Source organism: Streptococcus mobilis, from assembly GCF_059727625.1.
Genome location: NZ_AP041823.1, coordinates 1,844,868 through 1,960,210, shown reverse-complemented (window position 1 = coordinate 1,960,210; position 115,343 = coordinate 1,844,868). Strand labels below are relative to the sequence as shown.

112 protein-coding genes, 2 tRNA genes and 1 pseudogene (2 of these 115 cut by a window edge) are annotated in these 115,343 nt (G+C 42.3%); 97 read left to right on the top strand and 18 right to left on the bottom strand.

Annotated features, from left to right (window positions below; genetic code table 11):
- Both AC6IZR_RS09430 and AC6IZR_RS09425 read left to right on the top strand, forming a co-directional pair.
- Positions 1-3,370 carry the 3' portion of a PolC-type DNA polymerase III gene (locus AC6IZR_RS09430; RefSeq protein WP_497848493.1) on the top strand. 1,025 nt of this gene lie to the left of the window's left edge, so the window shows 3,370 of its 4,395 coding nt (coding positions 1,026-4,395); its start codon lies off the left edge, out of view; the stop codon is at positions 3,368-3,370.
- Positions 3,371-3,659: 289 nt separating this feature from the next.
- Entirely contained in the window at positions 3,660-4,523 is an 864-nt protein-coding gene (locus tag AC6IZR_RS09425; protein ID WP_041818440.1) for a helix-turn-helix domain-containing protein, read from the top strand.
- Positions 4,524-4,532: 9 nt separating this feature from the next.
- Here the strand turns inward: AC6IZR_RS09425 and AC6IZR_RS09420 are convergent, their stop codons facing one another.
- Positions 4,533-6,116: an ATP-binding cassette domain-containing protein gene (locus AC6IZR_RS09420; RefSeq protein WP_049504099.1), complete on the bottom strand. Its 1,584-nt coding sequence runs from the start codon at positions 6,114-6,116 to the stop codon at positions 4,533-4,535.
- 191 nt (positions 6,117-6,307) lie between these two features.
- Between AC6IZR_RS09420 and AC6IZR_RS09415 the strand changes: the two genes are divergently transcribed.
- From AC6IZR_RS09415 to AC6IZR_RS09395, 5 genes are all read left to right on the top strand, one after another.
- The gene (locus AC6IZR_RS09415; protein WP_003016112.1) at positions 6,308-6,571 is read left to right on the top strand and encodes a type II toxin-antitoxin system RelB/DinJ family antitoxin; all 264 of its coding nucleotides are present in this window, start codon (positions 6,308-6,310) and stop codon (positions 6,569-6,571) included.
- Entirely contained in the window at positions 6,564-6,842 is a 279-nt protein-coding gene (locus AC6IZR_RS09410) for a type II toxin-antitoxin system YafQ family toxin (protein WP_003016081.1), read from the top strand. Before AC6IZR_RS09415 ends, AC6IZR_RS09410 begins: the two co-directional genes overlap by 8 nt.
- 17 nt (positions 6,843-6,859) lie before the next feature.
- Positions 6,860-7,009: a hypothetical protein gene (locus AC6IZR_RS09405; protein ID WP_049488740.1), complete on the top strand. Its 150-nt coding sequence runs from the start codon at positions 6,860-6,862 to the stop codon at positions 7,007-7,009.
- 150 nt (positions 7,010-7,159) lie between these two features.
- Positions 7,160-10,012, top strand: coding sequence for an AAA family ATPase (locus tag AC6IZR_RS09400; protein WP_497848492.1), 2,853 nt, complete (start codon positions 7,160-7,162; stop codon positions 10,010-10,012).
- 255 nt (positions 10,013-10,267) lie between these two features.
- A complete protein-coding gene (locus AC6IZR_RS09395) occupies positions 10,268-11,509 on the top strand; it encodes an aminopeptidase (RefSeq protein WP_003015886.1) in 1,242 nt (413 codons plus the stop codon).
- 527 nt (positions 11,510-12,036) lie between these two features.
- On the opposite strand, the gene def is transcribed toward AC6IZR_RS09395, so the two are convergent.
- The gene (gene def, locus AC6IZR_RS09390; protein WP_497848491.1) at positions 12,037-12,651 is read right to left on the bottom strand and encodes a peptide deformylase; all 615 of its coding nucleotides are present in this window, start codon (positions 12,649-12,651) and stop codon (positions 12,037-12,039) included.
- 60 nt (positions 12,652-12,711) lie between these two features.
- Positions 12,712-13,398: a cyclic nucleotide-binding domain-containing protein gene (locus AC6IZR_RS09385; protein WP_371473969.1), complete on the bottom strand. Its 687-nt coding sequence runs from the start codon at positions 13,396-13,398 to the stop codon at positions 12,712-12,714.
- A 145-nt stretch (positions 13,399-13,543) separates the two neighbouring features.
- On the opposite strand from AC6IZR_RS09385, the gene AC6IZR_RS09380 reads away from it, so the two are divergent.
- The 7 genes from AC6IZR_RS09380 to trxA all read left to right on the top strand — a co-directional run bounded on the left by AC6IZR_RS09380 (position 13,544) and on the right by trxA (position 20,737).
- Positions 13,544-14,707 carry an MFS transporter gene (locus tag AC6IZR_RS09380; protein ID WP_497848490.1) on the top strand — a complete coding sequence of 388 codons (1,164 nt, stop codon included), beginning with the start codon at positions 13,544-13,546 and terminating at the stop codon, positions 14,705-14,707.
- 105 nt (positions 14,708-14,812) lie between these two features.
- Entirely contained in the window at positions 14,813-15,964 is a 1,152-nt protein-coding gene (locus AC6IZR_RS09375; RefSeq protein ID WP_497848489.1) for an MFS transporter, read from the top strand.
- Between the two features lie 2 nt (positions 15,965-15,966).
- Complete coding sequence (locus tag AC6IZR_RS09370; RefSeq protein WP_497848488.1) at positions 15,967-16,695, top strand: pseudouridine synthase; 729 nt, start codon at positions 15,967-15,969, stop codon at positions 16,693-16,695.
- A 219-nt stretch (positions 16,696-16,914) separates the two neighbouring features.
- Positions 16,915-19,017 (top strand): Cna B-type domain-containing protein, encoded by a 2,103-nt coding sequence (locus tag AC6IZR_RS09365; RefSeq protein ID WP_497848487.1) that lies wholly within the window; start codon positions 16,915-16,917, stop codon positions 19,015-19,017.
- A 426-nt stretch (positions 19,018-19,443) separates the two neighbouring features.
- Positions 19,444-19,713: a 30S ribosomal protein S15 gene (gene rpsO, locus AC6IZR_RS09360; RefSeq protein WP_003004251.1), complete on the top strand. Its 270-nt coding sequence runs from the start codon at positions 19,444-19,446 to the stop codon at positions 19,711-19,713.
- A 472-nt stretch (positions 19,714-20,185) separates the two neighbouring features.
- Positions 20,186-20,410 (top strand): DUF4649 family protein, encoded by a 225-nt coding sequence (locus tag AC6IZR_RS09355; RefSeq protein ID WP_024054957.1) that lies wholly within the window; start codon positions 20,186-20,188, stop codon positions 20,408-20,410.
- 12 nt (positions 20,411-20,422) lie between these two features.
- Positions 20,423-20,737: a thioredoxin gene (gene trxA, locus AC6IZR_RS09350; protein WP_003013593.1), complete on the top strand. Its 315-nt coding sequence runs from the start codon at positions 20,423-20,425 to the stop codon at positions 20,735-20,737.
- A 68-nt stretch (positions 20,738-20,805) separates the two neighbouring features.
- On the opposite strand, the gene AC6IZR_RS09345 is transcribed toward trxA, so the two are convergent.
- The 3 genes from AC6IZR_RS09345 to pepF all read right to left on the bottom strand — a co-directional run bounded on the left by AC6IZR_RS09345 (position 20,806) and on the right by pepF (position 24,072).
- A complete protein-coding gene (locus tag AC6IZR_RS09345) occupies positions 20,806-21,135 on the bottom strand; it encodes a DUF6568 family protein (RefSeq protein ID WP_480992346.1) in 330 nt (109 codons plus the stop codon).
- Between the two features lie 109 nt (positions 21,136-21,244).
- Positions 21,245-22,147 carry an excalibur calcium-binding domain-containing protein gene (locus tag AC6IZR_RS09340; RefSeq protein ID WP_497848486.1) on the bottom strand — a complete coding sequence of 301 codons (903 nt, stop codon included), beginning with the start codon at positions 22,145-22,147 and terminating at the stop codon, positions 21,245-21,247.
- Positions 22,148-22,275: 128 nt separating this feature from the next.
- Positions 22,276-24,072: an oligoendopeptidase F gene (gene pepF / locus AC6IZR_RS09335; protein ID WP_497848485.1), complete on the bottom strand. Its 1,797-nt coding sequence runs from the start codon at positions 24,070-24,072 to the stop codon at positions 22,276-22,278.
- Positions 24,073-24,227: 155 nt separating this feature from the next.
- Between pepF and AC6IZR_RS09330 the strand changes: the two genes are divergently transcribed.
- The 10 genes from AC6IZR_RS09330 (at position 24,228) to AC6IZR_RS09285 (ending at position 36,108) form a co-directional block, all read left to right on the top strand.
- Positions 24,228-25,511: a DUF6287 domain-containing protein gene (locus AC6IZR_RS09330; protein WP_497848484.1), complete on the top strand. Its 1,284-nt coding sequence runs from the start codon at positions 24,228-24,230 to the stop codon at positions 25,509-25,511.
- Between the two features lie 17 nt (positions 25,512-25,528).
- Positions 25,529-26,266 (top strand): hypothetical protein, encoded by a 738-nt coding sequence (locus AC6IZR_RS09325; RefSeq protein WP_497848483.1) that lies wholly within the window; start codon positions 25,529-25,531, stop codon positions 26,264-26,266.
- Positions 26,267-26,763: 497 nt separating this feature from the next.
- Entirely contained in the window at positions 26,764-28,986 is a 2,223-nt protein-coding gene (gene pnp / locus AC6IZR_RS09320) for a polyribonucleotide nucleotidyltransferase (protein WP_497848482.1), read from the top strand.
- A 24-nt stretch (positions 28,987-29,010) separates the two neighbouring features.
- Positions 29,011-29,628: a serine O-acetyltransferase gene (gene cysE / locus AC6IZR_RS09315; RefSeq protein WP_061604741.1), complete on the top strand. Its 618-nt coding sequence runs from the start codon at positions 29,011-29,013 to the stop codon at positions 29,626-29,628.
- Positions 29,629-29,640: 12 nt separating this feature from the next.
- On the top strand, positions 29,641-30,507 hold the full coding sequence (locus AC6IZR_RS09310; protein ID WP_497848481.1) for a GNAT family N-acetyltransferase: 867 nt from the start codon (positions 29,641-29,643) through the stop codon (positions 30,505-30,507).
- A gap of 20 nt (positions 30,508-30,527) precedes the next feature.
- Positions 30,528-31,871, top strand: coding sequence for a cysteine--tRNA ligase (gene cysS, locus AC6IZR_RS09305; protein ID WP_497848480.1), 1,344 nt, complete (start codon positions 30,528-30,530; stop codon positions 31,869-31,871).
- Entirely contained in the window at positions 31,864-32,262 is a 399-nt protein-coding gene (locus tag AC6IZR_RS09300; RefSeq protein ID WP_003010060.1) for a Mini-ribonuclease 3, read from the top strand. Before cysS ends, AC6IZR_RS09300 begins: the two co-directional genes overlap by 8 nt.
- Positions 32,259-33,119, top strand: a complete 861-nt coding sequence (locus AC6IZR_RS09295; RefSeq protein WP_497848479.1) for a helix-turn-helix domain-containing protein — start codon at positions 32,259-32,261, stop codon at positions 33,117-33,119. Before AC6IZR_RS09300 ends, AC6IZR_RS09295 begins: the two co-directional genes overlap by 4 nt.
- 124 nt (positions 33,120-33,243) lie before the next feature.
- Positions 33,244-34,374: an ABC transporter ATP-binding protein gene (locus tag AC6IZR_RS09290; RefSeq protein WP_021154414.1), complete on the top strand. Its 1,131-nt coding sequence runs from the start codon at positions 33,244-33,246 to the stop codon at positions 34,372-34,374.
- 66 nt (positions 34,375-34,440) lie between these two features.
- Positions 34,441-36,108 (top strand): alpha-glucosidase, encoded by a 1,668-nt coding sequence (locus tag AC6IZR_RS09285; RefSeq protein ID WP_497848478.1) that lies wholly within the window; start codon positions 34,441-34,443, stop codon positions 36,106-36,108.
- Between the two features lie 58 nt (positions 36,109-36,166).
- Here AC6IZR_RS09285 and AC6IZR_RS09280 read toward each other — a convergent pair whose 3' ends face one another.
- Positions 36,167-39,397: an LPXTG-anchored zinc carboxypeptidase gene (locus tag AC6IZR_RS09280; RefSeq protein ID WP_497848477.1), complete on the bottom strand. Its 3,231-nt coding sequence runs from the start codon at positions 39,395-39,397 to the stop codon at positions 36,167-36,169.
- A gap of 114 nt (positions 39,398-39,511) precedes the next feature.
- Positions 39,512-40,474, bottom strand: coding sequence for an aromatic acid exporter family protein (locus AC6IZR_RS09275; RefSeq protein ID WP_497848476.1), 963 nt, complete (start codon positions 40,472-40,474; stop codon positions 39,512-39,514).
- Positions 40,475-40,570: 96 nt separating this feature from the next.
- Here AC6IZR_RS09275 and rlmB point away from each other — a divergent pair, with 96 nt between their 5' ends.
- The 5 genes from rlmB (at position 40,571) to rpsI (ending at position 43,703) form a co-directional block, all read left to right on the top strand.
- Entirely contained in the window at positions 40,571-41,299 is a 729-nt protein-coding gene (gene rlmB / locus AC6IZR_RS09270) for a 23S rRNA (guanosine(2251)-2'-O)-methyltransferase RlmB (protein WP_003010074.1), read from the top strand.
- Between the two features lie 18 nt (positions 41,300-41,317).
- Positions 41,318-41,830: an NYN domain-containing protein gene (locus AC6IZR_RS09265; RefSeq protein ID WP_003004212.1), complete on the top strand. Its 513-nt coding sequence runs from the start codon at positions 41,318-41,320 to the stop codon at positions 41,828-41,830.
- Positions 41,830-42,693, top strand: coding sequence for a DegV family protein (locus AC6IZR_RS09260; RefSeq protein ID WP_049491665.1), 864 nt, complete (start codon positions 41,830-41,832; stop codon positions 42,691-42,693). Before AC6IZR_RS09265 ends, AC6IZR_RS09260 begins: the two co-directional genes overlap by 1 nt.
- 152 nt (positions 42,694-42,845) lie before the next feature.
- Entirely contained in the window at positions 42,846-43,292 is a 447-nt protein-coding gene (gene rplM, locus AC6IZR_RS09255) for a 50S ribosomal protein L13 (RefSeq protein WP_002876943.1), read from the top strand.
- 18 nt (positions 43,293-43,310) lie between these two features.
- Entirely contained in the window at positions 43,311-43,703 is a 393-nt protein-coding gene (rpsI, locus tag AC6IZR_RS09250; RefSeq protein ID WP_002893764.1) for a 30S ribosomal protein S9, read from the top strand.
- Between the two features lie 106 nt (positions 43,704-43,809).
- Here the strand turns inward: rpsI and AC6IZR_RS09245 are convergent, their stop codons facing one another.
- The 6 genes and pseudogenes from AC6IZR_RS09245 to AC6IZR_RS09220 all read right to left on the bottom strand — a co-directional run bounded on the left by AC6IZR_RS09245 (position 43,810) and on the right by AC6IZR_RS09220 (position 48,238).
- On the bottom strand, positions 43,810-45,027 hold the full coding sequence (locus AC6IZR_RS09245; RefSeq protein WP_070465104.1) for a site-specific integrase: 1,218 nt from the start codon (positions 45,025-45,027) through the stop codon (positions 43,810-43,812).
- Positions 45,028-45,092: 65 nt separating this feature from the next.
- The gene (locus tag AC6IZR_RS09240; protein ID WP_070465101.1) at positions 45,093-45,356 is read right to left on the bottom strand and encodes a helix-turn-helix domain-containing protein; all 264 of its coding nucleotides are present in this window, start codon (positions 45,354-45,356) and stop codon (positions 45,093-45,095) included.
- A 13-nt stretch (positions 45,357-45,369) separates the two neighbouring features.
- Positions 45,370-46,023 (bottom strand): replication protein, encoded by a 654-nt coding sequence (locus AC6IZR_RS09235; protein ID WP_070465098.1) that lies wholly within the window; start codon positions 46,021-46,023, stop codon positions 45,370-45,372.
- Positions 46,024-46,234: 211 nt separating this feature from the next.
- Positions 46,235-46,834, bottom strand: a complete 600-nt coding sequence (locus tag AC6IZR_RS09230; RefSeq protein WP_070465093.1) for a hypothetical protein — start codon at positions 46,832-46,834, stop codon at positions 46,235-46,237.
- A gap of 3 nt (positions 46,835-46,837) precedes the next feature.
- Positions 46,838-47,868, bottom strand: a pseudogene (locus tag AC6IZR_RS09225) (ATP-binding protein).
- Between the two features lie 55 nt (positions 47,869-47,923).
- A complete protein-coding gene (locus AC6IZR_RS09220) occupies positions 47,924-48,238 on the bottom strand; it encodes a hypothetical protein (protein WP_070465241.1) in 315 nt (104 codons plus the stop codon).
- A 512-nt stretch (positions 48,239-48,750) separates the two neighbouring features.
- Between AC6IZR_RS09220 and AC6IZR_RS09215 the strand changes: the two genes are divergently transcribed.
- The gene (locus tag AC6IZR_RS09215) at positions 48,751-49,119 is read left to right on the top strand and encodes a hypothetical protein (protein WP_070465090.1); all 369 of its coding nucleotides are present in this window, start codon (positions 48,751-48,753) and stop codon (positions 49,117-49,119) included.
- Positions 49,120-49,335: 216 nt separating this feature from the next.
- Here AC6IZR_RS09215 and AC6IZR_RS09210 read toward each other — a convergent pair whose 3' ends face one another.
- Positions 49,336-49,767, bottom strand: coding sequence for a hypothetical protein (locus tag AC6IZR_RS09210; protein ID WP_497848475.1), 432 nt, complete (start codon positions 49,765-49,767; stop codon positions 49,336-49,338).
- 351 nt (positions 49,768-50,118) lie between these two features.
- On the opposite strand from AC6IZR_RS09210, the gene AC6IZR_RS09205 reads away from it, so the two are divergent.
- The 3 genes from AC6IZR_RS09205 (at position 50,119) to AC6IZR_RS09195 (ending at position 52,571) form a co-directional block, all read left to right on the top strand.
- Positions 50,119-50,976 (top strand): hypothetical protein, encoded by an 858-nt coding sequence (locus AC6IZR_RS09205; protein WP_070465085.1) that lies wholly within the window; start codon positions 50,119-50,121, stop codon positions 50,974-50,976.
- Positions 50,977-50,986: 10 nt separating this feature from the next.
- A complete protein-coding gene (locus tag AC6IZR_RS09200) occupies positions 50,987-51,562 on the top strand; it encodes a hypothetical protein (RefSeq protein WP_070465082.1) in 576 nt (191 codons plus the stop codon).
- Between the two features lie 358 nt (positions 51,563-51,920).
- On the top strand, positions 51,921-52,571 hold the full coding sequence (locus tag AC6IZR_RS09195) for a hypothetical protein (protein WP_497848474.1): 651 nt from the start codon (positions 51,921-51,923) through the stop codon (positions 52,569-52,571).
- 932 nt (positions 52,572-53,503) lie between these two features.
- Here AC6IZR_RS09195 and AC6IZR_RS09190 read toward each other — a convergent pair.
- Complete coding sequence (locus AC6IZR_RS09190; RefSeq protein WP_003014014.1) at positions 53,504-53,707, bottom strand: CsbD family protein; 204 nt, start codon at positions 53,705-53,707, stop codon at positions 53,504-53,506.
- Positions 53,708-54,034: 327 nt separating this feature from the next.
- Between AC6IZR_RS09190 and AC6IZR_RS09185 the strand changes: the two genes are divergently transcribed.
- The 55 genes from AC6IZR_RS09185 to AC6IZR_RS08915 all read left to right on the top strand — a co-directional run bounded on the left by AC6IZR_RS09185 (position 54,035) and on the right by AC6IZR_RS08915 (position 102,923).
- Complete coding sequence (locus AC6IZR_RS09185; RefSeq protein WP_497848473.1) at positions 54,035-54,634, top strand: rhomboid family intramembrane serine protease; 600 nt, start codon at positions 54,035-54,037, stop codon at positions 54,632-54,634.
- Positions 54,635-54,818: 184 nt separating this feature from the next.
- Positions 54,819-55,826, top strand: a complete 1,008-nt coding sequence (locus AC6IZR_RS09180; protein WP_497848472.1) for an NADP-dependent oxidoreductase — start codon at positions 54,819-54,821, stop codon at positions 55,824-55,826.
- Positions 55,827-55,839: 13 nt separating this feature from the next.
- Positions 55,840-56,475 carry a TetR/AcrR family transcriptional regulator gene (locus AC6IZR_RS09175; protein WP_497848471.1) on the top strand — a complete coding sequence of 212 codons (636 nt, stop codon included), beginning with the start codon at positions 55,840-55,842 and terminating at the stop codon, positions 56,473-56,475.
- 196 nt (positions 56,476-56,671) lie between these two features.
- A complete protein-coding gene (locus AC6IZR_RS09170; RefSeq protein WP_497848470.1) occupies positions 56,672-57,793 on the top strand; it encodes a VanZ family protein in 1,122 nt (373 codons plus the stop codon).
- A gap of 284 nt (positions 57,794-58,077) precedes the next feature.
- Positions 58,078-58,344, top strand: a complete 267-nt coding sequence (locus tag AC6IZR_RS09165; protein WP_003004214.1) for an ACT domain-containing protein — start codon at positions 58,078-58,080, stop codon at positions 58,342-58,344.
- Positions 58,345-58,362: 18 nt separating this feature from the next.
- Entirely contained in the window at positions 58,363-59,700 is a 1,338-nt protein-coding gene (locus AC6IZR_RS09160) for a PFL family protein (RefSeq protein WP_070665148.1), read from the top strand.
- An 81-nt stretch (positions 59,701-59,781) separates the two neighbouring features.
- Positions 59,782-60,471, top strand: coding sequence for a histidine phosphatase family protein (locus tag AC6IZR_RS09155; protein ID WP_497848469.1), 690 nt, complete (start codon positions 59,782-59,784; stop codon positions 60,469-60,471).
- Between the two features lie 122 nt (positions 60,472-60,593).
- Positions 60,594-61,295 (top strand): histidine phosphatase family protein, encoded by a 702-nt coding sequence (locus AC6IZR_RS09150; RefSeq protein ID WP_497848468.1) that lies wholly within the window; start codon positions 60,594-60,596, stop codon positions 61,293-61,295.
- The gene (locus tag AC6IZR_RS09145) at positions 61,285-62,058 is read left to right on the top strand and encodes a M15 family metallopeptidase (RefSeq protein ID WP_070587512.1); all 774 of its coding nucleotides are present in this window, start codon (positions 61,285-61,287) and stop codon (positions 62,056-62,058) included. Before AC6IZR_RS09150 ends, AC6IZR_RS09145 begins: the two co-directional genes overlap by 11 nt.
- A 168-nt stretch (positions 62,059-62,226) precedes the next feature.
- Positions 62,227-63,261, top strand: coding sequence for a heat-inducible transcriptional repressor HrcA (hrcA, locus tag AC6IZR_RS09140; RefSeq protein ID WP_003004578.1), 1,035 nt, complete (start codon positions 62,227-62,229; stop codon positions 63,259-63,261).
- 24 nt (positions 63,262-63,285) lie between these two features.
- The gene (gene grpE, locus AC6IZR_RS09135) at positions 63,286-63,807 is read left to right on the top strand and encodes a nucleotide exchange factor GrpE (protein ID WP_045768727.1); all 522 of its coding nucleotides are present in this window, start codon (positions 63,286-63,288) and stop codon (positions 63,805-63,807) included.
- A gap of 237 nt (positions 63,808-64,044) precedes the next feature.
- A complete protein-coding gene (dnaK, locus tag AC6IZR_RS09130) occupies positions 64,045-65,868 on the top strand; it encodes a molecular chaperone DnaK (protein ID WP_497848467.1) in 1,824 nt (607 codons plus the stop codon).
- 198 nt (positions 65,869-66,066) lie between these two features.
- The gene (locus AC6IZR_RS09125) at positions 66,067-66,699 is read left to right on the top strand and encodes a DJ-1/PfpI family protein (RefSeq protein ID WP_497848466.1); all 633 of its coding nucleotides are present in this window, start codon (positions 66,067-66,069) and stop codon (positions 66,697-66,699) included.
- Between the two features lie 266 nt (positions 66,700-66,965).
- Positions 66,966-68,099 carry a molecular chaperone DnaJ gene (dnaJ, locus tag AC6IZR_RS09120; RefSeq protein ID WP_003004734.1) on the top strand — a complete coding sequence of 378 codons (1,134 nt, stop codon included), beginning with the start codon at positions 66,966-66,968 and terminating at the stop codon, positions 68,097-68,099.
- Between the two features lie 161 nt (positions 68,100-68,260).
- Positions 68,261-71,797: a family 20 glycosylhydrolase gene (locus tag AC6IZR_RS09115; RefSeq protein WP_497848465.1), complete on the top strand. Its 3,537-nt coding sequence runs from the start codon at positions 68,261-68,263 to the stop codon at positions 71,795-71,797.
- Between the two features lie 289 nt (positions 71,798-72,086).
- On the top strand, positions 72,087-72,833 hold the full coding sequence (gene truA / locus AC6IZR_RS09110) for a tRNA pseudouridine(38-40) synthase TruA (RefSeq protein ID WP_497848464.1): 747 nt from the start codon (positions 72,087-72,089) through the stop codon (positions 72,831-72,833).
- Positions 72,826-73,587 (top strand): bifunctional hydroxymethylpyrimidine kinase/phosphomethylpyrimidine kinase, encoded by a 762-nt coding sequence (locus AC6IZR_RS09105; protein ID WP_497848463.1) that lies wholly within the window; start codon positions 72,826-72,828, stop codon positions 73,585-73,587. Before truA ends, AC6IZR_RS09105 begins: the two co-directional genes overlap by 8 nt.
- Entirely contained in the window at positions 73,577-74,047 is a 471-nt protein-coding gene (locus AC6IZR_RS09100; RefSeq protein ID WP_003017988.1) for an ECF transporter S component, read from the top strand. The genes AC6IZR_RS09105 and AC6IZR_RS09100 overlap by 11 nt, the downstream gene beginning before the upstream one ends.
- A gap of 3 nt (positions 74,048-74,050) precedes the next feature.
- Positions 74,051-74,614 (top strand): TIGR01440 family protein, encoded by a 564-nt coding sequence (locus tag AC6IZR_RS09095; protein WP_049497648.1) that lies wholly within the window; start codon positions 74,051-74,053, stop codon positions 74,612-74,614.
- A gap of 128 nt (positions 74,615-74,742) precedes the next feature.
- Complete coding sequence (gene tig / locus AC6IZR_RS09090; RefSeq protein WP_214255291.1) at positions 74,743-76,026, top strand: trigger factor; 1,284 nt, start codon at positions 74,743-74,745, stop codon at positions 76,024-76,026.
- Between the two features lie 225 nt (positions 76,027-76,251).
- Positions 76,252-76,836: a DNA-directed RNA polymerase subunit delta gene (gene rpoE, locus AC6IZR_RS09085; protein WP_003010182.1), complete on the top strand. Its 585-nt coding sequence runs from the start codon at positions 76,252-76,254 to the stop codon at positions 76,834-76,836.
- Between the two features lie 261 nt (positions 76,837-77,097).
- Positions 77,098-77,793 carry a B3/B4 domain-containing protein gene (locus tag AC6IZR_RS09080; protein WP_497848462.1) on the top strand — a complete coding sequence of 232 codons (696 nt, stop codon included), beginning with the start codon at positions 77,098-77,100 and terminating at the stop codon, positions 77,791-77,793.
- Between the two features lie 173 nt (positions 77,794-77,966).
- Positions 77,967-79,580 (top strand): CTP synthase, encoded by a 1,614-nt coding sequence (pyrG, locus tag AC6IZR_RS09075; protein ID WP_003004055.1) that lies wholly within the window; start codon positions 77,967-77,969, stop codon positions 79,578-79,580.
- A 124-nt stretch (positions 79,581-79,704) separates the two neighbouring features.
- Positions 79,705-79,790, top strand: a tRNA-Leu gene (locus tag AC6IZR_RS09070).
- A gap of 80 nt (positions 79,791-79,870) precedes the next feature.
- Positions 79,871-80,323 (top strand): hypothetical protein, encoded by a 453-nt coding sequence (locus AC6IZR_RS09065; RefSeq protein ID WP_480992317.1) that lies wholly within the window; start codon positions 79,871-79,873, stop codon positions 80,321-80,323.
- Between the two features lie 191 nt (positions 80,324-80,514).
- Positions 80,515-81,396, top strand: a complete 882-nt coding sequence (locus AC6IZR_RS09060) for a class II fructose-bisphosphate aldolase (RefSeq protein WP_497848461.1) — start codon at positions 80,515-80,517, stop codon at positions 81,394-81,396.
- A gap of 84 nt (positions 81,397-81,480) precedes the next feature.
- On the top strand, positions 81,481-82,419 hold the full coding sequence (locus tag AC6IZR_RS09055; protein WP_049518258.1) for an alpha/beta fold hydrolase: 939 nt from the start codon (positions 81,481-81,483) through the stop codon (positions 82,417-82,419).
- A 51-nt stretch (positions 82,420-82,470) separates the two neighbouring features.
- Entirely contained in the window at positions 82,471-83,025 is a 555-nt protein-coding gene (locus AC6IZR_RS09050; RefSeq protein WP_024055415.1) for a histidine phosphatase family protein, read from the top strand.
- Between the two features lie 66 nt (positions 83,026-83,091).
- Positions 83,092-83,439 carry a hypothetical protein gene (locus AC6IZR_RS09045; protein WP_024055414.1) on the top strand — a complete coding sequence of 116 codons (348 nt, stop codon included), beginning with the start codon at positions 83,092-83,094 and terminating at the stop codon, positions 83,437-83,439.
- Between the two features lie 37 nt (positions 83,440-83,476).
- The gene (locus AC6IZR_RS09040; RefSeq protein ID WP_049518257.1) at positions 83,477-83,875 is read left to right on the top strand and encodes a hypothetical protein; all 399 of its coding nucleotides are present in this window, start codon (positions 83,477-83,479) and stop codon (positions 83,873-83,875) included.
- 53 nt (positions 83,876-83,928) lie between these two features.
- Positions 83,929-84,336: a hypothetical protein gene (locus AC6IZR_RS09035; protein WP_497848460.1), complete on the top strand. Its 408-nt coding sequence runs from the start codon at positions 83,929-83,931 to the stop codon at positions 84,334-84,336.
- 158 nt (positions 84,337-84,494) lie between these two features.
- On the top strand, positions 84,495-85,487 hold the full coding sequence (locus AC6IZR_RS09030) for an ABC transporter ATP-binding protein (protein WP_037602142.1): 993 nt from the start codon (positions 84,495-84,497) through the stop codon (positions 85,485-85,487).
- 1 nt (position 85,488) lies between these two features.
- Positions 85,489-86,307, top strand: coding sequence for an ABC transporter permease (locus tag AC6IZR_RS09025; protein ID WP_497848459.1), 819 nt, complete (start codon positions 85,489-85,491; stop codon positions 86,305-86,307).
- A 1-nt stretch (position 86,308) separates the two neighbouring features.
- A complete protein-coding gene (locus AC6IZR_RS09020) occupies positions 86,309-87,094 on the top strand; it encodes an ABC transporter permease (RefSeq protein WP_003017328.1) in 786 nt (261 codons plus the stop codon).
- Positions 87,095-87,132: 38 nt separating this feature from the next.
- A complete protein-coding gene (locus AC6IZR_RS09015) occupies positions 87,133-87,594 on the top strand; it encodes a GNAT family N-acetyltransferase (RefSeq protein WP_150906781.1) in 462 nt (153 codons plus the stop codon).
- 46 nt (positions 87,595-87,640) lie between these two features.
- Positions 87,641-87,713 (top strand) — tRNA-Thr (locus AC6IZR_RS09010).
- Between the two features lie 199 nt (positions 87,714-87,912).
- The gene (locus AC6IZR_RS09005; RefSeq protein ID WP_049471759.1) at positions 87,913-88,224 is read left to right on the top strand and encodes a LiaF transmembrane domain-containing protein; all 312 of its coding nucleotides are present in this window, start codon (positions 87,913-87,915) and stop codon (positions 88,222-88,224) included.
- 300 nt (positions 88,225-88,524) lie between these two features.
- On the top strand, positions 88,525-88,971 hold the full coding sequence (locus AC6IZR_RS09000) for a LytTR family DNA-binding domain-containing protein (protein WP_003004160.1): 447 nt from the start codon (positions 88,525-88,527) through the stop codon (positions 88,969-88,971).
- A 4-nt stretch (positions 88,972-88,975) separates the two neighbouring features.
- Positions 88,976-89,671 carry a LiaF transmembrane domain-containing protein gene (locus tag AC6IZR_RS08995; protein ID WP_455238366.1) on the top strand — a complete coding sequence of 232 codons (696 nt, stop codon included), beginning with the start codon at positions 88,976-88,978 and terminating at the stop codon, positions 89,669-89,671.
- Between the two features lie 118 nt (positions 89,672-89,789).
- A complete protein-coding gene (rpmB, locus tag AC6IZR_RS08990) occupies positions 89,790-89,978 on the top strand; it encodes a 50S ribosomal protein L28 (protein WP_001140948.1) in 189 nt (62 codons plus the stop codon).
- A gap of 142 nt (positions 89,979-90,120) precedes the next feature.
- Entirely contained in the window at positions 90,121-90,486 is a 366-nt protein-coding gene (locus tag AC6IZR_RS08985; protein ID WP_003004393.1) for an Asp23/Gls24 family envelope stress response protein, read from the top strand.
- 2 nt (positions 90,487-90,488) lie between these two features.
- Complete coding sequence (locus AC6IZR_RS08980) at positions 90,489-92,153, top strand: DAK2 domain-containing protein (protein WP_371585717.1); 1,665 nt, start codon at positions 90,489-90,491, stop codon at positions 92,151-92,153.
- A gap of 282 nt (positions 92,154-92,435) precedes the next feature.
- Positions 92,436-92,990 (top strand): SP0191 family lipoprotein, encoded by a 555-nt coding sequence (locus AC6IZR_RS08975; RefSeq protein WP_023919327.1) that lies wholly within the window; start codon positions 92,436-92,438, stop codon positions 92,988-92,990.
- 135 nt (positions 92,991-93,125) lie between these two features.
- The gene (locus tag AC6IZR_RS08970; protein WP_014712940.1) at positions 93,126-93,317 is read left to right on the top strand and encodes a hypothetical protein; all 192 of its coding nucleotides are present in this window, start codon (positions 93,126-93,128) and stop codon (positions 93,315-93,317) included.
- Positions 93,314-93,511: a hypothetical protein gene (locus tag AC6IZR_RS08965; protein ID WP_497848458.1), complete on the top strand. Its 198-nt coding sequence runs from the start codon at positions 93,314-93,316 to the stop codon at positions 93,509-93,511. The genes AC6IZR_RS08970 and AC6IZR_RS08965 overlap by 4 nt, the downstream gene beginning before the upstream one ends.
- On the top strand, positions 93,498-94,415 hold the full coding sequence (locus AC6IZR_RS08960; protein ID WP_497848457.1) for an ABC transporter ATP-binding protein: 918 nt from the start codon (positions 93,498-93,500) through the stop codon (positions 94,413-94,415). The genes AC6IZR_RS08965 and AC6IZR_RS08960 overlap by 14 nt, the downstream gene beginning before the upstream one ends.
- Complete coding sequence (locus AC6IZR_RS08955; RefSeq protein ID WP_061604940.1) at positions 94,384-95,124, top strand: ABC transporter permease; 741 nt, start codon at positions 94,384-94,386, stop codon at positions 95,122-95,124. The genes AC6IZR_RS08960 and AC6IZR_RS08955 overlap by 32 nt, the downstream gene beginning before the upstream one ends.
- Positions 95,121-96,218, top strand: coding sequence for a sensor histidine kinase (locus AC6IZR_RS08950; protein ID WP_497848456.1), 1,098 nt, complete (start codon positions 95,121-95,123; stop codon positions 96,216-96,218). Before AC6IZR_RS08955 ends, AC6IZR_RS08950 begins: the two co-directional genes overlap by 4 nt.
- A gap of 1 nt (position 96,219) precedes the next feature.
- Positions 96,220-96,819 carry a response regulator transcription factor gene (locus AC6IZR_RS08945; RefSeq protein WP_155173090.1) on the top strand — a complete coding sequence of 200 codons (600 nt, stop codon included), beginning with the start codon at positions 96,220-96,222 and terminating at the stop codon, positions 96,817-96,819.
- Positions 96,820-97,007: 188 nt separating this feature from the next.
- The gene (locus tag AC6IZR_RS08940) at positions 97,008-98,708 is read left to right on the top strand and encodes an acetolactate synthase large subunit (RefSeq protein WP_003004603.1); all 1,701 of its coding nucleotides are present in this window, start codon (positions 97,008-97,010) and stop codon (positions 98,706-98,708) included.
- Complete coding sequence (gene ilvN, locus AC6IZR_RS08935; protein WP_003010242.1) at positions 98,701-99,177, top strand: acetolactate synthase small subunit; 477 nt, start codon at positions 98,701-98,703, stop codon at positions 99,175-99,177. Before AC6IZR_RS08940 ends, ilvN begins: the two co-directional genes overlap by 8 nt.
- 68 nt (positions 99,178-99,245) lie before the next feature.
- The gene (gene ilvC / locus AC6IZR_RS08930) at positions 99,246-100,268 is read left to right on the top strand and encodes a ketol-acid reductoisomerase (protein ID WP_003004157.1); all 1,023 of its coding nucleotides are present in this window, start codon (positions 99,246-99,248) and stop codon (positions 100,266-100,268) included.
- Positions 100,269-100,344: 76 nt separating this feature from the next.
- Positions 100,345-101,595, top strand: a complete 1,251-nt coding sequence (ilvA, locus tag AC6IZR_RS08925; protein ID WP_049488677.1) for a threonine ammonia-lyase IlvA — start codon at positions 100,345-100,347, stop codon at positions 101,593-101,595.
- A gap of 110 nt (positions 101,596-101,705) precedes the next feature.
- Positions 101,706-102,599 (top strand): SPFH domain-containing protein, encoded by an 894-nt coding sequence (locus tag AC6IZR_RS08920; RefSeq protein WP_031576451.1) that lies wholly within the window; start codon positions 101,706-101,708, stop codon positions 102,597-102,599.
- Positions 102,600-102,707: 108 nt separating this feature from the next.
- Positions 102,708-102,923, top strand: coding sequence for a capsule biosynthesis transcriptional regulator (locus AC6IZR_RS08915; protein WP_003004771.1), 216 nt, complete (start codon positions 102,708-102,710; stop codon positions 102,921-102,923).
- A gap of 120 nt (positions 102,924-103,043) precedes the next feature.
- On the opposite strand, the gene AC6IZR_RS08910 is transcribed toward AC6IZR_RS08915, so the two are convergent.
- Together AC6IZR_RS08910 and AC6IZR_RS08905 are read right to left on the bottom strand one after the other, a co-directional pair.
- Positions 103,044-103,784 carry an amino acid ABC transporter ATP-binding protein gene (locus tag AC6IZR_RS08910; RefSeq protein ID WP_003010256.1) on the bottom strand — a complete coding sequence of 247 codons (741 nt, stop codon included), beginning with the start codon at positions 103,782-103,784 and terminating at the stop codon, positions 103,044-103,046.
- A complete protein-coding gene (locus tag AC6IZR_RS08905) occupies positions 103,784-105,358 on the bottom strand; it encodes an ABC transporter substrate-binding protein/permease (protein WP_342983551.1) in 1,575 nt (524 codons plus the stop codon). Before AC6IZR_RS08905 ends, AC6IZR_RS08910 begins: the two co-directional genes overlap by 1 nt.
- A gap of 117 nt (positions 105,359-105,475) precedes the next feature.
- Between AC6IZR_RS08905 and AC6IZR_RS08900 the strand changes: the two genes are divergently transcribed.
- The 9 genes from AC6IZR_RS08900 to sufB form a co-directional block, all read left to right on the top strand.
- Positions 105,476-107,383, top strand: coding sequence for a DUF2207 domain-containing protein (locus AC6IZR_RS08900; RefSeq protein WP_023919311.1), 1,908 nt, complete (start codon positions 105,476-105,478; stop codon positions 107,381-107,383).
- Between the two features lie 108 nt (positions 107,384-107,491).
- Positions 107,492-108,328 (top strand): undecaprenyl-diphosphate phosphatase, encoded by an 837-nt coding sequence (locus AC6IZR_RS08895; protein ID WP_070587444.1) that lies wholly within the window; start codon positions 107,492-107,494, stop codon positions 108,326-108,328.
- A gap of 134 nt (positions 108,329-108,462) precedes the next feature.
- The gene (mecA, locus tag AC6IZR_RS08890) at positions 108,463-109,200 is read left to right on the top strand and encodes an adaptor protein MecA (protein ID WP_070587441.1); all 738 of its coding nucleotides are present in this window, start codon (positions 108,463-108,465) and stop codon (positions 109,198-109,200) included.
- On the top strand, positions 109,197-110,354 hold the full coding sequence (locus tag AC6IZR_RS08885) for a glycosyltransferase family 4 protein (RefSeq protein WP_101770835.1): 1,158 nt from the start codon (positions 109,197-109,199) through the stop codon (positions 110,352-110,354). The genes mecA and AC6IZR_RS08885 overlap by 4 nt, the downstream gene beginning before the upstream one ends.
- A gap of 131 nt (positions 110,355-110,485) precedes the next feature.
- A complete protein-coding gene (gene sufC / locus AC6IZR_RS08880; RefSeq protein WP_003004238.1) occupies positions 110,486-111,256 on the top strand; it encodes a Fe-S cluster assembly ATPase SufC in 771 nt (256 codons plus the stop codon).
- Positions 111,257-111,322: 66 nt separating this feature from the next.
- Positions 111,323-112,585: a Fe-S cluster assembly protein SufD gene (gene sufD / locus AC6IZR_RS08875; RefSeq protein WP_497848455.1), complete on the top strand. Its 1,263-nt coding sequence runs from the start codon at positions 111,323-111,325 to the stop codon at positions 112,583-112,585.
- A 9-nt stretch (positions 112,586-112,594) separates the two neighbouring features.
- On the top strand, positions 112,595-113,821 hold the full coding sequence (locus AC6IZR_RS08870; protein WP_497848454.1) for a cysteine desulfurase: 1,227 nt from the start codon (positions 112,595-112,597) through the stop codon (positions 113,819-113,821).
- On the top strand, positions 113,808-114,242 hold the full coding sequence (gene sufU, locus AC6IZR_RS08865; protein ID WP_049497683.1) for a Fe-S cluster assembly sulfur transfer protein SufU: 435 nt from the start codon (positions 113,808-113,810) through the stop codon (positions 114,240-114,242). Before AC6IZR_RS08870 ends, sufU begins: the two co-directional genes overlap by 14 nt.
- A gap of 32 nt (positions 114,243-114,274) precedes the next feature.
- Positions 114,275-115,343 carry the 5' portion of a Fe-S cluster assembly protein SufB gene (gene sufB, locus AC6IZR_RS08860; RefSeq protein WP_003010279.1) on the top strand. 344 nt of this gene lie beyond the right edge of the window, so 1,069 of the gene's 1,413 nt are visible here — the first part of the coding sequence; it begins with the start codon at positions 114,275-114,277; its stop codon lies beyond the right edge, outside the window.

Here is a 115,343-nt window from a genome sequence, read left to right as displayed (position 1 = left end):
TCACGCGCATACCAATATGTCGACAATGGATGCCCTGCCGGAAGTCGAAGAGCTGATCGCCAAGGCAGCTGAGTGGGGCCACAAGGCGGTGGCCATTACCGACCATGGCAATGTGCAGAGTTTCCCGCATGGCTTTAAAGCAGCCAAGAAAGCTGGAATCCAGCTGATCTATGGGATGGAAGCCAATATCGTAGAGGACAAGGTACCCATCACCTATAACGAGGTGGATCTGGACCTCAATGAAGCGACTTATGTGGTCTTTGACGTGGAAACGACGGGACTTTCAGCCATTTACAATGACTTGATCCAGGTCGCCGCTTCTAAGATGTACAAGGGTAATGTCATTGAGGAGTTTGACGAGTTTATCGATCCGGGCCATCCTCTGTCCGCCTTTACGACCCAATTGACAGGGATCACCAACGAGCATGTTCGGGGGGCTAAGCCCTTGGTACAGGTCTTGAAGGAGTTTCAGGCCTTCTGTGAGGGAACCGTTCTCGTTGCCCACAATGCTACCTTTGACGTGGGCTTCATGAATGCCAACTATGAGCGCCATGGTCTTCCCAAGATCACTCAGCCGGTCATCGATACCCTGGAATTTGCCCGCAACCTCTATCCAGATTTTAAACGTCATGGATTAGGGCCATTAACCAAGCGCTTTGGGGTAGGCTTGGAGCACCACCACATGGCCAACTACGATGCGGAAGCGACGGGACGCCTGCTCTTTATCTTCATCAAAGATGTCGCTGAAAAGCATGGGGTGACCAATCTTAAGGACTTGAATATCGATTTGATCGATGAGAATTCCTACAAGAAGGCGCGGGTCAAGCATGCGACTCTCTATGTCAAGAACCAGACCGGCCTTAAGAATATGTTTAAACTGGTCTCGCTTTCTGGGACCAAGTATTTCGAAGGAGTCCCACGGATTCCCAAGACCGTGCTGGATGCCCACCGCGAGGGCTTGATCCTCGGATCGGCCTGCTCAGAAGGGGAAGTTTTTGATGCGGTCATGTCGCAAGGTGTGGATGCGGCAGTCGAAGTGGCCAAGTACTACGACTTTATCGAGGTGATGCCACCGGCTATCTACGCGCCTCTCATTGCCAAGGAGCAGGTCAAGGACATGGAGGAGCTCCAGACCATCATTAAGAGCTTGATCGAAGTGGGAGATCGTCTCGGCAAGCCTGTTCTTGCGACAGGAAATGTCCACTATCTGGAGCCGGAAGATGAGATCTATCGGGAGATCATTGTCCGTAGTCTCGGTCAAGGGGCCATGATCAACCGGACCATCGGGCACGGAGAAGATGCCCAGCCAGCGCCACTGCCAAAAGCGCATTTCAGAACCACCAATGAAATGCTGGATGAATTCGCCTTTTTGGGTGAAGACTTAGCGCGCAAGATTGTCATTGAAAACACCAATGCGCTTGCAGAGACCTTTGAGCCAGTCGAAGTGGTCAAGGGGGACCTCTATACGCCATTTATCGACAAGGCCGAAGAAACAGTTGCGGAATTGACCTATAAGCGAGCCTTTGAGATTTATGGTAATCCGCTCCCTGATATTGTCGATCTGCGGATTGAAAAGGAACTAACCTCTATCTTGGGGAATGGATTTGCCGTGATTTATCTAGCATCGCAAATGCTGGTGCACCGTTCCAATGAGCGGGGCTACCTGGTTGGATCTCGTGGATCTGTCGGATCCAGCTTTGTCGCGACCATGATTGGGATCACCGAGGTCAATCCGCTTTCGCCTCACTATGTTTGCAGCCAGTGCCAGTATAGTGAATTCATCACAGACGGTTCTTATGGATCTGGTTTTGATATGCCGGACAAGGATTGTCCAAACTGTGGTCATAAGCTCAGCAAAAACGGGCAGGATATTCCTTTCGAAACCTTCCTTGGTTTCGATGGGGACAAGGTACCCGATATCGATTTGAACTTCTCTGGAGAAGATCAGCCAAGCGCCCACTTGGATGTCCGCGATATCTTTGGGGAAGAATATGCCTTCCGGGCAGGAACGGTAGGTACGGTCGCAGCTAAGACTGCCTACGGCTTTGTCAAGGGTTATGAGCGGGACTATGGCAAGTACTACCGGGATGCCGAGGTCGAGCGCTTGGCTCTTGGCGCAGCTGGGGTCAAACGGACGACCGGTCAGCACCCGGGAGGAATCGTTGTTATTCCAAACTATATGGATGTCTATGACTTTACTCCGGTTCAGTATCCGGCAGATGATGTGACCGCTGAATGGCAGACTACTCACTTTAACTTCCACGATATCGATGAGAACGTCCTCAAGCTCGATGTCCTGGGACATGATGATCCGACCATGATTCGGAAGCTCCAAGACTTGTCAGGCATTGATCCAAATGATATCCCTATGGATGATCCAGGGGTTATGGCCCTCTTTTCTGGGACAGAAGTGCTAGGGGTGACAGCCGAGCAGATTGGAACGCCGACAGGGATGCTGGGGATTCCAGAGTTTGGGACCAACTTTGTTCGGGGCATGGTCGAAGAGACCCATCCGACGACCTTCGCGGAGTTACTTCAGCTCTCTGGTCTGTCTCACGGTACCGATGTGTGGTTGGGAAATGCCCAAGACTTGATCAAGGCGGGCATTGCCGATCTATCGACCGTTATCGGGTGTCGGGACGACATCATGGTTTACCTCATGCACGCGGGTCTCAAGCCTAAGATGGCCTTTACCATCATGGAGCGCGTGCGGAAAGGTATGTGGCTCAAAATCTCAGAAGAAGAGCGCAATGGCTACATCCAAGCCATGAAGGAAAACAATGTCCCTGAATGGTACATCGAGTCCTGTGGGAAGATCAAGTACATGTTCCCTAAAGCCCATGCGGCGGCCTATGTTATGATGGCCCTTCGTGTGGCCTACTTTAAGGTGCATCATCCACTCTATTACTACTGTGCTTACTTCTCGATTCGGGCCAAGGCCTTTGACATCAAAACCATGGGGGCAGGCCTTGAGGCCGTGAAAGCTCGGATGAAGGAGATTGCTGAGAAACGCAAGAACAACGAAGCTTCCAATGTGGAGATCGACCTCTACACTACTCTTGAGATTGTCAATGAGATGTGGGAGCGCGGCTTCAAGTTTGGCAAGCTAGACCTCTATCGCAGTCAGGCGACAGAATTCTTGATAGATGGGAACACCCTCATTCCACCATTTGTCGCTATGGATGGTCTGGGAGAGAACGTTGCCAAGCAGATCGTGCGGGCGCGTGAAGAAGGAGAATTCCTATCTAAGACCGAGCTCCGCAAGCGCGGCGGTGTATCTTCAACCCTGGTTGAAAAAATGGATGAGATGGGCATTCTCGGCAATATGCCAGAGGATAACCAGTTGAGTTTGTTTGATGATTTGTTCTAATTTAAAGTCAACTTGTTCAAATAAGCCGACTAAGTTTCATCTAATTAAGACTTAACAGTAAAACCAGTAGAGATGATTTTTTATGATTTTCATTTCTACTGCTTTTTAGATATGATATAGTATAAATAAGTTTTTATCCAGAGACTAAAACTTTAGGAAGTTATATATTGAAATTATCAAAAATGATCGCTATAAATTATTAATAATGATACTCTCAAACAAGAGTAGGCTTAACGGAAGTAGTGTTTGCTATACCTTAATAACTTTTCGATATGGAATGGAGATAAGTATGATTTTAGGTGAAACTTATAGGAAAATAAGAGAAGAAAAGGGAATTTCTATTTCTTCATTAGCAGGTGCTGAAATTTCAAAATCTCAAATATCTAGATTTGAATTAGGAGAAACAGAGATTTCTGTCTTTAAGTTATTGTATCTTCTTGAAAGAATAGGAGTAACACTAGAGGAATTTCTGCTTATCTGTAATCATTATCAACCTTCGGATTTTAATACCTTAATAGCTTCTGTTAAACAGGCCGCATATAATGAAGATTCTCAAGCATTACTAGATATGGTAGAGAAAGAAATAGAACTTTTTCATAGGACAAATTCTCATTACCATAAATTAAATGCTATTTTCATTGAAAGTATTGTTTCGGGAATGGATAAGAATCATCAATTGAGTCGTCAAGACGCCTCTTATCTTACAAACTATTTATTTTCTGTTGAAAACTGGGGTTATTACGAAACGCTCATCCTTGGAAATTGCTGTCGTGTTCTATCTCCAGATTTATTATTTAGATATGCCAAAGAGGCGCTCAAAAAAGGGAAGTTGTATAGCTCTATACCTAAAAATAGACAATCTCTCATTCAACTACTTCTCAATTCTTTGATTATAATGATTGAGAACGACTTATATGAGGAATCTTTATTTTTAAAACAGGCTACGAAGAATATATTAGCGGATTCCACAGATTTTTTTGAACAAACTATTTTGCTGTATTTAGATGGATATTTGGAACTGAAATTCTATCATAATCAAAAATCACTTTTAAAAATCGAAGAAGCTTTAAAAATTTTCGAACTCTTCAATAAAACAATCTACAAAAATTACAAAGAATACTTTGAGAAACACATCATTCATTTAGTAGACTAGGCCATTTATCTATAGGGTAATAACGTGATCAAACTCTTCCAATATTTCTGGATTTTGATCATGAGTAATGACAATAACAATTGCATCTTTAATGGATAGAATGTAGTCCATCATTGCTTTGGCTTTTATTGGATCAAGGTTGCTTGTAGGTTCGTCAAAAATATATACAGAATATGGTTTGGCTAAAAACCTAGCTAAATCAATTCGTTGCTTTTCTCCTTCTGAAATGGTTTGATTTGATTGAGATAGACTCTTATTAAGGAAGTCTTCACTAAATCCTAAGGCTTTTCTTAATTTTTCAGTTAAATAAAGGTTTCTGGACAGTTTGATATTCTCTAGGATATTTCCTTCAATCAGAAAATCATTTTTTTGCACAAATGCAATATCTTTATATAACTCCTCTGAGGGAATATCAATATTCTGTTTTCCGTTGATTTTTATTTCCCCATCATAAAGATTTTTGGAATAATAGTTTAGTATTAATTTTACTAAAGTTGTTTTCCCAGCTCCTGAAGCACCTATAATCGCATAGCGTTTGCCTTTTTTAAATTCATAGGAAAAATGATCAAATAATATTTTATTTTCAATTTCATAATGTAATTGGCTAATAGAAATGGTCGAAATGTTATCACAATCAATTGTCCTTGTTTTATGGAAAATTTCATGATTTGTCTCATATAAATTTTCTTGGATATTATCAATAATGGACTTGCTACTGCTGATTAAATTTTTATTGTAAAGAATAGATTGTAATGGAGCAAAAACACCGTTTAATAATTGAATACTTGCTACTAGTAATCCAATAGTCAGTAAGTTATTTCTTACAAAAAAGATACCAGCAACCATACAGGATAGTTGAGAGCCAAAACTTAGTAAAATTCCAGTAGTTGAAGCTAAGTCTTTTAAGAATTGATATGTTTTTCTGGACTCTTCAAATTCTAAACTGATTTCCTGAATTTTTTCTTGGGTCCAGCTTTGAATATTTAATAACTTAATTTGTTCAAAACCATTAATAAAGTTTGTCATTTTTGACAAATAGTGATTATTTTGTAGAGAATAATTATTTGTTGATTTAGTCATTAACTTTCCAGGAATTTGTGATAGAAAAATCGTTATACTCGACAATAAAAGAAAGACTAATGCTAATCGCCATTCTATATAAATAATAGCAACCACACTCATGATAAGGCTCCCTAAATTTGCAATTAGAGAGATTTTAGGGATTAATAAATTTTCTTGAATAAGGTCACTGTTTTTGGTGATATTATTTAAGAAATCTGAATGGTTACGGTTGTCAATTTGGTTAAATTCACGCGATAAATAATGTAATAAGAGACGCCTTTTTAGATCTAAAATAACTTTTTTTACATATTGGTTTTTAAGATAGGAATAGGAACAAGAAATCAAGAACCACAGTAAAATCGAACTTACACAAATAGTGATATGAAAGAGTAATCCACTATTTGAATTAGATATACTATCAAGTATTCTTCCTAATTGGAGAGAGAAGAATGTCATTAAAAGAGCACTTGTCAGACTTAATAAAATAAGCAAGAAATATAGTAATTTATATTGTTTCGTAATCTGCTTCATATTTTTCACCTCTTAATATATGATAGCAACATTATATTCTAAAACTAAAACTCAGGCTGAGATCTCCCATATTTGGGATACTAATTTTATTTCTTTACTATATTTTAGTTTACAGCTATCCATTGTATATCCTATGGATTTACAATAGCCTTCTTTTTTGATACAATAAAAGATAGAAAGAAGGTGAGAATATGTCAAAGACGAGCATGAGTATCCGTTTGGATAGTGAGGTTAAGGAGCAAGCCCAACTGGTATTTAATCATTTAGGGATGGATATGACCACGGCTATCAACATTTTCCTTCGTCAGGCTATTCAATATCAGGGCTTACCTTTTGATGTTCGATTAGACGATCGTGGTAAGTTGCTCCAAGTAGTAACGGATGTAGAGCAAAATCGGAATATGAGTCAGCCCTTTGAATCGGTCTCAGACTTGATGGAGGACTTGCGTGCTTAAGATTCGTTATCATAAACAGTTTAAAAAAGATTTTAAGTTAGCAATGAAGCGAGGTTTGAAGGCAGAACTGTTAGAAGAAGTTTTGAATTTTCTGGTTCAAGAAAAAGAACTTCCTGTCAGATATCGTGACCATCAATTGACCAATTCCAAGCATTTCCAAGGTGTTCGGGAGTGTCATATCCAGCCGGATTGGCTTTTGGTTTACAAAGTAGATCAGGATGAATTGATTTTAAACTTGCTGAGGACAGGAAGTCACAGTGATTTGTTCTAGAAACAAAGGAGGAGAACATGAAGTTAGAAATTTTTGCAGAAGACAAACCAGCTGAAAAAGTCTTTGAGTACAAGCTAGAAGTGGCAGACAATGTGCTGCTCCTTTCCACTGCCATGCTCTCAGGAGTGATTGCTCTAGCCAGCTTGTTTTCAGCCTTGAAAGATTAACTGACAGCCTCTATTTTCCTTTTGAAAATAGAGGTTTTTCAGTCCTTTCAGATCTGATAAGTGTTTTCTTTGGTACTGGATTGTGTTACAATTTTTAGTAACAAGTGTTTATAACAAGGAAACAGAAAAGATGAAACAAAGGAGAAGCGCGTGGCAAGATATTTAGTAGGGCCTTACAACAATAGTTGGAACTTTATGGATGCGCTTGAAAAAGCGCAGGATGGAGATACCATCGAGTTTGAAAATGGGTATGTGTTTCAATGGCCGACAGATGAGGTAATTGTGATCAACAAGAGCCTTCATTTTGTGGGGTATGTAGTTCCAAATCCAAATGGTAATGGGCGCATGTTTAACAACACGATTGAGGCTTCTTTCCGATTTGTAGAGGGAGCTCAGGTGACATTTGAAGATCTGTGGTTTAAAGTTGGTGGGAACTATACTGCCTTGACCTTATGGAATGAGTCAGCTATCACTTGTAAACAGGTCTATTTTGAAATTACCACTCCGACAAATAGTGAATTTTTTATCTATATGGATACGCATTCGAAAATGACATTGGATGGAGTTGGGATGAAGGTTCCGGAAAAACACCAAAGTGTCATCGGAATGTCAGCATCAGAACTGTCCATTCAAAATTCAACGATTTTTTCTAAGATAGATCTGTCAGAAGGATCTAAATTGACCTTAGAAAATGTCCATATTGAAAAATTTGGGAATAATACGATCCATGCCAAGGACTCAGAAGTGATCGCAAAAAATTCAACGATTACAGGCGGGGATCTGGAAAAGGACTTTCCACCAGTTTGGTTGAGGAATGTCATCTGGGAGTCTGAAAACTGTAAAATTGAGTTGCCTACTGGAACTGGAGTCTGTCTTGACAATAATGTTCAATTCAATTCGGATTCCGATCGTATCACCTCTCTCAATGCATTCAATAGTATGATCCGAGCTCACCAGGCTACATTTTCAGAATTTTTATGCGTCTATGAAGAGTCCTTTGCTTCCCTGACTGGAGAAACGACCTTCTTGAATGAGAATGCCCAAACCATTTCGTTTGGAGTTTTTGATGATGGTGTGCTGATGGCTGAGCATATGATTTGTCATAAGATTGCGGATCCTAATATACGGCTTCAAGGTGGAGCCTTTGCGAAGGTGGGCACCGTGACCTATAGGCAGGGCGATGCGCGTGATCTGACCAAGGAAATCGAGGATGACTGTGACTATCTTGTTGGCAGAGAAGTGGCCAAGGGCAATGCGCAAGTCGTTCCTACGGGACAGGCGACGGATGCAACGGTGGCTCCAACCACCGCAAGAGACTCTGGGCCAGAGAAGAAACAAGATGCCCTTCAAGAACTCAATAGCCTGATTGGTCTTGAAAAAGTCAAACATGAGATCAAGAAAATGATCAACATGGTGGAATTTAACAAGAAACGAATCGCCAGTGGCAAGGCACCTGAAAAACAAACCTTGCATGCTGCCTTTATGGGAAATCCTGGTACAGGGAAAACGACTGTGGCTCGTCTGTTGGGAAAAGTGCTCTTTGATGCGGGTGTTCTCTCAGGGGAAGAATTCCGTTTCGTGGAAGCAACGGAGTCCGATCTGATCTCTTCAAATATTGGGGGAACGGCTGAACAGACCCAAGCCCTGCTTGAAAAAGCGCGAGGAGGCATCCTCTTTATTGATGAAGCCTATAGCTTGGATAAAAAGGATAGCGGTGCGGATTTTGGGATCGAGGCGATCAATACCATCCTCAAATTTATGGAGGACAATCGCGATGACATCATGATTATCTTTGCCGGCTATACCAAGGAAATGGAAGAGTTTTTAAAGACTAATCCAGGCCTCCGTTCTCGGGTACCAAATAATTTCATCTTTGAAGATTTCACAGGAGATGAGATTGTCCAACTGGGTGAAATGATCCTAAGCAAAGGAGACTACAAACTCGAAGACCGGGATTACTATGCGCGGCATGTTAAGCGGGCTTATGATGGCTCGCTAGATAAGAGCAATGGTCGCTGGATCCGTAACCTGGATGAGCAATTGACCAAGACCATGGCGGATCGGGTGGTGGCCCAAGGTTCTGACGATATTGAGACCATCCTCAATAGCGATATCGATGCTGTCCTTAACCAAGGTAAGTATCAAGCAGGAGCCGACAAGGAAGAAGATGGGATGGCTGCCCTCAACCGTTTGGTTGGAATTGCTAAGGTGAAAGAGCAAGTCGAACAATTCGTAGCCATGGCTGAGTTCAATCAAAAACGGGCTGAACAAGGTGGCATCGTCGAAGACACGACCTTGCACTCTCTCTTTCTTGGAAATCCCGGTACAGGGAAGACCACCGTGGCCCGCATTTTGGGCAATATCCTCTTCCAAAAAGGGGTTATCAAGCAGAAGAAATTCATTGAAGTTTCGCGGAGCAATCTGGTTGGAGGCTTCCAAGGTCAAACAGCCTTGAAGACGCGTGAAGTTTTGGAGAGTGCATTGGGTGGAGTCCTCTTTATCGATGAGGCCTATACGCTCTATACCGGTTTAAATGATGATTTTGGGAAAGAAGCCTTGGATGAAGTCCTCAAATTTATGGAGGACCACCGCCGCGATATCGTCATTATCTTTGCTGGTTACACGAAAGAGATGCACGATTTCTTGCAGGTCAATTCAGGTCTGCAAAGCCGGATCCCGACTACATTTGATTTTGAAGACTACAGCCCAGATGAGATCGTGGAGATCGGTCTGTTAGGTTTGCGTAAGCAAGGTTACCAGGTCAATGAAGCCCTTTATGGAGAGATTGTGAAAGGGAATTATATGCGTGCCAATGACCATAGTAATGGTCGCTGGGTTCGCAATCTCAATGAAAAACTCTTGCGCCAAGTATCAACTCGGGTAACCCGTGAAGGTAGTACAGACTACAATTCCATTTTGGATCAAGATTTGGAAGCTTTGAGAGAGAATAACAGTTCTGAACAACCCCATACCGTGGATGATCAAGGTTATGTTCTTCCTTAAGCTAGAAGGGACAAGAAAAAGGAGGCTGGGACAAAAGTCCTAGCCTCTCAATTATTTTTGGATTGTCGAGCAAGACGCAGTGGTTGAGTGGGCTCTACTACGCTGATTTCATCAGCTTTTACAGCCCTACTCAACTGTGCGGAGGTGGGACGACGAAATCGAATTCTAACGAATTACCGATTTCTGTCCCACTCTCTTTTTGCATGGACTTATGGTATACTAGGAGGAGATCATTCACTTATGAAGGAGAAAACAATGGTTTTACCAAATTTTAAAGAAAACCTCGAAAAATACGCTAAATTATTGGTTGCGAACGGTATCAACGTGCAACCTGGCCATACCTTGGTCTTGAACATCGATGTGGAACAAAGAGAATTGGCCCACTTGATTGTGAAGGAAGCCTATGCCTTAGGGGCACACGAAGTGATTGTCCAATGGGCAGATGACTTCACTACCCGGGAAAAATTCCTCCATGCACCGATGGATCGCTTGGACAACGTGCCTGACTACAAGATTGCAGAGATGAACTACCTCTTAGACCACAAGGCTAGTCGCTTGGGTGTGCGCTCGTCTGATCCAGGTGCCTTAAATGGTGTTGATGCAGAGAAGCTTTCTGCCTCAGCTAAGGCTTTGGGCATGGCCATGAAACCAATGCGCATCGCCACTCAATCTAACAAGGTCAGCTGGACAGTTGCTGCTGCAGCAGGTTTAGAATGGGCGAAAAAGGTCTTCCCAAATGCGGCGAGCGACGAGGAAGCAGTGGACCTTCTTTGGGATCAAATCTTCAAGACTTGTCGAGTGTATGAGGAAGATCCAGTCAAGGCTTGGGAAGAGCATGCAGCTATTCTCAAGAGCAAGGCAGATACACTAAATAAGGAACAATTCTCAGCTCTTCATTACACAGCACCTGGAACGGACTTGACTCTTGGCTTGCCGAAGAACCACGTCTGGGAATCTGCCGGAGCTATCAATGCCCAAGGTGAAGGTTTCTTGCCAAATATGCCGACAGAAGAGGTCTTCACAGCTCCTGACTTCCGTCGTGCAGAAGGCTATGTCACCTCTACAAAACCGCTTAGCTACAATGGAAACATCATCGAAGGCATCAAAGTGACCTTTGAAAATGGAGAAATTGTGGATATCACAGCTGAAAAAGGCGATCAAGTCATGAAAGATTTGGTCTTCAAAAACAAGGGAGCGCGTGCCTTGGGTGAATGTGCCCTCGTACCAGACCCAAGCCCAATTTCACAGTCAGGCATCACCTTCTTTAACACTCTCTTTGATGAAAATGCCTCTAACCACTTGGCCATCGGAGCAGCCTATGCAACCAGCGTAGAAGGTGGTGCAGAATTCACAGAAGAAGAACTCGAAGCAGCCGGCCTCAACCGCTCAGATGTTCACGTCGACTTCATGATCGGCTCAAGCCAAATGGATATCGACGGCATCCGAGAAGACGGCACCCGCGTCCCAGTCTTCCGCAACGGAGATTGGGCAATATAGGGAGCAGGACAGAAATCGGTAGACGCAGTCTCGATTTCGTAGTCCTGCCCCCGCACAGTTGATTAGGAAGTACGAGTACCGTAGGTAGGAGTAGTTCCAATCAACCACTGCGCCAAGAGACAGAAATCGGTAACTCGAAGAGTTTGATTTCTTCCTCGCTTTTTGGATTCAAGGCTCGGGCAAAAAAGGTCCACAGGACCTTTTTAGTGCCCCCGCACAGTTGATTAGGAAGTACGAGTACCGCAGGTAGGAGTAGTTCCAATCAACCACTGCGCCGAGAGACAGAAATCAGTAACTCGAAGAGTTTGATTTCTTCCTCGCCTTTTGGATTCAAGGCTCGGGCAAAAAAGGTCCACAGGACCTTTTTAGTACCCCCGCACAGTTGAATAGACTGGACGAAGAACCGAAAGGTTCGAGTACCGTCAATCAACCACTGTGCTGAGAGATAGAAATCGGTAGACGCAGTCTCGTAAAAAAAGTAAGGTAGTAGTGAATCATCACTACTACCTTACTTTTTGTCATTTACGCTATTCTAAAATCAAGAGACCTTCTTTGATTTCAAATGGGTTGTTTGGGTTGATGCGGTCATAGAACATGATGCCGTTGGTGTGGTCGATTTCATGTTGAACGACGATGGAGTTGTAGCCTTTGAGTTTGATGCGTTTCTTTTCCCCATCTTTTGTGAAATACTCAACCGTCACGCGGGCATGTCGAACCACATGGCCTGGGACGTTGCGGTCAACAGAGAGACAGCCTTCCCCGTCGCCAAGCGCAGCATCTTGAACAGAATGGGCGACAACCTTTGGATTATACATGACTTCTTGAAGGCTATAGGCTTCTTTTGGTGGGTTGCCATCGGCATCTTCTGGATTGGGAACCAAAACAGCGATGATTCGTTTAGAGATATCCAGCTGAGGGGCTGCGAGTCCCACTCCTCCACGGAGGCCGAGTTTTTCAGCCATGACAGGGTCTTGAGAATGGTGCAAGAATTGCATCATTTTTTCACCCAGGATAATTTCCTGGTCAGACAAAGGGAAGGTCACGTCTTCTGCAACAGCTCGAAGTGTTGGATTTCCTTCGCGGATAATGTCATCCATATCAATCAAATGGGACGCTCTTGTAACTTTTTCAATTGCTTTCATCGTTTTACTCTCACTTTCTTTCTACTCTCCATGATAACACAAAAGAGCCTAAAATTAAAGTTATCTGTCGACGGTTTCCGCATGTTTGATGGACAAATCATTCATCCTTCTTGCATCTAAAATCGTATAGATCCGTCCTTCTCTTTGGACTAAGCCCTCTTCGATCATCTGCTTGATGACGCGGCTAAGGTGGCGGTAGCTGATCCCAAAACGCAGGGCCAGCTGATTCATCTTGGGCTTGAGGGTCCCATTTTCATCGCAATGCTCCAGAAAATGCGTAGCGAGGCGTTCCTTGACCGAATAATGAAAGTTAGCAGGAGCCAAATAGTTGATCTGGTGCAATTTCTCAGCCAAGGTCTTGGCCGTAGAGCGCAAGAAGGTTGGATCAAGCAGGAGGCGCTTCTTAAAGTGCTGGGCTGGGAGCTGGACGACTAGCGAGTCTTGGTCTGCAATGACCGATGTGATACAGACTCGATCGAGCAGGAGCTCAATCTCTCCTAAGAGTCCAGGTTTTTCTTGGATTTCAAGGATGGTGTCGCTACCGTTTTCAAGACTGTGGATAACCTTGAGTCGGCCTTTGAGAAAATAAGGAATGACATCTTGCTCAGAGCCTTGGCGGCAGATATAATCTCCAGCCTGATAGAGAACGAGGTCCAGCTGGCTAAGACAGTCGCCTGGAAAGATCTGGTCCAATTGGTAGTCTGTGATGATATCCTTGAGTCTTGTAGATGGGGAAATTTTTTTCATCTCAATCTCCTAAAATAGGACAAATGTCCTGTTTTTCTATTTCTAAATTGATTATACTAGGATTCTATTGAAAATACTAGTTTGAATCTTTTCTGAAAAAAACTAGTAAAATCAAATGTTACCAGTAAAGTGTAGGAAATAAAAAATGAAAAAAACAATGGAAAGAATCAGTCTCTTGAGCTTGTCGCTCATGCTGATCTCATCTTTTTCAATTACAGCCGGTTTGCCAGCTATGAAGGCCTATTTTAGCCAATTCGGCTATACAGCAAGTCAAGTAGAACTCTTGGTTTCCCTGCCAGCCTTTGCGGTCGTGGCCATGCTCTTTTTAAATAGCGTGATCGAGCGGTGGATGAGTGAGCGCCAGATGATTGTCGTAGGGCTTTTGCTCTTTTCAACTAGTGGGCTCTTGCCTTTGATTGTGCAGGACTATCCTCTCATCTTTCTGAGTCGTCTGATCTTTGGCTTGGGGACAGGAATGATCAATGCCAAGGCTATTTCAATTATCAGTGAGCGCTACTCAGGCAATGATAAGACCCGGATGCTGGGTTATCGGGGGTCTGCTGAAGTAGTGGGTTCTGCCATCTTGACCTTTATTGTGGGACAACTCTTACCCCTAGGCTGGCCAGCGATCTTTACCGTATATGGTGGTGGTTACTTGATTTTACTCCTCTATATCCTTTTTGTCCCTTATCCTAAGGAGAAAAAACAGGCTAGCTTGAAGGAGAAAAAGAAAGGTTCCGCACGCCTTCGCTCCCCTCAATGGCGTTTTAGTCTAATGCTAGCTGTGATTGCTGGTATCATCATTTGCTTCAATTCTATTATTAGCCTGCGCGTGCCGGATATCATTGTTGACGCTCGTATGGGAACAGCGACAACAGCTGGAACCGTCTTGAGTCTGATGCAATTAACAGGGATTGTAGCAGGGGTAGGCTTTGCCAGTTTGACACATGTTTTCAAAAAGAACTTGCTCATGATCATGTGCTTTGGTTTCGGTCTAGCTCTGGCCTTGATTGGCTTGTCCGGACAGCTATGGAGCTTGGTTTTAGGAACTCTCTTAGCCGGATTTACTTACAGTACGGGGATCACCAGTATCTTCTATCACTTATCTGAAAAAATCCCGACCAATCTCCTGAATCTTGCGACCTCGCTGGTCTTGATCGGCTGCAATCTCGGATCAGCCCTCTCTTCTTTCTTCATCCAGTTGGTGACGCCACTAGCTCCCTCTAATCACCTGCTCTTTGTCTGGATTGGTGCTTTGATGGTCGGAACGGGAGTCTTCGCCTCACAATTACTAGCACGAACGAAATGATGGAGAAATCATTTCGTTTTTTTAATTCAATTGATTGCGTCCTGTCACTAGCTCGTGTTATTATAGGAGGAGTGTGAAAAAAAGATTAGTTTAAAGGATAGAATAATGAAAAAAATCATGGAGAAAGTGAGTATTCTCGCGCTTTCATTTATTTTGACGACCTCGTTTTCGATTTCGAGTGCGCAGTCGGCCATGTTTGCCTATTACAAGGGAATTCCTCACAGCATGATTGAGCTCTTGGTCTCGCTTCCTTCTGCCGGGATCATGGTTTCACTCATCTTCAATAAATGGATTGGACGCCTATTTTCAGAGCGTCAGATGATTGTGACGGGCTTAGTTGCTTACGCTCTATGTGGCTTTATTCCCTTAATCAGTCCAGCCTATCCGGTTGTCTTTTTGTCTCGGATTATTTTCGGGATGGCAGTTGGTTTGCTCAATGTTTCTGCCATTGCCATTATCAGTGAACGCTATAAAGGAAAAGAACGCGTCCAAACCCTTGGTATTCGTGGTTCTGCAGAGGTTGTTGGGACGGCAGTTTTAACCTTTGGAGTCAGCCTCTTGATTCGCTTTGGCTGGCAGGCTGCCTTTCTCGTTTACGGTATCAGTATTCCTATCTTACTTTTGTATCTCTTATTTGTGCCCTATGGATCTACGACGGAAGCAGTGGAGGAAAAACACCGGGATGTCAAGATGACGGGGGGACAATGGCGGACTACGCTCGGCTTAGCGGTCGTTGCGGCAGCTATCGTCTTGTCCAATGTCATGATCACCGTTCGGATTCCAAGTGTGGTAGAACAAGTTGGACATGGCACTGCCCAAACTGCTGGGGTTATATTAGCAGCCATGCAATTTGTTGGGATCTTGGCAGGTTTGGCCTTCTCGCCCTTGACCTATCTATTCCGTGATCGTTTATTATTGGTTTCGGGAGTAGCTTATGGTGTGGCCCAAATGTTGATCGGGGTCTCTCCAAATCTCTTGATTCTTGCCCTTGTAACCATTGCTTCTGGCTTCGCCTACAGTGTGGCTTTGACAACAGTTTACAATGTCTTATCTGATAAGATGCCAGCAGGGGTCTTGAGCCAGGCAACATCCATTGCAGTTTTGGGATGCAGTACAGGTTCGATCGCAACGACCTTTGTCCTTAGTCTATTAGGGACGATCTCATCTGCTCCAGTCTTTATTTTTGGATTTTCTGGTATCCTCATGATCCTGGTTTCATTTTTTGGCCTTTGGATTGTGCGAAAGAGCAGGAAGTAATTATGCGGCTAGATAAATTTTTAGTGGATTGCGGCGTGGGGAGCAGGACTGAGGTCAAGCAACTCCTCAAGCAAAAGAAAATTGCAGTGAATGGAAAAAAAGAGACAGCAGGAAAGCTACAGATTGACCCAGGCAAGGATCGGGTGATCTTTATGGGGGAAGACTTGGTCCATGAAACCTTCGTGTATTATCTGCTCAATAAACCAGCTGGGGTTATCTCAGCGACTGAAGATGATCACCACCAAACTGTGCTGGATCTATTAGATGAGACAGCCCGTCATAAGGAAGTCTTTCCTGTCGGACGTCTGGATATCGATACCCATGGCTTGCTCCTTTTGACCAATAATGGCAAGCTCGCTCATGCTATGCTTTCGCCGAAAAAGCATGTGTCGAAGGTCTACCGTGCCCAAGTAGCTGGGATCATGGATGAGGCAGATGTAGCCCGTTTTGAAGCAGGCATTGCCCTCAAAGACTTCACCACCTTACCTGCGAGATTGCAGATCTTAGAGGTGGATGGAGCAAATGCCAGCTCCTACGTCGAAATTGAAATCGCAGAAGGAAAATTCCATCAGGTTAAGCGTATGGTCGCTGCCTGTGGCAAGGAAGTGGCGGATTTAGAGAGGATCTCTATGGGTCCTCTAACGCTAGATCCAAGTCTAAAATTGGGAGAATGGCGAAGACTTCAGCCTTCAGAACTGGCCTCTTTAGAGGTGTTCGGAGTTCCCTTATAAGCGAAAAAACAAGCAGTCTGACTTTAACGGACTGCTATTTTTTATTTGTATCAATAAAATGAACTGAATAGGCAAAAATGAAACAATTCGCTTGTGCTATCAAAATAAATTGATTATAATGAAAAAAGATAGGTTGTGCGTAAATTCACAATATGTAGTGATAATTTTTTTACTAACATACCATATCTAGTAAACGTAGAAAAAGGAGAAAAATCGTTTATGAAAAAGTGGCTCTATTCTGTTGTGACAACAGTTGCCCTATTTTTACTAGCGGCTTTAGGATTTGCCAAAACGGATAGGATTACCAAGGTACATGCGGATACTATCAATAGTATCATTACATCCGTGGAGTTTTCGAAGTCCTCTGGGGGATCTCTAACAGATCCGATTGGTGTCTGGGAAAGTTTTCAAGTAAAAGCGAAGTTTGAGTTACCCGATGGACAAGTAAAGTGGGGAGATAAGACAGAAATTGAACTTGGAAATGATTTTAAAGTCTTGGAAATGGACACAGTTGACCTACTGGATCCTAGCGGTCAAAAAGTTGCGACGGCGACGGTAGACAATCAAAGAAAAAAGATTACAGTGACCTATACAGACTATCCTGAAAAAATGGCTCATGTGACAGGTTCATTGCGTTTCTTTGTGCGTGTGGATCACCAAGTTGTCAAAGATCAGAAAACGCTTGATTTTAGTCTTTCCATTAATGGTGTGTCTAAACCGTTTGGGAAAATTGAGTACAAAGGGGTCAATCCGGGTGAAAATCCTCCTACTCCAGAAGTCTTTAGCAAATGGGGATGGACCAACTCAGATGATAAATTAAAATTGACCTATACCTTGAACATCAATCAAGGGCATACCTCCCTCCATAATATTGATATTAAAGATCAATTGGCTTTTACAGATGGAAAGATCAAAGTAGATTCTGTTAATATCCATACAGGAACTTGGAGGATCAGTGACGAAGATGGGGCATATCATTTAAGAGACACCACGAACGTCACCAAGGACTATTCTCCGGTTGTCAGTGCTGATGGTCAATCTCTAACGGTTCACATTGGGGATCTAGCTCCCGAGCAAGGAATGACCATTCGTTATGATGTCTATTTGGACAAGGTACCGGTGATCAATACAGCTTACAAAAATCATGCAACTATGACAGCTACGGAGGTCGAGGAGCAAACTAAAGACGCAGTCATCCTGTACCAATTCCTTGAAGGAAACTTTAATGGTGAAAAATATTCATTCACTATCCATAAAAAAGGAGAAAATGGTCAGGCTCTTGCAGGTGCTACCTTTGCTGTGACAGCAGATGATACAGGTGAGCAAGTTGGGATCATCACAACAGATGAGGATGGTGTTGGAACCATTACTGGCTTGATCAAGCAAGCTTATACGGTTCAAGAGATTCAAGCTCCAACAGGCTATATTCTCTCAGAAGAGCCAATCAAGATCAGCAAGGACGATTTTGGAAATGACCTCGCAATTTCTCGTGATGTTGTGAACCAAAAAGAAAAGACCAGCATCTCTGGTCAAAAAACATGGAATGACAATGATAATCAAGATGGCAAGCGTCCATCAAAAATTACTGTCAATCTCCTAGCAAACGGTCTTAAAGTGGCTTCTAAAGAAGTGAAACCAGATGCAACAGGGAATTGGGCCTATCGTTTTGATAATCTCGATCTTGTCGACGATGCTGGGAATATCATTGCCTACACCGTTTCAGAAGAACCTGTTGCAGGGTACGAAACAACTGTTGAGGGAACGAATATTACTAACAATCGTATACCAGACATGACAGAAGTAGTGGTTAAGAAAGTCTGGGATGATAAGGAAAATAAAGACGGTCTTCGTCCAGAAAAAATCACTGTCCGCCTTCTTGCAGATGGTCAAGAAGTGGCTGTGAAAGAAATCACAGCGACTGATAATTGGCAGGCAAGCTTTACGGATCTACCTGTATACAAGGACGGCAAGAAGATTGTCTACACCATTACAGAGGATCCAGTAGCTGGTTATACAAGCAAGATTGATGGTTTCACGGTAACGAATCGTCATATCCCACCGACGACACCACCGACAACACCACCAAGCACTCCGCCAACGACACCACCTACACCCCCTCCTACACCGCCATCGACGACACCACCAACCACCCCGCCAAGCACACCGGAGAAACCAGAAACTCCAACTACACCAAGAGAAGGAAAGAAAAAAATTCTTCCATCAACTGGTGAAGTTATTGCTTACGGGTTGACCATACTCGGTGCCCTCTTAGCAGTTTTTGCTTTGGCTTTGCTCTTGCGTGGTAAACGGAAAGAGAAATAAGCTTCATACCGATAAAGAGGCTGGGACAAAAGTCCTAGCCTCTCAATTATTTTTGGATTGTCGAGCAAGACGCAGTGGTTGAGTGGGCTCTACTACGCTGATTTCATCAGCTTTTACAGCCTTACTCAACTGTGTGGAGGTGGGACGACGAAATCAAATTCTAACGAATTACCGATTTCTGTCCCACTCTCTTTTGAATAAGTTGCTTGAAGAATGAATTCGTTAAGCTGTCCAAATTATTGAGATTCTTTATAGAAAAGAGAAAAGTTCCTCTCTTATAAACTCATCTTAAAGGAAACATAAGTGTTTGACAGAAAGATGAAATCTTGGTAGAATAAGAAGGTCGAATAGACAACTAACTCTTTCTTGGTAGCAGGCTATGCCAAACCTGCCACTCGGATAGAGCATAAAGAAAAGGAGCTTATCATGGCAATCTCAAAAGAGAAAAAAAATGAAATCATTGCACAATACGCACGTCACGAAGGTGACACTGGTTCAGTAGAAGTACAAGTTGCTGTCCTTACTTGGGAAATCAACCACTTGAACGAACACATCAAACAACACAAAAAAGACCACGCTACTTACCGTGGTTTGATGAAGAAAATCGGTCGCCGTCGTAACTTGTTGGCTTACCTTCGTACAAACGACGTTAACCGTTACCGTGAGTTGATCAACTCTCTTGGACTTCGTCGTTAATTTAAGATACAAAGGCCGTCAAAAGCACAAAGCAAAAATAGGAAAATTGACGAAGAAGCTTCAGCTTCTAGGAGATTTTATCTTTTTTGCCAAGTGCTTAGGCCGTGTTCAATTGAATACAAAAGTTAAGTTACTCTATTATAGGGTGACTTTTCTTTTTTACTAGAATTATAGTACAATCTTCGGTTCGTCGCCTTGTCTAGAAACGTTTTATCCAGCAAGGATGGAGCCCTCTGAATTCAGAGGGCTTTTTTGTTAATTTTGATAGAATATACTCAAGTATAATCTTCGGCTTTGGTTCCTAGCATCGTAAGGTAAAATAGACCAGATCTGTCTCCCTTCGGGGAGATTTTTTGTTTTGTTGTCTTTTCCTTATCGAACAAGATCCATCATTCTGAGGAAGTCGTTTTATTTGACAGATGTAATATCTAGAGTTACAATTTATGCATCATAAGAAATAGAGGTTATCGCTATGATTGATATTACATATCTAGACGGTGCAAAACAAGAAAGAGTCATGCATTTTGATTCCTACGATGAGTTTGAACGCTCCCAACAAGCTTGCTTGATTGGGGTAGCAGATTTTTATCCTGTTGTGAAACTGACCTATAATGGGCATGAATTGGATTACCAAGGGACTTACGGAGATGTCTTCTTCTATTTGATGAAGCAAGATTTGACGCAGTACCAAAACTAAAGGAGAAAGAAAATGGCAAAAGCAATTACAGACGCAACATTTGAAGCAGAAACAAAAGAAGGCTTGGTCTTGGTAGACTTTTGGGCAACCTGGTGTGGTCCATGTCGCATGCAAGCTCCTATTTTAGAAAAATTATCGGAAGAACTTTCGGAAGATGAGTTAAAAATCCTAAAAATGGATGTGGATGAAAATCCAGAAACAGCGCGTGCTTTCGGCATTATGTCCATCCCAACCTTGCTCTTTAAAAAAGATGGGCAAGTGGTTAAACAAGTTGCTGGTGTACACACTGCAGCGCAAATTAAGGCCATTGTGGCGGAGTTGAGTTAGTAAAAAAGAGTAAGATAGGAACGAATCGTTCTATCTTACTCTTTTTGTATTGACCTTTTAAAATTGACTTATTGAGTCAAGAGATCCATAATCTCTTCGATACTTGATTTGCTACCTTTTTTTAGATAGTTTTCTTTACTACCTTTTTTAAAAGTTGACAAATTTGGTACCGTCTTGATATTCATATCATGTGCAAAAGCTGTGATGTCTTTTCGCTCCTTTGAGTCGTTATCCAGGTAATAAACGGTCTGATTCGTTTTTTGAATAGCAACTGCTAATTTGGGAGCGAATTTTTGACAGTATGGACATGATTCGCGACCGATATAGAGAATGAAATCTTCTTTGTTGTTGATTTTCTCTTGTACTTCAGATAGCGGAATCTTTTTGACGTAAGTCATTGCTTCCTGGTATGTATTTGGGGTAATAATTTCTCTCTTTTTGAAATTCATGTATAAGATAGCAAGAAGAGAGATTGTACAAATGGAAAAAATGGGAATCGTAATTTTTTTATTCACAGGCGATTCCATCTCCGTCTCTATCTAAGCGAGCGCTATATCCAGGTTGCCCTCTACGAAGCGGTGCAGCACCTGCAGCGCGTGCTTCACTACAATTTCGATAGCCTCCTTGTTGAGGTTGTGTGACAAATGCTTGTTGTTGCTGCGCTTGTTGGGCAGCTGCAACTTGTCTTGCCTGTTCAGCGGCTGCGGCTTGTCGAGCTTGTTCAGCTTGTTGTTCTCTGACAGTAATGGCATTTTGTACTAATCCAACACGATGAGTTAAGCGATCTTTTGTTCCTTGATCAGCTACATTTGCAATGGCAGCTTGGGCTGGGGCAATATTTTCTGTTACTTGATTGTTTTCTAAGGCTTGTACGGCAGACTCAGCTTGAGCAGCAAGTTGTTTTGCTTCAGCCTCTTTCTTTTCACGCTCTTCTTTTTCTTTTCGTTCCTGTTCTTCTTTCGCCTTTTTCTCGCGCTCTTCTTTTTCTTTTCGTTCTTGTTCTTCTTTTGCCTTTTTCTCTTTTTCAGCTTTCTCTGCTTTCTCTTTCTCAGCTTTTTCTTTTACCTCTTTTTCACGTTTTGCCTCAGCCTCTTTTTTCGCACTTTCATCATTTTTAGAAGGAGTGGATGCAAAATGAGTAGCTTGAGTTTGCTCTTCTTGAGTTGTTGAAACAGTATGTGGATTTGTTAAATAGACACCTCCTGCTCCAAGAATAGCTACTAGAGCAGCAATATTTCTCTTTGCCACATTGGGCTTTTTCTTTGCAAAATACCACAGAGCAATTGCTCCACCTAAAAAGAAAAGTGGAAGAATGATCTTGGGATTAAAAATCATAAAGAGGATTCCGAGACCGTAAAGAACGACTTTCCATACTGGTTGGGCCATGATATAATCGACAAACTTTTTCATTTTATTCTCCATATTTAGTAATATTTTTCACAATAATCATACCACAATATAAGAGCGCTTTCAATCACTAACTGGTAACATTTTAATAAAAAATCAGACTTAGATTAAACTAAGTCTGAAAATTGTTCTTATTCTCCCAATTCTGCACTATAGGCAATGATTTGATCGACAGTGTCTGAAAGGAATTGGATGGTATCGCGAAGTGGTTTGTCAGTTGAGATATCTGCTCCGATGATCATGGCTGACTCAAGTGGGGTCTTGCTGCCGCCTGATTTAAGGAGGTCTAGCCAATCTTTAGCTCCGTTTTCGGAGTTCTTCAAATGCAGGTAACCCGCTGTTGAGATAACCAAGCCAGCTGAGTAGGTGTAGCTGTATAGCCCCATGTAGTAGTGGCTTTGGCGCATCCAGGTCAATGCTGCATCGTCATCGATTTCAACGGCGTCTCCCCAGAATTCTGTCAAGACTTCCTTCATGATGCTGTTGAGCTTGCTAGCGCCGAAGGTACCACCTTCTTCGATCAAGGTGTAGACCTTGCGTTGGAAGGCCGCTTCCAACAAGTGGGTGATGAAGTTGTGGAAGTAGGTATCTGTCAAACGGTGAGCCAAGGCAAAACGTTTTTGACGAGGGTCGTCAAACTGGTGTTCCAAATAGTCGCTGAGGAGGAGCTCGTTAAAGGTAGAAGGAGCTTCCACATAGTAGGTCGACATGTGGGCGTTGAAGTAGCTTTGGTTGTTGTCTGAGAAGATGAATTGACCAGAGTGTCCGATCTCGTGGATCAGGGTGTAAACATCACTCATCCGTCCTGTCCAGCTCATAAGGACATAAGGATGGACGCGGTATGGATCGGCCGCATAACCACCGGAATCCTTGCCTTCATTGGCTGCGAAATCGACCCAGCGTTCGGTTTGGTAGCGGGCAATTTCGCGGGAGTATTCTTCTCCAAGGGGTGCTACAGATTTCATGACCAAGTCATAAGCGTCATCAATGGTCACATCAGGGTTGAGTGCGCTGTCCAAATCCAACTTCCAATCAGCAAAGGTCATTTTCTCAAGACCGTTGACCTTGGCCACGTGTTTGAGGAATTTTTGAGCGACCGGAGCGAAGTCCTTCATGATCAGGTCAATCTGACGGTCAAACATGGCACGATCCACTTCCTGCTCAGCCAAGAGATAGTCAAAGACAGAATCGTAGCCTCGCATATCTGCGATCAGTTTTTCAGACTTAACTTGGGCTAGATAGGTAGCAGCAGCCGTGTTTTGGTGCTTGCGGAGACCTTCTGAGAAAGAACGAAAGGCTTTTTCACGGACTTCTGCATTCTCATGGTTTTGGTAGAAGTTTTCATAGGTAACAAAGCTATTCTTGTAGACTTTTCCATCTACTTCAAAATCAGCCATTTCAAAGTCGCCCGCCCGCATCTTGGTATAGATGTCTTGTGGTCCGTAGAAGACTTCACCCAGGTTGGTCAAGGTCTTTTCCACATCAGCTCCCAAGTAGTGAGCTTTTTTGATTTTAGCCTGACGAATGGCAAAAGTGAGGTGAGGGAGTTGCCCCAAGCGTTCGAGGACATCTTCATCCGCTTCTACCAAAGCATCATCAAAGAAGGAAAGTTCAACGCTCGCCCAAGTTTCGAAATCCATACCTGCTTGAGCAATTTCCGCAAAAGCTTCGTCGCCAAAGTCAGTGGTTTGTGGCATAAAGCTGTAGTTGCCAATGTGGCTGAGTTGGATCTGAATTTGCTCAAAGATCGCAAAGGCAGCTTCAAAGTCTTCAAAAGTGTGGAGCTTGCCCTTGTAGTTGCGGACAAATTCATTGATTTCCTCGCGAGTCTTTTCAATGGCACGCAAGAAGTCTTCCTGGTCTTGGTAGAGGGCTGTGAGGTCCCAGAGTTCGTTCTCAGGAAATTCAGAACGTTTTTTTAATTCCATAGTGTTCTCCTTTTGATCAAATAACTATACTAAGTATATCAGAAAAAGGAGCAGAAACATAGAGGGAGAGGGGAAAATGCTTGTGTAAAAATCTTGAAAAGAGCTGGAAAAATTGACCATTTTTGATATACTAGGATAGATATGAGGAGGTTTTTATGAAAAAGGTTATGATTTCACTACTAGCAGGTGCGTCCGTTCTAGCTCTGGTGGCTTGTGCACCCAAACGTTATGAACGCCAAAGTAAACCGAAAACGGCAAGCTCTTCGTCGGTTAAAAAAGAGAAGAAGGATACAGGTCAGAAGTATTATCAAGAGGTTTTGGAGCGGTATGCTAAGTATGATACTGCTCTTAAAAATGGAGATAAAGCAGGCCTGTTTGCGGAATTAGGTAAGATAAAATCTGGCTCAGAAGAAAGCATCTATCTAGATGCTTTGGAGCGCTTAGGAACTCCGGTAACCTTCCAATACGCTTTTACAGACTTGAACAAAGATGGTGTGGATGAGCTCTTGGTGTCCAATCAATACACTGGAAACAAACAATATGTTTCTGCAATCTATTACCTCAAGGGTCAAGAAACCGAATTGCTCCATACAGCTTATACAGCTGCGGTGGGTGGCTATCGCTCCAGCTTAGATGTTTTTGACAATGGACAAATCGTCTATGCTACTTGGCAATCTGTGAATCCAGAAATGGAATTGACCCTTTATTCGCTAGGAAAAGGGGAAGCCAAGGAAGAAAAGAAAGCAACCATTCAAATTGGTGGGAAGGAAACGGCAGAACAGGCTCTTGGGATTTCAGCCAAGAAGTTGGACCTTAGTAAGCTTGATTGGAAAAAATTTGATGGTTCAGGGGATTCCAAATCAACAGCGAAAGCAGAAGAGAAAAAATCAGAAAGCTTCCAAGTACAAGTTGGCGTGGCCGATCTTCGTATTCGGAAAGAACCGTCTACCTCCGCCCCATCTGCAGGAATGATCGCAAAAGGAACTTACACCATTACGGAAACAGTAGACGCAGATGGTCATACTTGGGGCAAATTGGAATCTGGACAAGGCTGGATCGCCCTTGAATTCACAACGCGCGTGAGTGGCAATACTGAATCAGCTTCAGCACCTGCCGCTACAAAGACTGGAATGAATCTAGAAGAAATTAAAGCTGGAAATTTCTCAAGTGTAGCAGGAGTATGGGAAAATAAGCACGGAACTAGTATTGAGTTTGATGCGCAAGGAATTGTGAAAGTCAATGGTAGTGCTGTCAATGGTGTTCAATTTTCTGGTTTTTACTTCAAGGAAGGCAATTTACACGGAGTTAGTCGGATGCCTGGCGCAACGAACGAAACGCCTATTCTTTTCATTCCTTCAAGAGAAGGTGGCAGTGAATCCATTTACTGGAGTAAGAGTGATGCTACGAATGGGAACGATTTGTACTACCGTGTGAACTAAAAAATAAGGAGACAAACATGAAAAAAATTGGAACCTATTTACTAGCTGCAGCCCTCTTGCTTTCCCTAGCAGCCTGCGCTCCGAAACGCTATGAGCGTAAGCATGCTCCAGTAGGATCTTCATCCGTCAAGAAGTCCTCTGGTGAGACCCAAGAAAAAGAGCAGTCGCAAGAAGAAAAGTCAGATAAAAATGATAAAAAAGCCATTGGGACCTTGTCAAAAGCGGACCAAGCGGATATCTATTCGATTATTGAAAACAGTGCGTCTTTGACCTATTCACTTCAGGTGCAACCGACTCGCTTGCTGGAGTTGAACAATGACCACGGTGCGGTTGATGGTTACCCACAAGACATGTTCATTGATTACTACAATACCTACACGCCGGGAACCTATAATCTGCAAGATATCATTGATAAATTAGATGCAGAAGAAACATCGGACTCTATCCGCAGTCTTTCACAAGACAAGCTGATCCAACTAACAAATGAAAAGAAAGACGGCTGGATCTATTCGACAAAAGACAAGGCCTTCTATGAAGTTGTTCCTGGCGGTCGTGGGGGAGCGATGCCACCGATGGAAATCCCTTCACCGGATGAATGGGTGATCAATGAAGATTCAGTTGAAGTGACAACGACTATCCAAGGAACTTCCGATCCATACAGACGTTTTGTCTTGAAACGAAACAATAAGGACTACAAGGGTGGAACACATAAAACACGCTTTTATGTCGACAGCACTGAATTCGCAAAATCGTAAAAATAATCAGAAGCTATATCTAGCTCTAAAATTTTTATATAGAACTTGCTGAAGAATCAAATAAAAAGGCCCTCAAAGCCTTTTTCTTTTGGGCTTGAATATGTTAAAATAAAAGGTATACGTGCTTGGATACAAAGATGAGGATATAACATACAGATAGGCTGTTGAAATTCTTATCTCGTTGAGTTGCTTGGCAGCCTTAGTATCTTGATAGTTGAACACGGGCTAAATCCCTAGTGAAAAAGATAGATTTCCTAGTGTGCGTGGCACACTGCGTCAATCTCCTATTTTCATACGGGATTCTTCACGCCCTTTGTATCCTGATGAACTGAATTTTGGCCTCATTTCTTAGGAAAAAAGATAAGCTTCCTAGCACTCATCGAGTGCGGCGTCACCTTCCTATTTTTCTACAGAAATGTTCGGCAAGCCGAACCGTCCAAAATATCTTGATCTTTGTAGGCAAGTCGTATAATTTTATAAATCCAAAGGGGATTACAATGACAAAACATGTGTTTCAAACGACTTTTGCGGGTCGTGAGTTGATCGTAGAGACTGGTCAGGTTGCCAAGCAAGCAAATGGCGCTGTTGTCGTGCGTTATGGTGAGTCAACTGTCTTGACGGCTGCTGTCATGTCTAAGAAGATGGCAACTGGGGATTTCTTCCCACTTCAAGTCAACTACGAAGAAAAAATGTATGCAGCTGGGAAGTTTCCTGGTGGCTTTATGAAACGGGAAGGACGTCCTTCAACAGATGCGACTTTGACAGCGCGTTTGATCGACCGTCCAATCCGTCCAATGTTTGCGGAAGGTTTCCGTAATGAAGTGCAAGTCATCAACACGGTTCTTTCTTACGATGAAAATGCATCTGCACCAATGGCAGCCATGTTTGGTTCATCCTTGGCGCTTTCTATCTCAGATATTCCATTTGACGGACCAATCGCTGGGGTACAAGTAGGTTATGTGGATGGGGAGATCGTCATCAACCCAACGCAAGAACAAGCTGAGCGCTCGCTTCTTGAATTGACAGTAGCTGGAACCAAACACGCTATCAACATGGTAGAGTCTGGCGCTAAAGAATTGTCAGAAGAAATCATGTTAGAAGCTCTTCTAAAAGGGCATGAAGCGGTTAAAGAATTGATTGCTTTCCAAGAAGAAATCGTAGCAGCAGTTGGGAAAGAAAAAGCAGAAGTTGAATTGCTTCATGTAGATGCTGAATTGCAAGCTGAAATCATCGCAGCCTACAACAGTGACCTTCAAAAAGCGGTCCAAGTAGAAGAAAAATTAGCTCGTGAAGCTGCGACTCAAGCGGTTAAAGACCAAGTGACAGCCGTTTACGAAGAAAAATATGCAGACCACGAAGAATTTGACCGTATCATGCGGGATGTAGCTGAAATCTTGGAACAAATGGAACACGCAGAAGTGCGTCGTTTGATCACAGAAGACAAGGTTCGTCCTGATGGTCGTAAGGTTGACGAAATCCGTCCTTTGGATGCGGTTGTTGACTTCCTTCCTCGCGTTCACGGTTCAGGTCTCTTTACGCGTGGACAAACGCAAGCCCTTTCTATCTTGACTTTGGCGCCAATGGGTGAGACTCAAATCATCGATGGTTTGGATCCAGAGTACAAGAAACGCTTTATGCACCACTATAACTTCCCACAATACTCTGTAGGGGAAACTGGACGTTACGGTGCACCTGGTCGTCGTGAAATTGGTCACGGTGCTCTTGGGGAGCGTGCTCTTGCTCAAGTATTGCCAAGCTTGGAAGAATTCCCATACGCGATTCGTTTGGTAGCAGAAGTTTTGGAATCAAACGGTTCTTCTTCTCAAGCCTCTATCTGTGCGGGAACGCTTGCCCTTATGGCGGGTGGTGTGCCAATCAAGGCGCCAGTAGCAGGGATTGCAATGGGTCTCATTTCTGATGGAAATAACTATACCGTATTGACAGATATCCAAGGTTTGGAAGACCACTTTGGCGACATGGACTTCAAGGTTGCAGGTACGCGTGACGGGATTACAGCCCTTCAAATGGATATCAAGATCCAAGGGATTACTGCAGAAATTTTGACAGAAGCTCTTGCTCAAGCCAAGAAAGCTCGTTTTGAAATCCTTGATGTGATCGAAGCAACCATTCCAGAAGTGCGTCCAGAATTGGCGCCAACTGCTCCGAAAATTGATACCATCAAGATTGATGTGGACAAGATTAAGATTGTCATCGGTAAGGGTGGAGAAACCATCGACAAGATCATCGCTGAAACAGGCGTTAAGATTGATATCGACGAAGAAGGGAACGTATCGATCTACTCGAGCGACCAAGATGCCATTAACCGTGCTAAAGAAATCATTGCAGGCTTGGTTCGTGAAGCGAAAGTGGACGAAGTCTACCATGCTAAAGTGGTTCGGATCGAGAAATTTGGTGCTTTTGTCAACCTCTTTGACAAGACGGATGCCCTCGTTCATATCTCTGAAATGGCTTGGACGCGCACCAACCGTGTCGAAGACTTGGTAGCCATCGGTGATGAAGTCGATGTGAAGATTATCAAGATTGACGAAAAAGGTCGTGTCGATGCTTCTATGAAAGCTCTTCTCCCTCGTCCGCCAAAAGCAGAAAACAGCGAGGAAAAAGGTGAAAAAACTCATCGCCATGGCGATCGTCCTCGTCACCACAACAAAGACCACAAACCAAAAAAAGACTTTACTATTACACAAAAAGATTCAGAATAATCATTAGAAAAGGAGGAGCACGGTATGGGATGGTGGCGTGAAACCATCGATATTGTAAAAGAAAATGACCCAGCAGCGCGTACCTCGCTGGAGGTCCTTTTGACCTATCCGGGCGTCAAAGCACTGGCAGCTCACCGTGTTTCCCACTTTTTGTGGAACCATGGCTTTAAGCTTCTAGCTCGGATGCACAGCCAATTCTGGCGTTTTTGGACCCAGATTGAGATCCATCCAGGTGCGACCATTGCTTCCGGTGTCTTTATTGACCATGGAGCGGGCCTCGTTATCGGGGAAACGGCCATTGTTGAAAAAGGCGTCATGCTCTACCACGGGGTGACCCTTGGGGGAACAGGGAAGGATGTCGGTAAACGCCATCCAACGGTTCGTGAAGGAGCCTTAGTCTCCGCTCATGCTCAGGTCATCGGTCCGATTGAGATTGGGGCCAAAGCCAAAGTAGGAGCGGGAGCGGTCGTCGTCTCCGATGTACCGAGTGATGTGACCGTTGTCGGAGTCCCTGCTAAAATTGTTCGTGTTCACGGTAAGAAGGATGAGCCAATCATTCACCAAGAAGAAGAAAAACGCGAATACTATGTGAATAAGATGGAGCATGCTAAGGAAGCCAGTCATCGGTCTTCTAGCTTGTAAGGAGATCGCTACGTGATTCAAGCAACCAATACATTGACTGACCACCAACTACTGGAAGCAAAGGCCCTTATTGCCATCTGTCAGAAGGATGACGGAACTTTTCGGGATCCTTATCTCTCCAATATGCTCAATTTTGATCCCGATATGCCCGCCTTTTTCCTTTATTATGAAAAAGGTGAACTTGTTGGCCTATTAACCGTTTATGCAGATGACCCAGATGTGGAAGTAGCGATTCTGGTCCACCCCAATCATCGTCGTCAAGGCATTGCGCGGGCTTTATATAGAAGTTTTGAGACAGAAACGGCATCTTATCCCATTGAGTCTGTAACTTTTCAGACAGAGCGTGTTTTTCTAGAGCGCCATCCTGATTTTGTCAACAACTGGGGACTGGTCGAGGATGAAGAGACAGAAACCTGGTTAGGTAAGGATAGAAGACCTTATCCGTTAGCAACTGTTTCCAATCTGGACGTTTTGTTAGCAGATCGTTCCTATCAGGATCAAATTAGTCAGTTGAAGTTTCAGGCATTTTCAGAGGAACATGAATCTAGAGAAGTTGTGGATAGATATGTCGCTAAAGCTCTGAAGGATCCAAAAAGTCGCCTATATATTTTACTAAAAAACGGTCAGGTTATTGGAACTTGTACAGTTGATTTATCGAGTAATACGAATTACCTCTATGGTTTAGCAATAGCCGAACATGAACGTGGAAAAGGCTATGGGAGCTACCTGGCAAAATCCCTTGTCAACCAACTCATTGAGCAAAATGACAAGGCCTTTCAGATTGCCGTGGAAGACAGCAATGTAGGTGCCAAACGTTTGTATGAAAAGATTGGCTTTGTCAACCAGACTCAGGTGGTTTATTTGAAGCCAAAAGAGTAGAAACAGAAAGGAAATGAAGCGTGTTAAAAATTTATGATACCATGTCTCGTGATTTGCGAGAATTTGTCCCCATCGAGGAAGGGAAGGTCCGCATGTATGTTTGTGGGCCAACAGTTTACAACTATATCCATGTTGGGAATGCCCGATCAACGGTGGCCTTTGACACGATTCGTCGCTACTTTGAGTATCGTGGCTACGAAGTTGCCTATATTTCCAACTTTACCGATGTGGATGATAAGATCATCAACCGTGCCAAGGAAGAAGGCATTACTCCTCAGGAAGTGGCAGACAAGTACATTGCGGCCTTTCGTGAGGATGTGACGGCTCTTGGAGTCAAGCCTGCAACCCGCCACCCTCGTGTGGTTGAGTTTATGGATGACATCATTCGCTTTGTTACCGACTTGATCGAAAAAGGCTATGCCTACGAGAGCCAAGGCGATGTCTATTTCCGTGTGGAAAAATCCCATAACTATGCTAAGTTAGCCAATAAAACTTTGGAAGACCTAGAGCTAGGTGCTTCTGGTCGGACAGATGAGGAAACAGCTCGCAAGGAAAATCCAGTCGATTTCGCCCTCTGGAAAGCTGCCAAACCAGGTGAAGTTTCTTGGGAAAGCCCTTGGGGACCTGGTCGTCCTGGCTGGCACATTGAGTGTTCGGTCATGTCAACGGGGATTTTAGGCGATACCATTGATATTCACGGTGGTGGAGCTGACCTTGAGTTTCCGCACCATACCAATGAAATTGCCCAGTCAGAGGCTAAAACTGGTCAAACCTTTGCCAACTACTGGATGCACAATGGCTTTGTCAATATTGACAATGTCAAGATGTCCAAGTCTTTGGGCAACTTTATCACTGTGCATGATGCTTTGAAGACGATCGATGGTCAAGTGCTTCGTTTCTTCTTTGCGACCCAACACTACCGCAAGCCGATTAACTTCACAGAAAAAGCTGTGCGCGATGCGGAGACCAACCTCAAGTATTTGAAAAATACTTATGAACAACCTTTCGCCGGAGAAGTGGATCCAGCAGACTTACAAAACTTTGTGGACAAGTTTATTGCGGCTATGGATGAAGATATCAATGCCGCAAACGGAATCACCGTCGTCTTTGAATTGGCCAAATGGATCAATTCAGGTCATTACAACCAAGACGTCAAGGATGCCTTGGCAAAGATGTTAGAAGTCTTTGGAGTGGTCTTTGTTGAAGAAGTTTTGGATGCGGATATTGAAGCCTTGATCGCTGAACGTCAGGAAGCGCGGGCTAAGAAAGATTTTGCGCGAGCAGATTCGATTCGCGATGAATTGGCTGCGCAAGGAATCAAGCTCTTGGATACAAAAGAAGGTGTAAGGTGGACACGTGATTGATGTCAATCTAATCAATGGGATCGCCCTTGCCTTTGAAGGGGATGCGGTCTATTCCATGTATATTCGCAGGCACCTAATTTTTCAAGGGATGACCAAGCCCAATAAGCTTCACCAGACTGCAACACGCTACGTCTCTGCCAGAGCTCAGGCTAGCTTGATTGAAAGCATGCTGGAGCAAGAAATTCTGACAGAAAAAGAGTTGGAGATCTACAAGCGCGGTCGCAATACCAATAGCCATACCAAGGCCAAAAATGCGGATGTCGTGACTTATCGTATGTCGACAGGCTTTGAAGCCGTTATGGGCTATCTTCATATGACGGGTGAGCTTGCTCGTTTAGAAGAATTGATCAACTGGTGCATCCAGCAAGTAGAAGAAGGAAGAAAGCAGTGAAAAATATCAGAGAGTGGTTTCCTCATGCAGAGGTGACGGATCACCCCCATCCACCAGCTGGTTATGTAGCGATACCCCTTCAGGCTCATCAATGGCTGCTACTGAAGGAAGAAGAGTTAACCGAGCGAGAAAAACAATTGATTTCCTGGTTGGGCGGTGAAGAAGAGGTTGCCCCCAATCCTTGGTACCAATACCTGATCGATGGAAAGGGAGAAGCCCCTCAGGTCATCAAAAAAATGCAGCTCGTCTATTGCCACCTCTCGCACTCAACAGCGGAAGGGATGGCTTCTTGGTTAGAGATGATGCAGACACTCTTGCCCAACTTCCGAGCAACCTTGCAACTGAGTGGACAGGACTACGTGCTCATTCTGGACCAAGACCAGTCTTTGCCTGTGGCCGATATCTTAAAAGATACCGTCTCTGCCATGGAGTATGATTTTAACATTCGTTTATCTATCCTGGTCGGGCAAGTATGGACCGAGTCAAAAGAAGGAAAAGTGGCTCCGGTTATCCGAGCAGAACAGGCGGTCTTTCGAGCTTGGATTCGAGAAGGGCATCAAGGCGTCTATCGCTTTTCTCAACTCTATCTGTGGGGGATCGAGCAGGCAGGTCTGGACCTTACTCCAATCAAAGAACGCTTGTATCAGTTGATTGAAAGTCAAGATCAATTGCAAGACATCATTGTCGCTCTTTGGGAAAATGGGGCAGTCGTGACCAAGGCGGCCCAGCAACTCTATCTCCATCGCAATTCGCTCCAATACAAGATTGATAAGTGGGAAGAGCTAACGGGTCTCCAGTTGAAAAATCTGACAGATCTGGCTCTTTGCTACCATTTAGTCTTGCAAGATGTCATTTAAACGGAATCAATCGAGAGTTTTGTGCAACTTGCACAAAACTCTTTTTCTTTTTTGTGAGACTTGCCATAGATTTGTAAAACGTTTTCATTTACAATAGAACTATAAAAATCAAAGGAGTACCATCATGGTAGAATTAAATCTTAAAAATATTTACAAAAAATATCCAAACAGCGAACACTACTCAGTTGAAGACTTCAACTTGGACATCAAAGACAAAGAATTTATCGTTTTCGTAGGTCCTTCAGGATGTGGTAAATCAACAACTCTTCGTATGATCGCTGGTCTTGAAGATATCACAGAAGGTGAATGTTCCATCGATGGTACTGTTGTAAATAACGTAGCGCCTAAAGACCGTGACATCGCCATGGTATTCCAAAACTACGCTCTTTACCCACACATGACTGTGTACGATAATATGGCATTTGGTTTGAAATTGCGTAAATACAGCAAGGAAGATATCGACAAACGTGTACAAGAAGCAGCTGAAATCCTTGGCTTGAAAGAATTCTTGGATCGTAAACCAGCTGACCTTTCAGGTGGTCAACGTCAACGTGTTGCCATGGGACGTGCCATTGTCCGTGATGCAAAAGTATTCTTGATGGACGAACCTTTGTCAAACTTGGATGCAAAATTGCGTGTATCCATGCGTGCTGAAATCGCGAAAATTCACCGTCGTATCGGAGCTACAACGATCTATGTAACCCACGACCAAACAGAAGCGATGACACTTGCTGACCGTATCGTTATCATGTCTGCTACTAAAAACCCTGCAGGTACTGGTACAATCGGACGTGTAGAACAAATCGGAACTCCTCAAGAAGTATACAAAAACCCAGTGAACAAATTCGTAGCTGGATTCATCGGAAGCCCTGCGATGAACTTCATTAACGTGAAATTGGAAGGTGGACACATCGTTGCTAATGGATTGAATTTGAAAGTTCCAGAAGGTGCTTTGAAAGTCTTGAAAGAAAAAGGCTATGATGGTAAAGAATTGATCTTTGGTATCCGTCCAGAAGACGTGAATACAGAAGCTGCTTTCCTTGAAACTTTCCCAGAATCAGTTGTAAAAGCAACTATCTCTGTGTCTGAGTTACTCGGTTCTGAATCTCACTTGTACTGCCAAGTTGGTGACAACGAATTCATCGCTAAAGTGGATGCGCGTGACTACCTTGGAACTGGTGAAACCATCGAACTTGGATTTGACTTGAACAAAGCTCACTTCTTCGATAAAGAAACTGAAAAAACAGTATACTAATACCTACTGACACGATAGAGACTGAGACGATTTGTCTCGGTCTCTTTCATTTTAAGGAGACAAGACATGGAAAAAGACTGGTGGAAGGGGAAGGTCGCTTACCAGATTTACCCAAAAAGCTTTAAGGACAGCAATGGCGATGGTGTTGGGGATTTGAAAGGCATCACGGAGAAACTCGATTACCTTCAAGACTTAGGGATTGATATTCTCTGGCTATCTCCTGTTTACAAGAGCCCTTTTATTGACCAGGGCTATGATATTTCCGATTATTATGCCATTGATCCCCTCTTTGGGACTATGGAAGATATGGAAGAGTTGATTGCGGAAGGTAAGAAGCGGGGCATTTCTATCATCATGGACTTGGTGGTTAACCATTGCTCCAGTCATCACGAGTGGTTCCAAAAGGCTTTAGCAGATCCAGATGGTCCTTATGCGGACTACTTTTACTTCATCGAAAGTGACAAAGAACCCAACAACTGGGAAAGTTACTTTGGGGGCAGTGTTTGGGAGCCGGTTCCTGGCACCAATAAGTACTATCTCCATTCTTTCCATAAGGACCAGCCAGACCTCAATTGGCAAAATCCTGTCTTGCGCGAAGAAATTTACAAGATGATCAACTGGTGGTTGGACAAGGGAATTGCGGGCTTTAGGATCGATGCTATTATCAATATCAAAAAAGATCTAGAATGGCGTTCGCTTCCATCTGATCGCGAAAATGGCTTGGTCCCAGTACCGGAGTCTCTAGTGAATGCCCAATCGATTGAACCGTTCTTGCAAGAGTTAAATGAGCGGACCTTTGCCAAGTACAATGCCTTCACAGTAGGGGAAGTGTTCAATGAAACCGATGAAGAATTGCATTTCTTCATTGGAAAAGACGGTGTCTTTTCTTCTATCTTTGATTTCAAACAAACCTGCTTAGGGCAGGAAGGAAAAGGCTGGTTTGACCATAGTCTTCCAACAGCAGATGAACTCAAGGAAAGTATTTTCCAAGCGCATGAGCGCGCAGATAGTATTGGGGTTCTCTCGACCATCATCGAAAACCACGATGAGCCTCGTGGGGTGTCCCATTATATTGCTGAAGGTCCAGTAAACGACACCAGTAAAAAAGCCCTAGGAACTATTCAGGTTTTGCGCAAGGGAATTCCGTTTATCTATCAAGGCCAAGAAATTGGAATGGAAAACCAAGTCTTTGAATCAATAGAGGACTTTGATGATATCGCGACCATCAATGGCTATCATGTTGCGAAAGAAGCTGGTTTGAGCGAGGAAGAAGCCTTAGCAGTGATTGCCAACTATAGCCGAGACAATGCGCGGACACCGATGCAGTGGACAAGAGAGCCAGGTCTGGGCTTTAGCGATGGACCAGCCTGGCTGATCAGTCCCAAACCAGATTATTCCATTAATGTGGAAGACCAGGAAAAGGATCCAGATTCTATTTTGAATTATTACCGTCAGCTGACGGCCTTATATCGTCATCCCCTCTATGGGAATACCATCCGGTTTGGAGATATGATCCCAGCTTATCGGGACCGTGAGAATATCATCGCCTTCGAACGCCGTGGGGACAAGCGTCTCTTGGTAATCAGCAATTTCCAAAATCGCCAGGCCACTTTGGAGTTACCAGCTCCGATTAAAACGCTTGTTTTAAATAATACTGCTGGGTTGTTCCAAGAAGGAGACCAGGTATTAGAATTGGCCCCTTACCAAACTGTTGTGTTGGAATTGGTGGAATAGAAAGAACCTTCGCGTCTGCGAAGGTTCTTTTCATGTCATCCAAGTCTAAAGCTGGAACTTATTCAACTTCTTTCTTTTTCAAGAGGAGGAAGCCTCCGCTAACGGCTAACAAGAAGCCTGAAAGAATGAAGTACGCCGTTGTGTCTTCTCCAGTTTGTGGCAATTGTGCCTTGGATGGACTTTCTTGGAAGCTTTGTCCCACTTGGTAAGTCAAGGCTTGCACACTTTCTCCATTTTCAGTTGTCATTTCTTTTTGTGGAAGGAGAACTTTAGGAGTCTCCTTCTTGGTCAAGATTGGCTGTGGAGTGGTTGTTTGGTTATGAATTGGAACCACCACTTGATCTGGTTCTTTAGCTGGAACGTAATCCATCAAGCTTGCTAACTTGCTGCCAAAGATCGCATTGGTTACCCAGCGGAAGAAGTGGACAGGGTGTTGACGGTTGGTTGGATTTCCGGCATAGACAAAGAGTGGTTGTCCCATCAGTTCTCCAGAGATCGCCATGACTTTGTTGGCTAGAACATCGTTATGTGGCCACCAACCTGCAATATAATAATCGCTCGGAGCGATGCTCATCAAGGTTTTGAAATGCTCTGGAACTTTTTCAATCCAGTTTCCTGAGTTGGAGTAGAAGAGGGTATTCTTCTTGTATCCGCTGGTCAATGGATCCTGATCATCAATGATCGCCTTCATCAAGCCTTCGTAGTCACTACCGCCTTTTAGTTTTTCAGCGTCAAATCCTGCAAGAACTCCCAATTTTTCCAGTTTTTGCATGGCTTCCCCACCAATGACAAGGGTCGGTTTCTTGCCAAAGATGGAAGCGTCAAAGCGGTTGCTTTCCAAAATAACAACATCCGCTTCTTCTGGAGTATTGACAATTTGGAAGCCTAATTTTTCAAGGACTAGACTGGTATGAGCAGGCGCATCGACTCCAGCCCAATTATAGTGGTAGTTTGGAGAGTAGACCTTCATCGGTTTCAAGGTTGGCCCGCTTGGTACCTTGTAGAGGGCATCACCATAGATGGCATAGTTTGGCAGGAGTGAAGCAAAGGTATCGCGGTCAACGATGTAGCCATCATCTGTTAGGTAGACAGATTTTCCTTGGGAAATGGCCTGGTTGATAGCTTTAACGGCACTGGCTGAGGTATTTGCGATCACATAGTAAGGAGCTTTTGGATCGATCTCAGAAGTACGAGTCGCACGGGTGGTGGTGACTTCGCCTAATTTTCCATTGAAAAGACCATCCGCAAAGACAGGTTCGGACTTGAACCCTCTCATATCTGGGAAGTTAACCAGCAACTCTGCGTACATCGCAGCCCAGGCAGATTCGTTGGAGCCCTTGTAGAGAATGTGGTTGGCATAGCCGCGTTTGGCTTGGGCCATATCAATGACTAAGTCTCCTTTTTTATAGTTGCCAATATCTTCTTTGAGCTCTTTGACGAGGACACCATTGCGTTTGAAGTAGTCGATCATATTGAAAGCTTCTTGGGCATCGTTGTCTTTGTCGAGGCTCATCGGGATGACGTAGTAGTCTGGGAAGAATTTTGGACGACCGTTTTTCACACGTCCAACGATTTCCCCATTTGGGCCGACCAGTTCATTTTCAGCTTTTGGATCTTCCGTTTTATTGAGACCACGCAGGTAGAAGTTGAGCCGCATCTCAAGGAGTTTGTCTGGATCTTGGTTGAGGAAGTCAATGCCGCCGAGGACAGCATTGCGTCCAGCCTTATAGGATTCTTGGTTGGATTCTGGTATTTCAATGGTGTGGCCCAAGATGCCGTGATAGACAGCATAGACACCTGTATAACCTGAGAAGGAATCATCCCAGCCATCTCCCCAATCCAGTTTTGGAATGATGTAACTGTCGTATTTGGAATTGGCAACTCCAGCCCGGCCCATATGATGGGCATTTTCCAGCATGAGGTTGGACATGAGATCGTATTCAAAGTTCGGATCATGCGGAGGTGTTGCAGGTTCGATTAAGAATTCTTTTACAAAACCGTGTAAGTCGTAGAGAGCGATCGGATTCCACTTGTTGATCATTTGGATGACGGTCCGGACTTCAGGGTTGGTTTGGTAGCTGGCATCCCGGTTTGGATCGAGCCCGTTTGCTAGGGCCCGCAGGTTGAGAGCATCTCCATCTGGGTTTTCCGTGAAGTCAAACAAGAAGATAAATTTGTTTAGGAGAGTTGGAATATCTAGCGTGACAGTTTTGGCATTTCCAGCTTCATCTGTGGTGTTAAAGGTCACCTTTTCCTTGGTTGCAAAGGTATTAAAGAGGCCTGTGATGATATCAATGCCTGGCTGCTCATCCGCGTGGGTGTTGTGGACTAAGACAGGTAGTTTGTAATCCAAGGTCTTGTCCTTCAGTGCAGCCAGCATTTCGCTTGGTTTGGTCAAAGCTGTAGGATTGGTGCTAGACAGGTAGTGATCGATGCTGGCTTGGTCCTTACTCACAATTCCCATCTTCATGTCCCGGCCTTGGGCGCTCTTACCAAGGGTTTCTAACTGCACCAAACGATCGGGTTTCGCTTCTTCCTTGGATTTTTCGATAGCAGCGAGCATCTCTTCATGTGTATGGTAGTCTTGGTAAGGTCGAAAAACAAGAGTTTTATTGATGGTCACACCCAAGTCTGCATTGGTTCCGACCAGCTCATGATTGCCGATGTAGTTGCGGTAAGTCCGGCGGATATTATTTGGGCTCCGAAGGCTAAGATCTTCACCAAAGAGATCTTTCACTTCCATATGGAGATCCAAATCATTGCCGTTTGCAGTCTCTGTGATCGTAAGGAATGGATCCTTGCTCAGGGTTCCAGTCTCCATATCCCAGGTTTTCCACTCCGAGAGAGGCTTGTTGTCCAAGGTCCAGTTGATCTTGCCAGCAGCTTGAGCTTTTTCTTGGACTTTGTCATCAATCGTGCTCTTTTCAGAGAGATAAATGGTGCTATCTGCCAATCGTGTCGGTTGGTCAGCGGTCGTTGCAGCACGGTTAGTGCTTGGACTAGCGACTGGAGCAACTTCTGTAGTAGAAGCCACATCAGAAGTCGCTGCTGTTTCTACAGAAGTGGCAGGGGCTGCGGTGTCTCCTTTTTCAGCTGTAGCAGGACTGGCAGTCTCAGCTGTCACAGCTTGCTCAGTAGCGGGTGCCGCTTCAAGGACCGTACTTGGTTCTGTTTGAGGCGCTTCTATGCTATCGGCTGATACTTGACCATGTCCGATAACGGAAAGCAAGACAGTAGCTGAGAGGCTGAGCGTCGTAGTGTACAAATGTTTCTTATATGAAGACTTCATATAGAAGACCCCCCTTAAAAAGTTATTTTCTTGTTCTAGTATACCATTTTAGGAAAGCGTTTTCAACAGTTCCCGCAATAAAGAAGCCTTTGCATCTGGCAAGGGCTTCTTTGTCTATTCTGTCTCTTGATGAAATTGTTGGTAAAAATCAACCTTGACCTGAATGAAGGTTTCTAAATCTCTTAACAATTGGAGCAAGGTGGCGCGTGTTTCGAATTCTTCACGGGTCTTAGGAAGAGGACGTTCACGGAAGATCGCCAAATACTGACTAATATCATCTAGAAGATCTTGGGCAGGATTTTCCTGACTTAACTGTTGGGCTGTCTTCTTAAATAGTTGTGCTAGGATTATGCTTTCACTCGCCGCTAACTGACAACGGTTGACGTTTTCTGCCATATCTCGCAGAATATCGTTTTGCCGCTTGCGCATTTCAAAGTAGTGAATATGGTAGTTGGTTTGGTGAAAGAGGTGGTTGGAATGGTCCAGATAGACTAGATTTAAAGCGTCCTCTAGGATACCATCCAACTCCTTGATCAAGCGAGCATCATTGCGACCATCCCCTTTACCAAGAAATTCCGCAAAACGATCAAGGATCTTCTTTAGTTGGTCTTCGACCACATCATGGTAATGATCGATCGCAGCCTGATTCGAAGGCATATAGAGATTGGCCAGCAGGGCAAAGCTGGTTCCAATTAAAAAGAGAGCAAGTTCATTGAGCAAGAGCCCCCAGGAAGTAGACTGCTCAATCAAGAGATGGGTGACCAGCACCGTACTTGGCGTGATGCCGATCTGCCAACCCAATAGAAAGGCGCAAGGAACATAGAGAGCGATAAAGACTCCCAGTGCCCAAAGGTTGAATCCAAAAAAGGAAAAGGCGAGACTTCCGATAGCAAGGGCCAGCAAGGTCGACATAAAGCGCTGGTAGGCCTGCTTGATCGTACTGCGACGCGTATCAGAGATACTCAAGATGGCAATGACGCCAGCTGAGATGGCATAGGTCAAGCCCAGAGCATAAGCAAGGGCCGCTGCTAAACAGGTGGCCAAGGTGAGCTTGATGGTTCGTTGAAAAAGAGGCATGGCTTCCTTTCTAGTTTGGTTCGTTCATTAAGATAGATTTCATTTCATTATATCATGAATTGGCATCATCCTCCTTTCTTGTGGTATACTAGTTCTATGGAAAATAACGATATCGTATACGGTGTCCACGCAGTCACCGAGGCTTTACAAGCCAATACAGGCAATAAATTATATATTCAAGAAGACCTCCGAGGAAAAAATGTCGACAAAATCAAGGCCTTAGCAGCTGAGAAGAAGGTGTCGATTTCTTGGACGCCAAAGAAAACCCTGCAGGAAATGACGGAAGGAGCCGTCCACCAAGGCTTTGTTCTTCGTGTGGCAGCCTTTGCTTACACAGACTTGGCAGCGATTCTGAAACAGACAGCCCAAGAAGAGAACCCACTTTTATTGATTCTCGATGGTTTGACAGATCCGCACAATCTTGGATCTATCTTACGGACAGCTGATGCGACCAATGTCTCAGGCGTCATCATTCCTAAGCACCGTGCAGTCGGGGTAACTCCAGTGGTTTCAAAAACTTCTACCGGAGCGGTGGAACACATTCCCATTGCGCGTGTGACCAATCTCAGTCAAACTCTAGACAAGCTAAAGGAAGAGGGCTTCTGGATCTTTGGGACCGACATGAACGGCACGCCATCTCACCAGTGGAATACGGCTGGTAAATTGGCCTTGATCATTGGCAATGAAGGAAAAGGGATCTCAGCCAATATCAAAAAGCAAGTCGATGAGATGATCACCATTCCCATGAATGGTCATGTGCAAAGCCTCAATGCCAGTGTGGCAGCAGCCATCCTCATGTATGAGGTCTTTCGCAATCGACTATAATTCTAGAAAGGCAATGATATGAAACGAAAAATCTTATTGGTTGACGGCTACAATATGATTGCCTTTTGGCAGGAGACCCGCCAGCTCTTTCAAAAGAGTGAGCTCGATGCAGCCCGCAATATCCTTCTGCAAAAACTGAGCCACTATGCTAGCTTTGAAGGGATCGAAGTCATCTGTGTCTTTGATGCCCAGTATATGCCAGGAGTGCGGCAGACCTATGAGGAGTTCAATGTTCAGGTGGTCTTTACCGGTGAGGATGAGACGGCAGATGACTATATCGAGCGCTTGGCGGCAGAGCTTAACACGCCCCTCCACCAAGTATCAGTAGCGACCAGTGACTTAAATGAGCAATGGACCGTCTTTGCTCAAGGAGCTCTTCGGGTATCTGCCAGAGAGTTAGAAAAACGGGTCGCAGTCGTCAAAGGAAACCTCAATCAAGCGCAGCGAGTGGTTAACGATCAAAAACCACCCATGCGACCGCTCGATCACGAAGTATTGCGACAATTACAAGAAATGATGGGAGACAAGTAATGACATTTGCTATTTTAACCGATTCGACCGCAGATTTAGACCAAAACTGGGCCAAGGAACATCAGGTGACCATTCTTGGCTTGACCATTGAGTTAGATGGGACGGTTTACCAGACAGTAGGCGAAGCTCAATTGACCAGCCCTGAGCTTTTAGAAGCCATGAAAAATGGGGCCAAACCGACAACCAGTCAGGTCAATGTGGGCCAATTTCAGGAAACCTTTAAACAATTTGCCAAAGAAGGAAAAGATCTGCTTTATGTGGCCTTTTCATCGGTCTTATCTGGGACCTATCAGAGTGCAGTCATGGCACGAGACCTGGTTTTAGAAGACTACCCGGAAGCCGTGATCGAGATTGTCGATCCGAAGGCTGCTGGGATTGGAGAGGGTTATCTGGTCATGCGAGCAGTAGCTGCGCGTGATGCGGGTCGTTCATTAGCAGAAGCCAAAGAAGAGATCATGGATCTAGCGCCAAAACTGCGGACTTATTTCCTCGTCGATGATCTCTATCACCTTATGCGGGGAGGCCGTCTCTCAAAAAGTGCTGCGATCATGGGAAGTTTGGCCAGCATCAAACCCATTCTCTGGATTGATGCGGAAGGGGAATTGGTCCCAATTAGCAAGGTTCGCGGACGCAAAAAAGCTGTCCGAGAATTACTGGAGCTGATCAAAGCCGATATCGGTGAAAGCACAGCCTTGGTATCTTATACCAACGATCTAGAAGGAGCCGAAGCACTGAAGCAAGAAATGCTTGCGCTTGAAGGCATCGATGAAGTCCTCGTGATGCCTCTTGGACCGGTTATTTCAGCCCACGTCGGCCCGAATTCCTTGATCGGATTTGTCATTGGAAAAGAAAATCGTAAATAATTTTCCAAATCGGTTGACTTTTATCTTAGAATTTTGATACAATAGTAGGCGGTATTGTTTACCCCATTTGTAAGGCCCCGGAACCTTTCAAATAACTCGCGGACCGGAACATCCGCCCTGTAAACAAAAACGACATTCATATAGGAGAAATCATGAACAAAACTACATTCATGGCTAAACCAGGCCAAGTAGAACGCAAATGGTACGTTGTTGACGCAACTGATGTACCTCTTGGACGCCTTTCAGCAGTTGTTGCTAGCGTGCTTCGCGGAAAAAACAAACCAACATTCACACCTCACACTGATACAGGTGACTTCGTAATCGTTATCAATGCTGAAAAAGTTAAATTGACTGGTAAAAAAGCAACTGATAAGATCTACTACACTCACTCAAACCACCCAGGTGGATTGAAATCAATCTCTGCTGGTGAACTTCGTTCTAAAAATGCAGTACGTTTGATCGAGAAATCAGTTAAAGGTATGCTTCCACACAATACTCTTGGCCGCGCTCAAGGTATGAAATTGAAAGTATTCGTTGGAGCTGAGCACACTCACGCTGCACAACAACCAGAAGTTCTTGATATTTCAGGACTTATCTAAGGAAAGGAACAATAAAGTATGTCACAAGCACAATATGCAGGTACTGGACGTCGTAAAAACGCTGTTGCACGCGTTCGCCTTGTTCCAGGAACTGGTAAAATCACTGTTAACAAAAAAGATGTTGAAGAGTACATCCCACACGCTGACCTTCGTCTTGTAATCAACCAACCATTCGCAGTTACTTCAACTGCAGGTTCATACGACGTTTTCGTTAACGTTGTAGGTGGTGGATACGCTGGTCAAGCAGGAGCAATCCGTCACGGTATCGCTCGTGCCCTTCTTCAAGTAGACCCAGACTTCCGCGATTCATTGAAACGCGCAGGACTTCTTACACGTGACTCACGTAAAGTTGAGCGTAAGAAACCAGGTCTTAAGAAAGCTCGTAAAGCATCACAATTCTCAAAACGTTAATCAATACGATTATATCAACGTTTCAAAGCACTCAAGAGTTTACCTCATGGGTGCTTTTTTTATGTTTTTTGAAAAAGTTCACCTCAAAGTTCACCTTATTTTTACCTTATTGTTTTAAAGACTTTAAGGCAAATTCGCCAACTGCCATAGGGACTACATTAGAAGTATTGACATAAATCTGTGTTGTACCTTTGTCACTGTGAGTTAGGGCTTCGGAAATGGCTTCTAAACTCATACCTGCCTGTTTAGCGAGTGTTGCTCCCGTATGCCGTAATTTGTGTGGCGTAGCGTGTGTAAGTTCTGGGTGTCGCTTTCTGATAGTTTTCATCTTATTATTGAGGTAGTCAGAATGTAAAGGTTTATTGATATTACCTTTGGTATCTATATAAGTGAAGATGAATTGTTCTGTATTACTGATGATGCCAAACTTTGCTAGTTCATATTTTTGTTGTTCTTTCCAAGAGGTAAGAAGCTGAAGTAAGTCACTAGAAATAGAGAAGATAGTTTTTTTATTTCCTTTGGTAGATTTTACTTGTCCGTATCTATCTAAAGCCTGAATTAACTGAATTTGAGATTTTGAAAAATCGACATGTTTCCACTGGAGAGCATATGTTTCTGATTTTCTATCTCCGAGGAAAAAAGTGAGATAAAAAAGGACGTAATCTTTGAGTGATATTTTATCATTTTCTAAATCTTCTTTAAAAGCTGAGAACCATTCTTGGAGTTGCTCATGAGTTAAGTATAAATCTTCATCACGTTTTGATTCTGCAAGTTGAATTTTTCTGACAGCCTTAATTCGTCTTAAAGTTTTTGCAACTCTATTTGCTTCAATATATTCAAGTTCTTCCGCCCAATCAAAAATAGAAATAACGTAACTTCGTAAAGTTTTGAAGTTTGCATATTCGTTAGCTTTTGAGGTCATCAAATTTAGAATAACCTGTTTATTTTGGTTTAAAAATTGAATCGTATAGTTGCCAAGAAGTGGTAGTATATGCTTTTCAAAACATGTTTTGGTATTAGCGATTGTTGACCTGCTTGGTGGTTTCAAAGTAGATGTAGTTTGACCTGCTTTATAGGATTCCCACCAAATATTCTTATAGAAGTCTGAGAAAAGGATATCTTCTTTTCCTAGTCCTGAAAACATATTATCTTCAATTTGGTTTAACTTCGTAAGTAAGTCTATCTCTGCTTGTCTTGCCTCCTTTTTTGTTTTGAATCTTTTATCATAATAGTTATTATTAACGATTCCAAGAGGCATTCGTGCTTCTATTGGAATATAGACTTTTAAGCGGTAAGTTCCGTTTTTTGTCTTACTGATAGTCATGATATTCTCCTTTATATCGAACCAGAAAATATCATGACCATTATAAAATAAAAATCTTGATTTTTCTAGTTGTTGCCGTTTAGCCAGCTGTCAATAGCGTCCTTGTGGAATCTAATGGTTTTTCCGATTTTGATGGATGGAAGCCCCTTTTGAATCCATGAATCAAGAGTATTGTTGGAAATTCCCAAATAGTCGCAAGTCTGTTTTTTGTTCAAATAGGGGCTTTCAATACCACTCTTGTCTAATTGCTCACTGATTTCTTTCCTTATAAGATTAGAGAGTAAAAGTTGAATTTGATGAATTTGTTCATCTGGTAAGATTACTTGCATAGCTTTTCCTCCATTATAATTCTATTGAAGTAGAGCTTGATATGATGTTTCTAGTTTCATTAGGAGTATTCGTCAAGGAATTTTCTGATGAAGTGATTTTGCTTTTGTCTGTGCTATACCTTCGTGAATCTAAATACTTGGCAAAAAAGTATGTTTTGTCAACGATAAGCCTTAATAAGGTCGGATTTTCTTCTCTCGCATACCTAACCAAATGATTAAATTCTGTGAAATTATTCTTGTCTATCACATCAATAATGGTTGATAGAAATTCATCATTATTATTGCTGATGAGGAATTTATCTAATTCAAATCCGCATCCAGTTTCAATATCTTCGATATTGTACTGACTTTTCTCAGGATTTTCTGCATGGACAAAGTAGTCGTACATCCCTTTGGGGGACATTACAGGTTCAACATGTGCAGGGCCATTCAGTTTGTCTTTGATAAGTTCCGAAACTTGAGAATAGCTCTTGAGAGAGCTGAAATAGAATGCTCCATGCTTATGTGCTTTCTTAAACTCTCCAGTTTTTTTGTTTACGTCCTTATCATGCCACGGTGACAGAACAAATGGAACATGAATTTCTTCGAGAATTTCTAAATAGTTTTCGGGCGCACTTTCCTGATAGAATAGAAAAGCCCATTTATTTGAACGTTGTTCTTTTGCCATAGGTAAAATTCCTCGCTTTCAATTTTTTATTATTTCTATCTATTAGGAGATTGGGAGGGCATAAATCGGAGTTTTTGAGAAAATTTAATTTTTTTCTGATTATTGATTATTGGATTAAGTGGGGGTCGTAGTCACCCCACTTAATCCTAAATTTTGCAATTAAAAAACGGCGCTGTTTGGCTTCCACTACGTGGGCCACAGCGCCATTAAGCTATTGTCTTTTAGTTCCTACAAAGTATGCCCATTTTTTATCTGGATTTGAGGGGGAGAAGAAATAATCAGGATTGTATCTAGCAACTTCTTCGATAATCATTGTATTCATATCGTCTAGAATCTTCTTTGCTTGCTGAGTCTTTGGAATACGAATCATCAGAATGATTGTATCTTTTCTAACATCTATAATAGATTTATCAACTGCTTTGTTAAAACGTTTATGAATAGGGTTGTAGTGTGTTAATTTTGCTTGTTCAGTTGTAGTTACGGCTTCTGAGAGTTCGCTTTGATGTAGAAAAGTACGGATCGACAAGGTTTGTTTAATTGATTGCCACAGGTTATATAGGTTATCTTCTTTTTGCCGGTCCTTGATTTCACGACTGATGAGGAAAAAGAGAATTACAGAGCTCATAAGCGAAGTAAATAAGCTAATTGCGAAAATTACGCTAGTAAAACGATAAAAGAAGACTAAATAATCAATCTCCTGTAATGAATTCATGCTAAACCCGAAGCAGACTGTGCAGAATGCACCTAAAATTGCTGTAAGAAACAGCAGAGAACCGAGATTAAAAACTTTCTGAAAATGTGTTGTTTGCATAAGTTATAAAATACCTTTCATTGTGTAGTATGTTGGACACAGCAAGGGTAAGACCTGATAAGGATGCTCGTTATCAATGATTTGAATAAGCCCTGTTCCTTTTCCGATCGGAATAACAATACCTTCTGGATCGAGGTCTGGAAATAAGAACTGTACTGTTTTCTGGTTGATGTTACCAACCTGAATCAATACATTAAATTGTTCACGGACTGATACAGGAATTGTACTATGATCAAAACGCTGACTTACAAGAAGCAAGTGAACTTTGGTTGATCGCCCTAATAAAGCAATTTGAGATAACAGAGAGAAGAAGGAATCTTTGATATTTTTGTTGATTCCTTCTGATAAAGCAAGCACCTCATCAATAACAATAGTTAGATGTTGAAATTCATGATGTGGATCATCAAATAAAATCCTTTGTCGTTTATGAATTATTGTCAAACACTGACTTAAACTTTCGTTAATTTCTGATACGAAGTCGGATTTGGAACGATTCTCTTGAGGGTGGATGACACTAATTTGATTCTGCTTTGCCCACCGTGATGGGGTATCATATTTAGGATCAACGATAATCAGGTCGGAAATGTTTTTCAGTATACTTAACAGATAAGTTAATGCATAGCTTTTACCACTACCTGAGTTCCCAGCAATAGCCATAGAAGTTACTTTATCATAGTTAATCATTAGATTTGCCATAATAGGGATATCATTACCTTTTAGCGATAATGTGAATTTTTCTAGGTCTGGAATGATTAGCCGCTCAGAAACACCTTTCTGCCAAGGAAAAACAGTCCACGTTGAATATGAATATCGTCTGTTTTCAGTGCAATAAAGTAGGCAGAATTTTGTTTTAATAGCGTGTATTGTGGGTAGAGAGACGCATTAGCGATTAAGAAAATCTTTCGGTACAGTTCGTCATCAATGACAAATCCTGATGGAAGACGAGGAATGAAGATAAATCCGTTTTCTTTGACAGAAATGTCAAAAGAGTTGGTATAAGAAGTTTCCCCTTGTAATACAGAGCCCAAAGCCATGTTCAGACTCTGTAATAGGTATTGTTCCAACTCTTTTGTGTGATAGCTGGAACCATTATTTCACCTCTTTAAATCCATTAGCTCTAAAGTAAACGTTATAGTTGACCTCACATGCTTGCAAGTTGTCAAAGGTGATAAGGGAAAGATATTCAGGGAGTTCAGGTTCTTCAAGGAATTTTACTTGAAATGGTGGTAATCCCTTTTGCCCAAACCAAGCCTTATATGCGACAATTTCACCCGTCGGTTTTCCATCTTCATACTTTTGTTGTGCTTCAAGCTCATCACAAAGCAAGTAGATTGGATCTTGAAGGCTAACGTATTGTTCTGCTGTTTGATTTGAGTATCCGCCATTGCGGAATTTTGCTTTCATTTTCATTTTGAGATACCTCGTATATTCTATTTTGTGATAAAAAGTATTGGTGACATGCTCGGTTTGAGGTCATGAGCTGGACTTGTTGATTTTTTCCTTTCTATCTTATAGGAGATTCAGGAGGTGAATTTCGGAGTTTTTTAGAAAGTTTTAATTTTATTCTATTATGTTCAAAGATTTCGAAAGTAGAAAACTAAATAATTTAAAACAAATGACCTAATAAGAGTTAAAACGTTGATACAACAGAAATAGAATCATAAAATACATTATTTTTAATCAGAATTGGTATCTAAACAGAAAATCATATATGTCTATTTTCGATAAAATTAAAAAATATTCTGGAACTAGTTTCACATACAATAAATTGAATTCTAACAAAAGCAATAATATAATGAGGTTGGATAGGATGGAGGCCTATCCAGAAAGGATTTTAACAAAAATATAACGATTTTAAAGAAGAAAACAGCTTATTAGTATACTCTTAATAAATAGAAAGAAAGTAGGTCTTAAAAATGACTAAAAAATTTTTACCTTTAACGTTAACTATTTTGACTGTAGGATTAATTTCGTATGCTTTATTAAACCCTGTTATTGCTAATTCGTTAGGAGCTCAACAAAAAGAAAATCAAACAATTGAAATTTATAAGAACCTTCTAAAAAATAAGTCTGAAAAAGAAATTAATGAATATTTCTCAAACCAACCTGATGACAAATTAATTATTGCGGATAAATCAGGTGGTTTTACGACGAGCTCAACAGATGATTACAGTAGTCCAGTTGAAACTATTGATAAAGATGGCAATAGAGAAGTAAAATCATTTCAAGATAAAACTGTTTCAGCGACAATTGGTGAAATTAAAGAAGCACTAAAGAATAACTAGAAAGTAAATACAATAAGCTAGTTTATAAGAGTTCCATTTATAAGTGGAACTCTTTTCTTATTAGTTTTTGATCCATACAAAAATTACATTTATATAATTGTTGAATTTTATTTAAATAAAGTATATCCCTAAAATATATAATATTTTAGATTACAAATATAATTCTATTTTTTGAATATAAAAACTGGTAATCAGTCTGATTACCAGTTTTATAGACTATCTGTAGTCTTTTAAGAGTTTTTGTAACTCTTTTTGAAATTTTTTGAAGTGAGCTGTTACAGTTTTGTCGCTACATTCTACAATTTTAGATAGTGTAGACGATGAGGTTGGCTTATCTCTTAGTTTTTCAACCATAATAATTTGGTCATTCGTAGGAAGGGCAGATATATAATTATGCACAGCTTCTAATAGTTCGTTATAGATATAAGCTTGTTCACCATCTAACGAGTCACTAGCGATAAAATCATATTTATCTGTTTCACGTCCTTCGTTAGAAATGTTCGCATCTAAACTTCCAAGATTATGGTATCTATCTCTTCGTTTAGCGTTCTCATATGACTTATCGTCATTTTTCAATATCTTATCCCACTTTTTGATATCTATACAATCCTGTAGAGTGAGACGGTCTTCGAATGTTCTTATTGGCATAATAGCCTCTTTCTAAGTCCATTTCTAGGACGGAAAGAAACTTTTATGAGCTACACTGAATACCGATGTGTGCAAAAAGGCACACCAAAAAAACGGATAAACAGATATATGCAGAACTCGACCGTCATCGTCGGAGTTTTCATATTTGTTTCTATCCGTCCATTTGGTGCGCACCAGTTAGGACTAATATTATTCTTTTGAAGAAAACGCTTGTGAAATTTGATATAATAGTATCGAATATACATTTGCTTTATCTTCACCCTTTATTATGAAGTAGATTGCGTTATTTGCAATTGTAGATAAAGTTTATAAAGTAGATACAGTTACTAAATTAGTTACGAGGAGTAAAAAATGTCTGAAACTGTCCCACGGATCACAGGAGGAATTCTGTTTGGACTAATGCTTGAAGCTAGAAAAACCAAAAGTAGGGTTCGGCGTGGATGCTTGGAAGAACGAACTGATAAATTATCCGAAACTGATATTATGAAGTCTTTTGTTGATATTTTTACAGGAGAAAATCAGCAAATGCCTTACGGAAACACGTTTAAAAAGAATGTTTCTGATTATAAAAAATGTATTATTTCTAAAACAGAGTATTTACCTTTTGATGATTCGAGGTTCATTAATTTATTTAAAGATTCTGTTGAACAGAATAAAAAAGACACACTGGAAAGTATGTCTGAATTTATAAATGAGAAGTTTTCGGAACGAAAATTGAAGTGGCTTGTTTCGGCAGTTGTTGAAACTATTTGTACTGATGAAACGGTTAAGGATTCGGAAGATTTTAAAATTTCCCCTAATGAGTCGTCATGTAAGCAAGATTTATTAAGAGTTGAAGTAATTGAAATTGAGTCATTCTTATTAGATGTAATGAGATATATTTTTGTCAGTAAATTAGATAATACTCTCGGTAAACCAACATTTGAAGCTTGGTATTCTCAAGGCGGAGAGCGAACCCCTTGGAAATTCAATAATGCAGAACTTGGACAACATATAAACGATTTAGAAATAACTCGATATAATCCAAATGTGGAAGATGTTGAGGAACAAGAGTATATCAAAGAATCAGACGTTGAGGTTGAGGAAGAGTTTAATTCTAAAGTTGAAAGTGATGACTCAATAACAAAACAAGTGTTGAATAATCCTAAAGTTATCAACCAGTATGCTAATAATATCTATAACATAGAACATGTAGAAAATCTAAATTAAGGAGAATACATTGACAAACTCACTAAAAAGACAGGGTAATTTGCCGTCAGAATTTCCCCAACAACTACTACAACAAAATGCAGATAGAATCTATAACATTGAGCAAGCAAACAATGTGAATCATATCGTTAATGTTACACCTGTACGCGAGATACTCTCTTCTGATGAGTACTATAACCTATTTATAATTTACGGTGAAAAGTTTGAAGCGAATTCTTTTAGTCTAAATAACGATAGGATTTTTGAACACACGAATACAGCAATTAAACAAAGATTCAATAAATTTACACTAGAAGATATTACTGAAATAAGAAGTTTACCAGCTTTATTTTTACCAGAGTATAGCGATGTGAACCAAGATATAAAAATTGGTTTTTTCGGAAAGTTAGAAGATATAGATAAAAAGGTTAAAGATACACAATTTGTTTTTCAGAAAGAATGTGAAATTGATTTAAATCAGGTCGAACTTCATCAATCAGAATTAAAAATAGAAAATTGGGAATTAAGTAGGACTCACTGGGCAATTAAGAGAGCTAATTTGAAGAACATTTTGGAAGGCTTTGGTAAAGGCAACGAAACAGAGTAAAGAAGTAAAGATCCAACGTGAAGTTGAAAAGTGGTTAACGTCTTACGACCTGGAGTTTGTGGCACAAAATGAAAGTGTTAATCCAGAGATTGACAAAGCCTTATCAAAATCTCCGCCCGTAAGAAATCAAAAGTTAGCACGAATTTACAAGATATCGATAATGCGGTAGGACGTTATGAAGATGTCGTCAATCTTATCAATTTGGTAAAGACGAAATGAAATTAGATGGATTATTTATTGAGGAAATAGTGATGAAATATTTTAAATTAATCGATGGTGGAACTTATCATATTGATGAATTTGAAGAGAAAACAAATAAAAACATACCATATTATCAAAATAGCAAAAGGTATGCATTGTGTCCAACTTGTGGTTCTTCGATTCAACTTATTGGGGGGGGGAAAATAATAATACTCAAAGTAGAACTGGAAAATATTATGCAGCACATACAAGAAATCCTATAGAAGGACTGTTCTACGATATAGAAAGAAGAAATAAATGTCCAAATTATGAGGGAAATCAAAATAATTGGCAGGGTATTTATCAAAGGGGAGAAGGGCTTCCTGAAAATGAAGAATTATCTATATTTATAAATGAGAATCAGTCGGATATTGCTAAAAAAGTTGGTGACTTAATAGGGTTTAATGGACTAAAAAGTGATGGGACACCTACTGCTATTTTTGATAAGATGCTAGAATCTTTTATTAGGAATGGAGGGTTATGTATTTTACCAGAACAATTTGTGCCAGACTATATCCCTAGAATGATTATTGAAAGAGCTGAACCAGTTAGTTGTTGGGGAGCAACTCCTTATGAGGAGATACGTAATCGTATTCAACAAAATCCAAACCTTCAAGAGTCAATCGAAGGAGTACAATTTAAACCAAATATTAGAACAGAACTTGTTTGTGTCCTAAATAATGTTGAAAATCCAACTCAAATCATAATTAGATTACTATTTGGTCAGGATGAATTAGATTTAAAAACAGTCAATGCAAGAGTTCAATAGAAATAAGAGGTATTGGGATGATAGTAAAAAAGAGGAGCTTCATTATGAAGCCCCTCTTGCTTTTTTATTGTTGAAATTAGTATGCTTATTTTAAATAAAGATAGTGATTCGGTTGATTTTTTTGTAATGTACTGAAATTTAAAATTTCGAGAATCGCATAAAAACAAGGTTCCTAACGTTTATTGACGAGTAGTGAATCCCTACTTCACTTCTGAAAAACCAAATAAGGTAAACTTTTGATATTCTGGTTCGATTTTTGTTTATTTTTAATGAAAGTTCACCTTATTTTGATGAAATTGATTGAAATTAGCTGAAATTTTCTTTTTTGAACACTCATAAAAGCGTTGATTTTAAAGCACTTTGAATTTAGATGAAATAAGTGGTGCCCCAACCAGGTCTTAAGAAAGCTCGTAAAGCATCACAATTTAGTAAACGTTAATTCGAAAGAATTACAATATTTACAAAGAACACCTTTCGAGGTGTTCTTTTTATGTTTTCATACTAAATTGTGGCAGTTGACGTAGTTGTTGTGGCTTTAGCTACTTACAAATACGGCTGCAATTCGACGAAGTCAATTGCCTCTATACGTTAATTCGTTGCTGGAAAGCAGAATACAAGCGAAAACATTTTACATCTTGCAAGGTGTTTTTATCTATGAGAACTGGCGGTGCGTAATTAGGATAGCTCTAGCGACTTTAGTCGCGTAGAGATATGCTATGCACAGTTGCCCCAAGAAAACAAGCGAAGCGATATTTGAATGGATGGCAACCACTGCACGCAAAATGTTAATTCGAAAGAATTACTATACTTACAAAGAGCACCCTCCGGGGTGTTCTTTTTGTATAACTGAATTTGAAGCAAATAAAACCCACCCTATCTTCCACGGTCAAACATGACTGTAGAAAAATAGAGTGGGTCTAGGATGTTAAAGACTATTTGTCGTCTTTATGAAAGATATTTTTAACGCCCTTGATAGCTCCTTCAACAGCTTCTTTTGCATCCTCAGCAACTTCTTTTGCTTTTGAAGCAACTTTTTCAGCAGTGCCTTCAGCTTCTGTTTTTGTATCGCCGGTTAATTTACCAAAGCCTTCTTTAACAGAGCCTTTTACTTGGTTCAATTTTTCTTCTAATGACATAGCGTCACCTCCATGAAGTTAGTCGTTTATTTCTCTGAATGCAATACTGTTGATTTAAAAAAATAAAAAATATTTGTTTCAGATTAGAATGAGTATATTCTTTTTAAAATGGAAAGTCAAATTTTTGCTACGGTATTCTGAAAGCAGGATCGATTTTTGATCTGAAGGCAAATCGTGAGCGACTAATAAGTCACGATATTTCGTTTTTACAGCAAAGATTTGAAATGAAAGAAGCAAAAAACTTTTTCTGTCTCCAATGAAATAAATGGTATAATAATCGTGAATGGAAACATCGTAACGCTATTTTTTGAAAAAGAGAAGATAAACATGAAAAGAATCCTCACAACCTACCCTGTTATCAGTACTTTAGCTCTAATCTGTTTGTTGCTCGGTCTATTGACTTCCTTTTATGGGGATGCTATGTATGACCTATTGGCTTTTCATTCGAAGCCGGTCTATGGTTGGCAATATGTCAGTGGGACCCTGATGCACGGTAGTAAAGGCGCACCTATCTGGTTTTTATGGGTCCATTTGTTGTTAAATGGACTCATGATCCTTCCCTTCGGAGGACTGCTAGAAAGAAAAAGAGGCTCCAGACAAGTTTTGATCGTTTTTGTGACGGCGATAGTCCTCTCTTCCATTGTTTTTCACCTCTTAACCCAGGGGCAGGACATTCAGGCAACAGGAATCTCTGCTGTAGGATACGCCTTTGTGACCGGAGGAGTCATGCTCCTGCCAAACGTGTGGAAAGAATTTTCACGCACCGAAAAATGGTTTTATCTATTCTTAATTTTCCTATCTGGCCTCATGCTCTTACCAGCAATCACCGGATGGATCTCAACACTATTGCATCTTTCAGGGATTGTTAGTTATCTGTTGGTCTTTATCGGAAGTAAAGGCTTGAAGAGGAGAAGCAAAGGTTCCTGATATAGTAAACGCGGATAGGGTCATTCCTAACAGACACTCAAGAGAAGAATCTTGGGTGTTTTTTGTTAGGAAAAATTTCTCTGTATCCTTTTAGTCGAACCTATCATTGAATCATGGATAGTTGTATGCTATAATAATCTAAAATTGAGTGATCACTCAATTTTGTAATGGAGGTATGTATTGTATGACTGTGAAAGCTATTCAATTTCATCGGTTTGGTAATATAGATGTCTTAGAATTAGCAGAAGTAGAACCAGAACCACTAAAGGAAAATCAAGTAAGGGTCAAGGTAGCTGCCGTAGGATTAAATCCGGTAGATTATAAGATTTTTAAGGGTGTTAAACAGCTTCGAATGCTATCCCTTTTAATGAAACTAAGGCATCCTAGTAGATGGTTTGAGAAAGCTTCTTCTTTATTCCCCAGAGGCGTTGCACGTGATTTTGCTGGGACAATCATTGAAGTAGGTAAGAGTGTGACTCAGTTTTCGGTAGGAGATAGAGTCTTTGGGACGATTATAAGTGCACCTGGTCTTGGTTCAAAAAGAGGAGCATTAGCAACTGAGATTTGTGTGAAGGAGACGGAGATCGCTTCTATGCCATCTAATATTGATTTTCTGCATGGCTCGGTCTTGGGGGTTAGTTCCTTGACGGTAGGAGGAGCTTTTCGAAAAATTAATATTGGAACTAAGGATACAATTGTCATTTCAGGTGCATCTGGAGGAATTGGATCGATTGCAGTACAATATGCTGTTTCAAAAGGTGCCAGAGTTATTGGAATAGCTAGTGCTGGTAATGCGGACTACCTCAGATCGATCGGTGCCATCCCGATTTCCTATCATGAATCGATCAAAGAAAAAATTCAAGAACTTTCAGGAGTAACTGTTACCAAGATGTTGGATTGTTACGGGGGAGACTATGTAAAATTAGGCTTCCAATTGGGTTTGCGAGGTGATCAAATTGCTACCCTGGTTCCATCTCCTTCTGCTATCTTGAAAGGAGCTCGATTTACAGGCCCACGGCATTCACAATATGATGACTTCCTATCGCTTGCAGAGCTTGTTTCCAAAGGGGAAATTTCAGTTCGTTTGGATAAAATCTATCCATTTTCATTACCCGAAATAAAAGAAGCATACAAGGATCTTGAAAAAGGGCATACCAGAGGAAAACGTGTGATTGTGATTCAAGAGGAGTGAGGAGGAAAGGAAAATGGTTGATCTAAATCAAGCTTGTGTTCGTCATATTCAACTCATGAGATTGAGTGATAAACAAAAACGTGTTCTAATTGCCAGTTTAACCTTGTTTTCTGAAATCGGTTTTGAAAAAACTACATCGCTTGACATTGCACGCCGAGCGGAAGTATCAGAAGGGACCGTTTTTAGCTATTTTAAAACAAAAGAAGGCATACTCAATACGCTTCTTCTCTTGTTTTTTGATCAAGTCATACCTGAAACAATTGAATTGTTTACTGATCAAAAAGTTCTGTGTAACGATGAAAGTGTTACAGTTTTTTTTCGGAGTATGATCGAGGATCGACTAAATTTTCTGATCAACAATGGAGATATTATTAAAATTCTCTTTTCAAGGTGTTTAATTGATTCATCTTGGTTTGAAAAAACAGAGAGCATTGTTCAGAACAATATTGTAACGCCACTCAATCCTATTTTAGATAACTATAAGGGGAAAGGGGAGCTGGTTAATTGGCCTAACGAACGAATCATTCGTAATATTAACTCCTTAATGCTATCATATGCTGTGCCATCCATACTAAATAGTAAAGCAATTGATGTAGGAAAAGTTTCAGATGAGATGATTGAAATTCTAGCGAATAGGATAGTCTTGTGATTCCTATTTTATACTAACGATGTTACCGTGAGAGAATTCATCTTTGATTTTAGTTCAATAAGGAGCTCAAAAAATGAAATGAACTCCTCTTCCTTGACTCTTCTATCACCGCGCCGTATAATATTCTATATCAATGAAGAAATCACCTTTTGTCATTGTACAAAGGGTGATTTTATAACGGTAAAAAGGAGACACAATGGGGTATATCTCTACTATTAAAACGGCTGTTCAGCTCTTTCCTTTCCTGGCATTTTTGCTGACCTTGCCCTACATGATTTTGAATTATCGAAAATATGGTTCGGTCAATAAATTGCGGGTGCTGATTTTCTATTCTTTTATGCTTTACTTGATGACGGTCTATTTCTTGGTGATCTTGCCTCTGCCGGATCCAAGTAAGATTCATACTAGCTACTCGGAAATGGTCAATCTCCATCCCTTTGCTTTTGTGGTGGATTTTTTCAAGGAGAGCCCCTTTGATTTAGCGCAGACTGGTACTTGGATTCAAGCCCTTAAGCATCCGACTTTTTATGTGCCCGCCTTTAATGTCCTGATGTTGATTCCTTTTGGGATGTATCTACGCTATTATTTCAAGTGTGGTTTTAAGAAAACGATCCTTCTGACAGCCCTCTTTAGTCTCTTTTTGGAACTGACCCAGTTATCAGGTCTCTACTTTCTGTATCCGGGTCCTTACCGCCTGGCAGATGTTGATGATATTATTCAAAATACCACCGGTGGTGGAGTGGGCTATTTGCTCGGTTGGTTCCTGGTATGGTTATTGCCAACAAGAGACGAAATTGACGAGCATTCTTTCCGAGTAGGGACGAAAGTATCTGGTTTCCGGATGGGTCTTGCCTTCTTGATCGACTTTGTGATGCTATCCTTGCTTTACGCGGTAATCGAGCGTTTAGAGACGATTCCTTATGTAGCGGTTTTGGCTGTCTATTTTGGTTTGATTCCCTTGTGGCGAGGCAAAACCTTGGGAATGGCTTTGTTGAAATTCCGTTTGCATTTTGACAAGCAAAAATGGCTTCACACCATCTGGCGGGGGATTCTAGTAGTGGGCTATTTCTATCTGATTCCTCAGGGTTTGTTCTATTTGATTTCGCTCTTGAATAGCGATTTGACGGACAATTCCCTCTTAACCCTGTCTATGATTTTATTGCTCTTCTTTATGCTTTTATTGTACCTGATTCTCACTCTTGCCATCGTCTTGCTCAATCGTCGCTTTCCCTTTGACCGTCTATCTGGGGCTGAGTATGAGAGTACGGTGCGCGTGAAGAAAGAGCTCTTAAAAGATGAAACTGAATCGTCAAAATAGAGAGAGTGGGACAGAAATCGGTAATTCGTTAGAATTCGATTTCGTCGTCTCACCTCCGCACGGTTGAGTAAGGCTGTAAAAGCTGATGAAATCAGCGTAGTAGAGCCCACGCAACCACTGCGTCTTGCTCTACAATCCAAAAACAATTAAGAGGCTAGGACTTTTGTACCAGCCTCTTTATTTTTTTATATACGTTTAATATATCCGAACGTTCCCAGTGGAGAAGCGCGATTTTAAGGGGATTGTGCTACAATGGAAGCAAATAGATAGAATGGAGCAGTGAAATGAAAGCAATTATTACAGTCGTTGGAAAAGACCAAAAAGGAATCGTAGCGGGTGTTGCAACGAAAGTGGCAGAATTAGGACTCAATATCGATGATATCTCTCAAACCGTATTGGATGAATACTTTACCATGATGGCGGTTGTATCGTCAGATGAGAAAAAAGATTTCACACAGCTCCGTTCAGAGTTGGAAGAATTCGGTCAGTCTCTTCATGTAAAAATCAATATCCAAAGCGCAGCGATTTTTGATGCTATGCACAATTTGTAAGATAGGGGTTGAGAATTTATGGACATTAAACAGGTAACAGAAACCATTGCCATGATTGAGGAGCAGAACTTCGATGTTCGGACTATCACCATGGGGATTTCGCTTCTAGATTGTATTGATCCGGATATCGAAAAGGCAGCTGAAAAAGTCTACAATAAGATTGTGACAAAGGCCAAAGATTTGGTGGCTGTGGGGGATGAGATTGCGGCAGAACTCGGTATTCCCATTGTGAATAAACGGGTTTCGGTCACTCCGATTTCTATTATCGGGGCAGCAACCAATGCGACAGACTATGTGCCCTTTGCCAAGGCACTGGATCGTGCAGCTAAGGAAGTTGGGGTCAACTTTATCGGTGGCTTCTCAGCCCTTGTTCAAAAAGGCTACCAAAAGGGGGATGAAATCCTCATTAATTCTATTCCTCGCGCCCTTGCGGAGACAGATTTTGTCTGCTCTTCAGTCAATATCGGATCGACCAAGACGGGGATCAATATGACCGCTGTCCGAGACATGGGCCGAATCATAAAAGAGGCTTCCCAAGCAGATCCAATGGGGCCTGGTAAGCTCGTAGTCTTTGCCAATGCAGTAGAAGATAATCCTTTTATGGCGGGTGCCTTCCATGGTGTCGGTGAAGCGGATGTTGTCATTAACGTTGGGGTTTCAGGTCCTGGTGTCGTCCAACGGGCCATTGAAAAAGTCCCCGGTGCAAGCTTTGATGTATTGGCGGAAACAGTTAAGAAGACAGCCTTCAAGATTACCCGTGTCGGTCAATTAGTCGGTCAAATGGCTAGTGAACGTCTCGGTGTTGAGTTTGGGATTGTGGACTTGTCTCTCGCACCAACGCCAGCTGTTGGGGATTCGGTTGCCCGTGTCCTTGAGGCTATGGGGCTTGAAGTAGTAGGAACCCATGGAACTACTGCAGCGCTCGCTCTGCTCAATGACCAAGTGAAAAAAGGTGGCATCATGGCTTGTAATCAAGTCGGTGGTTTGTCAGGTGCCTTCATTCCGGTCTCAGAAGATGAGGGGATGATTGCGGCGGTTCAATCCGGTCATATCAACTTGGAAAAATTGGAAGCCATGACAGCTATCTGCTCAGTCGGTCTAGATATGATTGCCATCCCAGCTGATACTCCAGATACAACCATTGCGGCCATGATCGCCGATGAAGCAGCTATCGGGGTCATCAACCAAAAGACAACAGCCGTTCGGATCATTCCTTATGGCAAGGAAGGCGATATGTTAGAGCTTGGTGGACTTCTTGGGTCTGCTCCGGTAATGAAGGTCAACAAGGCTTCGTCAGCTGATTTCATTGCCCGTGGTGGCCAAATTCCAGCTCCGGTTCATAGCTTTAAAAACTAAGAGAAATCTAGTATAATAGTAGAAAATAGAAAAGTCTGTGATGATGAAACTCCAGACTTTTTTCTTGCAAAAGGAGACAAGATGGCTAAAACAAGATTATTTGTGATTCGTCATGGGAGAACCATGTTTAATACCATTGGTCGTGCTCAAGGCTGGTCCGATACGCCCTTGACAGCAGAAGGAGAACGAGGGATTCAGGCTCTAGGAATTGGCTTACGTGAGTCTGCTTTAGAGTTTGCTCGAGCGTACTCCAGTGATTCAGGTCGTGCCATTCAGACCATGGGGATCATTCTCGATGAATTGGGCTTGAAAGACCAGATTCCTTACTGCTTTGACAAACGGATCCGCGAGTGGTGTTTTGGTAGCTTTGATGGGGCCTACGGTGGGGAGCTCTTTCACGGTGTCGTGCCGCGCGTGCTAGATGTAGAAGACTATAAGACTTTGACCTTGGAAGACTTGGCCAATGGAATTTGCCAAGTGGACACAGCAAATTGGGCTGAACCATGGGAAGTCTTGAAAAACCGAATCCTAGAAGGTTTTGAAGCTATTGCTAAAGAAGTAGAAGAAAATGGTGGAGGCAATGCCTTGGTGGTCAGCCATAGTTGGACCATTCAGACCTTAGTCTGCTTGGTCGAAGGAAAACCAAATCTCAATCTGCCTCTTTCAAATGGTAGTGTTACTCTTGTAGAATATGAAGACGGAAAATTGACGGTTAAGGGGTTTGGAGATAGCAGTTACCGTGAGGTCGGTGAAAGCTTGCAAGAATCCTAGTTCGTCCTGAAAGGCTGATCTTTTGGTCATGCCTTTTCTTTTTCACAAAACTTGTAAGAGCTTTCCTACTTTCTTTTTGCAAAAAATGATATAATGAAAGAGATACATACGGAGGTAATACAATGACAAAAACCAGATTATATATTGCTCGTCATGGAAAAACCATGTTTAATACCATTGGACGGGCACAGGGCTGGTCAGACACTCCGCTGACAGAAGCAGGAGAACGTGGAATTCGAGAATTAGGACTTGGTCTCAAGGAAGCTGGGCTTTCTTTTGAAGAGGCTGTTTCGAGTGATTCTGGACGCACCATTCAAACTATGGGAATTATTCTTCAAGAACTTGGTCTGACAGGAAAAATCCCTTATCGTTATGACAAACGGATCCGCGAGTGGTGTTTTGGTAGTTTTGACGGTGCTTATGATGGTGATCTCTTCATGGGGGTCTTACCTCGTGTCTTTAAGGTCGATGATTTCCATCAGTTGAGCCTAATGGAGTTAGCAGAAGGAATCGTCGAAGTGGATACCACGGGCTGGGCTGAATCCTGGGGTACCTTGAGTGGCCGGATCCTAGAAGGATTTGAAGCCATCGCAAAAGAGGTAGAAGCAGCTGGCGGTGGCAATGCTATTGTGGTCAGCCATGGTATGACGATTACGACCTTGATTTATCTCATCGATCCTAAGGCTGTCGAAGAATTGGTCTTGGACAACGGAAGCGTGACGGTTTTGGCCTATGAAGATGGTGCCTTTCATATTGAAAAGATTGGGGATATGTCCTATCGTAAGGTTGGAGCAAAACTTCTAGAGGGTGGCCATGACGAATAAGTATAGACGCGCACGAAAAAAACGTAAGAAGTGGTGGCCTTACCTATTGAGTTTCTTTCTTCTTGTGGTCCTTGGATCGGGAATTGGTGCTTACTTAGCGAAGCCGAGCTTGTTTTCAGGGCTTCAGTTTTGGAAGGCTAAAAAAACAGCTGTAACGACTCCCTCTTCTTCTAAGAAAAAGGAAGAAAAATCAGATTTACCAGCCGTTTCGACAAAAGACTGGCAGTTGATCTTGGTCAATCGTGACAATGTGAAGCCTGAGCTGAACCCACAATTGACAGATGTGGATGCTATCAAAGTGGATAGTCGGATTGTAGAACCAACTCGTCAATTCTTAGAAGCAGCTCGAAAAATTGCCCCAGAAGAAACCTTGATATCAGGCTATCGAAGTGTGGCCGAACAAACAGAGCTCTATAATGAACGTGTTGCGCAACTAGAGGCTAGTGGTCTTTCGCATGAAGAAGCTGAAAAGCAGGTGCAGACTCAGGTACAGGTCCCTGGTGCTAGTGAACACCAGACGGGACTTGCGATTGATATGAGTGTCGAAGCTGGCCAAAGTGATGAGTTGGGCATGCAGCTGGCTGCCATCGCACCGCAATATGGCTTTGTCCTTCGCTACCCAGATGGGAAGAGCAACATCACGGGAGTGAATTTTGAGAATTGGCATTTCCGTTATGTTGGCGTAGAAAATGCTCAGTATATGGCCAAGCATCAGCTAGTATTGGAAGAATATATTCAACTCTTGAAAAAAGCTGGCAAATAAGAGGAGATTCACTTCTCTAGGTCTTAAGAATGATTTTTAGCACTCTTGAAAAAAGAGTGCTAATTTTTTGGATTTTTCTCTTGACTTTCTTTTGGATGGGTGTATAATAGAATCATGGTTTAGCACTCAAGTGTTTAGAGTGCTAAAAAATGAAAGAGAGGTGAGGTCATGGTTACAGAACGTCAAAATGAGATTCTCAATCTTGTTGTCGATATCTTTACCAAGACCCACGAACCAGTCGGTTCAAAAGCGCTACAAGATGTCATTCAATCCAGTAGTGCGACCATTCGAAACGACATGGCTGCCCTCGAAAAACAAGGCTTACTAGAAAAGGCCCACACTTCGAGTGGCCGCATGCCTAGTCGAGCTGGTTTTCAATATTTTGTTCAGAACTCGCTTGATCTAGAGTTAATTGATGAGCAAGATGTCTACCAGGTGGTGAAAGCCTTTGATTTCGAAGCCTTTAAGTTAGACGATATCTTGGATGCTACGGCCAAGTTACTAGCCCAGATGACGGGTTACACCGCAGTGATTCAGGATGTTGAACCGACACGTCAGCGCTTGACTGGTTTTGAGATTGTTCCATTATCCAACCACGATGCCTTAGCAGTTCTGACCTTGGATGAATCAAAACCTGTCACCGTCCAGTTTGCCATTCCAAAGAATTTCTTAACCAGTGACTTGGAAATCTTCCATCAGCTGGTTCAAGAACGCTTCATTGGAAATACAGTTTTGGATATCCACTACCGCTTGCGGACGGAGATTCCACAGATTGTACAGCGCTATTTCAAGACGACAGACAATGTGCTGGATCTCTTTGATTACGTCTTCTCGCAACTGTTTCAAGAACTGGTTTTTGTAGAAGGAAAGGTTTCATCCTTAACCTACGCCGATCTTCAGACCTATCAGTTCTTGGACAATCCCCAACATGTAGCTCTCGAGTTGCGAGGGGGAATGCCAGAAGACCAAATGACCCAGATCCTGGTTGCAGAATCCCAAGAGAAGGCCTTGAAAAATGTGACGGTCATTAGTCACAAGTTCCTGGTTCCTTATCGTGGGATGGCCCTCATGCATGTGATCGGTCCTGTAGAGATGGATTACAGGCGTGTGATTAGCCTGGTCAATGTCATCGGACGGGTACTGGTTATGAAGTTGACGGATTACTACCGCTACCTCAATAGCAACCATTATGAAGTAAATTAAGACCAAATGAAAGGGGTGTATGCCTTGACAGAAGATATTAAAAAAGAAGACGTGAAAGAAGAAGTTGACCAAACAACTGAAGAAGTTGTAGAGGAAAGCAACCAACCTTCTGAGTTAGAAGAAGCACAAGCGCGTGCCGAAGAATTTGAAAATAAATACCTTCGTGCTCATGCAGAAATGCAAAACATTCAGCGCCGTGCCAATGAAGAACGTCAACAATTACAAAAGTACCGTAGCCAAGATTTGGCAAAAGCGATCTTACCATCACTTGACAACCTCGAACGTGCCCTTGCCGTAGAAGGATTGACAGATGATGTGAAGAAGGGCTTGGAAATGGTCCAAGAAAGTTTGGTACATGCTCTGAAAGAAGAAGGAATCGAAGAAATTCCAGCGGACGGAGCCTTTGACCATAACTACCACATGGCTATCCAAACCTTACCTGCAGATGACGAACATCCAGCAGACACTATCGCACAAGTCTTCCAAAAAGGCTACAAACTCCATGACCGCATCCTACGCCCAGCCATGGTAGTGGTTTATAACTAGTCTGCCTTGTCCGAAACGACACTAAACTATGAAAGAAAGATAAGACGCAAGCCGGAGGCTTGCAAGGAATATATTTCCCGCCGTGGTGAAAGTTTCAGTAGCTTGTGCTACTGAAACAGGGGATTTTTGAGACAGTAGGCTCAAAAATAAGTGATGAAATCCCGAAGGGAGTTGCTCACGTCCCCACCACTTAAGGGAAATATCAAAAAAGGAAGAAAAACTTAAGGAGAAAAACATATGTCTAAAATTATCGGTATTGACTTAGGTACAACAAACTCAGCAGTAGCAGTTCTTGAAGGAACTGAATCAAAAATTATCGCAAACCCAGAAGGGAACCGCACAACTCCATCTGTAGTTTCATTCAAAAACGGTGAAATCATCGTTGGTGATGCTGCAAAACGTCAAGCAGTCACAAACCCAGATACCATCATCTCTATCAAATCTAAGATGGGTACTTCTGAAAAAGTTTCTGCTAACGGAAAAGAATACACTCCACAAGAAATCTCAGCTATGATCCTTCAATACTTGAAAGGTTACGCTGAAGATTACCTTGGTGAAAAAGTAACGAAAGCAGTTATCACAGTTCCAGCTTACTTCAACGATGCGCAACGTCAAGCAACTAAAGACGCTGGTAAAATCGCTGGTCTTGAAGTAGAACGTATCGTCAACGAACCAACTGCAGCAGCTCTTGCTTATGGTTTGGATAAGACTGATAAAGAAGAAAAAATCTTGGTATTTGACCTTGGTGGTGGTACATTCGACGTATCTATCCTTGAATTGGGTGATGGTGTCTTTGATGTATTGGCAACTGCAGGGGATAACAAACTTGGTGGTGATGACTTTGACCAAAAAATCATCGACTACATGGTTGAAGAATTCAAGAAAGAAAATGGTATCGACTTGTCAATAGACAAGATGGCGCTTCAACGTTTGAAAGACGCAGCTGAAAAAGCGAAGAAAGACCTTTCTGGTGTCACTTCAACACAAATCAGCTTGCCATTCATCACTGCAGGCGCTGCTGGACCTCTTCACTTGGAAATGACCTTGACTCGTGCGAAATTCGATGATTTGACTCGTGACCTTGTAGAACGTACAAAAACTCCAGTTCGCCAAGCCCTTTCAGATGCAGGTTTGAGCTTGTCAGATATCGACGAAGTCATCCTTGTCGGTGGTTCAACTCGTATCCCTGCCGTTGTAGAAGCTGTTAAAGCTGAAACTGGTAAAGAACCAAACAAATCAGTGAACCCTGACGAAGTAGTGGCTATGGGTGCTGCGATCCAAGGTGGTGTGATCACTGGTGACGTGAAAGACGTTGTCCTTCTTGACGTAACTCCATTGTCACTTGGTATCGAAACAATGGGTGGAGTATTTACAAAACTCATCGATCGCAACACTACGATTCCAACATCTAAATCACAAGTCTTCTCAACTGCAGCAGATAACCAACCAGCCGTTGATATCCACGTTCTTCAAGGGGAACGCCCAATGGCAGCAGATAACAAGACTCTTGGACGCTTCCAATTGACAGATATCCCAGCTGCACCTCGTGGTATCCCACAAATCGAAGTTACATTTGACATCGATAAGAACGGTATCGTATCTGTTAAGGCGAAAGATCTTGGAACTCAAAAAGAACAAACCATTGTTATCCAATCAAACTCAGGTTTGACAGATGAAGAAATCGATCGCATGATGAAAGATGCAGAAGCTAACGCTGAAGCAGATAAGAAACGTAAAGAAGAAGTTGACCTTCGTAACGAAGTAGACCAAGCTATCTTTGCGACTGAAAAGACAATCAAAGAAACTGAAGGCAAAGGCTTCGATGCAGAACGTGACGCAGCTCAAGCAGGACTTGATGATCTTAAGAAAGCTCAAGAATCAGGTAACCTTGAAGAAATGAAAGCAAAACTTGAAGCCTTGAACGAAAAAGCACAAGCATTGGCTGTTAAACTCTACGAACAAGCTGCAGCAGCGCAACAAGCCCAAGCAGGAGCAGAAGGCGCACAAGCAGCAGGAAACGCAGGTGATGACGTCGTAGACGGAGAGTTTACGGAAAAATAAAATAGTCCAGTGGACTATTTTATCCCGAGCTTGAAAATCGGGGAGCGAGGCGTTAAGAATGAATACTCACTCTTGTAATTGTCATTCTACGGCAATCGCTATGGCGCCTTTCCTAAACGCCTAACTAATAAATGATAAAAAGAAATCCAGAGGTTGCAACCCAGCCTCTGTTTTTCGGTAAAATAGAGGATGTTGCCTATGAAAAAAGTACTTTGTATCATTTATCCTAATTTTTCTCTTTATGAGATAACTGCTTTAACGAGTACTTTAGCTCTGTCTTTTGATAGTACGATTGATTATGCCGCTTCAGATCATTCGATGGTGGTCTCTGAGGATGGTTTGCCCTGTCAACCAACGAAAACACTAGATCAAATCCGTATAGAAGAGTATTCTTGTGTGATTTTGCCCGGAATGGTTAACATTGGACCTGCTCTACAGGATGAGAAATTGATTTCGTTCTTGAGGGACCTTGGTGAGCAAGATATCCTCATTGCAGCCATTTCTTCAGCGCCTCTTTTATTAGCGAAAGCAGGTCTGTTGAAGGACACGAAATTTACAGGTGGAATTTGGCAAAACTTCTTTGATTATTTTGAATTTCTTCCACGTGAGAATTTCCAACCCAAACTGGTTGTGCAAGATAAACAAATCATTACGGCTATCGGTTTTGCCCATCAAGAGTTTGCAAGAAAAGTAATTCTAAGCTTAGGGTTGGCAGAGAATACGGACAACTATTTTAAAGAACGAAACGACTACTCAGAAGAGGATTTGATATTTACTCTATCGGACCAAGACTTTGATCAAGTGAAGCGAAGTATAGAAAACAGCCTCTAAAGATTTACATGAAAATTATAGAAAGGAACAAAGAGTGTTCGTAACTGAACACGGGTTCCAAAGTTTCTAATTCAATATAAAAGAAAGGAACTGAACCCGACCTAAATCGTGGTTTGATTCACAACATCAATAGAAAGGAACAAAGAGCGTTCGGGGAATTGAACTCGAGCGGAAAGCTTGGAAATTAGATAAACCGCCTAAGAAATCAGGATTTCTTGTCGGTTTCCTAAATTTCAGTCGCTTTCTGTTCGCTCTTAGTATCTTGTATGAACAATACTGAATTTTATGACCGTTTGGGCGTTTCAAAGAATGCATCTCAGGATGAGATCAAGAAAGCCTATCGGAAATTATCTAAAAAATATCACCCAGATATCAACAAGGAGCCTGGTGCTGAGGAAAAGTACAAGGAAGTTCAAGAAGCTTATGAGACTTTGAGTGACGAGCAAAAACGGGCTGCTTATGACCAATATGGTGCTGCGGGTGCCAATGGTGGCTTCGGTGGCGGAGCAGGTGGTTTTGGTGGCTTTGATGGTGCTGGTTTTGGTGGCTTTGAAGATATCTTCTCTAGCTTCTTTGGTGGTGGTGCAAGTCGTAATCCAAATGCACCTCGTCAAGGGGATGACCTCCAATACCGCGTCAATCTCAAGTTTGAAGAAGCGATTTTTGGTGCAGAAAAAGAAGTCAAGTACCATCGGGAAGCTAGCTGTCATACCTGTCATGGTTCTGGGGCTAAGCCAGGGACTAGTCCGGTGACCTGTGGACGCTGTCATGGTTCTGGGGTCATCAATGTGGATACGCAAACCCCTCTTGGGATGATGCGCCGTCAAGTGACCTGTGATGTCTGTCATGGTCGTGGTCAAGAAATCAAAGATCCATGTACGACTTGTCGTGGAACAGGTCATGAAAAACAAGCCCATAGCGTGAACGTCAAGATTCCTGCAGGAGTTGAAACGGGTCAACAAATCCGCTTAGCTGGTCAAGGAGAAGCTGGCTTTAACGGTGGACCATACGGGGACTTGTATGTTGTTGTTAATGTTGAGCCGAGCGATCGTTTCGAACGTGATGGTTCAACCATCTATTACAAGTTAGACTTGAACTTTGTTCAAGCAGCTCTTGGAGATACGGTCCATGTGCCAACTGTTCACGGAGATGTCGATTTGGTCATTCCTGAAGGAACCCAAACCGGTAAGAAATTCCGCCTCCGTGGAAAAGGGGCTCCAAGCTTACGTGGTGGTGCTATGGGGGATCAATATGTATCTGTCAATGTCGTCACCCCAACTGGTTTAAATGACAAGCAAAAAGAAGCCCTTCAAGCCTTTGCGGAAGCAAGTGATTTGAAGGTCAACCCAAAGAAAAAAGGGTTCTTTGACAAGGTCAAAGATGCTTTAGATGATTTATAAGAATGAACGAGTTTCCTTTTGAGTAAGGGGCTCGTTTTATTTTGGATCGAATCCAAGAACTTCCTCTCCTAATTAAAGAATAATGAGAAGCCTCATTGAATTTATTAAGATATCGTGGTAAATTTAAGAAAACGATTACAAAGACGATTTAGGAGGTCCTGATGAAATCACATCAACCACGTTATGCGATTCGCAAGTATGCAGTAGGAGCTGCTTCGGTGCTCATAGGATTTTTTGCTGGTGCTCATGTTGTAGCTGCAGATACACCGACGACTACTGAAAGTCCTTCAACGACAGTTCCAACTCAGCCAAGCGAGGGTGAGTCAACGATTCCTCTTAATGAGGAAGCTTCTCAGCCAACAGTAGAAAAACCAACGGCTCCTGCCCCAATCGTCGATCAAAGTCAACCGACACTGCCTGATCGTGAATTGCGGGTATCAGATCTTGACCGTTTGATTCGCGAAGAAGCGAGCTCTGTCGCAGAGTCGGATGTGGCAGCTCAACCAGCGACAGCAGCGACGGAAACGCCTGCTAAAGATCCTGATCAGGAAGAAAAATTAGCCAAGAAAAAGATTGTTTCGATTGATGCTGGTCGCAAGTACTTCTCACCAGACCAAATCAAGGAAATCATTGATGAAGCTAGTAAGACGGGCTATACAGACTTGCATCTCCTAGTCGGGAATGACGGCTTGCGCTTTGTTCTAGATGATATGTCTTTGAAAGTGGGAGATACTTCTTATTCTAGCCAAGCCGTGACAGATGCGGTTGAAAAAGGGACGAAGGCTTATTACGATGATCCGAACGGGACAGCCTTGACCCAGGCTCAAATGGATGATATTTTGGCCTACGCCAAATCGAAGAAAGTAGGTGTCATCCCAACTATTAATAGTCCAGGTCACATGGATGCGATTCTGACTGCCATGGAACAATTGGGCATCGAAAACCCTCACTTTAATTATTTTGGTACAAAGAAATCAGCTCGGACAGTTGATTTGGACAACCAAAAAGCCTTAGACTTTACTAAGGCTTTGGTAGACAAGTATGCGGCTTATTTCAGCGGCAAGGCAGATATTTTCAATATTGGTTTGGATGAATATGCCAACGATGCCACAGATGCCCATGGTTGGCAGGTTCTCCAAGCCAGCAAGCATTGGCCAGGTGAAGGCTATCCAGAAAAAGGCTATGAAAAATTCATCCAATATGCTAATGATCTAGCAGCTATTGTGAAAAAACACAAGATGAAACCAATGGCCTTCAATGATGGAATCTACTACAATGGCGATACTTCCTATGGTACTTTTGACAAGGATATCATTGTCTCCTACTGGACAGGTGGCTGGAACGGCTATGATGTCGCATCTTCAAAACTCTTGTCTGAACTAGGTCATCAGATTCTTAATACCAATGATGCTTGGTATTATGTGCTTGGAAGGGACAAGGCTGGATCTGGTTGGTACAATCTTGATCAAGGTCTCGAAGGAATTTCCAAGTCAGCGATTGATGTGGTTCAAAAAAATGACGGGGCCAAGGTGCCCTTCATCGGTGGGATGGTAGCTGCCTGGGCAGATACACCATCCGCAACCTACAAAAAAGACCTTCTCTTTAAGCTCATGCATGCCTTCGCGGACAAGAATGCGGACTACTTTGTTGCAGATCTTGAAGTGGTCGAAAAAGCTCTTTCGGAAGCTCCAACTGATTTGGACCACTATACACCGGAATCTCTAGTAGCCTTTGCGGCAGCTAAAAAAGCATTAGAAGGGGCAGGAACAGACACGACTCGAGCAGAGGCCAAAACCTTGATCGACCATCTCAAAGCAGCTCAAGATGCTTTGGTGTATACGGAAAGCTACGCGAAAGAAGTTGCTGCAAAAGAAGCAGCAGAAAAACTTGCCATGAAGAAGGTCATCTCGATCGATGCAGGCCGCAAATACTTCTCATTGGATCAGCTGAAACGGATCGTCGATAAGGCCAGTGAGCTGGGTTATTCTGACTTGCACCTCCTTGTCGGAAACGATGGCATGCGCTTCGTCCTCGATGATATGACGGTGGAAGCCAATGGCAAAACCTATGCTAGTGACGATGTGAAAAAGGCCATTCTAGAAGGCACCAAGGCCTATTACGATGATCCAAATGGTCAAGCCTTGACTCAAGCAGAAATGGATGAGCTCCATGCTTATGCTACTGCAAAAGGAATCGGCTTGATTGCGACTGTCAATAGTCCTGGCCACATGGATGCTTTGTTGGTTGCCATGGAAAAATTGGGCATTGAAAACCCACAAGCCAGCTTTGATACGGTTTCAAAAACAACCATGGATTTGACCAATGAAGCAGCGGTCAACTTTACCAAAGCCTTAATTGGCAAGTACATGGACTACTTCAAAGACAAGTCTAAGATCTTTAACTACGGAACAGATGAATATGCCAATGACGCTACCAGTGCGCAAGGCTGGTACTACCTCAAGTGGTATGACCTCTATGGTAAATTTGCGGAGTATTCCAATAGTCTTGCAGCTATGGCGCGTGAAAAAGGCTTGCAGCCAATGGCCTTTAACGACGGCTTCTATTATGGAGATGAAGATGATGTTGCCTTTGACAAGGACGTCTTGATTTCCTACTGGTCTAAAGGATGGTGGGGCTATAACCTCGCATCTCCACAGTATTTGGCAGATAAGGGTTATAAATTCCTTAACACCAACGGAGACTGGTACTATGTTTTGGGCCACAAAGGTGACCAAAGTTATCCGCTCGAAAAAGCTATCCAAAATACAGAAACTGTTCCGTTTGAACAGTTAGCTTCAACCAAGTACCCTGATGTGAAATTACCAGTGTCCGGAAGTATGTTGGGAATCTGGGCTGATGAACCTGCCAATGAATACAAGGAAGAAGAAGTCTTCCAGGTTATGGAAGCTTTTGCCAACCACAACAAGGACTATTTCAAGGCGGACTTCACTGCTCTTAGAAAAGCAGTTGCTACGGTGCCAACAGATCTAGACATTTACACACCAGAATCGCGCGCAGCCCTTGCGAAAGTCTTAGATAGCTTGAATTGGAATGTGAGCCGTGCTCATCAAGATCAGGTGGATCAAGAAGTGGCCACTCTGACTCAAGCCCTTGCGGGGCTCAAGCCAATCACGCAAGTAGGTAGCTTGGCTGAAAATGACGTCAAAGCCCTAGTGGAAGACAAACCAAGTCTTGAAATCGTAGAAAAAGAACTTGATTTTGACCTTGTGGAACGGAGCAATCCAGATCTCGCTAAAGGAGAACGCAGGGTGATCCAGGCTGGGGTTAAAGGGCAAGGTCTTGAGTATGTAGAGGTTTCGGCACTTGATCAAAGTCGAAAAGTGATTGCTACAGAAGTTGCCACAGAGCCGGTTGCAGAAATTGTTGAAGTCGGTACCAAAGAAGTCGTGATCCCAACAAGCCCTTCCGTAGAAGCGCCAGTGAAGTCAGACGTGCTCGTAAACAAAGTGGTTCCAGATCCTTCAACACCTCAAGTGATTTCGAAAGATCAACCAGTTGCACCAGGAAATACCCCAACGCCAATTCCAGCAGCTGTGGAAAAAGAGGTTCGTTCAGAAACAGTATCTTCTAACAAGCAACTTCCAGAAACAGGAGTGGAATCTGCACTTGGACTCGCTTTACTAGGAGCGATCTTAGGAACAGCAGGAATGGACTTGAAAAATAAAAAAAGAGACTAAGACCTAGTAGATTTGTAACAGGTCGAAGTTAGGAGAGTGGGACAGAAATCGGTCATTCGTTAGAATTCGATTTCGTCGTCCCACCTCCGCACAGTTGAGTAGGGCTGTAAAAGCTGATGAAATCAGCGTAGTAGAGCCCACTCAACCACTGCGTCTTGCTCGACAATCCAAAAATAATTGAGAGGCTAGGACTTTTGTCCCAGCCTCTTTTTTTGCTTACAAAACTGTACCCGGACAGTTTGCTTTTTCCGCTCTTGTAACCCCTTCTATATCTTGCTAAAATAGAACCATGACACGATACAAAGCAACCATTTCATATGACGGGACCTTGTTTGCAGGGTTTCAACGCCAACCGCATGCCCGTAGTGTGCAAGAAGAAATCGAGAAGACCTTGACGCGTCTCAATCAAGGAACCCCTGTTATCGTTCATGGAGCGGGTCGAACGGATTCAGGCGTCCATGCTCTTGGGCAGGTGATTCATTTTGATCTCCCCCAAGCGCGGGACGAGGAGAAGCTTCGCTTTGCCCTCGATACCCAAACCCCAGAGGATATTGATTTCATCCGGGTGGAGCAAGTAGCAGATGACTTTCACTCACGCTACAAGAAGCACAGCAAAACCTATGAATTTATCGTGGATTATGGTCGTCCCAAGAACCCCATGATGCGCCACTATGCCACCCACTATCCTTATCCTTTGGATGTGGAAAAGATGCAGGTAGCCATCCAAAAGTTGGAGGGAACCCATGATTTCACCGGTTTTACGGCTTCAGGAACCAGTGTGGAAGACAAGGTTCGTACGATTACAGAGGCTCGCTTGGTCGAGGACGCAGAACATCATCGCCTTGTCTTTACCTTTTCGGGCAATGGTTTTCTCTACAAGCAAATCCGCAATATGGTGGGAACTTTGTTGAAGATCGGAAATGATCGGATGCCGATCGAGCAGATCGATCTGATTTTGGATAAGAAGGACCGCAATTTAGCAGGTCCTACAGCAGCGCCAAATGGCTTATATTTAAAGGAGATCCGTTATGAGTAATGAATTGATTCTAGCTATTTCAGGAAATGATATTTTTAGTGGGGGAGGTCTTCACGCAGACCTTGCAACCTATACAACCAATAAACAACATGGCTTTGTGGCGGTGACTTGTTTGACCGCTATGACGGAGCACGGTTTTGAAGTGATTCCGGTGGATCCAACGACCTTCGCTCAACAGCTCAACTCCCTCAAAGATGTTTCTTTCTCTGCTATTAAACTCGGTCTTTTGCCAAATGTTGAAGTGGCGGACTTAGCCTTGGACTATGTCAAAGCCCATGCGGAGATCCCTGTGGTACTAGATCCTGTCTTGGTCTGCAAGGAAAGCCATGATGTAGAAGTTTCAGCTCTTCGAGACGAATTGATCAAGTTCTTCCCTTATGTGACGATCATTACGCCAAACTTACCAGAAGCTGAGATCCTGACCCAAAGCAAGATTCAATCGCTCGACGATATGAAGGAGGCAGCGCGCAAGCTTCACGAATTAGGTGCAGCGAATGTCGTGGTCAAAGGAGGCAATCGTCTCAATAAAGAAAAGGCCATCGATGTCTTTTATGATGGGACAGACTTCACCGTCATTGAAGAGCCGGTCTTAGAAAAGAACAATACAGGAGCAGGTTGTACCTTTGCGTCTAGCATTTCCAGCCAGTTGGTGCAAGGGAAATCTCCACTTGAAGCTGTTAAAGCCTCTAAAGACTTTGTTTTCCAAGCGATTCAACATTCAGACCAGTATGGAGTAGTACAATATGACATCTAATCGAACTCAACTCATTGCCCGCCTTTCCATTTTGACAGCCTTGACAGTTGTACTTGGCTACTATACAAAACTTCCAACTCCCACAGGGATCGTCACCCTGTTAGATCTTGGTGCCTATTTCACAGCCTTCTATTTTGGGCGCAAGGAGGGTGCTATTGTCGGTGGTGTCGGAGCCTTCCTACTCGACCTGATTTCAGGCTATCCTCAGTGGATGTTCTTTAGCCTCCTCTTTCACGGAGGCCAAGGCTACTTCGCTGGCTTCAAGGGCAAAGCTCGTTACCTAGGCTTGCTCCTTGCGACAGTCGTCATGGTAGGCGGTTACGCACTAGCTTCTGCCCTCTTTTTAGGCAATGGCTGGGGTGCTGCTATCTCGGACATTCCGAATAACCTCGCTCAGAATTTTGTTGGAATGGCTTTAGGCTATGTGGTCTATTATGCATTTCAAAAGAAAGGAAGCTAATTCATGGATCTGGAGCAACTGAAGAAGGATACGAAAGAAATCCTGGTAGATGTCTTGGAAAAAAGCCGTCTCCGCCAAGGACAAATCCTCGTCCTCGGGATGTCTTCAAGCGAAGTTGCAGGAGGGCAAATTGGAAAGGCCTCCAACATCGATATTGCTGAAGCTATTGTCCAGACCTTGCTAGATGAGTTGAATCCAAGAGGGATTTATCTGGCGGTACAAGGATGTGAGCATCTCAATCGCGCCTTGGTGGTCGAAAGAGAATTGGCAGATAAAAAGGAGTTAGAAATCGTTAATGTCCTTCCGAGTCTCCATGCAGGAGGTGCTGGACAACTCGCAGCTTTCAAGTATTTTAAGGATCCTGTTGAGGTGGAATTTATCACAGCTCAAGCCGGGTTAGACATCGGAGATACCTCAGTAGGGATGCATGTCAAACACGTGCAAGTTCCGATTCGCCCTATCTTGCGTGAACTAGGTGGCGCCCATGTCACAGCCCTCGCCAGTCGGCCAAAATTGATCGGTGGCGCCCGTGCTCTCTACCTCGATGATCCCATCCGAAAATCATAATTAGAACTAGCTTTTAAGGGCTAGTTTTTTTGGATGAAAAGAGAGGCAAAAACGTTTTAAAACTTGCAATTTCAAAGTTTTGTGGTAAAATTATAAGGAATGACTATATTATTTTAAGGAGAGACAGAATGTCTGTATCATTTGAAAACAAAGAAACTAACCACGGTGTATTGACTTTCACAATCAGCCAAGAGCAAATCAAACCTGCTTTGGACCGTGTGTTTGAGTCTGTTAAGAAAACTTTGAACGTACCTGGATTCCGTAAAGGTCATATTCCACGTCCAATCTTCAACCAACGTTTTGGTGAAGAAGCTCTTTACCAAGATGCTTTGAACGATCTTCTTCCAGCAGCATACGAAGCAGCTGTTAAAGAAGCTGGAATCGAAGTTGTAGCACAACCAACTTTCGATGTTGTATCTATGGAAAAAGGTCAAGACTGGACATTGACAGCAGCTGTTGTAACAAAACCTGAAGTAAAATTGGGTGCTTACAAAGACCTTGAAGTGTCAGTAGAAGTTTCTAAAGAAGTAACAGACGCTGATGTGGATGCTCGTATCGAACGCGAACGCAACAACTTGGCTGAATTGGTTGTTAAAGAAGGTGCTGCTGCAGAAGGCGATACAGTTGTAATCGACTTCGTTGGATCTATCGACGGTGTTGAATTCGACGGTGGTAAAGGAGACAACTTCTCACTTGGACTTGGTTCAGGACAATTCATCCCAGGTTTCGAAGACCAATTGGTTGGACACTCTGCTGGTGAAACAGTTGATGTGATTGTAACATTCCCAGAAGACTACCAAGCAGCTGACCTTGCAGGTAAAGAAGCGAAATTCGTGACAACTATCCACGAAGTAAAAGCAAAAGAAGTACCAGCTCTTGACGATGAATTGGCAAAAGACATCGACGAAGAAGTTGAAACTCTTGCTGAATTGAAAGAAAAATACCGCAAAGAGTTGGCGGAAGCTAAAGAAGAAGCATACAACGATGCAGTAGAAGCAGCAGCAATCGATCTTGCAGTTGAAAACGCTGAAATCGTTGACCTTCCAGAAGAAATGATCCACGAAGAAGTACACCGTTCTATCAACGAGTTCCTTGGAAACATGCAACGTCAAGGTATCTCACCTGAAATGTACTTCCAAATCACTGGAACAACTCAAGAAGATCTTCACAAACAATACGAAGCAGAAGCTGAAAGCCGTACGAAGACAAACCTTGTGGTTGAAGCAGTAGCCAAAGCAGAAGGCTTCGAAGCAACTGAAGAAGAAATTAACGCTGAAATCGAGCAATTGGCAGCAGATTACAACATGCCAGTTGAACAAGTTCGCAACCTTCTTTCACCAGAAATGTTGAAACATGACATCACAGTGAAGAAAGCAGTGAATGTGATCACAAGCACAGCAAAAGTAAAATAATTGAGATAAAAAAGAAGAGCCGTGAGGCTCTTCTTTTTTTGATTTCATGGAGAATCCTGGAATTTTCCTTTGACGAAAGGGGAAATTTATCGTACAATAGAGTGTAACGATAAATTGCGTGATAGATTTAGTGACGAGAAGTTTTCAATCTATCATTGAGGATAGGATGAGGTTTAAGACCGGATCCTTCTCCATTTAGGAAATGAAACATAAGGAGATTTACCCTTGGAATTAGAAGTATTTGCTGGACAAGAAAAAAGTGAACTTTCTATGATTGAAGTGGCGCGTGCGATTTTGGAATTACGCGGACGTGACCATGAAATGTACTTTAGCGATCTTGTAAATGAAATTCAAAATTACCTTGAAAAATCAAACAGCGAGATCCGTGAAGCTCTTCCATTGTTCTACACAGAATTGAATGTAGATGGAAGCTTTATCCCACTTGGAGATAACAAATGGGGTCTTCGTTCATGGTATGCCATCGATGAAGTTGACGAAGAAATCATCGCTCTTGAAGAAACAGACGAGGATGAAACTCCTAAGAAACGGAAGAAAAAACGTGTCAATGCCTTCATGGATGGAGACGAAGATGCGATCGATTACAACGACGACGATCCAGAAGACGAAGAAGTTTACGAAGCAGATCCAGCTCTTTCATATGATGAAGAAAATCCAGACGATGAAAAGAGTGAAGTCGAAGCTTACGATGCTGAAATCAATGAAATCGTACCAGATGATTTGGGTGAGGAAGTTGAATTAAGCGAAGAAGACGACGAAGAAGAGGATTCTGAAGACGAGGAAGAAGAATAAATCATGAGAAGAGGCTGGGACAAAAGTCCTAGCCTCTCAATTATTTTTGGATTGTTGAGCAAGACGCAGTGGTTGAGTGGGCTCTACTACGCTGATTTCATCAGCTTTTACAGCCCTACTCAACTGTGCGGAGGTGGGACGACGAAATCGAATTCTAACGAATTACCGATTTCTGTCCCACTCTCTTTTTGTTTGCATTGAAAAAAGTGATGAAATGTCGTATGATAAACGTGTAAGGTTTCCCAATAGGAGGTGTTCCAGATGGACTTTCGTTTAGATCAAAGTTTAGTAGCTCTTGGTATTGATACAGTTGTGGTCGGAATTGCTAGAAATGTGGATCCTCAAGCAGTTTTGCTCCCTTCTTTTCTTGAAAAGAAGAAAGAGCTTGAACAATGGGCGCTCCAGTGTCAGACAGAAGAAGTAGTGGCATCTCCTGTCATTAAAGGGTATACAGACCTTTTGCAAAAAGTAGGGCGTAGCATCAAGAAAAATCTACCAACAGTCCTAGCTCTTATCCGAAACATCCAGCATCGAGGAGCTCTTCCTCAGATCAATAGCATCATCGATATCTATAATGTCGAATCGCTGAAGTCTTTTCTCGCGATCGGAGGACATGACCTAGATAAGATTGAGGGACCGATTGAATTTACAGTGAGTCAAAGAGACGAACTCTTTCTCCCTATCCTTTCTAGTGAAAAACATGTCGCACCGACAGATCCTGTCTACCGGGATCAAAAAGGAGTTCTGGCTTGGTTGGATGTACGCGATAGTGACCATTACAAATTTGAGGAGACTACGCAAAACGCCCTCTTTGTCATCCAAGGAAATACCGAGACGTCAGTCGAGATGCGTTTAGAAGCGCTAGAACGAATCCACAAGGACCTTGCTCTTTGCATGCCTCAGCTTCAATTTGAGAAATTTCTCGTCACACAAAATGGAGTGGAAAAGGTCGTGTAAACAGCGAAAATCATTTTCATGAAATTTTCAATTTGACAAAGTAATCCATTTGCGGTAAGATATTGTTCGGGCACCTCATTTTGAGGTCGGAGCTCCCTAAGGATTAGGGAGCTATTTTTGTTTTTTCTGAAAAGAGGAATGGCCTCTACAACATTAGAAGAAGAGGAAAGCACATGTCAACAAAATATATTTTTGTCACGGGTGGTGTCGTATCATCCATCGGGAAAGGGATTGTCGCAGCAAGTCTTGGTCGCTTGCTCAAAAATCGTGGATTGAAAGTGACGATCCAAAAATTTGACCCTTATATCAATATTGACCCAGGGACGATGAGCCCTTACCAACACGGGGAAGTATTTGTCACAGACGATGGCGCTGAGACAGACTTGGACCTTGGTCACTATGAACGCTTCATTGATATCAATCTGAATAAGTACTCAAATGTGACGACAGGAAAAATTTATAGTGAGGTCCTTCGCAAAGAACGTCGTGGAGAATACTTGGGAGCGACAGTACAGGTTATTCCTCATATCACAGATGCTTTGAAAGAAAAGATCAAACGAGCAGCGACAACGACGGATTCAGATGTCATCATCACAGAAGTCGGGGGAACAGTTGGAGACATTGAGTCCCTTCCATTCCTTGAAGCTCTTCGTCAAATGAAGGCAGATGTTGGTGCTGAAAATGTTATGTACATCCACACCACTCTTCTACCTTACTTGAAGGCTGCGGGAGAAATGAAAACCAAGCCGACGCAACACTCTGTGAAAGAATTGCGTGGTCTTGGGATTCAACCAAATATGTTGGTCATCCGTACAGAAAAACCAGCTGGTCAAGGAATTAAGAACAAGTTGGCTCAATTCTGTGATGTCGCACCAGAAGCTGTCATCGAATCACTTGATGTGGAACATTTGTACCAAATCCCATTGAACTTGCAAGCACAAAATATGGACCAAATCGTTTGTGACCATTTGAAATTGGATGTTCCTGCAGCAGATATGACAGAATGGTCTGCGATGGTCGACAAGGTCATGAACCTCAAGAAGCAGGTCAAGATTTCCTTGGTTGGAAAATACGTAGAATTGCAAGATGCCTACATTTCTGTCGTTGAGGCCTTGAAGCACTCAGGGTACGCCAACGATGCAGAAGTCAAGATTAATTGGGTCAATGCCAATGATGTGACAGCTGAAAATGTGGCAGAACTCCTTGGAGATGCGGATGGAATCATCGTCCCAGGTGGTTTTGGTCAACGGGGAACAGAAGGAAAAATTCAAGCCATCAAGTATGCGCGTGAACAAGATGTCCCAATGTTGGGTGTCTGCTTGGGTATGCAGTTAACCTGTATCGAATTTGCCCGTCACGTTTTAGGCTTGGAAGGGGCCAATTCATCCGAATTGGATCCAGAAACCAAGTATCCAATTATCGATATCATGCGGGACCAAATCGATGTGGAAGACATGGGTGGAACACTCCGTCTCGGTCTTTACCCATCTAAACTCAAACGAGGTTCAAAAGCAGCCGCTGCCTATGACAATCAAGAAGTGGTGCAACGTCGCCACCGTCACCGTTATGAGTTTAACAATGCTTTCCGTGAACAGTTTGAAGAAGCAGGATTTGTCTTCTCAGGCGTTTCACCAGACAACCGTTTGGTCGAAATCGTTGAAATCCCAGAAAACAAATTCTTTGTCGCTTGCCAATATCACCCAGAATTGTCAAGTCGTCCAAACCGTCCAGAAGGACTTTACACAGCCTTTATCACAGCGGCAGTTGAAAACCACGATAGCAAATAAAAATCAAGGGAGCAGGTCGAAGGACCTGCTCCCTTTGTGTGAAAAAATGACAAACTCTGAAAAAAGTTTGAAAAAAATCTTGACAAAAAAGTCGTTGATTGATATACTAGTAAAGTACTCAATCGCGGGGATGGCGGAATTGGCAGACGCGCAGGACTAAGGATCCTGTGACCGCTTTAGGTCGTGAGGGTTCAAGTCCCTCTCTCCGCATCGGATCAAGATAGCTTCGGCTATCTTTTTTTGTTTTCAAATTTCTTTGTGGTAGAATAGGTGTGAGATGAGGTGAGAACATGAAGAAAAAGGATCTGGTTTTGGCCGATGGCCTCTTTGCACTATTGGGAAGTGCCATTAATTTTTTCGGTCCTATCCTGATTTTAGCGATGGCGATAGGCGCATACAAGGATACTTTTAGATATTTTATCGCCTTAAACATATGGAATGTTTTCATTTTTTTAGTGGCGATTGCTTCTAAGTATCTGCTCAGAGATGAAAAAAGGCTGAAAAGATGGATTCCCAATCTCTTTTTGATAGCGGGCTTTATTCTCTTTCTTGCCTCAATCCTTGCTGTGTGTGAGAATATTCCCTTTCTTGAGGGATTGGTAAACGGACTTCTTGGGAAAATGTTTACCGACAGTCAGTTATTTGCTGCTTATTTCTATTCTCAATGGGTCGCAGGAGGACTCCTTGTGATTTGCGGGATTGCCTTTCTCCTTTCACTAAAAAATTTTAAAGAAGAGAATTGAAGGGGGTGTAAGTCCCCTTCTTTTACTTGTTTACTAGGATGAAAGCCTTAGGAGATAGGAGATTCCGCCCTAATTATCATAAGAAAGTGCTTAAAGACACAGGAAAAGCTAGCAATTTCATCTAAAAAGTGATAAAATAAACAATGTAAGTGGGATCAATCCCACAAAAATTTATAGGAGGCCTATGACAAATGGCAATCGTTTCAGCAGAAAAATTTGTCCAAGCAGCTCGTGACAATGGTTATGCAGTTGGTGGATTTAACACAAACAACCTTGAGTGGACTCAAGCTATCTTGCGTGCAGCAGAAGCTAAGAAAGCTCCAGTACTTATCCAAACTTCTATGGGTGCTGCTAAATACATGGGTGGTTACAAAGTAGCTCGCAACTTGATCGCTAACCTTGTAGAATCAATGGGTATCACTGTACCAGTTGCTATTCACCTTGACCATGGTCACTACGACGATGCTCTTGAATGTATCGAAGCTGGTTACACTTCAATCATGTTTGACGGTTCACACCTTCCAGTTGAAGAAAACCTTAAATTGGCGAAAGATGTCGTTGAAAAAGCTCATGCTAAAGGTATCTCAGTAGAAGCTGAAGTTGGTACTATCGGTGGTGAAGAAGACGGTATCATCGGTGACGGTGAATTGGCACCAATCGAAGATGCTAAAGCAATGGTTGCTACAGGAATCGACTTCTTGGCTGCAGGTATCGGTAACATCCACGGTCCTTACCCAGCAAACTGGAAAGGTCTTCACCTTGACCACTTGCAAAAATTGACTGAAGCTGTTCCAGGATTCCCAATCGTATTGCACGGTGGATCAGGTATCCCTGATGATCAAATCCAAGCAGCGATCAAACTTGGTGTTGCGAAAGTTAACGTGAACACTGAATGCCAAATCGCATTTGCAAATGCTACTCGTCAATTCGTACGTGAATACGATGCAAACGAAGCAGAATACGACAAGAAGAAACTCTTCGACCCACGTAAATTCTTGAAACCAGGTTTCGAAGCAATTACTGCAGCCGTTGAAGAACGTATCGACGTATTCGGTTCAGAAGGCAAAGCTTAATTAAAAACAGGAAAGCAAGGTCCCATGTGGATCTTGTTTTTTTGTTTGGGAAAGGTTGCTTCCAGAGGTTAATTTTTGTACAATATGCCTATGAAAAAATTCAAACTGTGGAGCTGGATCGTTTGTGGCTTTCTCCTGCTCTTTTTAGGTGCTACATTTGTTTTTCATCAATTCAGTTTACGAAATGAAAGTAAGCTTCTCACACCCATTGGTAAACAAGTTACAGTCAATGGACATCGAATGAATGTCTCTGTTAAAGGAGAAGGGCCTCAAACAATCGTTTTTCTTTCAGGTGCTGGTATCGCTTCCCCTGTCCTAGACTTTAAGAATCTATCAGATTCCCTATCCAAAAAATACAAGGTTGTTATCGTGGAGCGAGCAGGGTATGGTTTTAGCGAAGATAGTGATCGTTCAAGAGATGTGATGGGGGTCCTTTCTGAGACGCGTCAAGCTTTGGCGCAAGCTCATGTTTCAGGACCTTATGTGATTATTTCGCATTCTATGGCTAGTTTAGAGAGTCTTGCTTGGCAAGAGAAATATCCGAATGAAGTGAAGGCTTTGATTGGCCTGGATTGGGCCTTGCCAGCGAGTTATGAAGATTTAAAGGATAATCAGGCCTTGCTTACTGTGGCTTATTGGAGCAGTAAGATTGGCTTATTACGCTATTTCCCTGAGTCCTTTTATATAAAAAATCCAACTCTGACTGAAACTGAACGACAACAATATAAATTACTAGCATATAAGCAGTTGATGTCACAAGCCATGCTTCATGAATCCCGTTTGGCAAAGGAAAATGCCAAGAAAGTTCCATCTAGCATTAATCCGAAAATTCCAGCCTTACTCCTGGTTTCTAACGGTGAAGGCACGACCTTTAGCCAATCAGAGTGGCAACGTTATGCAGAGAGATTTGCAAGCGACCAGTCTAATGTTCAAGTCGACTATATGGATGCGCCTCACGACCTCTATCATTATCAAAGCGATGCTATTGTTTCTCGTATTAAAGAATTTTTAGAGAATAATTGAGGGCTTAAAAATCCATTGAGACTGATGATAATAATTGAAAGGTAATGACTTATGAATAATTCTTATATTTTACTTAGACATGCTCATTCAAGATTTTCAAGTGATGATTTTAATAGAACTTTGTCAGAAAAAGGATTTTCATCTCTTAATCAGTTAGATTTTTTGAATTCTTTTAATATTGATTATTATTTTTCTAGTCCTTATAAACGAGCATTTGAAACGATTAATAGCTCGCCAATTCAATTTGATAAAATAGTTCTTGATAATCGGTTACGAGAGCGAAAATTATCCTCAAGATTTATTGAAGATACTGAGTTTGAAAAAACAATTCAATATTTATGGCAAAATCCAGATAAATCTCTTATTGGAGGCGAGTCCAATCGAGAAGCATTAAATAGAATTTTAGATTTATTTGAGGACTTGGAAGAAAGGTATTCAGATAAAACCATTTTACTGAGTTCTCATGGAAATTTGCTAGGAATCTTAATCAATCATTTTGATTCAAGTTTTGATTATAAAAAATGGGGACAGATGACTTTTCCAGATTGCTTTCTAGTTGACAAAGATAAGAGTGTGAAAAGAATTATGAAAGTTACATCTAGGTAATTATTTAGTTCAATCTATGTGATTTTATTTTCTGTTATTACAAATAGAATTGAAGGAAAAATAGCCATGATATTCGATCAGTCCTTGCAAGCCTACCTACATGAAGTAGATGATGTTCTTGTAGCTTGGGAAGAAAAACCAAGTGGAAACTTTGAGATGGAAGCTCAGTTGCTTGCAGCCAATTACCATAAAAATCTTTACCGTATTCTTGCATTTATACTGCCTCATTTACAAGAATTTTATGGGTATTTCACAGATGAAGAAGCTACTGAAAAATTGGGTAAACCCATCATCGAGCCAGAAAGACAAACCGTTACTTTCTGCGATCAAACTTTTGATGATATTCATATCTTTTCTTTTGACTATCAGGGGCAGGCATTTGAGAGTCTGGAGAATTTTGCCATTGATGGTTAAGGTCTGTTTTCAGTTTTAAAAAGAAGGAGAGAGACTGATGAGTACTGCTGATTTTGTCTTTATTGAGAGTAAAGACCCCATATTCCTAGATTTACAAGCCTTTTGTACTGCTTTGAGAGAAAAATTCCCAGGTATTTTGATCAGAGAAAGGACGAATCCTGAAAAAGCTTACTCGCTTTCTTGGGATTATCAAAGTCCTCAGCTTACTTTGGAAAGTTCACTGAGTAGCAAGAAAAATGTTTTTGTGATTGATTACTTTGATTCAACGAACAGGTTACAAGATTATGCCTCCTATATCATCTGGCTTCGGAAATGGTTTCCACCTGAAGAGAAGGTTTCCTTTTGTGATGAAGGATATGAGTATATGTTTGAACTTCCTAGTGATTTATCCCAAAAGGAGTTTGAAAACTACTTACAAACAAGGTTTGATGAGTGAAGAAGAAGTTCGAAAACGAATAATGATATGGAACAGTTGAAAAGGAGAATCAGATGCTTACTAAAGATGATATGTTAGTTGCTTTGCATGATGCAATTACTGAAGACCAAGAATTTGAGTTGGCAGACGAGATTGTAGATGCCATGGAGGCTTCCCCTCAACCCTTTGATTTGGTTGCTCCCATATTAGAACTCATTGCTAACCACCCAGAAGTTGATTTTGGTTCTCCAGGTGAATTGGTACACTTTGTGGAGAAGTTTTATCATCAAGGCTATGAGGATTTATTGTTGGAGTCAGTTCTAAAAAGTCCAACTGTGCATAACATCTGGATGCTTCATCGATGCTATAATGACAATGATCCAAATCTAGTCTGGCAGATTCAGACTTTGGTTGGAGAACTGAAGAAGGATAAGACTCTTGATTCACAAGTAAGAAGCATGATTGAAGACTTAACTTGGTAGAGGTAGGTGATGCAGCATCACCTTTTTATCTTTTCTTAGGGATAAAAATTTTCGATATAAATTAACACTTGTTTTCCTTAGACATTTGCACTATAATAGGGTGTTATTAGGGCTTTCTTTCCTTATGTTGAAAAAAAGGCAGATTTTAGGAGATAGATATGGCAATGATAGAAGTGGAACATCTTCAGAAAAATTTTGTGAAGACAGTTAAGGAGCCGGGGTTAAAGGGAGCCTTGCGCTCCTTTATTCATCCTGAAAAGCAGACCTTTGAAGCGGTCAAGGATTTAACTTTTGAAGTTCCAAAAGGGCAGATTTTAGGATTTATCGGGGCAAATGGTGCTGGGAAGTCAACCACCATCAAAATGCTGACAGGAATTTTGAAGCCCACATCTGGCTTTTGTCGGATTAACGGCAAGATTCCCCAGGATAATCGCCAAGATTATGTCAAGGATATTGGAGTCGTTTTCGGACAACGCACCCAGCTATGGTGGGATTTGGCTTTGCAAGAGACCTACACGGTTTTGAAAGAGATCTATGATGTACCGGACTCGCTTTTCCATAAGCGCATGGACTTTTTGAATGAAGTTTTGGATTTGAAGGAATTTATCAAGGATCCTGTGCGGACTCTTTCACTAGGTCAACGGATGCGGGCGGATATTGCGGCTTCCTTGCTTCACAATCCCAAAGTTCTCTTTTTAGATGAACCGACTATTGGTTTGGATGTGTCGGTCAAGGACAACATTCGTCGGGCCATTACCCAGATTAATCAGGAGGAAGAGACAACTATTCTCTTGACTACTCATGATTTGAGTGATATTGAGCAACTCTGTGATCGGATTTTTATGATTGATAAGGGGCAAGAGATTTTTGATGGAACGGTTAGCCAGCTCAAGGAGACCTTTGGCAAGATGAAGACTCTCTCCTTTGACCTGACGCCAGGTCAAAATCATCTAGTCTCTCATTATGAGGGCTTGCCTGATATGTCCATTGATAGACAAGGAAATACTCTCAATATTGAATTCGATAGTTCCCGCTACCAGTCGGCCGATATTATCAAGCAAACCTTATCTGATTTTGAGGTCCGTGATTTGAAGATGGTAGATACGGATATTGAAGATATTATCCGTCGCTTCTATCGAAAGGAGCTCTAAGATGGTCAAATTGTGGAGACGTTATAAACCCTTTATCAATGCAGGGATTCAGGAGTTGATTAGCTATCGAGTCAACTTTATTCTTTATCGGATTGGCGATGTCATGGGTGCTTTTGTGGCTTTTTATCTATGGAAGGCTGTCTTTGATTCCTCCCAGGAGACTTTGATTCAGGGCTTCAGTATGGCGGATATCACCCTCTACATCATCATGAGTTTTGTGACTAATCTTCTGACTAGGTCGGATTCTTCCTTTATGATTGGTGATGAGGTTAAGGATGGTTCCATTATCATGCGTTTGCTGAGACCAGTGCATTTTGCGGCCTCTTACCTTTTCACCGAACTTGGCTCCAAGTGGTTGATTTTTATCTCTGTTGGACTGCCATTTTTAAGTGTCATGGTTTTGATGAAAATCTTATCTGGGCAAGGTATTGTAGAAGTGCTGGGATTAACTGTCCTTTATCTCTTTAGCTTAACTCTGGCTTATCTGATTAACTTTTTCTTTAATATCTGCTTTGGATTTTCAGCCTTTGTATTTAAAAATCTTTGGGGTTCCAACCTACTTAAGACTTCCATAGTGGCCTTTATGTCTGGGAGTTTGATTCCCTTGGCTTTCTTTCCAAAGGTCATTTCAGATATTCTGTCCTTCTTACCTTTCTCATCCTTAATTTACACTCCGGTCATGATTATTGTTGGGAAATACGATGCTAGTCAGATTCTTCAAGCACTTTTGCTTCAGCTTTTCTGGCTTATAGTGATGGTGGGCTTGTCTCAGTTGATTTGGAAACGAGTCCAGTCATTTATCACCATTCAGGGAGGTTAGTATGAAAAAATATCAACGCATGCATCTGATTTTTATCAGACAGTACATCAAGCAAATCATGGAATACAAGGTAGATTTTGTGGTTGGTGTGTTGGGAGTCTTTCTGACTCAAGGCCTGAACCTCTTGTTTCTCAATGTCATCTTTCAACACATTCCCTCCCTAGAAGGTTGGACTTTTCAAGAAATTGCCTTTATCTATGGATTTTCCTTAATTCCAAAGGGACTAGATCATCTCTTTTTTGACAATCTCTGGGCTTTAGGTCAACGACTAGTTCGAAAAGGGGAGTTTGACAAGTATCTGACTCGTCCTATCAATCCTCTCTTTCACATCCTCGTTGAGACCTTTCAGATTGATGCCTTGGGTGAACTTTTGGTCGGTGGAATTTTACTAGCGACAACGGCGACTAGCATTGCTTGGACTCTTCCAAAATTCCTGATTTTTCTAGTTTGTATTCCTTTTGCGACCTTGATTTATACTTCCTTGAAAATTGCTACAGCCAGCATCGCTTTTTGGACCAAGCAGTCAGGTGCCATGATTTACATTTTCTATATGTTTAATGATTTTGCCAAGTATCCTATTTCTATTTACAATTCGCTCCTTCGTTGGTTAATTAGCTTTATTGTACCTTTCGCCTTTACGGCCTACTATCCTGCCAGCTATTTCTTGCAGGACAAGGATGGACTCTTTAATATTGGTGGTTTGATTCTGATTTCCCTTGTTTTCTTTGTTATTTCCCTCAAACTTTGGGACAGGGGATTGGATGCCTACGAAAGTGCTGGTTCGTAAGAGGTAAAGTAAGACTAAAATCAAGAAAGGAATTTATGATGTTTGTAATTAAAGAAGTCAAGGGTGAAGATCAAAAAATGGCAGTTGTCGCTGAGATTTTAAGGGATTTGCCAGAATGGTTTGGAATACCAGAAAGCACGCAAGCCTACATTGAAGGAGCTAAGGATTTACGAGTTTGGGCTGCTTATCAAGAAAGTGATGTAGTAGGGTTTATAAGTTTATCATATTCGAGTGAAGATTGTGCTGAAATTGACTGTCTCGGAGTGAAGAAAAACTTTCAAGGGCAAGGGGTTGGCAGTCAGTTGCTTTTTACCTTAGAATCAGAGACTGCTAAAACTGTTGATTATCTACAAGTAAAAACTGTAGCAGAAGGTTCTAATAAGAACTACGATCGAACCAATGTCTTTTATCGTAGTGTTGGATTTAAAAAGTTAGAGATTTTTCCATCTTTATGGGATCCACAGAATCCATGTCAGATTCTGATTAAAAAGATCAACTAAAAGTGCTTGACATCCGCTATCAGAGTGCTATACTAAGAAGGTAATCGCCGATTTAGCTCAGTTGGTAGAGCAACGCACTCGTAACGCGTAGGTCACAGGTTCGATCCCTGCAATCGGCATAGAAAAAATCTGCTTTGAAGGAGCGAGACGACGAATGATGGTGATCACATATTCGTTCGGTCTCGCTCTTTTTTTGACCGCATAGGCACCTTTTTTGACCACTTAGTCAAAAGTCCTTGTCTCCGTAGGAGCTCTCTGCTATCATAGAATCATCAAAGGAAGAAATACTTCCGAATAATCAAAATGAGGTATATGATGATGAAAAAACTACTTGGACTTGGATTTATTTTGGTTGCTCTTGCAGTTGTGACAATGGGAATGGTTGGTTTTCCAAAGCTCGATGTGAACATCTGGCCCCTATTTCCTGTTCTCTTATTTGCATTCTTTACACTTGAAAATCTCTTGAAAAAAGATTACAAGGCAAGTGTTATCTGCGCCTTGATCGCATTTATGATTGCAAATGCGATTTACGATGTCCTGCCGGTTTCAAATGGTCTGGTCATCACAGCAGGTGTGCTCGCTTGCGTAGGTCTTAGTTTTCTTTTACCGGATAAGGAAAGTAATAAATAAAGAAAGGAGGCTGGGATAAAAGTCCTAGCCTCTCAATTGTCTTTGGATTGTAGAGCAAGACGCAGTGGTTGAGTGGGCTCTACTACGCTGATTTCATCAGCTTTTACAGCCCTACTCAACTGTGCGGAGGTGGGACGACGAAATCGAATTCTAACGAATTACCGATTTCTGTCCCACTCTCTTTTTTACTTCTCAAAAACTACCTCTTGATGGGGAAAACGTGCCACTTACTGAAAAGCCCTTGTTTTGTTTTCAACAGCTGTTATAATGGTACTATCAAAACGTTGGGAAAGGAGTTTTATGAAAGTTAGAATCGAATTGGATCCATCAATGGATGAGCCTGAGATCTTGATTCGAGCTCCGCGCTTGACCCCGGAGTTGACCCAGCTGCAAGAGAGAATCCTCGAACAAAAAGTCGCTCCTTTAGCCTTCTACAAGGATCGAAGTGAGTATTTTCTGGATGTGGCATCGATCCTCTTTTTTGAGACGGACGGGGAGAAGATTTTTGGACATACCAAGGACGAGGCCTATGAGGTCAAGCAAAAGCTCTATGAGTTGGAGGAGCTGCTTCCCATCGCCTTTTGTCGGATTTCCAAATCCACTATTGTCAACGCCAAGCAGATCTACTCTCTGGAAAAGTCTTTTTCAGGGACTAGCACGGTCAATTTCTACCAGACCCATAAGCAGGTTCACGTATCTAGACGCTACTATCAACTCTTAAAAGAACGACTAAATGAAATGAGGTAATATCATGAGAAAAAAATTAATTGGAGTATTCTTAATTCTTTTAGCAGCCTTAATCCTCTTACAAGGCTATTTTGTAAAATGGGACATCAGCATCTGGACCTTGGCTTGGGTCACCTTGCTTGCTGTCCTGTCCCTCTCTAGTTTCTTAAAACGCCATTTTGGTTGGGGCTTCATCTATGGACTTTTAGCCCTCTTTTGTCTCAATGGGCAATACCATTTCCTCCCAGTTTCAAATTCAGTTGTCATCCTTTCCTCAATTCTCGCTGTGATTGGGCTCAACATTTTGTTTAAACCCTCTAAGAAAACAAAAGCCCGCCTAGCTTCCTATTCTGCTGGGTCCATGAGTAAGTCGGATGGCAATGACATTGATGTCACTTTTTCAACAGTGACAAAATATCTCAATGACCAACACTTTACCCGCGGAAGTGCAGATGTGAGTATGGGAGAAGCATCGGTTTATTTTGACAATTGCCGTATTGAAGGTCCTTCTGCTCAGTTTGTTGTCGATGTTTCCCTTGGGAGTCTGAGCCTCTATGTACCAAGCGATTGGCGCGTCCATGTAAATGTGGATAATTCCCTATCAGCGATCCAGCATCAGGAAAATCCAAGTACTCTGACAAGCAAGGATTTCTACATTACGGGCGATGTTTCCTTAGGAAATCTGGAAATTATCTATGTCGGAGCGAATTCGTTTTCTTAAGTCGGAAATGAAAAACTTTGGCCAAAAGCTTGCCAAGAGAGATTTTTTTTGGTAATATAGTACGGTATGTGGTGCTAGCACATCCGTTATATTAGATCTAATAGGAGGAAACACAGAAATGGCTAAAGTATGTTATTTCACAGGTCGTAAGACTGTATCAGGTAACAACCGTTCACACGCTATGAACCAAACAAAACGTGCCGTAAAACCAAACCTTCAAAAAGTAACTGTCCTTATCGATGGTAAACCTAAAAAAGTTTGGGCTTCAGCTCGTGCATTGAAATCTGGTAAAGTAGAACGCGTTTAATAAAGAATATAGAACCTCATAGAGGTTCTTTTCTTTTTCTCTAGAGACAGCTGTCACAGCGGGAGAAGAATAATCCCTACCCTTTTACAGCTGATCTCTTTTATGGTAAAATAGAATATAAAATACTTTTGAGGTAGAAATTATGACAGTAAAAATCAATACAAAGGACGGTCAAATTGAATTGACTGATGAGGTTATCGCAACTGTTGTAGGCGGTGCCGCTACTGAGATCTTCGGTGTGGTTGGAATGGCCAGCAAAAATGCGATCAAAGATAATTTCCAAGCCCTCCTAGGGAAAGAAAACTTCTCTAAAGGTGTTGTTGTCAAAACAACGGAAGCAGGAACTATCGCAGTTGATGTTTACACTGTTTTGAGCTATGGAACAAAGATTAGCGAAGTCTCAAAAAATATTCAAGAACGTGTGAAATTTAGTTTGGAAAATCAACTTGGAATCACTACGGATACTGTGAATGTCTATATTCAAAATATCAAGATTGTGGGAGAATAATCGTGGCTAATATTACTACAAGTTTATTTCAAGAAATGGTTCAAGCGGGGGCTACGCGCTTAAATAAACAAGCGGAATATGTAAACTCTTTGAACGTCTTTCCTGTACCAGATGGAGATACAGGGACTAATATGGGAATGACCATCGAAAATGGGGCCAAAGAAGTATCTGACCGTTCTGCATCAACTGTTGGAGAAGCGGCAGGGATCTTCGCTAAAGGTCTCTTGATGGGGGCGCGTGGGAACTCAGGAGTCATCACTTCTCAATTGTTCCGCGGATTTTCTCAAAGTGTCAAAGACAAAGAAGAATTGGATGGAGCAGCACTTGCAGCAGCCTTCCAATCTGGGGTAGAAGTTGCTTATAAAGCCGTTATGAAGCCGGTTGAAGGAACCATTTTGACGGTTTCTCGTGGAGCAGCCATCGGGGCTAAGAAAAAAGCAGAATCTACCAACGATGCAGTAGAAGTTATGCGTGCCGCTCTTGAAGGAGCTAAAACTGCTCTTGCGAAGACTCCAGATATGTTGCCAGTCTTGAAAGAAGTTGGCGTGGTAGACTCTGGTGGTCAAGGGTTGGTCTTCATCTATGAAGGATTCTTGTCAGCCTTGACAGGTGAATTCATCGCTTCTGAAGAGTTCCAAGCAACACCTGCAACCATGTCAGAAATGATCAATGCAGAACACCACAAGTCAGTCGCTGGCCATGTCGCAACTGAAGACATCAAGTTTGGTTACTGTACAGAAATCATGGTCGCTTTGAAACAAGGTCCAACCTATGTCAAAGACTTCGATTATGATGAATTCCGTAACTATTTGAACAACCTTGGGGATTCTCTATTGGTGGTGAATGACGATGAGATTGTCAAAGTTCACGTCCATACAGAAGATCCAGGTCTTGTCATGCAAGAAGGTCTTAAGTACGGAAGCTTGGTCAAGGTGAAAGTCGACAACATGCGTAACCAACACGAAGCGCAAGTTGAAAAAGAAGAACGTCAAGCCAAACCAGTTGAAGAAAAAGAATATGCCATCATCGCAGTAGTTGCTGGTGATGGATTGGCTGATATCTTTAAAGCGCAAGGAGTTGATTACATCATCTCTGGTGGTCAAACCATGAACCCATCGACAGAAGACTTTGTCAAAGCAGTTGAAGAGTTGAATGCGCGCAACATCATTATCTTGCCAAACAACAAAAATATCTTGATGGCCGCTCAATCTGCAGCAGAAGTGATTGATCAACCTGCAGCAGTTGTTGAGACCAAGACTATCCCTCAAGGATTGACTAGTCTTCTTGCCTTTGATGAAAGCAAATCGATCGAAGAAAACTACGAACGCATGAGCGCTTCATTGGATGATGTTGCGTCTGGTAGTGTGACAACAGCGGTTCGCGATACCACTATTGATGGGCTTGAAATCCATGAAAATGATAATCTTGGAATGGTCGATGGCAAAATCGTTGTTTCAAATCCAGATATGATGGAAACCTTGGAAGAAACATTCGCTCATATGTTGGATGAAGACAGTGAAATTGTGACCATCTATGTCGGTGAAGACGGCAGTGAGGAGTTGGCAAATGAATTGGCCCAAGCCCTTGCTGAAAAATACGAAGATGTAGAAGTAGAAATCCACCAAGGTGGCCAACCTGTCTACCCATACTTGTTTAGTGTAGAATAATTGAACAGAAGGTTCCTTTCGGAACCTTTTTTGTATATAGAAAAACGAGGAGATTCCTATTAAAGCAGCGTGATTCAGAGGGATTGAGACTGAAGTGAACCCTCCACGGAGGCTTTATTCGTGAGAAAAAGGAGTTTCTGCAAAAAGTCTCACATTCATCAGTTTTTTATTCAAATTGAAGAGCTTGAAATGAGGGGGAAATGGTTTGAGCAGTGGAGTTTTTAGACAAGAAAGACGCGATATGTTATACTGGTATCAGTATGTGAAAGGAGAGTTATAAAAATGAAGAAATTTTTTGTAACCCTTGGGCTAGCCATTTTGGTATTGACTGGTTGTTCGCAATCCCAAACAAAGAAAACTACAACCGCTAGCTCATCTAGCAGTTCCTCTGTTAAAAAAGAAGTAAAAAATGAAGAAAAAACCACAACCTTAGTAGGAGATATCAATGGAACAAAACACCGGGATATCATCAAGTCTAAGGGAGATAAGGTAGAAAACCTTCGCATCGAAGTGACGGCCGATCTGCCCCAACAACTTGGGACCATCGCAGCAGAAAAGTCACCTGAAGAGCTCACAGCAGCCATTCAAGCTTTGCTGGAGCAAAATGAAGACTATAAGAAGCTAAAAACCGTTCCCGGTTTTAGTTTGGAATACACAGTCACCCCAGAAAAGAAATTGCTCTCAACCAGTGTGATTGACCTCAACCAAATTGACGCCAAGTCTCTAGAAGAAATTTCTTACTTCAAAGATGCTGGACTCAATGATTTGAAAAACATGAAGGCAGATGCCTTGGTAAAGGCCTTGAAACTGCATGGCATGAAAGAAGAAGGTCAGTAAGAAGAATAGAAAAAGTCGAGTGAAGTCACTTGGCTTTTTTTAGTGACTTTTGTCATGTGAGCGAGTGACAAAATTATCTAGTGGCTGTTATTTTCTTTCGCTATAATATAGTCAGAAAGTAAGAGGTAAGGAAAAATGAAACAATGGTTCTATAAAGTGTTTACGTTAACAGTGGTGGGGATGGTCGTCTATTTGATCTTTTCAAAGGATGATAGTCTCTATTACCATTTTCCTTGGGAATTATTTGCTGGGATTGGCATCATGAGCTGGGCGGTTCAAGAAGGATTGAAAATGATCAAGGCTGTTAAAAAGGAGATGGAGCAATGAAAAAGAAGTTTGAAATTGGATTGGTAGCTGTTTTGTGTTTGCTCCTTTGGGCAACTGAGATGATGACGGGCTGGTTTTCTGCCCATTTTCCTAGCTGGTTTTTCCAAACAGTTTGTGGAGTGACCTTGGTCGTCTTTGTCATCATTCCAGCTGGTCAAATCTGGTTGAAAGGAGAGTCTCATGAGTGTCATTAGAGTAGAGAACTTGAACAAAAGTATCAAAGGAAAGGTGATCCTAGAAGATCTTTCTTTCACAGTGGAACGGGGGGATTGTCTGGCTTTGATCGGGCCAAACGGAGCTGGGAAAACAACCTTGATGAACTGTCTTCTGGGAGATATGAAGGCGACTTCTGGGATTATTGAAGTAGAGGGGAAGGCACCTGGTCATCCTCAGTTAAAGGCTAGTGTGTCCTATCTCCCTCAAGAGAATGCCATCGTTCAAAAGTTAACCGTGCAGGAACTGATCAACTTCTTTCGCTCTATTTATCCCCAACCCTTAACAGGGGAAGAAATTGATGATTTATTACGTTTTAGCTCAGAACAAAAGAAACAATTGGCTAGTAAGTTGTCTGGTGGTCAAAAGCGCCTCTTATCCTTTGTTCTAACCTTGATTGGTCGTCCTAGCTTACTGTTCTTAGATGAGCCAACTGCGGGAATGGATACGTCCACTCGCCAACGCTTCTGGGAGATTGTTGGGCATTTAAAGGAAGATGGTGTGACCATTGTCTATTCTTCACATTACATCGAGGAAGTAGAGCACACGGCCGATCGAATTTTGGTCTTGCATCAGGGGCATTTGCTTCGGGATACGACACCTCTCGCTATGAGAAGCGAAGAGGTAGAAAAACATTTCACCCTGCCCTTACGCTACCAAGCTCTAGTGGCAGAGATGGAAGGCATTGGTCAAGTGGTCATTAAACCCGATGCTCTTCAGGTTGTGACACGCGACGCCAATCGTTTGTGGACTCGCTTGCAAGAAGAAGGATGTTCGATCCAAGAAATCGAAGTGACCAATCGAAGTTTATTGGATTCTATTTTTGAAAATACAAAGGAAGTAGGTAGAGAAGATGAAACGCATGAAAGCTCTCGGCGTGGTTGAGTGGCATTTGACCAGTCGCCAGGCCATTTATTACTTGTTATCAATTGGGATGCCCACGGCCTTTTATCTTTTCTTTTCAGGGATGTACCAGGACACGCCAGGGGCACCCGCTCACTTTATGAGGGATTATCTTTTGTCCATGACGGCTTTTTCCATGATGTCTACGGCTATCTTTTCTTTTCCAACCGTTCTTGAAACCGATCGACTCAATAATTGGCAAAAAGTCTTGCGCCATACCCCCGTATCTATGGTAGAATATTATCTAATAAAGGTTGTGGGTCTCTTTGTCGATTTTCTCCTATCGATTGGAGTTGTCTTTACCGTAGGCCATGTGGTGCGGCATGTGAATATGCCCCTGCAGGATTGGATCTTAGGAGCCTTCCTTCTCATCCTAGGAAGCCTAGCGTTTGTGGCTCTCGGTCTGGTCTTGACCCTGCTTCCTTCTAGTCAATTGATGTCTGTTGTAGGTAATCTCCTTTACATGGGACTGGCTGTCATGGGAGGGCTATGGATGCCGATTAGTCTCTTTCCAGAATGGATGCAAGCCATCGGCAAATGCTTACCAACCTATCAATTGATGGAACTGATTAAGACCTTTTTAAACAAGGGACAGGTTAATGTCTTTGCGAGTGTCTATTTAACCTTGTTTACCCTGGTCTTGTTTGCCCTTGTTATCATCTATCGTCGTCATTCTGAGGTTCGTTCATGATTGAAAAACTCAAACATATTCACCATATGTTTTACGTAGGCTTAATCTTTATGGCCTTTCCCTTTGCTTCTATTTTCTTAGGGCAGATTCCCTGGTGGCATTTCTTTTTAGCCATCTTCTTTATGATAAGCTATCTAGGAATCCTCATTACTGAAAATAAGAAACTGACCTGGCTTTTTTGGATTTATCTTCTACTTTATATTGCAGGAAATACCTTTTTTGTTGGAACTAGCTTTTGTTGGTTTTACTATTATCTGAGCAATATTTTGCTCTATCGTTTAGGGATTCGCGATTTTCGCTCGCCCTTTCTTTGGACGGCTGTTGGATCACTACTGATCCTTTTTGGAGCCCTGTTATTTAATAGGGAGATGAGAGAAAATGATTGGCTTTTTGTACTGATCATCTGCTTGTTCATCGCGATTATGACCTATAGTATGGCCCGGGCTGAGATGATGGAAGAGTTGAAAGCTGACCATGCCAAGCAAAATGCCCAGATCAATCTTTTGCTGGCAGAAAACGAGCGCCATCGGATTGGCCGTGATCTGCATGACAGTCTAGGACACACCTTTGCCATGCTCAGTGTCAAGGCGGACCTAGCTGATCAATTCTTAGCATTGGGTCAGGTTGAGAAGGCGCAGGAGCAGGTGCAAGAGATTCAAGCCATCAGTCAAGAGTCCATGCACCAAGTCCGAGAGATTGTCGAGAACTTGAAGCAGCGAACCCTAGCAAGAGAGCTAGAAACCGTCAAGCAGATGCTGGAAGTAGCGCAAATCAAAGTGGAGATTCAAAACGAGCTCGATACTGCTAGCATCTCGCCAATCCTGGAATCTGCTCTGGCCATGGTATCTCTGGAATTAGCCACCAATATGATCAAACACGCCAAAGCGACGCAGGCCCTTCTCTCTTATCGCTCCACCGAGACAGGTGTAGAAATGATCGCAGAAGACAATGGCATCGGCTTTGACAAAGTTTCCGACAAGGACCTGCACTCGATTCGCGAACGAATTGCCTTGTTGGGAGGAGAGCTGGAGATCAGTCATCAACACAAGCCGACCCGAATAGAAATACGGATCCCCTATCAAGAAAGGAAATAAGATGCGCTTATTAGTTGCTGAAGACCAAAGTATGTTGCGCGATGCTCTCTGCCAGCTCTTGCTCCTGCAAGAGGATGTGGAAGATGTCTTGCAGGCTGGCGATGGACAAGAGGCCATTCGTTTACTCGAAACACATCCAGTCGATATTGCGATTTTAGATATCGAAATGCCCATTAAAACAGGGTTAGAAGTGCTGGAGTGGGCTAAAAGTCAACAACCCCAGCTCAAGGTCGTCATCGTTACCACCTTTAAGCGACCGGGCTATTTCGAGCGGGCCCTCAAGGCTGGAGTCGATGCCTATGTCTTAAAAGAACGCCGCATTACGGATTTGATGGCGACTCTTCATGCAGTATTAGCAGGGCAAAAAGAATATTCGCCTGAATTAATGGAAGGGATTTTAACCCATCCCAATCCTCTAAGCCCTCAAGAAAAGGCAGTTTTAAAAGAAGTCGCAAAAGGGGCTTCTAACCAAGAAATTGCGGATCGCTTATTTCTCTCAAACGGGACCATCCGCAATTATATGTCAGCCATTCTGACTAAGTTGGATGCGGAAAACCGGACCGAAGCGGCAAAAATTGCCCAAGAAAAGGGTTGGTTATAAGGAAGAAAAGTTTCTAGGATTTCCTAGAGACTTTTTTTCTGATGGATGTAGCATTTTTAGAAAAACTCTCATTATTCGGATTTGGATAGAAAATTCAGAAAATTTACTATTTTTCCTTGAAATATTTTCTAAAAATGGTATGATAGTAGCATGCTAATTTGATATACAAAGTACTGGAAAGGAGAGACATGGAGAAAATTACCTTAGAAACTGCAAAAACCGGTTCAGAGCTCGTTCTTGAAACCCTGCGTGATTTGGGCATTGACACGATTTTTGGTTATCCTGGTGGAGCGGTTTTGCCTTTATACGATGCCATCTATAGCTTTGAGGGTATCCAGCATATCTTGGGTCGTCATGAACAAGGATGCTTGCATGAGGCTGAAGGCTACGCCAAATCAACTGGAAAGCTGGGTGTCGCAGTCGTCACTAGTGGACCGGGGGCTACAAATGCCATTACAGGGATTGCAGATGCCATGAGCGATAGCGTTCCCCTATTAGTCTTCACTGGTCAAGTCAATCGTGCTGGGATCGGGAAAGACGCCTTTCAAGAAGCGGATATCGTGGGAATTACCATGCCCATCACCAAGTACAACTATCAAGTACGTGAGACGGCAGATATTCCACGAATTATCACAGAAGCTGTCCATATTGCGACGACCGGCCGTCCTGGCCCTGTGGTAATTGACCTTCCAAAGGATGTGTCTGCTTTAGAGACAGATTTTATCTATGAACCAAGTGTGAAGCTTCCAAGCTACCAGCCTACCATTGAACCCAATGAATTGCAGATCAAAAAGATTTTGAAGCAATTGAGTAAGGCTAAAAAACCAGTTCTTCTTGCTGGTGGTGGGGTGAGTTACGCTGGAGCTGCAAAAGAGTTGATTGCTCTAGCAGAGCGCTATCAGATTCCGGTAGTGACCAGTCTGTTAGGTCAAGGAACGATTGCGACCAGTCATCCTCTTTTCCTAGGGATGGGAGGAATGCACGGATCCTTCGCGGCCAATATCGCTATGACAGAGACGGATTTCATGATCAGTGTTGGTTGTCGATTTGATGACCGTTTGACAGGGAATCCAAAGACTTTCGCTAAAAATGCTAAGGTTGCCCATATCGACATTGATCCTGCAGAGATTGGTAAGATCATTGCTGTCGACATTCCTGTTGTTGGCGATGCAAAGAAAGCCTTGCAACAATTGCTAGCAGAGCCAACGGTTCATAACAACACAGAAAAATGGATCGAAAAGGTGACCCAAGATAAGAACCGGGTTCGTTCATACGACAAGAAAGAACGGGTTGTGCAGCCACAAGCTGTGATTGAACGCATTGGAGAGTTGACCAAGGGAGACGCTATTGTCGTCACAGACGTTGGACAACACCAAATGTGGGCGGCTCAATACTATCCTTACCAAAATGAGCGCCAATTGGTAACATCTGGTGGTCTAGGAACGATGGGATTCGGTGTTCCTGCAGCTATCGGAGCGAAAATTGCCAATCCAGATAAAGAAGTTGTTCTCTTTGTCGGAGATGGTGGTTTCCAAATGACCAACCAAGAATTGGCGATCTTAAATATTTATAAGGTTCCGATCAAGGTCGTTATGCTCAACAACCACTCGCTTGGGATGGTCCGTCAATGGCAAGAAGCCTTCTATGATGGTCGGACGTCAGAGTCAGTCTTTGATAGCCTTCCGGATTTCCAATTGATGGCGCAAGCTTACGGGATCAAGAATTATAAATTTGATAATCCTGAAACTCTGGAGAAGGATTTGGAAGTCATCACAGAAGATGTACCAATGTTCATCGAAGTAGACATTTCTCGGAAAGAGCATGTGTTGCCGATGGTACCAGCTGGTAAGAGTAATCATGAGATGTTGGGGGTGAAGTTTAATGCGTAGAATGTTAACAGCCAAACTTCAAAACCGCTCAGGTGTTCTGAACCGCTTTACTGGAGTCTTGTCGAGACGTCAAGTCAATATCGAAAGCATCTCTGTTGGCGCAACAGAAAACCCTAATGTATCGCGGATTACCATTATCATTGATGTTGCTTCGCATGATGAAGTAGAACAAATCATCAAACAGCTCAACCGCCAAGTGGATGTGATCCGTGTCCGGGATATCACTGATAAACCACACTTGGAGCGCGAAGTGATCCTGGTGAAAGTTTCTGCACCTGCTGAGAAGCGAGCAGAAATCTTGGCCATTATTCAACCTTTCCGTGCGACCGTGGTCGATGTAGCCCCAAGCTCTATCACCGTTCAAATGACGGGAAATGCAGAAAAGAGCGAAGCCCTCATTCGTGTTATTCGACCTTATGGGATTAAAAACATCGCCCGCACCGGTGCAACCGGATTTACTCGAGATTAATTCTCACCTTAACATTGTTAACCCCGCCTTAAAAAGGCAAATAATAAAATAGAAAAGAGATTTTACTTATGGCAGTTCAAATGGAATACGAAAAAGACGTTAAAGTACCAGCACTTGATGGTAAAAAAATCGCCGTAATCGGTTATGGTTCACAAGGTCATGCTCACGCACAAAACTTGCGTGATTCAGGTCACGATGTCATCATCGGTGTGCGTCCTGGTAAATCATTCGATAAAGCAAAAGAAGATGGATTTGAAGCTTACCCAGTTGCAGAAGCAACTAAATTGGCTGATATCATCATGATCTTGGCACCAGACGAAATCCAAAAAGATATCTACAAAGATGAAATCGCTCCAAACTTGAGCGCTGGTAAAGCTCTTGGTTTTGCCCATGGTTTCAATATCCACTTTGGTTACATCAAAGCTCCTGAAGACGTAGATGTCTTCATGGTTGCACCAAAAGGACCAGGTCACTTGGTACGTCGTACTTACACTGAAGGATTTGGTGTACCAGCACTTTACGCTGTTTACCAAGATGCTACTGGTAACGCGAAAGACATCGCAATGGACTGGGCAAAAGGTGTTGGTTCAGCACGTGTTGGTCTTCTTTCAACAACCTTCAAAGAAGAAACAGAAGAAGATTTATTTGGTGAACAAGCCGTTCTTATGGGTGGTTTGACAAGCTTGATCGAAGCTGGATTTGAAGTTTTGACAGAAGCTGGTTATGCACCTGAATTGGCTTACTTCGAAGTCCTTCATGAAATGAAATTGATTGTTGACTTGATCTACGAAGGTGGCTTCAAGAAAATGCGTCAATCATGTTCAAATACTGCAGAATTTGGTGATTTCGTAACTGGTCCACGTGTTATCGGTCCAGAAGTAAAAGAAAACATGAAAGCTGCCCTTGCTGATATCCAATCAGGTAAATTTGCACGTGAATTCGTTGAAGACCACGATGCTGGTTTCCCACGTTTGAAAGCCTTCCGTAAACAAGCTGAAGAACTTGAAATTGAAAAAGTTGGTGCTGAATTGCGTAAAGCAATGCCATTCGTTGGTCAAAACGACGATGACGCCTTCAAAATCTACAACTAATTGTCTGTAGAAGACTAAGCAAGTTGGGACACCCTGGCTTGCTTTTTTGATCAATACACAGCAACAGAGGTAAGAAATGATAACAGCAAAAGATGTGGCCAAGGCCCATAAAATATTAAGTGGAGTCGTTGTCAATACGCCCCTTGAATACGACCACTATTTATCTGAAAAATATGGGGCAAAGATTTATTTGAAAAAAGAAAACGCCCAACGTGTTCGTTCGTTTAAGATTCGTGGAGCGTATTTTGCAATTTCTCAACTCTCGAAAGAAGAGCGTGAGCGTGGGGTAGTGTGTGCTTCTGCGGGAAACCATGCGCAAGGGGTTGCTTATACTTGTAATGAAATGAAGATTCCAGCAACCATCTTCATGCCGATCACAACACCGCAACAAAAGATCGGCCAAGTCCGATTCTTTGGTGGGGATTACGTAACTATTAAGTTGGTGGGGGATACCTTTGACGCGTCAGCTAAGGCAGCTCAAGAATTTACTCTTGCAGAAAAACGAACCTTTATTGACCCGTTTGATGATCCACACGTACAGGCTGGCCAAGGAACAGTGGCCTATGAAATTCTTGAGGAAGCTCGAAAAGAATCGATTGCCTTTGATGCTGTCCTTGTTCCTGTTGGTGGAGGAGGCCTCATTTCAGGTGTTTCTACCTATATCAAAGAAACGGAGCCTCGGATTGAGGTCATTGGGGTAGAGGCTGAAGGAGCCCGCTCCATGAAGGCTGCTTTTGAAGCAGGTGGTCCCGTCAAATTACCAGAAATCGATAAGTTTGCAGACGGGATTGCTGTGCAAAAAGTGGGACAATTGACTTATGAAGTGACCCGCCAGCATGTGGAAACTTTGGTTGGAGTCGATGAAGGCTTGATTTCAGAGACCTTGATTGATCTTTATTCCAAACAAGGGATCGTAGCTGAACCAGCAGGAGCAGCTAGTGTGGCCTCCCTTGAAATCTTGCGCGAATACATCAAGGGGAAAACCATTTGTTGTATTATCTCAGGTGGGAATAATGACATCAACCGTATGCCTGAGATGGAAGAACGGGCTTTGATCTACGATGGAGTAAAACACTACTTTATCGTCAACTTCCCACAACGTCCAGGAGCTCTTCGCGAATTTGTAAATGATATCTTAGGACCAAATGATGATATCACACGTTTTGAATACATCAAGCGTGCTAGTAAGGGGACTGGCCCTGTCTTGATTGGGGTTACTTTGGCCAATAAACATGACTATGCAGGCTTGGTCAACCGTATCGAGCGTTTTGATCCGTCTTTCATTAACTTGAACGGAAATGAAACACTCTATAATATGCTGGTCTGAGTATCATGCAGAAATAATCGATTATTTAAGCAATATATTTTTATGGAATATATTGCTTTTTTATGAAGACTTGTGATATGATATGCGTAAATTAAAAGGAGGAACTTTTTATGTCTGGATTTTTTATCTTTATTTTATTCTTGCTAATGGTTGCAGGATTCATTGTGATTAGCTCACTATATGTGGTCAAGCAACAATCAGTTGCCATCATCGAGCGTTTCGGACGTTATCAAAAAATTAGCGATAGTGGCATTCATATGAGAGCGCCTTTTGGCATCGATAAAATTGCAGCACGAGTTCAATTGCGCGTCTTGCAGAGTGAGATCGTGGTTGAAACAAAAACTCAGGATAACGTATTCGTTACCATGAATGTGGCGACGCAATACCGAGTGAACGAAAGCAACGTAAAGGATGCCTACTACAAACTCATGCGTCCAGAATCACAGATTAAATCATACATTGAAGATGCTTTGCGTTCTTCTGTGCCTAAGTTGACCTTGGATGAATTATTTGAGAAAAAAGATGAAATCGCTCTTGAAGTTCAAAAACAAGTAGCAGAAGAAATGTCAACTTATGGATATATTATTGTTAAAACCTTGATCACCAAAGTTGAGCCAGATGCCGAAGTGAAACAATCCATGAACGAGATCAATGCAGCGCAAAGAAAACGCGTGGCAGCTCAGGAATTGGCAGAAGCAGACAAGATTAAGATCGTTACCGCTGCCGAAGCAGAGGCGGAAAAAGACCGTTTGCACGGGGTTGGTATTGCCGAGCAACGGAAGGCCATTGTCGATGGATTGGCAGACTCTATTAAAGAGTTAAAAGGTGCGAATGTAGACTTGACCGAAGAGCAAATCATGTCTATTCTCTTAACCAACCAGTACTTAGATACCTTAAATAATTTTGCGGATAAAGAAGGGAATAATACGATTTTCCTACCAGCAAACCCAGATGGTGTCGAAAACATTCGTACACAAATATTATCTGCCTTGAAAGCAAAGTAAACTTTTTATCATTTTTTAAAAAAGGTTCGTATTTTCAGCGATTTTAGTTGACAAAATGTGCAAAAAAATTTATATTAGTATTGGAAATAATAATATAGGAGAAAGATCATGGCTAAATCGAACTTTGAAAAAGTAGAATCAGTTGTTGGATGGGTACGTGATAAGAAAATTACTGGGTATCGTATCAGCAAAGAAACAAATGCCCGTGAAATGTCTATCATTGCCTTGGCTCAAGGACGTGCAAAAGTGAAGAATATCTCGTTTGAAACTGCACTTGGATTGATTGATTTTTATGACAAAAATCATCAAAAATTCGAAGATTAATTTGTTGTTCCAATTGAAAACCAGAGAGTTTGCTCTCTGGTTTTTTTCGATGCCTCAAAAGCAGAAGCGGTACAAAAAAACAGCTTGCGTCCATACTGGTAAGCAAACTGTTTCAAGAAATTAATGTAAGAAGCGTTGAAGGAATTCCTTGGTCCGTTCTTCTTTGGGATTGCTAAAGATTTCTTTTGGATCTCCTTGCTCAGCGATGACACCCTTGTCCATGAAGATGACCCGGCTAGAGACATCGCGGGCAAATTCCATTTCGTGGGTGACGACAATCATGGTGAGTCCTTCTTTTGCAAGGTCCTGCATGATTTTCAAGACTTCCCCAACCATTTCTGGGTCTAGGGCAGAAGTTGGTTCATCGAAGAGAATGGCATCAGGATCCATTGAGAGGGCACGTGCGATGGCGACCCGTTGCTTTTGACCACCTGAAAGTTGTTTCGGACGGGCAGCCCAATATTGAGATCCCATACCGACTTTTTCAAGGTTTTCTTTGGCAACTTTCTCTGCAGTTTCACGATCACGCTTGAGGACGGTCGTTTGTGCAACGATGGTATTTTCCAAGACGTTTAAATTTTCGAAGAGATTAAAACTTTGGAAAACCATCCCCAATTTCTCACGGTAGTGGGTAAGATCATACTCAGGATCAAGAACATTTTGCCCACGATAGAGAATCTCTCCAGCTGTAGGAGTCTCCAGAAGATTGATGGAGCGAAGGAAGGTTGATTTTCCGCTACCAGAGCTCCCGATGATGGAGATCACCTCTCCTTTTTCAACCGTAAGGGAAATATCTTTCAAAACCTCATTTTGACCATAAGATTTTTTTAAATGTTGGATTTCAAGAATTTTTTCTGCCATTATTTCACCTCATTGACTTGCATTTGATTGGCACCTGTAGTATAAGTATCAGAATCTAAGCGACGTTCGATGTAGCGAAGGATTCGTGTGATAGTAAAGGTGAGAACGAAGTAAATCACAGCGATGATCGTAAAGGTTGGGAAGTATTTGAAGTTCTGTGTTGCAACCGTATTTCCTGTGAAGTAAAGTTCAACTACAGAAATAACGTTCAAGACAGAGGTGTCTTTAATGTTAATGACGAATTCATTCCCCGTTGCTGGCAAGATATTGCGAATAACTTGTGGAAGTACAACCTTGCGCATGGTTTGTCCATGGGTCATTCCCAGTGCCGTAGCTGCTTCAAATTGCCCCTTATCCACAGCGTAGATCCCACCACGAACAATTTCACTCATGTAGGCACCTGTGTTGATAGATACGATGACGATGGCAGCGAGAGTCCGGTCGATTGAAATACCAAAGGCTTGAGCTGTTCCGTAGTAAATAACCATAGATTGTACAATCATAGGTGTCCCACGGAAGATTTCAATATAGACGTTCAAGAACCAACCAAAGGCAGTTTGGAATCCAGCAAGGACTTTATTTTTTGCTTTTGGAGCCGTCCGGTAAACTCCAATCAATAACCCAATAATCAAACCAGCAATTGTCCCAGTCATAGAAATCAAGAGGGTCATTCCGGTTCCACGTAAGAACTGTGGACTACTTTCTTTTAAGATGTTTACAACTTGGTCAAAGAACGATTCTTTACTCTCAGTAGTATCTGTTGAAACAGGTTGTTTTGTCACCATGTCGTCCATTAGTTTGACCTGTTCTTTAGTGGGAATGTTTGCTAAAGCAGCATTGACTTTGTCAATCCGGCTATCACCTTTTTTCATACCGATAGCGATCGCGGCATCTTCTTCGCCAACTTTAAAACCATTTTTGAATTGAATCATTTTAAAATTTGAATTGGCAGATTCAGCTGTCAATGCTTCGGGACGTTCTGAAACATAGGCATCGATGACACCAGATTCTAAAGCTTGGCGCATTTGGGCAAAGTCGCCCATAGCAGTTACTTTTTTAGAACCTTTTAGTTGTGAAATAAGATTATATAGGTAGACACCTTGTTGAGAGGTGACCTTTGCATCTTTAAAGTCATCTAAGGTAGTAGCATTTGCATATTTTCCATCTTTGCGAACGAGCATAACTGGCTCGCTGGTATAGTAGCTGTTAGAGAAAGCTATTTCTTTTTTTCGTTCTGCGGTAGGACTCATCCCTGCAATGATCATATCAATTTTTCCAGATGATAAAGCTGGGATTAATCCATTCCAAGATGTTTTGACAATTAGTGGTTTTTTTCCAAGTTTCTCTGCTACCTTTTTGGCGATTTGAACATCATATCCATTGGCATATTGATTCGTACCATCAATCTTAACAGCCCCATTTGAATCGTCTTTTTGAGTCCAGTTAAAAGGTGCATAGGCAGCCTCCATACCAATGCGCAGATAACCCTCTTCTTTTACAGGGTGAGTGATCGCCAGAAAAATTAACAGAAAAGTTACTATTCCGACAAAGACCCCAATGATTGTTTTTTTCATGTTTTCTCCTCTTCCTTATTTTAACTTCTCCTATTGTACAGTAAAAAAGGCTGCATTTCAAACATGGTCCTCTTTTTATTTAAAAAATGCTATAATAATACAAAGGAGCGTGATCAAATGAAAAAGTATTTGTATGTTTTTTTCGCCTTTCTGGCCTGCCTTTTTGTCAGTCAGAATGTCCATGCATCTAGTCCATCTTATGATGTACTTTACTATGGTGGAACCTTGACCTTGGACACCTGGGACGACGCCACCTATGAGGAAGAACTGGTTTATTATTTCAAAGATTCTTATAGAGGGCAGTATGTTAGCCTAGGAACTGCGGGCAACATGCCACAAGGCTTTGCAATTGAGATACCGCCAAAGGTTGAGGTGGAAGGTCGTGATCTTCAAAGAGAACCCGAGATTACGAATCTAGGTGATGGCTACCGAGTGAAAATTTATAACAGTGGTGTAGCGACAGATACTGTCAAAATTAAAGTTACATGGAAATTAAAAAATCTCCTCTATTCACACAAGGATATCTTGGAGTTGAACTGGAAACCGATCACAGATGGTGATCAGAAGGTGGATGAAGTTCAGTTTCGTGTCATCCCTAAGTTTGCACCAGCTAATGCCCAATCGGAACTGTATATCCATACAGCCTTTATGGGACCGGATGTGACTGTAAAGAAAGAAGATGGAATCTATTCTGCCACCTTCTATAACCTAGGCAAAGGAAAGGCTGTGGAGTTGTATGGTTACTGGTTGAAGTCAGACCTAACTACTTTGTATGATTCTGGTCGAAATACAGGATTGACCAAATTGGATGAATTTCACAAGAACCAAGCTAAAATTGAACAGGAAAAATACTGGACACGCATGTTTTGGAACTGGATCTTGCCAGCCTTCATTATTGCACTCTGGCTTCTTTCTCTCTTGGGTCGCAATCGGTTCAAAAAAATGATTTGGCCTGGTGTGACCTATCCGACCGATACTCGTCTTTATGAAATTCCACAGGATATTGCACCTCTTGTCATGAGCTCGGTTGTTTATTCAGCTGAATTAGACGAGGCCTCCCCGACTAATAAAGAGAAGGCGACTCCGCCGGTGTTTACATTTGAAAAAATGCTTCAAGCTACTTTGCTGGATCTGATGGACCGTGGAGTGATTGTCTACGAGCAACAAGGAAATGAAGTCGTTTTGACGAGAAAGTCTCATGGACATGTGGATGATTTTGAACGCTCCTTTATGAATATGGCTTTTGGGGATCAAGTTTCCTGTCCTGTTAACCGTCTCTTTGAGAATTATAAATTTAGTGATGATGTATACAAACATGCCAAAAAAGCAGATCAAGATGCCATTCGTTCACTAGGAAGTTGGGCTCAGGGCCGCTTTGATACGGCTGTCAACCAAGTGGCCCGAGATGTTCATCGCAAGGTGGAAGATCTCCATTTGCCAAGCTACTATCGCCCTTTAGAAGCAAAAGAAGAAGCGCAAGCTAGACGAAGTCTCTTCTTTGGTTGGGCTGCTTGGTTTATCGCTCTTGGAGCAGAAATCTTTGCTATCTTTGGGATGGGGTGGTTCTCTGTTCCTTGTTTGATAGGGATCCTCATACTTTGGTTTATGCCAGTGCGCTTCAATGGTGTCTTTAAAGCCTGCCTACGAGATGGGGTTGTCAATCTTGCGGGTGCTGAGCAACGCTATTACTGGGATAGTTTTGGTCGGATGTTGAAAGAGATTGCCCACCTCAACGATGCAGAGTTGCAGTCTCTGGTCCTATGGAATCGCTTATTGGTCTATGCGGCCTTGTATGGTGTAGCTGATCAGGTCACAAAGGTCATGAAGCTTCGGAATATTCATTTAGAAAATCAAGCCTTAAACGCCTTCGTTTATACTCCGTTCTATCATGATGTGACCCACTCAAGTCATGCCATGTCTACTTATGGATCGACAGCATCGACAGCTAGTCATTTCACAGTTTCCTCTGGTAGTGGAGGAGGTTTCTCCGGTGGTGGAGGCGGAGGAGGCTTTGGTGCCTTCTAAGCAGCGCTGAGAATGGTATTGGTCGCTCTTTCCCTTCTAGTTTAGAAGGCCTGGTCCAGTCCATAGATTTATGATATAATAGAGCAAATGTAAGTTTAGGAGAAAAAGATGTTTCTGATCGAATTAATCAAGGCGGTTCTTTTTGGGATTGTCGAGGGGATTACAGAATGGTTACCGATCTCAAGTACAGGTCACTTGATTCTGTTACAGGATTTTGTGCAGTTTAAAAATCAAGATCCGGCCTTTATGGAGATGTTCAATGTCGTGATCCAATTGGGTGCAATCCTAGCGGTTGTGGTGATTTATTTCGATAAATTATATCCCTTCAAACCTGGTAAATCTCCACTAGAAGTACGTCGAACTTGGCAATTATGGGCAAAAGTTGCGGTTGCAACCCTCCCACTTGTCTTTGTTTTTAAATTAGATGATTGGTTTGAGGCGCATTTCCACAATTCGATTTCCGTTGCGATTATGTTGATCACCTACGGGATTGCCTTTATCTATCTGGAAAGACGGGAACAAGTTGAGCCAGCAGTAACGGAATTGCATAAGCTACCTTATCGAACAGCTCTTTATATCGGACTCTTCCAAGTTTTATCGCTATTTCCAGGAACAAGCCGTTCAGGTGCTACGATTGTAGGTGGCTTGATCAATGGTGTTAGCCGTCCAGTAGTGACAGAATTTACCTTTTATTTGGGGATCCCAGCTATGTTTGGGGCTAGCCTCTTAAAGGTTGGAAAATTCGCTCTTGGAGGGCATTCACTAGCACTGGGGCAACTCTTTATTCTACTGGTAGCGATGGGAGTGGCCTTTGTGGTCAGCATGTACGCCATCCGCTTCTTGACAGATTATGTGAAAAATCATGATTTCACCGTCTTTGGGAAATACCGGATCGTTCTTGGTTCCGTCTTGTTATTGTACGGACTCTTCCGTGTTATTTTCTAAGAGAAGGCTTGAACTCGATCAAATTATTTTCGAGGTTGGAGACTTTTGTCCCGACCTCTTTTCTATGCATCCTTTTTTTGAATTCTATCCAATTTTTTAGTATAATAGTAAGACTAGAAGTATGAGGTTATGCTATGAAGATGAAGCAAATTAGTGATTCAACAATTAAGATCACGATTCAACTAGAAGACTTAGAAGAACGTGGGATGGAAATTGCTGATTTTCTTGTCCCACAAGAAAAAACAGAAGAATTTTTCTACGCCATTTTGGATGAACTCGAAATGCCAGAAAGCTTCCTGGATAGCGGGATGCTGAGTTTTCGTGTGACGCCAAAACCAGATAAATTGGATGTTTTTGTTACCAAATCCAAAATTGACCAACAATTGGATTTTGAAGATTTGTCAGATCTTCCTGATATGGAAGAGTTGTCGCGCATGACGCCAGATGAATTTATCAAAACCTTGGAAAAAACGATCTCTGATAAGACAAAAGGGGATGCAGAAGCCATTCACCATTTGGAACAAGAAGAGTTGCGGGACAATCGAGAACAAGATCCGACACCTGAATCCCCAGTGACTCAGTATATTTATTACATTTTGCGTTTTTCAAATATCCAACAAGCAGTTGCCTTTTCAAAAACGGTGACTTACCCAGTAGATACCTCTGAATTGTACAAGATGGGGTCGGAATATTATTTGACAGTGCTAATTGATACAGAGAATCAGCCTATCCAATATCCTACTTGGTTACTCGCAACTATTCGAGAGTATGCGGATGATTCAGAAGTGACACGGGCAGTTTTACAGGAGCATGGGTATTTATTGATGGTATCAGGTGCGATAGAGAATTTAAAGAAAGTTGCTAGTTTATGATGTCCTTTTCTCTGCAATTTATTCTGATATTGATCGGGACCTTTTTGATTGCGCTTGTGTTGACGCCTTTGGTTCGTTTATTATCATTTAAAATCGGTGCAGTTGATTACCCTAATGCTCGACGAATCAATACCAAGCCCATGCCAAGTGCTGGTGGATTATCTATTGTAATCGCCTTTTCGATCGCAACCTTAGTATTCATTCCTATGCTGACATCTAATGCTGCACCAATCAAAAGTTATCTCTCTTATACCTTGCCGGTTGTAGGTGCAGGATGGATCATTGCTCTTACAGGCTTGATCGATGATGTGAAAGAATTGTCAGCCAAAAAGAAGATGATTGGCATTCTTCTTGCAGCGAGTATAGTCTGGTTTTTGACCGATTTCAGGCTGAATGATTTCAAGATTCCCTTTGGTGGTCCTTTGCTTCATTTTGATCCGTGGTTATCATATCTTTTAACAGTGATTTGGATCATTTCTATTACCAATGCGGTCAATTTGATTGATGGATTAGATGGTTTGGTGAGTGGTGTATCCATTATTTCTCTAGTGACAATGGGGATTGTTTCCTATTTCTTTCTGCCAGTTCCAAATCTCTTCTTGACCATGACCATTTTTGTTTTAGTTGCAGCAATCGCTGGATTTTTCCCCTTTAACTACCATCCAGCCATTCTTTATCTGGGAGACACCGGTGCTCTGTTTATCGGATTTATGATTTCTGTCTTGTCTTTGCAAGGATTGAAAAATGCGACAGCTGTTGCGGTAGTCACGCCAATGATTATCCTCGGAGTTCCGATTACAGATACCTTTTTAGCCATTATCCGTCGGACTTTGTCTGGTCAAAAATTTTACAAACCGGATCGCAATCACCTACATCACCGTCTGCTTTCTTTAGGCTTGACGCACCGAGGGACAGTACTTGTGATCTATGGGATCTCGATGATCTTTTCCTTGATTTCTCTACTGCTCAATATTTCAAGTCGAATTGGGGGCATTTTGCTCGTGATAGGACTTTTGTTTGGAGTGGAGTTGTTAGCAGAATTGATCGGGGTTCTGGGGCCAAGCCACAGTCCCTTATTAAATGTCCTACGTTACATTGGAAATTCTTCTTACCGTGAAGAAGTGCGACAGAAACGGAAAAAACGAACTAAATAAGAATAGTTCTAATCAAAAGAAAAGCCAATTAGGCTTTTTTTTGATATACTTGAAAGGTAAAAAATACTTTGTGATGAAGAAGTCCTCTTTTTGAGGCTTTAAAACTTCAGGGCAAAAAGAAAGGGAATGCAATGTCGACATTAGAAATTAAAGACCTTCACGTTGAAATTGAAGGCAAAGAAATTTTAAAAGGTGTAAACCTGACCCTAAAAACTGGTGAGATCGCAGCCATCATGGGACCAAACGGAACAGGGAAATCTACTCTGTCAGCTGCCATTATGGGAAACCCAAATTATGAAGTAACCAAAGGGGAGATTCTGTTTGATGGTGTCAACATCTTGGAATTGGAAGTAGACGAACGTGCACGGATGGGCTTGTTCCTTGCCATGCAATACCCTTCAGAAATCCCAGGGATTACCAATGCAGAATTTTTACGTGCAGCCATGAATGCTGGTAAAGAAGAGGACGAGAAGATCTCTATTCGTGATTTCATCAAAAAATTGGATGAAAAGATGGAATTGCTCAACATGAAAGAAGAAATGGCAGAACGCTATTTGAACGAAGGCTTCTCTGGTGGTGAGAAAAAACGCAATGAAATCCTTCAATTGTTGATGTTGGAACCAACATTTGCCCTTTTGGATGAAATTGACTCTGGTTTGGATATCGATGCTCTTAAGGTCGTATCTAAAGGGGTTAATGCAATGCGGGGTGAAGGTTTTGGAGCTATGATCATCACCCACTACCAACGTTTGTTGAACTATATTACTCCTGACGTCGTTCATGTGATGATGGAAGGCCGTGTCGTGCTTTCAGGTGGACCAGAATTGGCTGCACGCTTGGAACGTGAAGGATATGCCCAACTCGCAGAAGAACTCGGTTACGACTATAAAGAAGAACTATAAACTGATGACAAGTGATCTAATGTTGTCATAAAATCAAACAGATAGTATCTTTATTAGGAGAAAAAAATGAGTATTGAAAATATTACCCTCTTTTCGGAACTGCATGCTGAGCCAAGCTGGCTGCAGGATTTACGAAAAAAAGCTTTTAACAAGATTGATCAGTTGGAATTACCAGCGATTGAACGCGTAAAATTCCATCGCTGGAATCTTGGCGATGGAACTATCACAGAAAGCGAAGCTTCTGCCAATGTTCCTGATTTTACAGCCCTCGATTCGAACTTAAAATTGGTCCAAGTTGGAACTCAGACTGTATTTGAACAGGTGCCACAAGCCTTGGCAGACCAAGGAGTTCTTTTTACAGATTTCCATACTGCCCTAGAAGAAATTCCGCAGGTGATGGAAGACTACTTCATGTCTTCAGTTAAATACGATGATGACAAACTAGCAGCATACCACACAGCTTATTTTAATAGTGGGGCTGTGCTATATGTTCCAGATAACGTCGAAATTTCAGAACCAATCGAAGGTATTTTCTACCAGGATAGCGACAGTGATGTACCTTTTAATAAGCACATTTTGATTATCGCAGGTAAAAACAGCAAGTTTAGCTATTTGGAACGCCTAGAATCAAAAGGTGAAGGCTCAGCAACAGCAACTGCTAATGTGACGGTTGAGGTGATCGCCCGCTCAGGTGCCCAAGTGAAATTTGCGGCGATTGACCGCCTGGGTGAAAATGTCACAGCCTACATCAGTCGACGTGGGAAACTAGGTCAGGATGCCAGCATTGATTGGGCTATCGGTGTTATGAACGAAGGTAACGTGGTTGCAGATTTTGACAGTGACTTGGTTGGAAACGGAAGCCACGCAGATTTGAAAGTCGTTGCCTTATCAAGCGGTCGTCAGGTGCAAGGAATTGATACCCGCGTGACCAACTTTGGTTGCAACTCGATCGGAAATATATTGCAACACGGGGTTATTCTTGAAAAAGGAACCTTGACCTTCAACGGAATTGGTCATATTATCAAGGGGGCTAAAGGAGCAGATGCTCAGCAAGAAAGCCGTGTCTTGATGTTATCGGATCAAGCACGTTCAGATGCGAACCCAATCCTCTTGATTGATGAAAATGACGTCACAGCAGGCCATGCTGCATCGATCGGTCAAGTGGACCCAGAAGACATGTATTACCTCATGAGTCGTGGTCTGGATCAACACACAGCGGAACGATTAGTGGTGCGTGGTTTCTTGGGATCTGTTATTGTTGAAATCCCAGTTAAAGAAGTACGTGATGAAATGATTGCCACCATTGAAGAAAAGTTATCTCAACGCTAAGGAGAAACAATGCTAGATAAAAATACGATTGTTCAAGATTTTCCCATTCTCGATCAACTAGTTCACGATGAGCCTTTGGTTTATCTAGATAATGCAGCGACGACGCAAAAACCTAAACGTGTTCTTGAAGCCGTTAATCACTATTATTTGCAAGATAACGCCAATGTTCACCGTGGAGTCCATACCTTGGCGGAACGAGCGACAGCAGCCTATGAAGCAGCGCGTGAGAAAGTCAGAAAATTTATCAATGCTTCATCAACCAAGGAAGTGCTCTTTACAAGAGGGACAACGACCGGACTCAACTGGGTAGCCCGCTATGCAGAAGAAGTCCTAAAGGAAGGGGATGAAGTCCTGATTTCCATCATGGAACATCACTCCAACATCATTCCTTGGCAGCAAGCCTGCAAGAAAACAGGAGCAAAACTGGTCTATGTCTATCTAAAAGATGGCTTACTGGATATGCAGGACTTAAAGAGCAAGCTTAGTGAGAAGACAAAATTTGTCTCCATCACCCATGCTTCCAATGTCTTAGGGGTGGTCAATCCGATCAAGGAAATTGCTCGATTAGCTCATGAAGTTGGAGCGATAATGGTCGTAGATGGGGCTCAATCAACCCCTCATATGGCCATTGATGTACAAGACTTAGATGCGGATTTCTTTGCTTTTTCTGGCCATAAGATGGCTGCACCAACAGGGATTGGTGTCCTCTATGGGAAGGAAGCAATCTTAGAGCAAATGTCTCCGATCGAGTTTGGGGGCGAGATGATTGACTTTGTCTACGAGCAATCTGCTTCTTGGAAGGAATTGCCTTGGAAATTTGAAGCTGGAACACCTAATATGGCTGGTGCAATTGGTCTTGGTGCAGCGATCGATTACTTAGAGGGGTTGGGAATGGATCAAATAGAAGCGCATGAGCATGAATTGATTGCCTATGTGTTTCCAAAATTACAGGCTATCGAAGGCTTGACGATCTATGGTTCCCAAGACTTAGCCCAACGTTCTGGTGTGATTTCTTTTAATCTTGGAGTCCTCCATCCGCATGATTTGGCAACTGCTCTAGATTACGAAGGGATTGCCGTTCGTGCAGGTCACCACTGTGCACAACCCTTGCTTCAATATTTACAAGTTCCGGCAACAACGAGAGCAAGTTTTTATCTCTACAACACCAAAGCGGACTGTGATAAATTAATTGAGGCATTGGTAAAAGCAAAGGAGTTTTTCAATGGCACTTTCTAAATTAGATTCGCTGTACATGGCGGTCGTAGCTGACCATTCAAAACACCCCCACCACCAAGGACAGATTGAAGATGTTGATCAGATCCAACTCAACAATCCAACTTGTGGAGATGTGATCCAGTTAAGTGTAAAATTTGATGAAAATGATAGGGTCCAAGATATTGCCTTTGTCAATTCAGGCTGTACCATTTCAACAGCTTCGGCTAGTATGATGACAGATGCTGTAATGGGAAAAACAAAAGAGGAAGTTGAAGAATTAGCACAGGTTTTTTCAGAAATGGTCCAAGGCCAGTCAGATCCTCGCCAAGAGGAATTGGGAGACGCAGCCTTCTTATCTGGAGTCTCAAAATTCCCACAACGGATTAAATGTGCGACCCTCTCCTGGAATGCTCTTAAAAAAGCGATCGAACGTAGCAAATAATTAAAAGAAGAAACAGAGAAAGAAAGGAAATTATGGCTGAAGAAAGAGTCGAACCGAAACCAATTGATCTCGGTGAATATAAATTTGGATTTCACGATGACGTTCAACCCATTCTCTCTACCGGGAAGGGATTGAATGAAGCGGTTATTCGTGAATTGTCTGCAGCAAAAAATGAACCAGAATGGATGCTCGAATTCCGTTTGAAATCTTTTGAAACCTTCAAAAAGATGCCCATGCAAACCTGGGGAGCCGATCTATCAGAGATTGACTTTGATGATTTGATCTATTATCAAAAACCTTCGGATAAACCTGCCCGTTCATGGGACGAAGTTCCAGAGAAAATCAAGGAAACCTTTGAGCGTATCGGGATTCCTGAAGCGGAACGTGCTTACCTAGCGGGAGCTTCTGCTCAGTATGAATCAGAAGTGGTTTACCACAATATGAAAGAAGAGTTTGAAAAGTTGGGGATTATCTTTACCGATACAGATTCTGCCCTAAAAGAATATCCAGACCTATTCAAACAGTATTTTGCGAAGTTAGTGCCACCAACGGATAACAAATTGGCTGCCCTAAACTCAGCAGTCTGGTCTGGTGGAACCTTCATTTATGTGCCAAAAGGCGTAAAAGTAGACGTTCCCCTTCAAACTTACTTCCGTATCAACAATGAAAATACAGGTCAGTTTGAGCGTACCTTGATTATCGTGGATGAGGGGGCAAGTGTTCACTATGTAGAAGGCTGTACAGCACCGACCTATTCAAGCAATAGCCTCCATGCAGCGATTGTTGAGATCTTTGCCTTGGATGGTGCATACATGCGCTACACGACTATCCAAAACTGGTCAGACAATGTCTACAACTTGGTCACCAAGCGGGCCAAAGCACAAAAAGATGCCACTGTTGAGTGGATCGATGGGAACTTAGGAGCGAAGACGACCATGAAGTACCCATCTGTTTATCTAGATGGAGAAGGAGCGCGTGGGACCATGTTGTCCATTGCCTTTGCGAATGCAGGTCAACACCAAGATACAGGTGCCAAGATGATCCACAATGCACCTCACACTAGCTCGTCTATCGTATCCAAATCCATCGCGAAGGGTGGCG

Bases quoted from the DNA above. Each gene is read 5' to 3' on its own strand.
- AC6IZR_RS09065 (WP_480992317.1), top strand. From the start codon at position 79,871: ATGAAGAAAAAGGATCTGGTTTTGGCCGATGGCCTCTTTGCACTATTG.
- AC6IZR_RS09160 (WP_070665148.1), top strand. From the start codon at position 58,363: ATGGACATTAAACAGGTAACAGAAACCATTGCCATGATTGAGGAGCAG.
- AC6IZR_RS09395 (WP_003015886.1), top strand. From the start codon at position 10,268: ATGGTTTTACCAAATTTTAAAGAAAACCTCGAAAAATACGCTAAATTA.
- AC6IZR_RS09355 (WP_024054957.1), top strand. From the start codon at position 20,186: ATGATTGATATTACATATCTAGACGGTGCAAAACAAGAAAGAGTCATG.
- AC6IZR_RS09205 (WP_070465085.1), top strand. From the start codon at position 50,119: ATGTCTGAAACTGTCCCACGGATCACAGGAGGAATTCTGTTTGGACTA.
- sufD (WP_497848455.1), top strand. From the start codon at position 111,323: ATGAGTATTGAAAATATTACCCTCTTTTCGGAACTGCATGCTGAGCCA.
- rpmB (WP_001140948.1), top strand. From the start codon at position 89,790: ATGGCTAAAGTATGTTATTTCACAGGTCGTAAGACTGTATCAGGTAAC.
- dnaJ (WP_003004734.1), top strand. From the start codon at position 66,966: ATGAACAATACTGAATTTTATGACCGTTTGGGCGTTTCAAAGAATGCA.
- AC6IZR_RS09340 (WP_497848486.1), bottom strand. From the start codon at position 22,147: ATGAAAAAGTTTGTCGATTATATCATGGCCCAACCAGTATGGAAAGTC.
- truA (WP_497848464.1), top strand. From the start codon at position 72,087: ATGACACGATACAAAGCAACCATTTCATATGACGGGACCTTGTTTGCA.
- AC6IZR_RS09000 (WP_003004160.1), top strand. From the start codon at position 88,525: ATGAAAGTTAGAATCGAATTGGATCCATCAATGGATGAGCCTGAGATC.
- AC6IZR_RS09045 (WP_024055414.1), top strand. From the start codon at position 83,092: ATGATATTCGATCAGTCCTTGCAAGCCTACCTACATGAAGTAGATGAT.
- AC6IZR_RS08940 (WP_003004603.1), top strand. From the start codon at position 97,008: ATGGAGAAAATTACCTTAGAAACTGCAAAAACCGGTTCAGAGCTCGTT.
- hrcA (WP_003004578.1), top strand. From the start codon at position 62,227: ATGGTTACAGAACGTCAAAATGAGATTCTCAATCTTGTTGTCGATATC.
- AC6IZR_RS09275 (WP_497848476.1), bottom strand. From the start codon at position 40,474: ATGCCTCTTTTTCAACGAACCATCAAGCTCACCTTGGCCACCTGTTTA.
- AC6IZR_RS09020 (WP_003017328.1), top strand. From the start codon at position 86,309: ATGAAAAAATATCAACGCATGCATCTGATTTTTATCAGACAGTACATC.
- AC6IZR_RS09115 (WP_497848465.1), top strand. From the start codon at position 68,261: ATGAAATCACATCAACCACGTTATGCGATTCGCAAGTATGCAGTAGGA.
- ilvA (WP_049488677.1), top strand. From the start codon at position 100,345: ATGATAACAGCAAAAGATGTGGCCAAGGCCCATAAAATATTAAGTGGA.
- AC6IZR_RS08895 (WP_070587444.1), top strand. From the start codon at position 107,492: ATGTTTCTGATCGAATTAATCAAGGCGGTTCTTTTTGGGATTGTCGAG.
- AC6IZR_RS09150 (WP_497848468.1), top strand. From the start codon at position 60,594: ATGACAAAAACCAGATTATATATTGCTCGTCATGGAAAAACCATGTTT.
- AC6IZR_RS09015 (WP_150906781.1), top strand. From the start codon at position 87,133: ATGTTTGTAATTAAAGAAGTCAAGGGTGAAGATCAAAAAATGGCAGTT.
- AC6IZR_RS09165 (WP_003004214.1), top strand. From the start codon at position 58,078: ATGAAAGCAATTATTACAGTCGTTGGAAAAGACCAAAAAGGAATCGTA.
- sufC (WP_003004238.1), top strand. From the start codon at position 110,486: ATGTCGACATTAGAAATTAAAGACCTTCACGTTGAAATTGAAGGCAAA.
- tig (WP_214255291.1), top strand. From the start codon at position 74,743: ATGTCTGTATCATTTGAAAACAAAGAAACTAACCACGGTGTATTGACT.
- AC6IZR_RS09425 (WP_041818440.1), top strand. From the start codon at position 3,660: ATGATTTTAGGTGAAACTTATAGGAAAATAAGAGAAGAAAAGGGAATT.
- AC6IZR_RS09080 (WP_497848462.1), top strand. From the start codon at position 77,098: ATGGACTTTCGTTTAGATCAAAGTTTAGTAGCTCTTGGTATTGATACA.
- AC6IZR_RS09095 (WP_049497648.1), top strand. From the start codon at position 74,051: ATGGATCTGGAGCAACTGAAGAAGGATACGAAAGAAATCCTGGTAGAT.
- AC6IZR_RS09235 (WP_070465098.1), bottom strand. From the start codon at position 46,023: ATGGCAAAAGAACAACGTTCAAATAAATGGGCTTTTCTATTCTATCAG.
- pyrG (WP_003004055.1), top strand. From the start codon at position 77,967: ATGTCAACAAAATATATTTTTGTCACGGGTGGTGTCGTATCATCCATC.
- AC6IZR_RS09415 (WP_003016112.1), top strand. From the start codon at position 6,308: ATGTCAAAGACGAGCATGAGTATCCGTTTGGATAGTGAGGTTAAGGAG.
- AC6IZR_RS09155 (WP_497848469.1), top strand. From the start codon at position 59,782: ATGGCTAAAACAAGATTATTTGTGATTCGTCATGGGAGAACCATGTTT.
- AC6IZR_RS09245 (WP_070465104.1), bottom strand. From the start codon at position 45,027: ATGACTATCAGTAAGACAAAAAACGGAACTTACCGCTTAAAAGTCTAT.
- AC6IZR_RS09005 (WP_049471759.1), top strand. From the start codon at position 87,913: ATGAAAAAACTACTTGGACTTGGATTTATTTTGGTTGCTCTTGCAGTT.
- AC6IZR_RS09330 (WP_497848484.1), top strand. From the start codon at position 24,228: ATGAAAAAGGTTATGATTTCACTACTAGCAGGTGCGTCCGTTCTAGCT.
- AC6IZR_RS08915 (WP_003004771.1), top strand. From the start codon at position 102,708: ATGGCTAAATCGAACTTTGAAAAAGTAGAATCAGTTGTTGGATGGGTA.
- def (WP_497848491.1), bottom strand. From the start codon at position 12,651: ATGAAAGCAATTGAAAAAGTTACAAGAGCGTCCCATTTGATTGATATG.
- AC6IZR_RS09100 (WP_003017988.1), top strand. From the start codon at position 73,577: ATGACATCTAATCGAACTCAACTCATTGCCCGCCTTTCCATTTTGACA.
- AC6IZR_RS09055 (WP_049518258.1), top strand. From the start codon at position 81,481: ATGCCTATGAAAAAATTCAAACTGTGGAGCTGGATCGTTTGTGGCTTT.
- rpsO (WP_003004251.1), top strand. From the start codon at position 19,444: ATGGCAATCTCAAAAGAGAAAAAAAATGAAATCATTGCACAATACGCA.
- AC6IZR_RS09285 (WP_497848478.1), top strand. From the start codon at position 34,441: ATGGAAAAAGACTGGTGGAAGGGGAAGGTCGCTTACCAGATTTACCCA.
- pepF (WP_497848485.1), bottom strand. From the start codon at position 24,072: ATGGAATTAAAAAAACGTTCTGAATTTCCTGAGAACGAACTCTGGGAC.
- AC6IZR_RS08995 (WP_455238366.1), top strand. From the start codon at position 88,976: ATGAGAAAAAAATTAATTGGAGTATTCTTAATTCTTTTAGCAGCCTTA.
- AC6IZR_RS09290 (WP_021154414.1), top strand. From the start codon at position 33,244: ATGGTAGAATTAAATCTTAAAAATATTTACAAAAAATATCCAAACAGC.
- AC6IZR_RS08910 (WP_003010256.1), bottom strand. From the start codon at position 103,784: ATGGCAGAAAAAATTCTTGAAATCCAACATTTAAAAAAATCTTATGGT.
- AC6IZR_RS09170 (WP_497848470.1), top strand. From the start codon at position 56,672: ATGGGGTATATCTCTACTATTAAAACGGCTGTTCAGCTCTTTCCTTTC.
- AC6IZR_RS09370 (WP_497848488.1), top strand. From the start codon at position 15,967: ATGCGGCTAGATAAATTTTTAGTGGATTGCGGCGTGGGGAGCAGGACT.
- AC6IZR_RS08870 (WP_497848454.1), top strand. From the start codon at position 112,595: ATGCTAGATAAAAATACGATTGTTCAAGATTTTCCCATTCTCGATCAA.
- AC6IZR_RS09215 (WP_070465090.1), top strand. From the start codon at position 48,751: ATGACTAAAAAATTTTTACCTTTAACGTTAACTATTTTGACTGTAGGA.
- rlmB (WP_003010074.1), top strand. From the start codon at position 40,571: ATGGAAAATAACGATATCGTATACGGTGTCCACGCAGTCACCGAGGCT.
- rpsI (WP_002893764.1), top strand. From the start codon at position 43,311: ATGTCACAAGCACAATATGCAGGTACTGGACGTCGTAAAAACGCTGTT.
- AC6IZR_RS09280 (WP_497848477.1), bottom strand. From the start codon at position 39,397: ATGAAGTCTTCATATAAGAAACATTTGTACACTACGACGCTCAGCCTC.
- AC6IZR_RS08900 (WP_023919311.1), top strand. From the start codon at position 105,476: ATGAAAAAGTATTTGTATGTTTTTTTCGCCTTTCTGGCCTGCCTTTTT.
- AC6IZR_RS09325 (WP_497848483.1), top strand. From the start codon at position 25,529: ATGAAAAAAATTGGAACCTATTTACTAGCTGCAGCCCTCTTGCTTTCC.
- AC6IZR_RS09030 (WP_037602142.1), top strand. From the start codon at position 84,495: ATGGCAATGATAGAAGTGGAACATCTTCAGAAAAATTTTGTGAAGACA.
- AC6IZR_RS09180 (WP_497848472.1), top strand. From the start codon at position 54,819: ATGACTGTGAAAGCTATTCAATTTCATCGGTTTGGTAATATAGATGTC.
- AC6IZR_RS08905 (WP_342983551.1), bottom strand. From the start codon at position 105,358: ATGAAAAAAACAATCATTGGGGTCTTTGTCGGAATAGTAACTTTTCTG.
- trxA (WP_003013593.1), top strand. From the start codon at position 20,423: ATGGCAAAAGCAATTACAGACGCAACATTTGAAGCAGAAACAAAAGAA.
- AC6IZR_RS09210 (WP_497848475.1), bottom strand. From the start codon at position 49,767: ATGCCAATAAGAACATTCGAAGACCGTCTCACTCTACAGGATTGTATA.
- AC6IZR_RS09260 (WP_049491665.1), top strand. From the start codon at position 41,830: ATGACATTTGCTATTTTAACCGATTCGACCGCAGATTTAGACCAAAAC.
- AC6IZR_RS09060 (WP_497848461.1), top strand. From the start codon at position 80,515: ATGGCAATCGTTTCAGCAGAAAAATTTGTCCAAGCAGCTCGTGACAAT.
- AC6IZR_RS09145 (WP_070587512.1), top strand. From the start codon at position 61,285: ATGACGAATAAGTATAGACGCGCACGAAAAAAACGTAAGAAGTGGTGG.
- AC6IZR_RS09025 (WP_497848459.1), top strand. From the start codon at position 85,489: ATGGTCAAATTGTGGAGACGTTATAAACCCTTTATCAATGCAGGGATT.
- AC6IZR_RS09240 (WP_070465101.1), bottom strand. From the start codon at position 45,356: ATGCAAGTAATCTTACCAGATGAACAAATTCATCAAATTCAACTTTTA.
- ilvN (WP_003010242.1), top strand. From the start codon at position 98,701: ATGCGTAGAATGTTAACAGCCAAACTTCAAAACCGCTCAGGTGTTCTG.
- AC6IZR_RS09375 (WP_497848489.1), top strand. From the start codon at position 14,813: ATGAAAAAAATCATGGAGAAAGTGAGTATTCTCGCGCTTTCATTTATT.
- AC6IZR_RS08945 (WP_155173090.1), top strand. From the start codon at position 96,220: ATGCGCTTATTAGTTGCTGAAGACCAAAGTATGTTGCGCGATGCTCTC.
- AC6IZR_RS09040 (WP_049518257.1), top strand. From the start codon at position 83,477: ATGAGTACTGCTGATTTTGTCTTTATTGAGAGTAAAGACCCCATATTC.
- mecA (WP_070587441.1), top strand. From the start codon at position 108,463: ATGAAGATGAAGCAAATTAGTGATTCAACAATTAAGATCACGATTCAA.
- AC6IZR_RS09365 (WP_497848487.1), top strand. From the start codon at position 16,915: ATGAAAAAGTGGCTCTATTCTGTTGTGACAACAGTTGCCCTATTTTTA.
- AC6IZR_RS09190 (WP_003014014.1), bottom strand. From the start codon at position 53,707: ATGTCATTAGAAGAAAAATTGAACCAAGTAAAAGGCTCTGTTAAAGAA.
- AC6IZR_RS09405 (WP_049488740.1), top strand. From the start codon at position 6,860: ATGAAGTTAGAAATTTTTGCAGAAGACAAACCAGCTGAAAAAGTCTTT.
- AC6IZR_RS08950 (WP_497848456.1), top strand. From the start codon at position 95,121: ATGATTGAAAAACTCAAACATATTCACCATATGTTTTACGTAGGCTTA.
- AC6IZR_RS08960 (WP_497848457.1), top strand. From the start codon at position 93,498: ATGAGTGTCATTAGAGTAGAGAACTTGAACAAAAGTATCAAAGGAAAG.
- cysE (WP_061604741.1), top strand. From the start codon at position 29,011: ATGGGATGGTGGCGTGAAACCATCGATATTGTAAAAGAAAATGACCCA.
- AC6IZR_RS09035 (WP_497848460.1), top strand. From the start codon at position 83,929: ATGCTTACTAAAGATGATATGTTAGTTGCTTTGCATGATGCAATTACT.
- AC6IZR_RS08885 (WP_101770835.1), top strand. From the start codon at position 109,197: ATGATGTCCTTTTCTCTGCAATTTATTCTGATATTGATCGGGACCTTT.
- sufU (WP_049497683.1), top strand. From the start codon at position 113,808: ATGGCACTTTCTAAATTAGATTCGCTGTACATGGCGGTCGTAGCTGAC.
- AC6IZR_RS08920 (WP_031576451.1), top strand. From the start codon at position 101,706: ATGTCTGGATTTTTTATCTTTATTTTATTCTTGCTAATGGTTGCAGGA.
- AC6IZR_RS09265 (WP_003004212.1), top strand. From the start codon at position 41,318: ATGAAACGAAAAATCTTATTGGTTGACGGCTACAATATGATTGCCTTT.
- dnaK (WP_497848467.1), top strand. From the start codon at position 64,045: ATGTCTAAAATTATCGGTATTGACTTAGGTACAACAAACTCAGCAGTA.
- AC6IZR_RS09420 (WP_049504099.1), bottom strand. From the start codon at position 6,116: ATGAAGCAGATTACGAAACAATATAAATTACTATATTTCTTGCTTATT.
- AC6IZR_RS09125 (WP_497848466.1), top strand. From the start codon at position 66,067: ATGAAAAAAGTACTTTGTATCATTTATCCTAATTTTTCTCTTTATGAG.
- AC6IZR_RS09185 (WP_497848473.1), top strand. From the start codon at position 54,035: ATGAAAAGAATCCTCACAACCTACCCTGTTATCAGTACTTTAGCTCTA.
- rplM (WP_002876943.1), top strand. From the start codon at position 42,846: ATGAACAAAACTACATTCATGGCTAAACCAGGCCAAGTAGAACGCAAA.
- AC6IZR_RS09050 (WP_024055415.1), top strand. From the start codon at position 82,471: ATGAATAATTCTTATATTTTACTTAGACATGCTCATTCAAGATTTTCA.
- AC6IZR_RS08970 (WP_014712940.1), top strand. From the start codon at position 93,126: ATGAAACAATGGTTCTATAAAGTGTTTACGTTAACAGTGGTGGGGATG.
- AC6IZR_RS08985 (WP_003004393.1), top strand. From the start codon at position 90,121: ATGACAGTAAAAATCAATACAAAGGACGGTCAAATTGAATTGACTGAT.
- AC6IZR_RS09345 (WP_480992346.1), bottom strand. From the start codon at position 21,135: ATGACTTACGTCAAAAAGATTCCGCTATCTGAAGTACAAGAGAAAATC.
- ilvC (WP_003004157.1), top strand. From the start codon at position 99,246: ATGGCAGTTCAAATGGAATACGAAAAAGACGTTAAAGTACCAGCACTT.
- AC6IZR_RS09230 (WP_070465093.1), bottom strand. From the start codon at position 46,834: ATGCAAACAACACATTTTCAGAAAGTTTTTAATCTCGGTTCTCTGCTG.
- pnp (WP_497848482.1), top strand. From the start codon at position 26,764: ATGACAAAACATGTGTTTCAAACGACTTTTGCGGGTCGTGAGTTGATC.
- AC6IZR_RS09175 (WP_497848471.1), top strand. From the start codon at position 55,840: ATGGTTGATCTAAATCAAGCTTGTGTTCGTCATATTCAACTCATGAGA.
- AC6IZR_RS09380 (WP_497848490.1), top strand. From the start codon at position 13,544: ATGAAAAAAACAATGGAAAGAATCAGTCTCTTGAGCTTGTCGCTCATG.
- AC6IZR_RS08975 (WP_023919327.1), top strand. From the start codon at position 92,436: ATGAAGAAATTTTTTGTAACCCTTGGGCTAGCCATTTTGGTATTGACT.
- AC6IZR_RS09105 (WP_497848463.1), top strand. From the start codon at position 72,826: ATGAGTAATGAATTGATTCTAGCTATTTCAGGAAATGATATTTTTAGT.
- AC6IZR_RS09220 (WP_070465241.1), bottom strand. From the start codon at position 48,238: ATGAAAGCAAAATTCCGCAATGGCGGATACTCAAATCAAACAGCAGAA.
- AC6IZR_RS08955 (WP_061604940.1), top strand. From the start codon at position 94,384: ATGAAACGCATGAAAGCTCTCGGCGTGGTTGAGTGGCATTTGACCAGT.
- AC6IZR_RS08965 (WP_497848458.1), top strand. From the start codon at position 93,314: ATGAAAAAGAAGTTTGAAATTGGATTGGTAGCTGTTTTGTGTTTGCTC.
- AC6IZR_RS09385 (WP_371473969.1), bottom strand. From the start codon at position 13,398: ATGAAAAAAATTTCCCCATCTACAAGACTCAAGGATATCATCACAGAC.